General features: G+C 60.6%; 114 protein-coding genes and 3 pseudogenes (1 of these 117 only partly in view). 84 read left to right on the top strand and 33 right to left on the bottom strand.

Translation table 11 applies throughout. The annotated features are described in order from the left end of the window. The 4 genes from GC127_RS00800 to GC127_RS00790 all read right to left on the bottom strand — a co-directional run. Positions 1-266: the start of an HlyD family secretion protein gene (locus GC127_RS00800; RefSeq protein WP_254699913.1), read on the bottom strand. 802 nt of this gene lie to the left of the window's left edge; only the first 266 of its 1,068 coding nucleotides appear in the window; the start codon lies at positions 264-266; the stop codon falls past the left edge of the window. A gap of 110 nt (positions 267-376) precedes the next feature. After that, positions 377-865, bottom strand: a complete 489-nt coding sequence (locus GC127_RS00795; protein WP_151975918.1) for a luciferase family protein — start codon at positions 863-865, stop codon at positions 377-379. Further along, a complete protein-coding gene (locus tag GC127_RS22625; protein WP_009820029.1) occupies positions 859-996 on the bottom strand; it encodes a hypothetical protein in 138 nt (45 codons plus the stop codon). Before GC127_RS22625 ends, GC127_RS00795 begins: the two co-directional genes overlap by 7 nt. Before the next feature lie 32 nt (positions 997-1,028). After that, on the bottom strand, positions 1,029-1,841 hold the full coding sequence (locus GC127_RS00790) for a class III extradiol ring-cleavage dioxygenase (RefSeq protein WP_151975919.1): 813 nt from the start codon (positions 1,839-1,841) through the stop codon (positions 1,029-1,031). 126 nt (positions 1,842-1,967) lie between these two features. Here GC127_RS00790 and GC127_RS00785 point away from each other — a divergent pair, with 126 nt between their 5' ends. The 6 genes from GC127_RS00785 (at position 1,968) to GC127_RS00760 (ending at position 8,106) form a co-directional block, all read left to right on the top strand. Continuing rightward, positions 1,968-2,339, top strand: coding sequence for a helix-turn-helix domain-containing protein (locus tag GC127_RS00785; RefSeq protein ID WP_254699915.1), 372 nt, complete (start codon positions 1,968-1,970; stop codon positions 2,337-2,339). Positions 2,340-2,431: 92 nt separating this feature from the next. Then, positions 2,432-3,028, top strand: coding sequence for a TetR/AcrR family transcriptional regulator (locus GC127_RS00780; protein WP_051372651.1), 597 nt, complete (start codon positions 2,432-2,434; stop codon positions 3,026-3,028). A 154-nt stretch (positions 3,029-3,182) separates the two neighbouring features. Further along, on the top strand, positions 3,183-3,725 hold the full coding sequence (locus GC127_RS00775) for a TetR/AcrR family transcriptional regulator (protein ID WP_151976018.1): 543 nt from the start codon (positions 3,183-3,185) through the stop codon (positions 3,723-3,725). Further along, complete coding sequence (locus GC127_RS00770) at positions 3,712-4,860, top strand: efflux RND transporter periplasmic adaptor subunit (RefSeq protein WP_151975920.1); 1,149 nt, start codon at positions 3,712-3,714, stop codon at positions 4,858-4,860. The genes GC127_RS00775 and GC127_RS00770 overlap by 14 nt, the downstream gene beginning before the upstream one ends. A 32-nt stretch (positions 4,861-4,892) precedes the next feature. Continuing rightward, positions 4,893-5,801 (top strand): efflux RND transporter permease subunit, encoded by a 909-nt coding sequence (locus GC127_RS00765; protein ID WP_151975921.1) that lies wholly within the window; start codon positions 4,893-4,895, stop codon positions 5,799-5,801. Further along, on the top strand, positions 5,731-8,106 hold the full coding sequence (locus GC127_RS00760) for an efflux RND transporter permease subunit (protein ID WP_254699945.1): 2,376 nt from the start codon (positions 5,731-5,733) through the stop codon (positions 8,104-8,106). The genes GC127_RS00765 and GC127_RS00760 overlap by 71 nt, the downstream gene beginning before the upstream one ends. 236 nt (positions 8,107-8,342) lie before the next feature. Here GC127_RS00760 and dctP read toward each other — a convergent pair whose 3' ends face one another. The 3 genes from dctP to GC127_RS00745 are packed head-to-tail and all read right to left on the bottom strand — an operon-like array spanning position 8,343 to position 11,262. Beyond that, positions 8,343-9,434, bottom strand: a complete 1,092-nt coding sequence (dctP, locus tag GC127_RS00755) for a TRAP transporter substrate-binding protein DctP (RefSeq protein ID WP_008282854.1) — start codon at positions 9,432-9,434, stop codon at positions 8,343-8,345. Positions 9,435-9,449: 15 nt separating this feature from the next. Then, positions 9,450-10,772 carry a TRAP transporter large permease subunit gene (locus tag GC127_RS00750; protein WP_199861947.1) on the bottom strand — a complete coding sequence of 441 codons (1,323 nt, stop codon included), beginning with the start codon at positions 10,770-10,772 and terminating at the stop codon, positions 9,450-9,452. Continuing rightward, the gene (locus tag GC127_RS00745) at positions 10,762-11,262 is read right to left on the bottom strand and encodes a TRAP transporter small permease subunit (protein WP_151992544.1); all 501 of its coding nucleotides are present in this window, start codon (positions 11,260-11,262) and stop codon (positions 10,762-10,764) included. Before GC127_RS00745 ends, GC127_RS00750 begins: the two co-directional genes overlap by 11 nt. A 192-nt stretch (positions 11,263-11,454) precedes the next feature. Here GC127_RS00745 and GC127_RS00740 point away from each other — a divergent pair, with 192 nt between their 5' ends. The 15 genes from GC127_RS00740 to GC127_RS00670 all read left to right on the top strand — a co-directional run bounded on the left by GC127_RS00740 (position 11,455) and on the right by GC127_RS00670 (position 27,523). After that, positions 11,455-12,798, top strand: coding sequence for an IS1380-like element ISRssp8 family transposase (locus GC127_RS00740; protein ID WP_151975923.1), 1,344 nt, complete (start codon positions 11,455-11,457; stop codon positions 12,796-12,798). A gap of 652 nt (positions 12,799-13,450) precedes the next feature. After that, entirely contained in the window at positions 13,451-14,665 is a 1,215-nt protein-coding gene (locus GC127_RS00735; RefSeq protein WP_151975924.1) for a CaiB/BaiF CoA-transferase family protein, read from the top strand. An 8-nt stretch (positions 14,666-14,673) separates the two neighbouring features. Further along, on the top strand, positions 14,674-15,828 hold the full coding sequence (locus GC127_RS00730) for an acyl-CoA dehydrogenase family protein (protein ID WP_009820016.1): 1,155 nt from the start codon (positions 14,674-14,676) through the stop codon (positions 15,826-15,828). A 106-nt stretch (positions 15,829-15,934) separates the two neighbouring features. Beyond that, complete coding sequence (locus GC127_RS00725) at positions 15,935-16,789, top strand: SDR family oxidoreductase (RefSeq protein ID WP_040652112.1); 855 nt, start codon at positions 15,935-15,937, stop codon at positions 16,787-16,789. A gap of 36 nt (positions 16,790-16,825) precedes the next feature. Next, positions 16,826-17,632, top strand: a complete 807-nt coding sequence (locus GC127_RS00720; protein WP_009820014.1) for an ABC transporter ATP-binding protein — start codon at positions 16,826-16,828, stop codon at positions 17,630-17,632. Continuing rightward, the gene (locus GC127_RS00715; RefSeq protein ID WP_009820013.1) at positions 17,625-19,544 is read left to right on the top strand and encodes a long-chain fatty acid--CoA ligase; all 1,920 of its coding nucleotides are present in this window, start codon (positions 17,625-17,627) and stop codon (positions 19,542-19,544) included. The genes GC127_RS00720 and GC127_RS00715 overlap by 8 nt, the downstream gene beginning before the upstream one ends. Further along, the gene (locus tag GC127_RS00710; protein ID WP_009820012.1) at positions 19,545-20,432 is read left to right on the top strand and encodes a branched-chain amino acid ABC transporter permease; all 888 of its coding nucleotides are present in this window, start codon (positions 19,545-19,547) and stop codon (positions 20,430-20,432) included. Positions 20,433-20,434: 2 nt separating this feature from the next. Then, positions 20,435-21,508: a branched-chain amino acid ABC transporter permease gene (locus GC127_RS00705; protein ID WP_040652109.1), complete on the top strand. Its 1,074-nt coding sequence runs from the start codon at positions 20,435-20,437 to the stop codon at positions 21,506-21,508. Positions 21,509-21,520: 12 nt separating this feature from the next. Further along, positions 21,521-22,333 carry an ABC transporter ATP-binding protein gene (locus GC127_RS00700; RefSeq protein WP_009820010.1) on the top strand — a complete coding sequence of 271 codons (813 nt, stop codon included), beginning with the start codon at positions 21,521-21,523 and terminating at the stop codon, positions 22,331-22,333. Between the two features lie 33 nt (positions 22,334-22,366). After that, positions 22,367-22,762 carry a hypothetical protein gene (locus GC127_RS00695; RefSeq protein WP_151975925.1) on the top strand — a complete coding sequence of 132 codons (396 nt, stop codon included), beginning with the start codon at positions 22,367-22,369 and terminating at the stop codon, positions 22,760-22,762. A gap of 126 nt (positions 22,763-22,888) precedes the next feature. Further along, a complete protein-coding gene (locus GC127_RS00690) occupies positions 22,889-24,139 on the top strand; it encodes an ABC transporter substrate-binding protein (protein ID WP_151975926.1) in 1,251 nt (416 codons plus the stop codon). A gap of 87 nt (positions 24,140-24,226) precedes the next feature. Next, positions 24,227-25,003, top strand: coding sequence for an enoyl-CoA hydratase/isomerase family protein (locus GC127_RS00685; protein WP_151975927.1), 777 nt, complete (start codon positions 24,227-24,229; stop codon positions 25,001-25,003). Positions 25,004-25,014: 11 nt separating this feature from the next. Then, on the top strand, positions 25,015-25,797 hold the full coding sequence (locus GC127_RS00680) for an enoyl-CoA hydratase/isomerase family protein (protein ID WP_040652193.1): 783 nt from the start codon (positions 25,015-25,017) through the stop codon (positions 25,795-25,797). Between the two features lie 41 nt (positions 25,798-25,838). Further along, positions 25,839-26,597 (top strand): electron transfer flavoprotein subunit beta/FixA family protein, encoded by a 759-nt coding sequence (locus tag GC127_RS00675; protein ID WP_151975928.1) that lies wholly within the window; start codon positions 25,839-25,841, stop codon positions 26,595-26,597. Next, positions 26,597-27,523, top strand: a complete 927-nt coding sequence (locus GC127_RS00670) for an electron transfer flavoprotein subunit alpha/FixB family protein (protein WP_151975929.1) — start codon at positions 26,597-26,599, stop codon at positions 27,521-27,523. Before GC127_RS00675 ends, GC127_RS00670 begins: the two co-directional genes overlap by 1 nt. 50 nt (positions 27,524-27,573) lie before the next feature. Here GC127_RS00670 and GC127_RS00665 read toward each other — a convergent pair whose 3' ends face one another. Beyond that, entirely contained in the window at positions 27,574-28,737 is a 1,164-nt protein-coding gene (locus tag GC127_RS00665; protein WP_009820003.1) for a CaiB/BaiF CoA-transferase family protein, read from the bottom strand. Positions 28,738-28,755: 18 nt separating this feature from the next. Then, positions 28,756-29,901 carry a CaiB/BaiF CoA-transferase family protein gene (locus GC127_RS00660; protein ID WP_151975930.1) on the bottom strand — a complete coding sequence of 382 codons (1,146 nt, stop codon included), beginning with the start codon at positions 29,899-29,901 and terminating at the stop codon, positions 28,756-28,758. 96 nt (positions 29,902-29,997) lie between these two features. Here GC127_RS00660 and GC127_RS00655 point away from each other — a divergent pair, with 96 nt between their 5' ends. The 10 genes from GC127_RS00655 to GC127_RS00610 all read left to right on the top strand — a co-directional run bounded on the left by GC127_RS00655 (position 29,998) and on the right by GC127_RS00610 (position 39,122). Further along, complete coding sequence (locus tag GC127_RS00655; RefSeq protein ID WP_009820001.1) at positions 29,998-30,381, top strand: Zn-ribbon domain-containing OB-fold protein; 384 nt, start codon at positions 29,998-30,000, stop codon at positions 30,379-30,381. A gap of 3 nt (positions 30,382-30,384) precedes the next feature. Further along, positions 30,385-31,536 carry a thiolase gene (locus GC127_RS00650; protein WP_151975931.1) on the top strand — a complete coding sequence of 384 codons (1,152 nt, stop codon included), beginning with the start codon at positions 30,385-30,387 and terminating at the stop codon, positions 31,534-31,536. A gap of 23 nt (positions 31,537-31,559) precedes the next feature. Next, positions 31,560-32,417 carry a MaoC/PaaZ C-terminal domain-containing protein gene (locus GC127_RS00645; protein WP_199861136.1) on the top strand — a complete coding sequence of 286 codons (858 nt, stop codon included), beginning with the start codon at positions 31,560-31,562 and terminating at the stop codon, positions 32,415-32,417. Positions 32,418-32,427: 10 nt separating this feature from the next. Continuing rightward, on the top strand, positions 32,428-33,564 hold the full coding sequence (locus tag GC127_RS00640; RefSeq protein ID WP_009819998.1) for a CaiB/BaiF CoA-transferase family protein: 1,137 nt from the start codon (positions 32,428-32,430) through the stop codon (positions 33,562-33,564). A gap of 66 nt (positions 33,565-33,630) precedes the next feature. Then, positions 33,631-34,350, top strand: coding sequence for a transglutaminase family protein (locus GC127_RS00635; protein WP_151975932.1), 720 nt, complete (start codon positions 33,631-33,633; stop codon positions 34,348-34,350). Beyond that, the gene (locus GC127_RS00630; protein WP_009819996.1) at positions 34,347-34,796 is read left to right on the top strand and encodes a MaoC family dehydratase; all 450 of its coding nucleotides are present in this window, start codon (positions 34,347-34,349) and stop codon (positions 34,794-34,796) included. The genes GC127_RS00635 and GC127_RS00630 overlap by 4 nt, the downstream gene beginning before the upstream one ends. Next, complete coding sequence (locus GC127_RS00625; protein WP_009819995.1) at positions 34,783-35,904, top strand: acyl-CoA dehydrogenase family protein; 1,122 nt, start codon at positions 34,783-34,785, stop codon at positions 35,902-35,904. Before GC127_RS00630 ends, GC127_RS00625 begins: the two co-directional genes overlap by 14 nt. Next, positions 35,904-37,055: an acyl-CoA dehydrogenase family protein gene (locus GC127_RS00620; protein ID WP_009819994.1), complete on the top strand. Its 1,152-nt coding sequence runs from the start codon at positions 35,904-35,906 to the stop codon at positions 37,053-37,055. Before GC127_RS00625 ends, GC127_RS00620 begins: the two co-directional genes overlap by 1 nt. A 33-nt stretch (positions 37,056-37,088) precedes the next feature. Then, a complete protein-coding gene (locus GC127_RS00615; protein ID WP_151975933.1) occupies positions 37,089-37,898 on the top strand; it encodes an enoyl-CoA hydratase/isomerase family protein in 810 nt (269 codons plus the stop codon). A gap of 27 nt (positions 37,899-37,925) precedes the next feature. Beyond that, positions 37,926-39,122 (top strand): phenylacetate--CoA ligase family protein, encoded by a 1,197-nt coding sequence (locus GC127_RS00610; RefSeq protein WP_254656514.1) that lies wholly within the window; start codon positions 37,926-37,928, stop codon positions 39,120-39,122. 144 nt (positions 39,123-39,266) lie between these two features. Here GC127_RS00610 and GC127_RS00605 read toward each other — a convergent pair whose 3' ends face one another. Genes GC127_RS00605 through GC127_RS00560 form a run of 10 tightly spaced genes read right to left on the bottom strand, consistent with a single transcriptional unit; the run spans position 39,267 to position 51,285 of the window. Next, positions 39,267-40,430, bottom strand: coding sequence for an acyl-CoA dehydrogenase family protein (locus tag GC127_RS00605; RefSeq protein ID WP_009819991.1), 1,164 nt, complete (start codon positions 40,428-40,430; stop codon positions 39,267-39,269). Positions 40,431-40,433: 3 nt separating this feature from the next. Continuing rightward, positions 40,434-41,228, bottom strand: coding sequence for a citryl-CoA lyase (locus GC127_RS00600; protein WP_009819990.1), 795 nt, complete (start codon positions 41,226-41,228; stop codon positions 40,434-40,436). Beyond that, positions 41,228-42,142 carry an SDR family NAD(P)-dependent oxidoreductase gene (locus GC127_RS00595; protein WP_151975934.1) on the bottom strand — a complete coding sequence of 305 codons (915 nt, stop codon included), beginning with the start codon at positions 42,140-42,142 and terminating at the stop codon, positions 41,228-41,230. Before GC127_RS00595 ends, GC127_RS00600 begins: the two co-directional genes overlap by 1 nt. Positions 42,143-42,154: 12 nt before the next feature. Beyond that, positions 42,155-43,114, bottom strand: a complete 960-nt coding sequence (locus tag GC127_RS00590) for a hydroxymethylglutaryl-CoA lyase (protein ID WP_009819988.1) — start codon at positions 43,112-43,114, stop codon at positions 42,155-42,157. Positions 43,115-43,118: 4 nt separating this feature from the next. Then, a complete protein-coding gene (locus GC127_RS00585) occupies positions 43,119-45,125 on the bottom strand; it encodes a biotin carboxylase N-terminal domain-containing protein (RefSeq protein WP_151975935.1) in 2,007 nt (668 codons plus the stop codon). Positions 45,126-45,135: 10 nt separating this feature from the next. Next, entirely contained in the window at positions 45,136-46,743 is a 1,608-nt protein-coding gene (locus GC127_RS00580) for an acyl-CoA carboxylase subunit beta (protein WP_151975936.1), read from the bottom strand. Further along, on the bottom strand, positions 46,740-48,131 hold the full coding sequence (locus GC127_RS00575) for a phenylacetate--CoA ligase family protein (protein WP_151975937.1): 1,392 nt from the start codon (positions 48,129-48,131) through the stop codon (positions 46,740-46,742). Before GC127_RS00575 ends, GC127_RS00580 begins: the two co-directional genes overlap by 4 nt. A 26-nt stretch (positions 48,132-48,157) precedes the next feature. After that, positions 48,158-49,318 (bottom strand): acyl-CoA dehydrogenase family protein, encoded by a 1,161-nt coding sequence (locus tag GC127_RS00570; protein ID WP_009819984.1) that lies wholly within the window; start codon positions 49,316-49,318, stop codon positions 48,158-48,160. A gap of 9 nt (positions 49,319-49,327) precedes the next feature. Beyond that, positions 49,328-50,107: an enoyl-CoA hydratase/isomerase family protein gene (locus GC127_RS00565; RefSeq protein WP_151975938.1), complete on the bottom strand. Its 780-nt coding sequence runs from the start codon at positions 50,105-50,107 to the stop codon at positions 49,328-49,330. Next, complete coding sequence (locus GC127_RS00560) at positions 50,104-51,285, bottom strand: acyl-CoA dehydrogenase family protein (protein ID WP_037239533.1); 1,182 nt, start codon at positions 51,283-51,285, stop codon at positions 50,104-50,106. Before GC127_RS00560 ends, GC127_RS00565 begins: the two co-directional genes overlap by 4 nt. Before the next feature lie 127 nt (positions 51,286-51,412). Between GC127_RS00560 and GC127_RS00555 the strand changes: the two genes are divergently transcribed. Further along, positions 51,413-53,413 carry an NADPH-dependent 2,4-dienoyl-CoA reductase gene (locus GC127_RS00555; protein ID WP_151975939.1) on the top strand — a complete coding sequence of 667 codons (2,001 nt, stop codon included), beginning with the start codon at positions 51,413-51,415 and terminating at the stop codon, positions 53,411-53,413. A 103-nt stretch (positions 53,414-53,516) separates the two neighbouring features. Here the strand turns inward: GC127_RS00555 and GC127_RS00550 are convergent, their stop codons facing one another. From GC127_RS00550 to GC127_RS00530, 5 genes are all read right to left on the bottom strand, one after another. Continuing rightward, complete coding sequence (locus GC127_RS00550) at positions 53,517-53,972, bottom strand: PaaI family thioesterase (protein WP_151975940.1); 456 nt, start codon at positions 53,970-53,972, stop codon at positions 53,517-53,519. A 21-nt stretch (positions 53,973-53,993) separates the two neighbouring features. Next, positions 53,994-54,773, bottom strand: coding sequence for a helix-turn-helix domain-containing protein (locus GC127_RS00545; RefSeq protein ID WP_254699923.1), 780 nt, complete (start codon positions 54,771-54,773; stop codon positions 53,994-53,996). Next, positions 54,709-55,563: an SDR family oxidoreductase gene (locus GC127_RS00540; RefSeq protein ID WP_009819978.1), complete on the bottom strand. Its 855-nt coding sequence runs from the start codon at positions 55,561-55,563 to the stop codon at positions 54,709-54,711. Before GC127_RS00540 ends, GC127_RS00545 begins: the two co-directional genes overlap by 65 nt. Further along, positions 55,560-57,497, bottom strand: a complete 1,938-nt coding sequence (locus GC127_RS00535) for an AMP-binding protein (RefSeq protein WP_151975941.1) — start codon at positions 57,495-57,497, stop codon at positions 55,560-55,562. The genes GC127_RS00540 and GC127_RS00535 overlap by 4 nt, the downstream gene beginning before the upstream one ends. 84 nt (positions 57,498-57,581) lie before the next feature. Beyond that, positions 57,582-58,343 carry a glucose 1-dehydrogenase gene (locus tag GC127_RS00530; RefSeq protein WP_040652185.1) on the bottom strand — a complete coding sequence of 254 codons (762 nt, stop codon included), beginning with the start codon at positions 58,341-58,343 and terminating at the stop codon, positions 57,582-57,584. A 91-nt stretch (positions 58,344-58,434) separates the two neighbouring features. Between GC127_RS00530 and GC127_RS00525 the strand changes: the two genes are divergently transcribed. Continuing rightward, the gene (locus GC127_RS00525; protein ID WP_009819975.1) at positions 58,435-59,796 is read left to right on the top strand and encodes a TetR/AcrR family transcriptional regulator; all 1,362 of its coding nucleotides are present in this window, start codon (positions 58,435-58,437) and stop codon (positions 59,794-59,796) included. A gap of 18 nt (positions 59,797-59,814) precedes the next feature. Here GC127_RS00525 and GC127_RS00520 read toward each other — a convergent pair whose 3' ends face one another. The 5 genes and pseudogenes from GC127_RS00520 to GC127_RS00500 all read right to left on the bottom strand — a co-directional run bounded on the left by GC127_RS00520 (position 59,815) and on the right by GC127_RS00500 (position 64,075). Next, on the bottom strand, positions 59,815-60,219 hold the full coding sequence (locus tag GC127_RS00520; protein ID WP_254699925.1) for a PaaI family thioesterase: 405 nt from the start codon (positions 60,217-60,219) through the stop codon (positions 59,815-59,817). Between the two features lie 2 nt (positions 60,220-60,221). Beyond that, a complete protein-coding gene (locus tag GC127_RS00515) occupies positions 60,222-60,656 on the bottom strand; it encodes a PaaI family thioesterase (RefSeq protein ID WP_254700812.1) in 435 nt (144 codons plus the stop codon). A gap of 54 nt (positions 60,657-60,710) precedes the next feature. Further along, a complete protein-coding gene (locus tag GC127_RS00510) occupies positions 60,711-61,514 on the bottom strand; it encodes an enoyl-CoA hydratase-related protein (protein WP_009819972.1) in 804 nt (267 codons plus the stop codon). Further along, the gene (locus GC127_RS00505) at positions 61,507-62,361 is read right to left on the bottom strand and encodes an SDR family NAD(P)-dependent oxidoreductase (RefSeq protein WP_151975942.1); all 855 of its coding nucleotides are present in this window, start codon (positions 62,359-62,361) and stop codon (positions 61,507-61,509) included. The genes GC127_RS00510 and GC127_RS00505 overlap by 8 nt, the downstream gene beginning before the upstream one ends. A gap of 473 nt (positions 62,362-62,834) precedes the next feature. Next, positions 62,835-64,075: pseudogene (locus GC127_RS00500) on the bottom strand (IS256 family transposase). A gap of 363 nt (positions 64,076-64,438) precedes the next feature. Here GC127_RS00500 and GC127_RS00495 point away from each other — a divergent pair. From GC127_RS00495 to GC127_RS00465, 7 genes are all read left to right on the top strand, one after another. Then, a complete protein-coding gene (locus tag GC127_RS00495) occupies positions 64,439-65,053 on the top strand; it encodes a TetR/AcrR family transcriptional regulator (protein WP_009819967.1) in 615 nt (204 codons plus the stop codon). 3 nt (positions 65,054-65,056) lie between these two features. After that, positions 65,057-66,655 (top strand): acyl-CoA carboxylase subunit beta, encoded by a 1,599-nt coding sequence (locus GC127_RS00490; RefSeq protein ID WP_009819966.1) that lies wholly within the window; start codon positions 65,057-65,059, stop codon positions 66,653-66,655. A gap of 9 nt (positions 66,656-66,664) precedes the next feature. Then, the gene (locus GC127_RS00485; protein WP_009819965.1) at positions 66,665-67,459 is read left to right on the top strand and encodes a crotonase/enoyl-CoA hydratase family protein; all 795 of its coding nucleotides are present in this window, start codon (positions 66,665-66,667) and stop codon (positions 67,457-67,459) included. Then, positions 67,444-69,462, top strand: coding sequence for a biotin carboxylase N-terminal domain-containing protein (locus GC127_RS00480; RefSeq protein ID WP_151975944.1), 2,019 nt, complete (start codon positions 67,444-67,446; stop codon positions 69,460-69,462). The genes GC127_RS00485 and GC127_RS00480 overlap by 16 nt, the downstream gene beginning before the upstream one ends. Then, positions 69,459-70,625: an acyl-CoA dehydrogenase family protein gene (locus GC127_RS00475; RefSeq protein ID WP_009819963.1), complete on the top strand. Its 1,167-nt coding sequence runs from the start codon at positions 69,459-69,461 to the stop codon at positions 70,623-70,625. The genes GC127_RS00480 and GC127_RS00475 overlap by 4 nt, the downstream gene beginning before the upstream one ends. A 53-nt stretch (positions 70,626-70,678) precedes the next feature. Beyond that, the gene (locus GC127_RS00470; RefSeq protein ID WP_151975945.1) at positions 70,679-71,245 is read left to right on the top strand and encodes a biotin transporter BioY; all 567 of its coding nucleotides are present in this window, start codon (positions 70,679-70,681) and stop codon (positions 71,243-71,245) included. Between the two features lie 199 nt (positions 71,246-71,444). Then, entirely contained in the window at positions 71,445-72,218 is a 774-nt protein-coding gene (locus tag GC127_RS00465) for an MBL fold metallo-hydrolase (RefSeq protein WP_254656511.1), read from the top strand. Positions 72,219-72,280: 62 nt separating this feature from the next. Here the strand turns inward: GC127_RS00465 and repC are convergent, their stop codons facing one another. From repC to GC127_RS00450, 3 genes are all read right to left on the bottom strand, one after another. Next, a complete protein-coding gene (gene repC / locus GC127_RS00460) occupies positions 72,281-73,411 on the bottom strand; it encodes a replication initiation protein RepC (RefSeq protein WP_302848645.1) in 1,131 nt (376 codons plus the stop codon). Positions 73,412-73,663: 252 nt separating this feature from the next. Next, a complete protein-coding gene (locus GC127_RS00455; protein WP_151975947.1) occupies positions 73,664-74,323 on the bottom strand; it encodes a hypothetical protein in 660 nt (219 codons plus the stop codon). Positions 74,324-74,535: 212 nt separating this feature from the next. Next, complete coding sequence (locus GC127_RS00450; RefSeq protein WP_151975948.1) at positions 74,536-74,805, bottom strand: hypothetical protein; 270 nt, start codon at positions 74,803-74,805, stop codon at positions 74,536-74,538. 197 nt (positions 74,806-75,002) lie between these two features. Here GC127_RS00450 and GC127_RS00445 point away from each other — a divergent pair, with 197 nt between their 5' ends. The 17 genes and pseudogenes from GC127_RS00445 to GC127_RS00365 all read left to right on the top strand — a co-directional run bounded on the left by GC127_RS00445 (position 75,003) and on the right by GC127_RS00365 (position 88,463). Further along, entirely contained in the window at positions 75,003-75,344 is a 342-nt protein-coding gene (locus GC127_RS00445) for a hypothetical protein (RefSeq protein ID WP_151975949.1), read from the top strand. 244 nt (positions 75,345-75,588) lie between these two features. Then, positions 75,589-75,975: pseudogene (locus GC127_RS00440) on the top strand (lytic transglycosylase domain-containing protein); the annotation flags it as partial. Beyond that, on the top strand, positions 75,972-76,256 hold the full coding sequence (locus GC127_RS00435) for a TrbC/VirB2 family protein (protein ID WP_080457406.1): 285 nt from the start codon (positions 75,972-75,974) through the stop codon (positions 76,254-76,256). The pseudogene GC127_RS00440 and the gene GC127_RS00435, both read left to right, overlap by 4 nt. Positions 76,257-76,279: 23 nt before the next feature. Continuing rightward, on the top strand, positions 76,280-76,555 hold the full coding sequence (locus GC127_RS00430; protein WP_080457405.1) for a type IV secretion system protein VirB3: 276 nt from the start codon (positions 76,280-76,282) through the stop codon (positions 76,553-76,555). A 24-nt stretch (positions 76,556-76,579) separates the two neighbouring features. After that, complete coding sequence (locus GC127_RS23300) at positions 76,580-76,783, top strand: VirB3 family type IV secretion system protein (protein WP_151992543.1); 204 nt, start codon at positions 76,580-76,582, stop codon at positions 76,781-76,783. Continuing rightward, positions 76,773-79,142, top strand: a complete 2,370-nt coding sequence (locus GC127_RS00420; RefSeq protein WP_199861137.1) for a VirB4 family type IV secretion system protein — start codon at positions 76,773-76,775, stop codon at positions 79,140-79,142. Before GC127_RS23300 ends, GC127_RS00420 begins: the two co-directional genes overlap by 11 nt. Before the next feature lie 165 nt (positions 79,143-79,307). After that, on the top strand, positions 79,308-80,396 hold the full coding sequence (locus tag GC127_RS00415; RefSeq protein WP_199861138.1) for a lytic transglycosylase domain-containing protein: 1,089 nt from the start codon (positions 79,308-79,310) through the stop codon (positions 80,394-80,396). After that, a complete protein-coding gene (locus tag GC127_RS00410; RefSeq protein WP_151975953.1) occupies positions 80,386-81,195 on the top strand; it encodes a type IV secretion system protein in 810 nt (269 codons plus the stop codon). The genes GC127_RS00415 and GC127_RS00410 overlap by 11 nt, the downstream gene beginning before the upstream one ends. Before the next feature lie 3 nt (positions 81,196-81,198). Next, a complete protein-coding gene (locus GC127_RS00405) occupies positions 81,199-81,687 on the top strand; it encodes a hypothetical protein (RefSeq protein WP_151975954.1) in 489 nt (162 codons plus the stop codon). Beyond that, on the top strand, positions 81,687-82,688 hold the full coding sequence (locus GC127_RS00400; RefSeq protein ID WP_199861139.1) for a type IV secretion system protein: 1,002 nt from the start codon (positions 81,687-81,689) through the stop codon (positions 82,686-82,688). The genes GC127_RS00405 and GC127_RS00400 overlap by 1 nt, the downstream gene beginning before the upstream one ends. A 2-nt stretch (positions 82,689-82,690) precedes the next feature. Next, positions 82,691-83,335 (top strand): virB8 family protein, encoded by a 645-nt coding sequence (locus GC127_RS00395; protein ID WP_151975956.1) that lies wholly within the window; start codon positions 82,691-82,693, stop codon positions 83,333-83,335. A gap of 3 nt (positions 83,336-83,338) precedes the next feature. Then, entirely contained in the window at positions 83,339-84,070 is a 732-nt protein-coding gene (locus tag GC127_RS00390) for a TrbG/VirB9 family P-type conjugative transfer protein (protein ID WP_151975957.1), read from the top strand. A 2-nt stretch (positions 84,071-84,072) separates the two neighbouring features. Further along, the gene (locus GC127_RS00385; protein WP_151975958.1) at positions 84,073-85,530 is read left to right on the top strand and encodes a TrbI/VirB10 family protein; all 1,458 of its coding nucleotides are present in this window, start codon (positions 84,073-84,075) and stop codon (positions 85,528-85,530) included. Continuing rightward, positions 85,530-86,528, top strand: coding sequence for a P-type DNA transfer ATPase VirB11 (gene virB11, locus GC127_RS00380; RefSeq protein ID WP_151975959.1), 999 nt, complete (start codon positions 85,530-85,532; stop codon positions 86,526-86,528). Before GC127_RS00385 ends, virB11 (GC127_RS00380) begins: the two co-directional genes overlap by 1 nt. Positions 86,529-86,725: 197 nt before the next feature. Continuing rightward, entirely contained in the window at positions 86,726-87,706 is a 981-nt protein-coding gene (locus tag GC127_RS00375; RefSeq protein ID WP_368074198.1) for a GSU2403 family nucleotidyltransferase fold protein, read from the top strand. Between the two features lie 149 nt (positions 87,707-87,855). Next, positions 87,856-88,107: a type II toxin-antitoxin system RelE/ParE family toxin gene (locus tag GC127_RS00370; protein ID WP_151975960.1), complete on the top strand. Its 252-nt coding sequence runs from the start codon at positions 87,856-87,858 to the stop codon at positions 88,105-88,107. 11 nt (positions 88,108-88,118) lie between these two features. Then, positions 88,119-88,463, top strand: a complete 345-nt coding sequence (locus GC127_RS00365; RefSeq protein ID WP_151975961.1) for a helix-turn-helix transcriptional regulator — start codon at positions 88,119-88,121, stop codon at positions 88,461-88,463. 38 nt (positions 88,464-88,501) lie between these two features. On the opposite strand, the gene GC127_RS23200 is transcribed toward GC127_RS00365, so the two are convergent. After that, positions 88,502-88,636 carry a hypothetical protein gene (locus GC127_RS23200; RefSeq protein WP_302848592.1) on the bottom strand — a complete coding sequence of 45 codons (135 nt, stop codon included), beginning with the start codon at positions 88,634-88,636 and terminating at the stop codon, positions 88,502-88,504. Between the two features lie 25 nt (positions 88,637-88,661). On the opposite strand from GC127_RS23200, the gene GC127_RS00360 reads away from it, so the two are divergent. From GC127_RS00360 to GC127_RS00240, 27 genes and pseudogenes are all read left to right on the top strand, one after another. After that, positions 88,662-89,204, top strand: a complete 543-nt coding sequence (locus GC127_RS00360; protein WP_254699933.1) for a GSU2403 family nucleotidyltransferase fold protein — start codon at positions 88,662-88,664, stop codon at positions 89,202-89,204. Between the two features lie 253 nt (positions 89,205-89,457). Continuing rightward, positions 89,458-89,706 (top strand): plasmid stabilization protein, encoded by a 249-nt coding sequence (locus tag GC127_RS00355; protein ID WP_009819916.1) that lies wholly within the window; start codon positions 89,458-89,460, stop codon positions 89,704-89,706. A 3-nt stretch (positions 89,707-89,709) separates the two neighbouring features. Next, positions 89,710-90,132 (top strand): type II toxin-antitoxin system VapC family toxin, encoded by a 423-nt coding sequence (locus tag GC127_RS00350; RefSeq protein ID WP_151975962.1) that lies wholly within the window; start codon positions 89,710-89,712, stop codon positions 90,130-90,132. Next, positions 90,129-92,876, top strand: a complete 2,748-nt coding sequence (locus tag GC127_RS00345; protein WP_151975963.1) for a DNA methyltransferase — start codon at positions 90,129-90,131, stop codon at positions 92,874-92,876. Before GC127_RS00350 ends, GC127_RS00345 begins: the two co-directional genes overlap by 4 nt. Before the next feature lie 61 nt (positions 92,877-92,937). Then, positions 92,938-93,159, top strand: a complete 222-nt coding sequence (locus tag GC127_RS00340; RefSeq protein WP_254699935.1) for a type II toxin-antitoxin system CcdA family antitoxin — start codon at positions 92,938-92,940, stop codon at positions 93,157-93,159. Continuing rightward, positions 93,159-93,458 carry a CcdB family protein gene (locus GC127_RS00335; RefSeq protein WP_151975964.1) on the top strand — a complete coding sequence of 100 codons (300 nt, stop codon included), beginning with the start codon at positions 93,159-93,161 and terminating at the stop codon, positions 93,456-93,458. The genes GC127_RS00340 and GC127_RS00335 overlap by 1 nt, the downstream gene beginning before the upstream one ends. Before the next feature lie 2 nt (positions 93,459-93,460). Then, complete coding sequence (locus GC127_RS22620; protein WP_199861142.1) at positions 93,461-93,607, top strand: hypothetical protein; 147 nt, start codon at positions 93,461-93,463, stop codon at positions 93,605-93,607. After that, positions 93,604-93,951 (top strand): ATP-binding protein, encoded by a 348-nt coding sequence (locus GC127_RS00330; RefSeq protein ID WP_254700811.1) that lies wholly within the window; start codon positions 93,604-93,606, stop codon positions 93,949-93,951. Before GC127_RS22620 ends, GC127_RS00330 begins: the two co-directional genes overlap by 4 nt. A gap of 60 nt (positions 93,952-94,011) precedes the next feature. Further along, a complete protein-coding gene (locus tag GC127_RS00325) occupies positions 94,012-96,381 on the top strand; it encodes a type IV secretion system DNA-binding domain-containing protein (RefSeq protein ID WP_199861143.1) in 2,370 nt (789 codons plus the stop codon). A gap of 165 nt (positions 96,382-96,546) precedes the next feature. Next, positions 96,547-97,635, top strand: a complete 1,089-nt coding sequence (locus GC127_RS00320; protein WP_199861144.1) for a lytic transglycosylase domain-containing protein — start codon at positions 96,547-96,549, stop codon at positions 97,633-97,635. Beyond that, entirely contained in the window at positions 97,625-98,434 is an 810-nt protein-coding gene (locus GC127_RS00315) for a type IV secretion system protein (protein WP_151975967.1), read from the top strand. Before GC127_RS00320 ends, GC127_RS00315 begins: the two co-directional genes overlap by 11 nt. A gap of 3 nt (positions 98,435-98,437) precedes the next feature. Further along, the gene (locus GC127_RS00310; protein ID WP_151975968.1) at positions 98,438-98,926 is read left to right on the top strand and encodes a hypothetical protein; all 489 of its coding nucleotides are present in this window, start codon (positions 98,438-98,440) and stop codon (positions 98,924-98,926) included. After that, on the top strand, positions 98,926-99,927 hold the full coding sequence (locus GC127_RS00305; protein ID WP_151975969.1) for a type IV secretion system protein: 1,002 nt from the start codon (positions 98,926-98,928) through the stop codon (positions 99,925-99,927). Before GC127_RS00310 ends, GC127_RS00305 begins: the two co-directional genes overlap by 1 nt. A gap of 2 nt (positions 99,928-99,929) precedes the next feature. Next, positions 99,930-100,574: a virB8 family protein gene (locus GC127_RS00300; protein WP_009819920.1), complete on the top strand. Its 645-nt coding sequence runs from the start codon at positions 99,930-99,932 to the stop codon at positions 100,572-100,574. 3 nt (positions 100,575-100,577) lie between these two features. Further along, positions 100,578-101,309 carry a TrbG/VirB9 family P-type conjugative transfer protein gene (locus GC127_RS00295; protein ID WP_009819919.1) on the top strand — a complete coding sequence of 244 codons (732 nt, stop codon included), beginning with the start codon at positions 100,578-100,580 and terminating at the stop codon, positions 101,307-101,309. A gap of 2 nt (positions 101,310-101,311) precedes the next feature. Then, complete coding sequence (locus GC127_RS00290; protein ID WP_151975970.1) at positions 101,312-102,769, top strand: TrbI/VirB10 family protein; 1,458 nt, start codon at positions 101,312-101,314, stop codon at positions 102,767-102,769. Next, entirely contained in the window at positions 102,766-103,890 is a 1,125-nt protein-coding gene (gene virB11 / locus GC127_RS00285) for a P-type DNA transfer ATPase VirB11 (protein ID WP_254699938.1), read from the top strand. Before GC127_RS00290 ends, virB11 (GC127_RS00285) begins: the two co-directional genes overlap by 4 nt. A 126-nt stretch (positions 103,891-104,016) precedes the next feature. Further along, positions 104,017-104,265, top strand: a complete 249-nt coding sequence (locus GC127_RS00280; RefSeq protein WP_009819916.1) for a plasmid stabilization protein — start codon at positions 104,017-104,019, stop codon at positions 104,263-104,265. Positions 104,266-104,268: 3 nt separating this feature from the next. Then, positions 104,269-104,691, top strand: a complete 423-nt coding sequence (locus GC127_RS00275) for a type II toxin-antitoxin system VapC family toxin (protein WP_009819915.1) — start codon at positions 104,269-104,271, stop codon at positions 104,689-104,691. Continuing rightward, a complete protein-coding gene (locus GC127_RS00270; protein WP_009819914.1) occupies positions 104,688-107,450 on the top strand; it encodes a DNA methyltransferase in 2,763 nt (920 codons plus the stop codon). The genes GC127_RS00275 and GC127_RS00270 overlap by 4 nt, the downstream gene beginning before the upstream one ends. 60 nt (positions 107,451-107,510) lie before the next feature. Next, a complete protein-coding gene (locus GC127_RS00265; RefSeq protein ID WP_198134945.1) occupies positions 107,511-107,732 on the top strand; it encodes a type II toxin-antitoxin system CcdA family antitoxin in 222 nt (73 codons plus the stop codon). Continuing rightward, positions 107,732-108,031: a CcdB family protein gene (locus tag GC127_RS00260; RefSeq protein ID WP_009819911.1), complete on the top strand. Its 300-nt coding sequence runs from the start codon at positions 107,732-107,734 to the stop codon at positions 108,029-108,031. Before GC127_RS00265 ends, GC127_RS00260 begins: the two co-directional genes overlap by 1 nt. 2 nt (positions 108,032-108,033) lie before the next feature. Further along, positions 108,034-108,180, top strand: coding sequence for a hypothetical protein (locus GC127_RS22615; protein WP_009819910.1), 147 nt, complete (start codon positions 108,034-108,036; stop codon positions 108,178-108,180). After that, positions 108,177-109,649, top strand: coding sequence for an ATP-binding protein (locus tag GC127_RS00255; protein ID WP_009819909.1), 1,473 nt, complete (start codon positions 108,177-108,179; stop codon positions 109,647-109,649). Before GC127_RS22615 ends, GC127_RS00255 begins: the two co-directional genes overlap by 4 nt. 273 nt (positions 109,650-109,922) lie before the next feature. Continuing rightward, on the top strand, positions 109,923-111,014 hold a 1,092-nt coding region (locus tag GC127_RS00250), incomplete at its 5' end, for a pseudomurein-binding repeat-containing protein (RefSeq protein WP_302848644.1). Further along, positions 111,007-113,148, top strand: coding sequence for a pseudomurein-binding repeat-containing protein (locus GC127_RS00245; protein WP_254700810.1), 2,142 nt, complete (start codon positions 111,007-111,009; stop codon positions 113,146-113,148). The genes GC127_RS00250 and GC127_RS00245, both read left to right, overlap by 8 nt. Beyond that, a pseudogene (locus GC127_RS00240) lies at positions 113,141-113,570 on the top strand (GIY-YIG nuclease family protein); the annotation flags it as partial. The gene GC127_RS00245 and the pseudogene GC127_RS00240, both read left to right, overlap by 8 nt.

Raw genomic sequence — 113,570 nt, 5'->3', positions numbered from 1 at the left:
TGGTTGCGATTGGCCTGCAATTGCCGCGTGTCGAGCTCGGCCAGCAGCGCGCCCGCCGCGACGAGTTCCCCTTCGTTCACAAGCACGGTGTCAATCCGCCCGGGCAGCTTGGCCGCAACGTCGATTTCGACCGCTTCGATCCGCCCGTTGCCGCGCGCGAATCCTTCCGCGTCCGTATCGGAGCGGGTGCTTTGCCAGAGCAAAAAGCCGGATACGGCGACAGCGATGACGATCGCGGCTATGATAACGGGGCTGGGTTTTGCCACTGTATACTCGCTTGCTGTGATGATTCGGGCGTCCTTATTGTTCTTGCGACGCGCTTGAACCCTAGATCATCCGCATAGGGCTTCACAACCGGATTGAACGGCGCATCCCGTCACAGAACGACGTTGTCCACCCGTCCGAGCCGACCACTGGCAAAGTCACAGGACAGGCCCAGAAGGCCGAGAACGGTTTCGATTTCTGCTGCGTTTCTGGGCGCATAGACCATGACAGCGGTTGGCGGGATCATGCCCGCCGCGGCCATCGGATGCGGTTCTGCCCAGCCCAGATCAATGATTTTCGGCACTGCGTCCTCGGGCAGCATCATGTGCAGGCTGCCGTCCTGCGGTGGATGGACATGGGCGAATTCCCTGCCGACCATGAACGCCTCACGGCAACCGCATCCGCGCCCGTGTTCGAGGCAGAGCGCCTCTGCGCCCGGCACCGAGATCATCGAGGGCTGGCGGATGACAAAGGGAAAATCAAAGGCCCGTTCCCTGAACGCCCGAACCGTTGCGGCATCCGGGTTCTGGGAAATCTGGGTATGCGGGGCACAAGGCGTGGTCGCAGGCCTAGGCCCCTCGCGCGGCGGTATCTTCAGCACGGTATCGCCTCCGGCAGGTCGTGTTCCTTCATCGCCTTTACCAGGGCGGCGCGCATGGTCGGGACATGGGGAATTTCCCTGCCGGCGATCTTGGCAGGGCTGACCGGCTTGGGTCCGGTGATGTCGGGCATTTTTCGTGGTGCTCCTTTCGTGTCTTTTCAACTCAACCGAACCGAAAGGCGCTTTCGACAGCGCCCATAACGGGGTCTTCTAGCGTCTTGCGCCCAATGTCCGCGCCTGCTGCGCCCGCCACAACGTGCAGCGGGATCAGGTGCTCTTCGCGCGGATGGGCCTCGCGGCCGCCCGGGGCATCGGACCAGCGCGCAAGCCTGCGGTTGCGTTCCTCGGGATCGGGGCAGGTCACGGCCTCGGTCAGCCAGGCATCGAACGCGCCGCCAACGATGTCGTCTCGCGCCCCGCCACGCAGGCTCTGCATCAGCACGGACATGTTGTGATAGGTGTTGCCGCTGCCGAGGATCAGCACGCCCTCGTCGCGCAGGGGGGCCAGGGCACGGCCAAGCGCAATGTGGCGCGCGGGGTCGAGATCGCTGGCAACCGAAAGCTGGACACAGCGAATGTCGGCATCGGGAAAGGCGACCTTGAGCGGCACGAAAACGCCGTGGTCAAACCCGCGCGTGGCATCCTTCGCAGCGGCAAACCCGGCGGCGCGGGTCAGCTCATGCACCCTGTCTGCCAGCGCCAGATCGCCGGGGGCGGGCCACGTTAATTCATAAGTGTGCGGTGGAAAGCCGCGGTAATCGAACAGAAGCGGTGGCGCGGGATTGGTTTGCACGGTGAAGGCGGGTTCCTCCCAGTGGCCCGAAATCACCAGAAGCGCGCGGGGACGTTCGGGCAATGTGGCAGGCAGATCCTCCAGGAATTTCCGGTGCCGGTCCCATTCATCGGGCGGATTCCAGTCCATGAAGAAACACGGGCCGCCGCCATGGGGAATGAACATCGTGGGCATACGGGTCATGTTGCATCATCCTCACCGGTCAGGCCATTCGAGACCTTGCCTTTCGTTGTATGGATAAGGAGTAGTTGAGTTGTGTCGTTATTTAAAGTAGGGACGAAAAAGTAACTATAAAATCGAGCCGATCCCATGCCCAGAACGCCGCCACAATGCCCGATGGATTCGATCCTGCGTCTGCTCATGGGACCGTGGACAACCCACATCATCTGGGTGCTGAGCGATCAGGGGCCACAAAGATTCGGGGTTCTGAAACGCGCCGTGCCGGAAATATCGACCCGAATGCTGACCGAGCGGCTGCGGATGCTTCAGCGCGCCGGGGTCGTCTGGCGCGAACAGGCCGAGACGATCCCGCCTGCGGTCACCTATGGCCTGACGCCGCGCGGCAACGACCTGCGCGGCGTTCTCGACGCAATGGGCGAGATCGCGGAACGATGGAAGACCGAGGGGGTATTTGAAGGTGATGACTTGGGCGGGGCCGCTTCACCAAACTCGCGTTTGTGAGTTAGGCTGCGCCACCCGGCTTCTGCCTGTGAGCGCGGTCAGACAGGTTGCGCCGTGCATTCGATATCACGTTTTGGAATCAGGTGATCGCCATGCGGGAAAGTAAAGTGGCCGATGTGCTGAAAGGAGCCAGAGAGGTATTCCTGAAGTGCGGTTTTGAAGGTGCCAGCGTCGATGCGATTGCCGAAGAAGCCAAGGTGTCGAAGGCAACCCTCTATGCGCATTTTCCAAGCAAGGACAAACTCTTTTTGAGCGTCTTGCAATCCGAGTGCGACAGCCTTTCAGAGGAAATCTGCCGTCCGCTTACAAGCCAGAATGATGCGCGGAGCATGCTGGAAGAACTCTCTCGGCGGATGATCGGGTTGGTCATGGATGATGACTATATGCGCCTCCTGCGCGTTTGCATCGGCGCGGTTTCGGTTCTGCCGGAGGCAGGTGAAATATACATGAACGCAGGTCCGAGGCGTGCCATCAGGATCGTCGCGCAAATACTCAGAAATTTGCATGAGACGAAATCACTGGACGTGAAAAACGTCCAAAACGCCTCTGCTCAATTTATTCATCTCTCTGTATCTGGCGTTATCATGCCGCAATTGCTGGCCGTCGATCAGCCTATCGATGTGTCTGAGCACTCAAGACGGGCGGTTGATGCGTTTTTGGGGGCATATGGCGGACGCGATGCCTCTTGAAGTGGCGTGGTCAATGGATTGCCTTCTCGTACTTCTGCGGGCGCTATCGAGCGCCGTGCCGGATCAGATGAGATTGAATTCTTGACCCGGACCGACCCACAGACTAACTCCCACGTAACATAAACCGACCGGACGGTATAGTTTGAGCAAGCCCATGCCCCCTTCAGAATGCAGAAACGCCTCGCGCAGGATACTTTCAGCGGCGCGTGCGATTGCCACCCGTGAGGGCGCGGGCAGGATCACGATCGAGGCGGTCGCGAAGGAGGCCGGCCTGAGCAAGGGCGGCTTGCTTTACAATTACCCGACCAAGAAAGCGCTGCTGTCTGGCTTGTTGGCGCAGATGCTGGCCGAGCACCGCGAATTGCTCGAGAGCGTGCCCGAGCGGCACCCCGCACGCACGCTCCGGGGCCATCTCGAAACGGTTCTACAGTCGGAAGAGGTGGATGGTGACCTGTCGATGGCGATCCTCGCGACCGCTGCATCAGATCCGCAACTGCTCGATCCGCTGCGGGCGGAATTGACCGACGACCTCGGGCGTATCCTGTCCGATACACAAGACGCGCCGGGTGCCATGGTGGCCTTTTGGGCAATCCAGGGGCTGCGTTTCCAGAAGCTGTTGAAGCTACCGGATGGCGGTGCGGACACCAGAGAACGCGTCATCGAACGATTGAGGGCCCTGATCGATGATCTCAAGTAAAAAAGACAAAAGCTGGAAGGGGATCGCTGCGGTTATTGCTGTGGCGGGGGCGGCACTCCTGATGGTGTCCTTTCTTCCTGTGTCCTTGGGCGAAGTGCTGGCCCAGACAGGCCAGGAGTCGAGTGAACCTGGTGCCGAAACAAGCCAGGCGGGCGCGTCCGACAAGGAGGTCGTGGTCGAGGTGACCCGAGCAACGCGCCGGACCGTTACGCGCGGTCGCACCGTTGCCGGACGGGTCGTGCCGGCCCGCACCGTGGACATCGCGTTTCAGGTGTCCGGACAGGTCCTGCGCCTTGAGGTGGAACCGGGTGACAAGATCAGCAAGGGCGATCTGATCGCGGCGCTCGATCCGGTCGATTTCGAACTCGCCGTGGATCGGGCGCGGGCGGCCTTCGTCCTTGCTGAGTCCGAGATCAACCGCGCAGCGAGTCTTGCCGAACGGGGCGTTGCTGCGGAATCCCGGCTTGAAACCGCCCGCGCCGAATACGCGCAGGCGGAAGTTGCGCTGCGCGAGGCCGAGCGACGCCTCTCCCAGACGCAGATCGTCGCGCCTTTCGACGCGATCGTGGCACGCACATTCATAGAAGATTATGTCAACGTCACCTCGGCGGCATCGGTGGCACGTCTTCAGGACGTCAGCGAGTTAAGGATCCTGATTTCTCTGCCGGAAGAACTGGCGGCCGTCGCACGAAGCGCGCCCGACGCTTTCGATCTCGTGGCGAGTTTTCCGGCGGTGCCTGGCTACACGGCACCGCTCGTGCTTCGGTCCTTTGCAACCGATGCGAACAGCACGGCGCAGACCTATGATGTGGAATTCGCAATCACGGGCGATGTCGATTCGCGTCTTCTGCCCGGGATGACGGCCAGGGTGCGTCTTTCAAACGCAGCCGCCGAAGCCAGTGCACAGTCCGTCATGGTCCCGGTTTCGGCGATCGATACCTCAAGCCGAACCGAGCCTTCAGTCTGGATCTACGACGAACAGTCGGGACAGGTCACACGCCAGACGATCCGCTTGGGGCTGCCCGTCGATAACGAGATCGTGGTTCTCGAAGGTCTGGAGGGCGATGAATTGATCGTTTCCGGCGGGTGGTGGCGACTTCGGGACAATCAGACCGTGACGGTTTCGGGGCTCTGATCCCGCCCCCTTGACAGGACACGAACAGATCCATGGCATTCAGCATTTCAGGCGCAAGCATCCAGCGGCCCGTCGCGGTCTGGCTCCTCATTCTCTTTTGCCTTCTTGGCGGGTATTGGGGACTGAACACGGTGGGCCGCCTTGAAGACCCGAGTTTCACGCTCAAGACCGCACTCGTCTTTGTGCCGTATCCCGGCGCGACAGCAGTCGAGGTCGAGGAAGAGGTCTCTGACGTCATCGAAAACGCGCTGCAGCAGATGAAGCAGCTTGACCGGGTCGAATCCAAGTCGATGCCGGGCATGGCGCAAATCACCGTGGAGATCGAGGGCACATATGGCCCGGATGAGATTCCGCAAGTCTGGGACGAGATGCGCCTGCGCATCCGCGACGTGGAGGGGGAGCTTCCCGAAGGCGCGCGCGCGCCCATCGTCAACGACGATTTCGGCGCCGTTTACGGCATGTTCTATGCGGTGAAAACCGAAGGTCTGAGCCCGCGCGAAGAGCGGGATCTGGCCACGAAATTGCGGCTGGGCCTAGTGACCGTGGACGGTGTCGCCAAGGTCGAGGTTCAGGGCCTCACCGAAGAGGTGATCACGATCTCGATTCCATCCGCGCGCCTGACAGAGCTGGGCCTTCCGCCCAACCAGGTTCTGAGCGTGCTGAACGACGAGAACCTCGTCTTCGATAATGGCGAGATCACCGAGGGGCCGGCCCGCATCGGCCTGTCCGTTCCGCCGGGTTACGTGACCCCCGAGGGGATCGAACAATTACGGCTTGGCGCGGCCGGAGAGGTCGGACAGGTTGCGATCCGTGACATCGCCCGCGTCTCCCGCGACGGCCCGCATCGGCCTGTCCGTTCCGCCGGGTTACGTGACCCCCGAGGGGATCGAACAATTACGGCTTGGCGCGGCCGGAGAGGTCGGACAGGTTGCGATCCGTGACATCGCCCGCGTCTCCCGCGACGAGGCGGAACAGCCGAGCCAGGTGATCCGCCACAATGGCACGGCAGCCTTCACCCTCGGGGTTTCGGCGTTGACGAACCGCAACGTGGTCGAAGTTGGTTCGGCGGTCGCGGCCCGGCTTGAGACGTTGAAGGCCGACTTGCCGGACAGCGTCGAGATCACGCCGATCTACGAACAGCACGTCGTCGTTGACGAGGCCGTCTCCAGCTTTCTCCTGAGCCTTGCGATGTCGGTCGCCATCGTTGTCGGGGCGCTGATGATCACAATGGGCTGGCGCGCCGGCCTGGTGGTCGGCACGACGCTCGGGCTCACTGTGTTCGTCACGCTGTTCTTCATGTCGGTCTTCGGGATCGCGATGGAACGGATCAGCCTTGGTGCCCTGATCATCGCGATGGGGATGCTGGTCGACAACGCCATCGTGATCACCGAAGGAATGGTGATTGGCATGGCGCGCGGAAAGAGCGCGATAAAAGCTGCGGCCGAGACCGAAAGTTCCACGTCCATTCCGCTGCTTGGAGCCACCGTGATCGGGATCATGGCCTTTTCCGGGATCGGACTTTCGCCGGACTCCACCGGCGAGTTTCTGTTCTCGCTCTTCGCGGTGATCACCATCTCGCTGCTGATGAGCTGGATTCTGGCTGTTACGGTCACGCCATATCTCGGCATGCTGCTGCTCAAGGCGCCAAAAAAAAATACCTCGGATGATCCCTACAAGGGCGCGTTCTACGCGATCTATCGCGGGTTGCTCTGGCTCGTGCTGCGCGCGCGTGTGCTGGTTGTGCTTGTAATCGTGGGAATCACGATTGTGTCGGTGATGGCCTTCGGGCAGGTCAAGCAGGCCTTTTTCCCGGCGTCAAATACCCCGCTTTTCTATGTCGAATTCCAGATGCCGCAAGGGACCGACATCAACGTCACCGACCGTGAAATGAAACGGCTCGAACAGTTGATCCTGTCTGAAGACAAGGTGACCGACGTGACGACCTTGGTGGGGCGCGGCGCGAGCCGATTCATGTTGACATACAACCCGGAGCAGGCAGATGCCAGCTATGGCCAGCTTATCGTTCGTGTGGCCGACGCCGAGGCGATCCCGGCTATGGCCAATCGATTGAATCGTGATCTGCCGGCCGAATTTCCCAACGCGCTCGTCCGGGTCGAAGAGCTTGTCTTCGGCCCGCCCTCCGGTGCCGATGTGGCGGTCCGGTTCTCTGGTCCCGATCCGGTCGTTCTGCGCCAACTCGCCGACGATGCATTACGGATATACGAGGCCGCCGGCACAATTACCAACCCGCGCACCAATTGGCGCCAGCGCGAAATCCTTGTTGAGCCGATCGTCGATGAGTCGCGCATGCGGCTGGCCGGGGCCACGCGCAGCGCGATTGCCGATACCGTCCGCTACGGAACGTCGGGCTTGCGGGTCGGTGAATTGCGCGAAGGCGACGAGGTCATCCCGATCCACCTGCGGCTGCCCGCGACCGAACGGGACGGGGTTGACCGCGTTCGGGATCTGTCGGCCTGGTCCGATGGTGCTGGCACCTACGTTCCCATGGCCAACCTTGTGGAACGGTTCGAGCCGCGCCTCGTCGAGGCGCTGATTCACCGGCGCAACCGCGAACGCACCATTACTGCCCTTGGCGGTGCACGGGCGGATCTCACCGCCGATGAGGCCTTCAAAAGCGTGCGGGCCGAGATCGAGGCACTCCCGCGTCCCGACGGCTACAGCATGGAGTGGGGTGGCCAGTATGAAAGTTCAACCGACGCCCAGACCAGCCTTGGCAAACAGCTTCCCCTAGGCTTCCTTGTCATGCTGACAATCTCCATTCTCATGTTCAACAAGGTGCGCCAACCCCTCATCCTTTGGCTTGTCGTGCCAATGTCCGTGACGGGCATGGTGCTCGGGCTGCTTTTCACCGGCCTGCCTTTCACCTTCACTGCTCTGCTCGGCTTCCTTTCGCTGTCGGGAATGCTGATGAAGAACGCGATCGTTCTGGTCGAAGAGATCGACGTTCAGCGCGCAGAGGGTGTGGCGGATTACAAGGCAGTGATTGACGGTTCGGTCAGTCGTCTACGCCCTGTGGTGCTCGCCGCAGGCACGACGATCTTCGGCATGATACCCCTGCTGCCGGATGCGTTTTTCGCGTCTATGGCGGTGACGATAATGGGTGGCCTCGCGTTTGCCTCGGTGCTGACCCTTGTCGCCGTGCCGGTACTTTACGCACTTCTTTTCCGTATCCGTCCACCAAAAGAAGAAAGCACCGACTCGAAAACCGGAACAGCCTCTGGTTGAAGTGGTTCATGCTTCAAGTAGGTAGGGATCACCCTTGGAACAAAATGCCTTTGTAGAGTAGCGCCAGCTTCTAAATCGTGGCGAAGGCAGGCGATATTTTCTTTAGACCATCAACATTTCTTGCTTGCGCGAGGGTCAGCTACGCCCGGAAAAGAGAATGTTGCCGCAAAGCGGTCCGTTCGTTAAACGCAAAAGGCCCACCAGTGATGGTGGGCCTTCCGGTTGAATTCTCTGTATCAGTTCGCGCAGGCGCGGATGGCTTCGATGTCCGGCCCATTGGGTGACCGACCCAGATTGAAGGGGGCGGACGCATCGCGCCATTTGGCGTAATCGGCCAGATATTCGAGCTGGCTGAGATAGACCTTGGCCGAGGCGGGGTTTTCGCAGGCGGTCTCGATGATCACCTCATTGGCGAGTTCCTGCACGCGCGCCAAGGTCTCGTCGTCGTAGCGGGTGATCTCGATGCCAGCGTCCTTGAACTGCTGATAGGCCTCGGTGGCGCGCTTTTCGGTGAAGGAAAGCGACCAGATCAGATTGGCCTGAGCCGCGATTTTCAGATCCTCCTGCGTTTCAGGAGAGAGCGCATCCCACGAGGCCTTGTTGATCATCACGCCAAAGACCGAAGCCGATTGGTGCCAGCCCGGAGTGGCCCAGAACTTGGTCACCTGATGGAAGCCGCCTGAATAATCAACATTGGGGGTCGAGAATTCTGCGCCGTCGATCACGCCGCGTTCTAGCGACTGATAGATTTCGCCACCGGCCATGGAGACCTGATTGCCGCCGAGTTTTTCGAGCAGGCGACCCTGTTCCAGACCGGACAGGCGCAGGCGTTTGCCTTGCAGATCCTCAAGGGTCACGATGGGCTCATTGGTACGGAAACCGGATTCGTTGTTGGTCACGCCGTAGGGCAGGTAGACCATGCCGAATTTGCCGTAGATCTCGTTATAGAGATCGGCACCACCCCATTGTTCGATCCAGTTGACGTAGTCGATGGCGTTGAAGAGGCTGGCGGTGGTTGCCAAGGGGGAGAACGCCGAATCGCGGCCTGCCCAATAGCCCGGCCAATCCCCGCCAGCCTGAATGGTGCCAGATTCCACTGCGCCAAAGACTTCGCCTGCGGGCACAAGCGCGCCTCCCTCGAAGAACTCGATGGTCAACGCGTCGCCGGTCAGCTTGTTGGCGAGGTCGACGAAATGCTTGTCGATCTCGATCAGCTCCAGAGAGCTGGGCCATGTGGTTGTCATGGTCCAGCTTTCCTGCGCGGCAGATTGCGTCGCAATCCCTGCGGCCAGAGCGAGGCCGGTTACGAGAGTAATCTTCGTCAGCATGGGTAGTCTCCTTGTTTACTTGGTGTAGAGCGTCTCTGGTAGCCATGTGACCAGTTGCGGAAAGATGGCTACACCGAGGCACATGATCAGGATCAAGCCAATGAATGGCAACACCCCGATGATGATCTGTGAGGTTTTGACCGACTTGGGCGCGATAGCGCGCAAATAGAACAAGGCATAGCCAAAAGGCGGCGTCAGAAACGAGGTCTGCAACACCACCGACATGAGAACAACAAACCACAAGAGGCTGACATCCATCTCTTGCACGATGGGCAGAAAGATCGGGAACGAAAGCAAGACAATCCCCGTCCAGTCGAGGAAAGCGCCCAAAATGAACACGATGAACAGCATCATCGTAATGAGCATCCACGGCTCCATATCCATGCCCCGGATGATTTCCTGAGTGGCGCGCAACCCGCCGGTGATGTTGAACACGCCGGTAAAGGCGGTTGCTCCGATCACGATGAAGAGGATCATCGCCGAGGTGCGCCCGGTCTCCAGCATTGCGCCGTAGAAGCTGATCCATCTGAACTTGCCGCGAAAGATCACGATCAGCAGCGCCAGCATGGCCCCGATGGCAGAGGCCTCTGTTGCCGTGGCTATGCCCGCTAGGAGCGAGCCGAGGATGCCGAGGATCAGCACCAGGGGCGGTACGGCCTCAATCGCCAGCATCTTGAGCAGGGCGCTGCGGCTGACCTTTTCGTCCGGCTCAACGGCGGGGGCCATATCGGGGCGCACGAAGGCCACGATCACAACCCAGACGGCGTAGAGCAGTCCGAGCAACATGCCGGGGATCATTGCACCGGCAAACAGTTCGCCTACCGAGAGCGGTGAGTAGCTGGCCATCAGGATGAGCATGATAGAGGGCGGAATGAGAATGCCGAGGCAGCCCGAGGCCGCGATGACGCCGGTGGTGAGCGTCGGGCTATAACCATATTGCAGCATCGGGCGCAGGGCCATGACGCCCATCACGGTGATTGAGGCGCCGATGATGCCGGTGGTCGCCGCCAAGAGGATCGAGATGAACACGACCGCCAGTGCTAGACCGCCGCGCACATTGGACATCATCAGCCGGAGGGATTCGAACATTCGGTCGGTGACGCCGCTGTCCGAGAGAAACCGGGCCATCAGCACGAACAGTGGAATGGCAATCAGCGTGAAATTATCCAGCACATCGCCGAAGATGCGATTGATGACGATGCCCAGCACCATCGGCTTGCCCGCGATCAGCGCACCCAGAACGGCGGTGCCGCCCAGCACAAAGGCCAGCGGATGGCCCATGAAGAGGCCAAGCAGCAGCAGGCCGAACATGCACAGGGCGATGACTTCAGGCGTCACTGCGCACCTCCTGACGATTGAATACGAGTTTCAGAACCTCTGCGATCCCCTGCAACAAGAGCAGGGCCGCCGCCGCAGCCATCGCCATCTTGAGCGGATAGACGGGCAATTGCACCGAGCCATAGGTGGTTTCACCCTGCGCATAGGACCGCATCGCAAATTCATAGGAGCGGGTCGTGAACACCCAGGCGAAGGGAAAGAAGAAGATCAGATAGCCCAGAGCATCGACAATACGGGCCGGGGTCTCGGACAGATTGGCGGTCAGCAGATCCACCCGCACATGCGCCTGATGCCGCAGCGCATAGCCGCCGAGCAGCACAAAGTAGAAGCCGAACATCTGCTTTGTGACATCAAACGCCCAGCGAGTCGGATCGTTGAGCACGTAACGCATGAATACGTCATAGATGATGAATGCCGCGAACACGATCGCCACCACAGAGACGATTCTGCCGATGGTTTCGTTAAGCCCGTCAATGGCGCGAATGATCATGATTTCCTCCGCCAGTATGCGTCGGCATACTATCCCGACACGGGCAGGATACAAGGCGAGGAATTGAGAAGAAGAACTATTTTAGCCCGGATAATTCACGAGAAGGCGGCGGAGGTATCGTAACCATCTGAAATGCTGTATGTTTTGGGTGCTACCGCCAAACATGCAGCTTTTGAGAGGACGACCCCCGCCATGGTCCAATCTACGTGCTCCACGCCCCGCCTGTCACCCCTCAATGGCAAGCCGGTCCTGCTTGGATTTGACGGCGCAGACATGAGCTCCGACGCAGGGCTGACGCTGCTGCGCGAGATCGAGCGCGAGGCGGGTCTGGCGCAGCGGCTTGCAGATTGCCTGTGCGATCCGCGCGATCCGGCAAAAGTTCAGCATAGCCTGTGCGACATCATCCGTTTCCGGATCATGATGATCGCAGCTGGGTATGAAGACGGCAATGACGCGAACGCCTTGCGGCACGATCCCAGCTTCAGGATTGCACTGGAGCGCGGCCCGGAAACCGGGGCGGCATTATGTTCGCAGCCGACGATTCCACGCATGGAAAACCTGCCCGATACTCGCGCGCTGATCCACATGGGTCGCGAGATGGTCCGGTTCTACTGTCAGTCCTTTGCGCGCGCTCCAGGCCGGATCGTGCTCGATATAGATGATACCTTTGATGCGGTGAATGGCCACCAGCACCTGCGCCTGTTCAATGCGTTCTACGACGAGTTCGGCTTCCAGCCGATCGTCGTGTTCGACGGTGAAGGCCGGCTCGTGGGGATACTGTTGCGCCCGGCCCGCCGGCCCAAGGGAGCCGAGAGCGCGGCCCATATCCGCCGGTTGATTCGGCAGATTGCCAGGCATTGGCCCGAGACGGAAATCCTGCTGCGGGCGGACGGCCATTACTGCACCCCGGAGGTTCTGGACCTGTGTGACAGGCTCGGGCTGAGCTATGTCTTCGGTCTGTCAAAGAACGGCCGTCTGGCGCAAAACATCTCGGCTATGGAGGCATCGACGGCAGCGCGCTACACACGCACCCCTGGTCAGAAACTGCGCCGGTTCAAGACCTTTTCCTACGCGGCCCGGTCGTGGTCGAAACCGCGCCGCGTGATAGCCCGCGTCGAGGTTGGCCCAATGGGGCGCGATACCCGCTACATCGTCACCAATCTCGAGGGCGGTCGCGGCAAGCATCTCTACGAGAAGTTCTATTCCGCACGCGGTCAGGCGGAAAACCACATCAAGGCATGGAAGACCCATCTCCCATCAGACCGAACATCATGCTCGAAGGCGAACGCCAACCAGATGCGTCTGATGCTGCACAGTTGCGCCTACTGGCTCTGGTGGAAATTGCGCGCCGCCTGTCCAAGGAGATCCCCATGGCGCCGCGCCCAATTCGACACCCTGCGGCTGCATCTCGTCAAGCTGGCTGCAACCATCGTCGAGAAGAAGACCCGGATCAGCATCACACTGCCGACATCATGTCCGCGACAGGGTCTCCTCCATCTTCTCTTCGACGCGCTCGCCCCACCGAAAGCAGCCTGACGCGAGCGGCCCGACAACCCCGAAACATCAATCCATATTACCCAACAACCACGTCAACGACCGGCCAGCAAACCGGACGCAAACATCGGATGCGCGCGACAGACCCGAGATCCGTGAAACCGGCCCCGGGAACACATTAATGCAGCTTCATGAATTATCCGGGTTAGGATTGCAGAAAGACACGGTAACTACTCACGGTTTGTTCAGCCGGTGAGCGGCACTCGTCTGGCTTGACTTATAATCAGATGCAATCAATTTTACCTTTTGGCCACGAGCTTCCTTTTCCCGTGCCCCAGTAGTGCGCGCTGCCGCAAGCTTCAAAAATAGAGCAAGCCGGTCTTTTGCTGAGACATGAATGGAGATAACTGCGGTCGCGTCAGCTTCTTCCGAAATTGATCTCTTCCGTCCGGACGGCACCATGAATCTGGAAAACATTCTTTGTCAGATCGACACCAATCATCATATCCTCCATCTCGCTGTCCTCCTCTTTGCGTGGCTTTAAACACCACGAGCTTGGCACATTGCGATGCCGTCTCGGGAGGGCGGCAACCACTCCATCTGTAGTATTACTCCGGCACAGGGATGAAAGAACGGTCTTGCGTTCGAAGAGACCAAAAACTAACAATTGTTAGAACTGGAGGTCGCTGATCGAATGACAACCCCACTTCATCAATTGAAAATCATCGAGCTTGGTCACGTCATAGCCGGGCCTCTTTCATCAGCTCTGCTCTCCGATTTCGGGGCAGATGTAACAAAGATCGAGGCAGTCAACCGGACCGATATGATGCGCGACCTCGGACCCAAGGCAGAGGATGGGGTGGGCGTTTGGTGGAAGACGCTGGGCCGCAACAAGAAAACCCTGAGCCTGAACTGGAAATCGGACGAAGGCCGGGACATCTTGCGCAGGCTGGTTGAAGGTGCGGATGTACTTGTCGAAAATTTCCGGCCCGGTGTGCTTGAACGTGCGAGTGTCGGGCCGGAGACCCTGCACGAGTGGAACCCGAATCTGATAATCCTGCGTGTGTCTGGTTACGGACAGGACGGCCCGATGCGGGACGTGCCCGCTTTCGGGCGCGCGGCAGAGGCGATGAGTGGTCTCGCCCATCTGACTGGTTTTGCGGATGGGCCGCCGATGCACCCCGGATTTCCGGCAGCCGACAGCACGACAGGGCTGATGGGCGCTTTGGGTATCATGATCGCGCTGTTTGCCCGCGAAAAGGGGATTGCGCGCGGTCAGGTCGTCGATCTTGCGGTGTTCGAGGCATTGCTTCGGTTGATGGACTATCCTGTTCCCGCCTTGACGGGTGCGAAGCTCTCACCAGGACGCAATGGCTTGCGCCAACCGATGGACTTTGCGCCGGGGGGCATGTTCCGCACGTGCGATGGGGTGTGGCTGACCGTTTCCGCAGGCAGCGCAGAAACGGCGCAGCGGCTGCTGCAGGCGGTCGGCGGAGACGCTCTGGCCGATGATCCACGGTTCGCGACCCTAGACCTGATGTCACGGCATATGGTTGTGGTTTTTGATGCCATCAATGATTACGTCACACAGCGCACGCTTGCCGAGGTCGAGGCGGAATTCGCCCGCCATGATGCGGTCGCCTCGCGGGTTCTAAGCGTCGAAGAGATCACGACGCATGAGCAGATACGCCATCGCGGAGACATCGTATCGGTCGACGGAGAGCAGACGCAGGTCGTCGGGCCTATTCCGCATTTGAGCGCCACACCAGGTGAGGTTCGATGGTTGGGACGCCCGCCGGGGGCGGACACCCGCAACATACTGCGCGATATGGGTTTTGAAGATGCAAGGATCACGGCCCTTTGCGAGGCGGGTATTGTGGATTTGGACGGGAAGAGAACCACACCGTGACCTTTCGAATGACAGATGAACAGAAAGAAATCCGCGAACAGATCCTGCGGATTTGCGCGCGGTTCGATGATGACTACTGGTTGGAGCGGGATCGCAACGGTGGTTTTCCCTATGAGCTGCACAGGGCGATGGCCGATGGCGGGTGGCTTGGCATTGCCATGCCCGAAGCGGTCGGTGGTGCCGGTCTGGGGATTACCGAAGCGACCATCATGATGCAGGCGATCGCGGAGTCGGGGGCTGGCGCGAGCGGAGCCTCGGCTATCCACATGAACATATTCGGCCTCAATCCGGTGGTGAAGTTCGGGACAGAAGAACAGCGCGCGCGTATGCTGCCCCCCCTGATCGCCGGTGATGAAAAGGCCTGTTTCGCTGTGACAGAACCGACGACGGGCCTAGATACCACGAAGTTGAAAACCATGGCGATGCGACAGGGCGGCAGGTATGTCGTGCACGGGCAGAAGGTCTGGATTTCCACCGCGCAGGTGGCCCACAAGATGCTGCTTCTGGCCCGGACGACACGGATTGAGGATCTGACTGATCCGACTGAAGGGCTGAGTCTCTTCTATACCGATCTCAACCGCAATTTCGTGGATGTGCGCGAAATTGAGAAGATGGGGCGCAAAGCGGTCGACTCGAACGAGGTGTTCATCGATGGGTTGCCAATTCCGGCCGAAGACCTGATCGGCGAAGAGGGCAAGGGGTTCCGGCAGATCCTGCACGGGCTTAACCCCGAACGCATTCTTGTGGCCGGCGAATGCATTGGTATTGCGCGCAATGCTTTGGTGCGGGCAGCGAAATATGCCAGGGAGCGTGTGGTTTTTGGGAGGCCGGTCGGCCAGAATCAGGGTGTTCAGCATCCACTGGCGCAGGCCTGGGCACGGGTGGAAGCGGCCAATCTCATGGTGATGCATGCCGCCGCCCTCTACGATTCGGGAGAGGCGTGCGGAGTGGAGGCCAACGCCGCCAAGCTATTGGCCGCAGATGCCGCAGTTGAAGCGACCGAAGCAGCGCAGATTACATTTGGCGGGTTTGGATACGCCAAGGAATATCATGTGGAGCGTCTGGTAAGGGAGGCGCTTCTGTTTCGCCTCGTGCCCGTGACACCACAGATGCTTTTATCTTTCATCGCTGAAAAAGCACTCGGGCTTCCAAAGTCTTACTGACTAAAAGTAATGGGCTGGACGATGGCTCATTCTTGTCTTGATTATTTTTCTAACGCCCGTTAGATTATCTCCAACTAACCCGAATGGGACACAGGGAGGAGGCGTCATGTATAAGACGCAATACGGGTCTTCGCGAGGAGCCCTAGCGGCACGCGCAACCGTATATGCCAGCGACTTGTTCGCGGGCAAAACCGTTGTCGTGACCGGCGCTGGCGGTGGTCTGGGTCTGGCCATTGCGGTCCTGTTCGCCAGGTTGGGTGCCAGTCTTGCGATCAATGGACGTGACGCGGAAAAGCTGACCTCGGCCAAGGAATTTCTCGAAACTTTTGGCGGCAATGTGTTTGCCATGCCCATGACCATCCGCGACCCAGAACGGGTCGAGGGTTTTGTCGGTGAGGTCAATCGGGAATTCGGTTCGATTGACGTTCTGGTGAACAATGCCGGAGGACAGTTTCCCCAGGCGGCGCTGGATTTTTCCCCAAAAGGCTGGAACGCGGTCATCGACACCAACCTCAACGGAACCTGGTGGATGATGCAATCCACCGCGCGCCGCTGGGTCGAGCAAAAGCGTCCCGGCTCTATCGTGAATATCGTGGCCGATATTTGGCGCGGGATGCCGGGCATCGCGCATACCTGTGCGGCGCGGGCAGGGGTGATCTACCTGTCCAAGTCGGTCGCGGTCGAATGGGCACCGCACGGCATCCGTGTGAATTGTGTGGCACCGGGCTGTTGCGAGAGTACTGGTTTCAGTCGCTATCCCGAGGATGGTGCGGCAACCTTTCAGGACTCGAATCCGATGCGACATGCAGGCGACGAATGGGATGTTGCCGAAGGCGTTGTTTATATGGCGGCCAATTCAGGGAAATTTGTGACCGGTGAAGTTTTGAACATAGACGGCGGTCAGCAGTTGTGGGGAGATCCCTGGCCAACAGGCAGACCGGATTATTTCCGGATTTCCTGACGCAAGCTACGAACCTAGTGGGGACAACAGGATTAGATGACAGCAAAAAGCAAATCAGCAATCGGCATCGGTGATCGTGCGATACTGGAGTGCAGCGGGATCGAGCGCCGGTTTGGCGGTATTGTCGCTGTCACGGGTGTGGATATCTGCATTCGGGCGGGCGAAATTTTTGGCCTCGTCGGTCCGAATGGTAGTGGCAAGACAACGCTTGTCAACGCGATCACCGGGTTTTTCCCGCCGAATGTGGGGACAGTCCGACTGGCCGACAAGGACATCACCGGCACGACGCCTCACAAGGTTGCAAAGCTCGGGGTCGCCCGGACATTCCAGAACCTCGCCCTGTTCAACGGGATGAGCGTTCTCGACAACATCCTGCTCGGGCGGCATATCCACATGAATCCGGGCGTTTTGCGCACCGCACTTTATTGGTGGGCGGCTCAGCGTGAAGAAATCGAGAACCGTAAAATCGTCGAGGAGGTGATCGAGTTTCTGCAACTTGAGAGCATCCGGCACGAGCTGGTCGATGGCCTTCCGATCGGGCTAAAAAAGCGGGTCGAACTGGCCCGGGCGCTGGTGGCAGAGCCGCAGATGCTGATCCTCGACGAGCCGATGGCGGGCATGAACCAGGAAGAAAAGGGGTATATGTCCCGCTTCATTCTGGATGCGCGGGCGGAACGCGGCGTCAGCGTGTTGCTGATCGAGCACCATATGGATGTCATCATCGGCATTTGTGACCGGATGCTTGCGTTGAACTATGGCGAAATGATCGCCAGCGGCATTCCGAGGGAGGTTGTGAACGACCCCCGGGTCATCGAGGCTTATATCGGAGGGTCTCATGGTTGAGGGGGCAAAAATGCAGTCTTCGGGGGACAATACGCTCGGCGCATTGCTGGCGCGGAACGCGTCGCGCCACGGAACGGATATCGCGCTTCGCGAAAAGGAACGCGGCATCTGGAAGGAAACCACCTGGGCCGAATATACTGAAGAGGTTCTTGAATGCGCGACTGGTCTTGAAACGCTCGGTGTCGCGCCCGGCAAGGCCGTGCTCATCCTGGGCGACAATCGTGCCCGGCTCTATATGAGCATGATCGCGGTCGCGCTGCTCGGGGGCTATGCGATGCCAGCTTATCCAGGCGCGACGCTCGAAGAGCTTCAGCATTTCCTTGGCGAGGTCGAAATCGTCGCGGCCGTCGCCGAAGACCAAGAGCAGGTGGACAAGATCCTTGAGGTGCGAGACGCAGGGGCTCGCGGCATTGCTCACATTATCTATGACGAAGCGCGCGGGCTTAGCTTTTACGAGATTGATGGCCTGATGTCCTGGGACCATCTAACCGCGGTGGGTCGGCACGTCCTCAACGAAGATCCGCATAGGCGCGAAAACCTCCTGCATCGGACCAAGCCAGAAGATCCGGCAATTTTTCTGCACTCGTCGGGCACAACGGGCAAACCGAAGGGCATAGTTTTGAGCCAAAAGAACGTTCTGGCCGCAGCGCGCAACGGGCACGCTGGCGGTACATTCGACGAAAACGAGGAAATCCTTGCCTATCTGCCCATGGCCTGGGTCGGCGACTACGCCATAACGGTCGCAGCCGCGTTGCTTCTGCGTTTCACTGTGAATGTGCCGGAGCGACAAGAAACAGTCCTTCGTGACATGCGCGAAATTGCGCCGACCTTCTATCTGGCAGCCCCCAGAAGCTGGGACCAGATGTTGACAACAATCCAGGTCGGAATGGAGGACTCAACCCCATTGAAGAAATGGTTGTACCATTTCTTCATGGACCGGGCTATTGCCGCCGAGACACGAAAGCTGAACGGCCAGGGCGGCGGGATCTTGGAACCATTGGGCCGACTATTGGGCGAGGCGATCATCTTCGGCCCGATCAAGGACCAATTCGGCATGAGCCGCTTGAGGAATGCGTTCACGGGCGGCGAGGCGATCGGCGAAGACACGTTCGTATTTTATCGCGCCTTAGGGATCAAGCTGCGCCAGTTTTACGGTCAGACCGAGAACAGCGCGATCAATGCAATTCAGTCACCAGAGGAGGTGCGCCTTCATACGGTTGGCAAACCTGTGCCAGGCGTCGAAGTGAAGATCGCGGAGGATGGGGAAATCCTGTTGCGCTCTGACAGCGTGTTCGAGGGATATTTCAACAAGCCCGAAGCAAGCGCAGAGGCCCTGGAGGGCGGGTGGCTGCATTCCGGCGACGCCGGCTATCTGGAGGAGGACGGCCATCTTGTGGTTCTGGGACGCGTGTCCGAAGTCATGCACACGGCAGGCGGTGAACGGTATGTGCCCAACTATATCGAGAACAGGCTGAAATTCAGCCCGTATATAAAGGATGCTGCCGTGATCGGCGCCGGTCTGGACGAATTGACGGCAATGATCTGTGTGGACTTCGAATCGGTAGGACATTGGGCCGAGGTGAACGGTGTACCTTACGTGTCCTATTCGGATTTGTCGCAACGCGACGAGGTAGCCCTGCTTCTGCGCGAGGCTTTCGAGCGGGTGAACAAGGTCATCCCCGAGCCGCTACACCTGAAGCGCTTCGTAAGTCTGCCGAAGGAGTTCGATCCGGACGATGGAGAAATAACCCGAACAAGGAAACTGCGTCGGAAGGTCGTTCAGGAACGCTATGCAGACGTTATCGCGGCACTCTATGACGGATCTAACGAGGTCCATGTAAGTGCGCAGGTGACTTACGAAACCGGTGAAACGGGGAAGGTCGACCGAACTCTTCCCATAAGGGAGGTATGAATGGACTGGGTCTTTCTGACAGAGCTTGCGATCAACGGTGCCCTTACGGGTCTGCTCTATTCGCTTTTTGCCATTGGCCTCGTGCTGATTTACAAAGCATCCTCGGTGCCCAATCTGGCACAGGGGGGACTGACGATGCTCGGGGCATACGTGGTTCTCGCGCTCGCGCGCGACGCGGGTCTGCCGATGTGGCTAGCCATTCCGTTGGCGGCAGTTCTCATGTTCGGCCTTGGCTTCGGTATCGAGCGTGTTGCTCTCAGGCGCCTCGCTGGACGTCCTGTTGTCATGATCCTGATGCTGACACTTGGCCTCGACATTTTCCTGCGGGGCACGACGCTTGCCATCTGGGGTGGGACGTCGCGTCCGATTGAGCTGGGCGTCAGCTATGAGCCGCTGTTTCTGGGCGATATCTTCATCAGCCGCATCCATCTCGTTGGTGCCGGAGTTGCGCTCGCGCTGTTTGTTGCCTTCATGCTGTTCTTTCGGACCCGGACCGGGATTAAATTACGGGCGATTGCGGACGATTACATGGCGTCGTGGTCGGTCGGGATTTCGGTAGAGCGCGGGGTGGGGCTTTCTTGGGCACTGGCGTCGGTGGTGGCCTTGGCGACAGGTGTCATATGGGGCGAAATTCAGGGCGTCGATCAGGCGCTTTCGCTCTTGCTCCTAAAAGGTCTGACGGTCGCTGTTCTGGGTGGTCTCGACAGCATTCTGGGTGCGGTGATTGCGGGGATCATCCTTGGGATCATCGAAAACGTCGGCGCAGATTTTCTCGATCCGCTTGTCGGCGGCGGGAGTCGTGAACTCATCGTCGCCGCAGTCCTGATTCTCACGGTCATGATCCGTCCGCACGGACTGTTTGGCCGCCACGACATCGAAAGGGTGTAGTGATGTTTTATCGACTTTCCGGTGTCCATCACGCCAACTTCATATCGGACAGCCGCATGTTCAAGGTTCCAGCAGACCGGAATTTGGCGGTGTTCTTCCTTTTGTTCGGACTTGGGGCACCGTTCATCATACCGTCGCTTTACCTGAACAGTTACATGCTGCCTTGGTTGATTTGGACGGCGGCCGCCCTGGGACTGAACCTGGTGACGGGATGGGCCGGGCAGCTTCATCTGGGCTATGCCGCCGTCATGGCCGTCGGCGCATATTCGGCGATTCACGCTGCGCGGTTCGGGGTGCCTTGGGAATTCGCTCTGATCATCGGCGGGCTGGCGTCGTCGGTGATAGGTAGCCTGTTCGCCTTTGCCGCCTTGCGGGTGAAAGGTCTCTATCTCGCGCTTACGACGCTGGCGATGCAGTTCGTGATGGACTGGGTTCTGAACCACTCACCAGCGATTTCCGGGGGCTCGCACGCCTCGCTCCAATCGCCGACGCTGGCGCTGCTCGGACAGGAGATCACCTCCGATACCGGCTTTTATTATGTCGCGTTTGGTTGGTGTGTGCTGGTGACAATCTTCATGCTGAACCTCAAGCGCACCGGGCTGGGGCGGGCGCTGGTCGCCGTGCGGGAAAAGGACTTTGCCGCCGCGATCCTAGGCGTGAACAGTTTCTACTACAAGATCCTGGCCTTCGCGACATCGTCCTTCATCGCAGGGGTCAGCGGGGCCTTGCTGGTCGCGACCTTCTTCTTTCTGGCGGCACCGGAGCAGTTTTCGGTAAACGTATCAATTCAGGTGCTGGCGATGGTGATCGTCGGCGGATTGTCGAGCATAATCGGCTCCTACTTCGGGGTTGCCCTGATCCTGCTAGTGCCGGGCTTGGTGAACGGGTTTGTCGTCGTGACAAGCCAATCGCTTGGAATGCAGATCAACGTTGAAACGCTCGCCCATATCCCGAACGCGGTCTATGGCGCGCTGATCGTCATAATTCTTCTGATCGAACCGCTTGGGCTGGGAAAGCTCTACGGCAACATCAGGGACTATCTGATGGTCTGGCCCTTCGATCAACTCAGAAAGTAAAGAGAGAACCCGATGCAGGAAAAAGTCGAAGCCCCGTCCATTCTGGTGATGAACAGTGTCGAAGTGCTGTACGACAACGTGATGCTGGCGATCAAAGGTGTTTCGGTTCAGGTGCCAAAGGGCGAGATGATCGCGCTTCTGGGTTCGAACGGAGCGGGGAAAAGCACAACTTTGAAAGCGATCAGCGGTCTTTTAAAATCCGAACGCGGACATATCAGCCGGGGTGAGATCACGTTCGAAGGGACCAACATTACCGAAATGCTCGCGCAAGATCGTGTGGAAATGGGTATCTGTCACGTTATTGAAGGGCGGCGTGTCTTTGAACATCTGACACCAGACGAGAACCTTACCGCGGCCGCACCGATGGGAATGTCCCGATCAAAGCTGAATGTGGAAAAAGACAAGATATACAGCTATTTTCCCCGGCTTGCCGAGCGCCGAAATTCGCAGTCAGGCTATCTATCGGGCGGCGAACAGCAAATGCTTGCCATCGGTAGGGCGCTGGTGACCCAGCCGAGCTTGCTGATGCTGGACGAGCCGAGTCTTGGGCTTGCGCCGTTCTTGGTGGCCGAGATCTTTGGCATCCTTCAAAAGATCAATCGGGAGGAGGGCATGTCAGTTCTTCTTGTGGAGCAGAACGCTCTCGCCGCTCTGGAGATCGTTTCTGAAGGATATCTGATTGAAAATGGTCGAGTGGTTATGCACGGCACCGCTGAAGCCCTGAAGGCCAATTCCGACATTCAGGAATTTTATCTCGGCGGTGGGGAAGGCACCGATTTTCATAATGTCAAGCACTACAGTCGACGCAAGCGTTGGCTGAGCTGATATCCGAAAGAGTGAACGTTAAAGGGGAATAATATGCAAGCACTTGCGAAGGCGTTAGCGGTTCTTTCGGTGACTGCAGGCCTTATGTCCGGTGCCAAGGCTTTGGCCGCGCCTGTCAAAGTTGGCGTTTCGTACGATCTCCGCAAGCCCAATACCACTGGCTCAACGAAAATTTCGCAGGCGGCGGTGGATCCGATCATCTTGGGGGTCGCGCGCAAGGTTGTGTATCTCCGCAGACTGCCGATTACGACGCCTTCCTGCGGCGCAGACGTTGGTGCGCTGGAAGACTTCCATGCAAGAGGTCTGATGCCCTCGATAGCAGTGGCGGTCGACCCCCATGACGGCGGCCAGGCGCGCATCGAGATATGGGGCCGCCAGGTATGGGACTCGCGAATAGATGGGATTGCCGAACATGCCGTTATCGGTTGAAACGTGGTCCCGGAAGGTCCTCGAAATACGTTTAATGACGGTATGGCGGCAGAAGACGCAGTGTCACGCGGGGGATGCGTCGGAAGAAGTAAAGATACCCTGCACTCAGTCCAAAGGGAGAGAGAAATGGAACTCAAACAGCACGTCAAGGCAGTGGCACTTGCCACTGCCTTAGCATCAAGCGCTGCGGTCGCATCCGCCCAAGCCGAAGAGCCAATTCGGTTTGGCCTCTGCTTTGACCTCAGCAAGTCCTATTCCTTCGTCTCGCCACAGGTGGCGCAGGCCGCTCAGGATCTCGCGATGTACACCAACGACAACGGCGGCATCGAAGGCCATCCCGTTGAAATTATCGTCCGCGACCATGGCAACGAACCCCAGCGCGGCGTGGAATGTTATGAGCAACTCAAGCGTGAAGGTGTCTTCAACTTCTACTTCCTGTCTACGCCGGTGACCAACGCGGTGCTGCCGCGTGCCATGAAAGACGGAAATATCCTGATGCAAACTTTCGTCGGTCGCGGTGACGCAGTGGACGGTGAGGTGTTCGAATGGGTCTTTCCGGTTGGGCCGACTTACTGGCAGCAAGCGGCAAACGATGTTGCCTTCATCAAGGAGCAACTGGGTGGCAATCTCGAAAACGCAAAAATCGGCTTCATCTATCTGGATTATCCGTTCGGTCAGGAACCGATCGAGATTCTGAAGGCCATCTCCGAGAAAGAAGGTTTCGAGCTGGACCTCTATCCGGTTCCGTTGCCGGGGTCCGACCAATCCGGCGCTTGGAGCAATATCCGACGCGACAAGCCTGACTATGTGATCAGCTGGCTTCTGGCTGGTGGACACGTGGTTGCGTCCAAGGAAATGCGCCGCAACCGCTTCCCGATCGACCGCTACCTGTCGGTGAACTGGATGAACGAGGTCGATATTAGCAATATTGGAGCGAAAGAGGCCAAGGGCATCCTGCGCGGGACCAATGTTGCCGGTGGCCAGGACGTGCCAATCGTCAAGACAATGCTCGAGACTTACTATGCCAATGGCAAGGGCTCAGGCCCTGAAAGCTTGGTTCGCGACGTGTATTACAACACTGGAATGGCGATCTATTCGACCGGGTTCGAAGCTGCGCGGCTGGCGATCAAGGCAAACGGATGGCCGCTGACGCCCGAGACCATGAAGGCGGCCTTTGAGTCTATCGAAAACTTCGATGCGAATGGCTTGATGGCCCCCGTGACCGTCACGCCCTCGGATCACGGCGGCGGCGGCAAGACGCGCGTCGAACAGTGGGATGGCGACACCTGGGTTCCGATGACCGACTGGAGCGCCGACTATCTCGATGTGGTCTGGGAAGTGATCAAGGAAAGTTCGGCGAAGTACACGGTTGAATGAGTATCAACTTCCCCGCAGCGCAACAGCTGCGGGGGACCCCTCACGGAATCAAACCCGAAAAATTTACGACTAGAAGAGGCGTGGCTGATGAACCCCATCGATGTGACGATTGAAGACGGGATTGCAACGGTTTGCATAGACCGGCCCGAGCGCAAGAACGCGTTGTCGGTCGCAGCAACGAACGGGCTGACCGATGCCTGGGAGACAATCGAAGCCGATGACAGTGTCCGCGTGGCCATTCTTACCTCGACCGATTGCGGCGTGTTCTGCGCCGGGCTGGACCTCAAGGAAGCTGGGCAGATCGCGCGCGATGAAGGCGTCGATATCCTGATGAAAATGCGCGACCCTTTTCATGAAACGATGCGCGCCTGCAAGAAGCCCATCATTGCGGCCATGACCGGATCGCTGATGGCGGGGGGCATGATGCTGACGCTGAATTGCGATCTTCGCGTCGGTCTCAAGGGCACCAGTGTCGGCGTCACCGAGGTCAAGATTGGTCGTGGCTCACCTTGGGCGGCCCCGGCGCTGTGGATGCTGCCGCAACCTATCTTGATGGAATTGGTTTTAACCGGAGATCTGATGCCCATCGAACGGCTGCATGCGTATGGGTTTACCAACTATCTCGAGAATACGCCGGACGCCGTGCGCGCGCGGGCGTTCGATCTTGCCAAACGGATCGCCAGCGCCGCACCGCTCTCTGTGGCGGCGGCCAAAGGCAGCGTTCGCGCCACGATGGATCTGGGCTGCGCTGGCGGTCTGGAAGCGGGCAAACGGCAGCACGAGGCCGTTTACGTCAGCAATGACGCGATCGAAGGACCGAAGGCTTTTGCCGAAAAGCGATCCCCGGTCTGGACAGGAACCTGATGGAGACCTTAATGACCAATCTTATTCGCTTGGACAGGGATGGCCCAGTGGGCATCCTGCGCTTCCTTCAGCCCGAGAAACGGAACCCCTACAGCATCGCGTTCGTCGAGGAATTGGTCACGTATCTGCGCGAGGCCGAACTGGACGATACGATCCGGGCCATGGTCATGACCGGTGGCGAACACTTCAGCAGCGGGGGTGACCTGGTCGGCTTCCAGGCTGAGATCGCCAAGGGTGCGAGGGCCACATCCGAAATGGTCGACAAGGTTCATGATGGTGGGCGCGCCGCCTATCTCTTTCGCAAACCGTTGATTTCCGCAGTCTGCGGCGTCGCGTTCGGTGCCGGTCTGAGCTTGGCCCTGTCGGCGGATATCATAGTGGCCGCCGAAGATGCCCGGATATGCGAGGTTTTTGCCCGTGTGGGCGGGTGTCCCGATACCGGATCGAGCTGGCTTCTTCAGCAACGCGCCGGCGCGGGGGTGGCGCGGATGCTTGTGCTCACGGGCCGCGAGATTGATGGGCAGACCGCGAAGGACCTCCGCGTTGTGGAAGAGTGCGTTCCGGCCAAACAGGTTGAGCAGCGCGCGCTTGAGATCGCTCACGAGATTGCCCCACATCCGATGTTCGGCGTGCAGACCGCCAAGCGCGTGATGCGCGCTTCGGCGGAATGTAGCTATTTTGAAGCACTGGAAATCGAGCGTGATGCCCAAAGCGTTCTGCTGTGCGCGCATGACTTTCCCGAAGCCATGAAAGCGTTCTCCGAAAAACGAAAACCCTGCTTCCAAGATCGCTAGATCTATTGAAGCCAAATCGCAAACTCAAGGAGACCATGCCAATGAAGGTGCTTGTGCCTGTCAAGCGTGTGATCGACTATAACGTGAAGGTTCGTGTCAAGGCGGACGGGAGCGGTGTCGATCTTGCGAATGTGAAGATGTCGATGAATCCGTTTGACGAGATTGCCGTTGAAGAGGCGATCCGCCTCAAGGAAGCGGGTAAAGCCGATGAGATAATCGCGGTTTCCATCGGCGTAAAACAGGCGCAAGAAACCCTGCGCACGGCGCTGGCCATGGGCGCGGACAGGGCCATTCTCGTGATTGCCGCCGATGACGTGCATCAGGATATCGAGCCGCTGAGCGTGGCCAAGATCCTCGCCAAGATCGTCGAAGAAGAGCAGCCGGGCCTCGTGCTCTGCGGCAAGCAGGCGATCGACAATGACATGAACGCGACGGGTCAGATGCTCTCGGCGCTTCTGGGCTGGTCGCAGGCAACCTTTGCCTCGAAACTCGATCTCGACGGCGACACAGCACTTGTTACCCGCGAGGTTGACGGCGGCTTGCAGACCATCAAGGTCAAGACGCCCACCATCGTCACCGTCGATCTGCGCCTCAACGAGCCGCGCTATGCATCGCTGCCCAATATCATGAAGGCCAAGAAAAAGCCGCTGGATGAGAAAACCGCCGCCGATTACGGCGTCGATGTCACCCCCCGGCTGGAAGTTACCGGCACATCCGAGCCCGCAAGCCGCGCGGCCGGTGTGATCCTCGGCTCGGTCGACGAGCTGGTTGCGAAACTCAAGGAAGTAGGAGCCGTATGATGTCTGTTCTTCTTCTCGCAGAAGTCACCGATGGGGAACTGGCGCTCGACGCCACCGCCAAGGCGGTGACGGCAGCGACCAAACTGGGCGATGTGACCGTCCTTTGCTGTGGCGCTTCGGCTGCTGCCGCAGGGGCTTCGGCGGCCAAGATCGCCGGTGTCAAAAAGGTGCTGGTGGCCGAGGATGCCTCGCTCGGGCACCGCTTGGCCGAGCCAACAGCCGCGCTGATCGTCAGCCTCGCGGGCGACTATAGCCATATCGTCGCCCCTGCCACGACCGATGCCAAGAACGTGCTGCCGCGCGTCGCGGCCCTCCTCGATGTGATGGTCATTTCCGACGCTTCGGGCGTGGTCGATGCCGATACGTTCGAGCGCCCGATCTATGCCGGCAACGCCATCCAGACCGTGAAATCGCGTGACGGAAAAAAGGTCATCTCGTTCCGCACCTCGACCTTTGACGCCGCGGGCGAACAGGCGGCAGCGCCGGTCGAGACCATTTCGGCCGTGGCCAATCCCGGCCTGTCGGAATGGATCGAGGACAAGGTGGCAGCAAGCGACCGCCCCGAACTGACCTCGGCAGGCGTCGTTGTCTCGGGCGGGCGCGGTGTCGGCTCCAAGGACGATTTCGCACTGATCGAGAAACTGGCGGACAAGCTGGGCGCCGCTGTGGGTGCAAGCCGCGCCGCGGTCGACTCGGGCTATGCGCCGAACGACTGGCAGGTCGGGCAGACCGGCAAGGTCGTGGCCCCCAACCTCTATGTCGCCGTGGGCATCTCGGGCGCGATCCAGCATCTGGCCGGCATGAAAGACAGCAAGATCATCGTCGCCATCAACAAAGATGAAGAAGCGCCGATTTTCCAGGTGGCCGATTATGGCCTCGTGGCGGATCTCTTCACCGCCCTGCCAAAACTCACCGAAAAGCTGTAACCGATACTGGAAGGCCCACCACCCGGCGGGTCTTTCCCGTGGGCGCGGAATTACTCGCCTTTGCCCAGTATGCTCTTGTTATGTTCTCCAAGCAAAGGGGCCGGGAGGTAGTCGTGCCTTGCAGGGGTAGCCGAAAACCGAACTGGTGGGCGTGTCGTCCAGATGGCGCCTTCCGTTGGATGATTGATCTGCTGAAAGAAACCGGTCGCGGCAAGATGAGGATCGCTGGGCAGGTCCGACAGGTTTCGGACCGGCATAGCGGGAATGTCGGCCTGTTTCATCAGGACAAGCCATTCTTCAGTTGTCCGTGTCAGCGCGATCTGCGCCACCAGATCGTAAAGTGCGCCAATGTTTCGGCTGCGGGTATCCATATCGGTAACCCATGGGTGGGCGAGCATGTCATCGCGCCCGACCGCCTTGAAGAACCGCGCCCATTGCACGTTGGTGTAGGGCAGGATCGTGATGAACCCGTCCGATGTCTGAACCGGGCGGCGGTGGGGGACCAGCATGCGATTATAGCCGAAATCCTGTGGTGTGTCCTCGAAAGTGGCGCCATCCATGTGCTCAACCAGCAGGAACGCCGAAAGCGTCTCGAACATCGGCACCTCGACATGCTGGGCCTCGCCCGTGCGCTCGCGGTGGAACAGGGCCGCCATGACGGCATAGGCCGCCGTGACGCCGCCAAGCTTGTCGGCAAGGATCGTCGGAGCATAGGCGGGCGCGGCCTCAGGGTCGCGCATTGATGCCAGGCTGGCCAACCCCGAGACCGACTGGACGATGTCGTCGAAGGCTGGTTTGGCGGCATAGGGCCCGTCCTGCCCGAAGCCGGTGGCGGATACCGTAATCAGATTCGGGTTCTCGCGGCGCAATGTGTCGGGATCGAGCGACAGTCGGGCAAGCGCTGCCGGTCGGATGCTTGAAATCATCACGTCAGCATCTGCCAACAGCTTGCGGAGACGGTTGCGATCGGCTGGCGTCTTGAGGTCGAGTATAACACTACGCTTGTTGCGGTTGGCCCCCAGAAAGGCGGCCCCCATCAACTTGTTGCGTGACGGCTGGACCTGGCGCAAGAGATCTCCCTCGGGGCTTTCCACCTTGATCACATCCGCCCCCAGATCGCCCAGCATTTGCGTGGCTAGGGGGCCGAAAACCACCGAAGTCAGATCAATAATCTTCACGCTATCAAGGATGGCGGGCTTCTGCGCGGCAGTCATCTATGTGAGCATCCTGTTTTATGCACGAGGGTCAAACTCGGCGCGGATGGCTTTACCGTCCGCGTCGAAAGCCGGGCAGGCGCCAAGGGTCGTCTCTCCGAGGCTGCGCCGAATCGGGGGCGCAGGAACTTTGATTTCGCCAGACGGCGTGCCGATGGTGGATCGGTCAAGCTGCGGATGGCCGGAAAGGGACGCCACGTCGTTCACCGCCCCGGATGCTATGCCCGCAGCGTCGAGCAGCTTCAGCATCTCGGCGCGGTCATGCGAGGCGAACACGGTCTTGATGAGCGCTTCGAGCGCGGGCTTGTTGTCAATTCGCGCCGTGTTGTCATGAAACCGGGGGTCGGCTGCCAGAGTTGCATCGCCCAGTATGTGTTCACAGATCCGTTGCCATTCGCCGCTGTGCTGCACGGTAATGACGACAAGCTGACCGTCCTTGCACTCATAGGCGCCGTAGGGGCAGATCACCGTATGGTTCAGACCGACGCGGGGCGTCGGTTTGCCAAGATAGTCGTGATAGAGCAGCGGAACCGACATCCAGTCGGCCATCACGTCGAACATGGCCACCGAAACGCCGCTACCTTTGCCGGTGCGCTCACGCCCGATCAGCGCTTCGCAGATCCCGGCATGGGCTGTCATGCCCGTGGCGATGTCGCAGACCGACACGCCAACCCGCCCCGGCCCGTCCGGCGTGCCGGTCACCGATGCCAGGCCGCTTTCGCATTGCACCAGAAGGTCATAGGCCTTGGCGTTGCGCATCGGGCCGTCTTCGCCGTATCCGGTGATGTCGCAAGTCACGAGACGCGGGAACCTCTCTCGCAGACTCGCGGAATCCAGACCCAGCTTTGCCAGGGCGCCCGGCAAAAGATTTTGAATGAACACATCCGCGTTTTCCAGCATTTTCAGCAGGATATCGCGATCTTCTGCTGCTTTGATATCCAGTGCGACCGATTCTTTGCCCCGGTTTAGCCATGTAAAATAGGCGCTTTCGCCGTTGGCGGCAGTATCATAGGCGCGCGCGAAATCGCCCACGCCCTTGCGTTCGACCTTGATCACCCGCGCACCGGCATCGGCAAGCCGCGAAGAGCAAAAGGGCGCCGCCACCGCCTGTTCGAGCGCGATGACGAGCTTGCCGGAAAGGGGGGCTGAACTTGAATCTGACATGGCGTTCTTTCAAGTGAACCTATGGGATTGACAAAATCTAACAGCTGTTAGAAATATTATCAATACGATTAACCAGGAATGGACCATTTGAGGAGAATGCCGGTGCCGGACGCCACAGGACCAGACCAGATATTCCAACGCGCGCTGACAAACGGGGAGATCATGCTGCCCAGGTGCGATGATTGCGGAGCCTATCATTTCTTTCCAAGGGTCCTGTGTCCGCACTGCCATGGGACCGCGATCTCTTGGCATCCCGCCAGCGGCAAGGGCCGGGTCCACACCACCACTGTCGTGCGTCAGAAGCCCGAGCGCGGCGGCGACTATAACGTGTGCGTGGTGGAACTGGAGGAAGGCGTTCGGATGATGAGCCGGGTCGAAGGCATTGCCCCCGGTGACATTGTCATCGACATGGCCGTGACAGCCTTCGTGGGCGAGGCCGAGGGCCAACCGGCTGTGCTTTTCAAGCCAGTGGAGGTATAACTCATGACCGCTAAACTTCGGGGAAAATCCGCCATTGTGGGAACCGGGCACGCGGGTTTCGGCGAGGCATATGGGCTGACGGCCTATGATGTCATGGCGCAATCCGCACTTGCGGCACTTGGCGATGCGGGGCTGAAGCTGTCCGATGTGGACGGTCTGTTCTGCACCATGATGGAAGACAGCATGCCTGCCCTTATGGCGGCCGAATATCTGGGCATTCAGCCCAGGTTCATCGACGGCACCATGACGGGCGGGTCGTCCTTCGTGAATTACCTGACCTCCGCCACAATGGCGCTGGAGGCTGGCCTGTGTGATGTGGCGCTGATCGTTTATGGCTCCAACCAGCGCACCGCGTCGGGCAAGCTGGTGACGGCCTCGCGCCCGCCCGCCTATGAGGCGCCCTATAATCCGCGCTATCCGATTTCCGCCTATGCGATGGCAGCGGCCCGGCACATGCACCTATACGGCACCACCCGCGAGCAACTGGCCGATGTGGCCGTGGCCGCGCGGGCCTGGGCGCAGCACAACCCCGAGGCATTCGAGCGCGGCCCGCTCAGCCGCGAGGATGTTTTGGGCGCGCGTATGGTGGGCGATCCGTTGACTGTGCGCGATTGTTGTCTTGTCACCGATGGCGGCGGGGCGATCGTGATGGTTCGCGCCGACCGTGCCAGGGACTTCCCTAAGGCCCCGGTTTACGTTTTGGGCAGCGCGGCGGAAAGCTCGCACCGGCAAATATCGCAGATGAAGGATTTCACCGTGACCGCCGCCCGCGAGTCGGGCGCACGCGCCTTTGCCGCGGCGGGCGTGTCGCCTTCGGACATTCAAGCGGTCGAGCTTTACGATGCGTTCACTATCAATACGATCCTATTTCTGGAAGATCTCGGCTTTTGTGCCAAGGGCGAGGGCGGTGCCTTTGTCGAGGGCGGGCGCATCGCGCCGGGCGGGGTCTTGCCGGTGAATACCAATGGCGGGGGTTTGTCCTGTGTGCATCCCGGCATGTATGGCATTTTCACCGTGATCGAGGCGGCGCGGCAGATCCGTGGTGATGCACCCGGCATTCAGTTGAAGGATGTCGACCTGGCGCTGGCGCATGGGAACGGCGGTGTACTGTCCAGTCAGGTCACGGCAATCTTGGGTTCGCAAAACACGCTCTGACAGCGATCGAGGGAGGAAATATCATGCCATTGGATTTCGACGCGCTATCGAACTGGGACTTCGAAGAGATCGAGCAGACGCTGACCGAGCGGGATACGATCCTTTATGCGCTCGGCCTCGGGTTCGGCGAGGATCCGACCGACAGGAAAGAGTTGGCCTTCGTCTATGAAGATGGGCTGAGGGCCGTTCCCTCGATGGCGGTCACGATGGGGTATCCGGGCTTCTGGCTGCGCAATCCGAAAACCGGGGTGAACTGGCAGAAGGTTTTGCACGGCGAACAATGGCTGGATATCTACAAACCGTTGCCGGTCAAGGGCAACATCATCGGCCGTCCCCGGATCGACTTTATTTCCGACAAGGGCGAGGGCAGGGGCGCCGTCATCTATCAAAGCCGCGACATCATTGACGCCGACACCGGCGACAAGCTGGCTCGCGTGGCGATGTCGGCCTTCTGCCGCGGCGATGGCGGGTTCGGTGGCGAAAACAGGCCCGGCCCGGCCCCGGCGGCCTTGCCCGACCGCGCGCCCGATCATGTCTGCGATATCGAAACACTGCCGCGCCAGGCGCTGGTTTACCGCCTTAGCGGTGACATGAACCCGCTTCATGCCGACCCGGATGTGGCGCGTTCGGTCGGGTTCGACCGCCCGATCCTGCACGGCCTTGCGACCTATGGTCTGGCGGCGCGGGCGATCCTCAAATCGCTGCTCGATTATGACGCCGCCCGGCTTGTCGGGCTGGACGTGCGGTTTTCCGCCCCGGTCTATCCCGGCGAGACCGTGCGGTTTGATATCTGGGAAGAGGGTGGCGAGGCCCGGTTCCGCGCTTCGATCCCGGCCCGCGACGTGGTGGTTCTAAACAACGGGGCTGCGCGTTTCGCGTGAGGGAGGGACGATGACACAGCCGCTCAAGGATATCCTGGTGCTGGATTTCAGTACCCTTCTTCCCGGCCCGATGGCCACGCTCATGTTATCCGAAGCCGGGGCCGAGGTTATCAAGTTCGAGCGTCCGGGCACGGGCGAGGATGCGCGCCTGACCGCGCCGAAAATAGACGGGGAGAGCATTGGCTTCGCTGTTTTGAATCACGGTAAGCGGTCGGTGGCAATCGACCTCAAGTTAAAGGGCGCAATGAATGTTCTACGCCCTTTGCTTGAAAAGGCCGATGTTCTGGTAGAGCAATTTCGCCCCGGAGTGATGGACCGGCTCGGTCTGGGATACGAGGCCGTGCGCGAGATCAATCCCGGTCTCATCTATTGTTCGATCACCGGCTATGGACAGACCGGCCCGAAGGCTTCGACTGCCGGGCACGATCTCAATTATGTGGGCGATTCGGGGATTCTGTCGTTGAGCCGGGGCCCGGATGCCCAGCCAACCATACCCTTCGGGCTGGTCGCTGATATCGGGGGCGGAACCTATCCGGCGGTGGTGAATATCCTGCTGGCCCTGATTGCGCGGCAGGCAAGCGGTCAGGGGACGCATCTGGATATCGCCATGTCCGAGGGGGCGTTTGCCTTTGCCTACTGGGCCCATGCCGAAGCTGTGATCGCCGGGCAGAACATCGAGAGCGGCCACAACCGCCTGACAGGCGGTCTGGCCCGGTATCGGCTGTATACGGCTGCGGATGGACGTCAGATTGCCGTTGGCGCGTTGGAAGAAAAGTTCTGGCAGTCGTTCTGCGATGTCATCGGCCTGCCGCAGGAGCTTCGTGATGACTGGTCCGACCCCAATGCCAGTGTTGCGGAAGTGACGCGCCGTCTGGGCGACCAGCCCTCGACCCATTGGGAGTCTTTGCTGGCCGCGGCGGACTGTTGTTGTTCCGTCGTGAAAACGCCCGCCGAAGCTGCGGCGGATCCGCATTTTATCGCACGCGGCGTATTCGCGCGAAAGCTGAACATTTCTGGTCGGGAGGTACCGGCGCTGCCGCTGCCAATTGCTCCGGAATTCCGATCTGCGGCAGGTTCGGCCGGACGTGCTGCGGCCTTGGGGGAAGATAATACCCGCTTTGGCCAGAACTTGCGAAAGACAGAATAAATCTCATTGACCCGCAGGTTTCCGGATTGTAATCTAACAATTGTTAGAAAAAGATGGAGAGGTCCATTGGCCCAGCCCCACGACGACCTGCCGGCGGAGGCCGAGCGCTATGTCATGCCGTCGCACTTTGTTGAAAGCGACAGCCTCGAAGTGCAGGGTTTCGTCACATCGGCTTTGCGCAATCTTCCTGTGGGCGCGACCAAACGAGACAAGGCGATCCGCCTGTTCGAGGCGGTTCGCGACGACATCCGTTACGACCCGTATTGTTTTGCGCTGGATGAAGATTCCTACCGTGCCAGCCGGATCGCTGGGGTGAAGGCAGCGTACTGCGTCCCCAAGGCAATCCTGCTTGCAGCCTGTCTGCGCGCCGTCGGTATCCCCGCCGCTTTGGGGTTCGCAGATGTGCGCAACCACCTGAATACACCCAAGCTGCAGGAGCTGATGGGGACCGATCTCTTTATCTATCACGGCTACGTTCAACTGTGGCTGGGTGGTGAACCTTACAAGGTAACACCCGCTTTCAACATAGAGATGTGTGAAAGATTCGGGGTCAAGCCTCTGGTCTTTGACGGCTATCATGACGCTCTTTTCCACGAGTTCGACGAACAGGACCAGCGCCACATGGAGTATGTGAACGACCGGGGTCTTTATGTCGATGCGCCGATAGGTGAGTTCCTGAAGGCCTTCAAGGAAACCTATCCGAAACTGGAGGAGTTCACCCGCGTTCGGATTTCCAGAGATTCGAGCGGGTATGATTCCGCTTTTGGAGCGGAGCCGGCGACGTGAAGTATTTGGAAGATTTCGCACCTGGCCAGGTGTTTCACTTTCGCAGCGCCCCGATGAGCGCACAGTCCATAAAGGCCTTTGCCCAGGAGTGGGACCCGCAACGGCTGCACACCGACGAAGACTATGCGACCGCGATACATGGCAGCCTGATCGCCTCGGGATTTCAGACCGTGCTTGAGGTGTTCAAACCTGTCGTGACGGATTTGATGACCGGCATGGCGAACATAGGCGGCATGGGCTTTGACAATCTGCGCTGGCTGCTGCCTGTCCGCCCGGATGAACCCCTCGATATCGAAATGACGATCAACTCGGTCACGCCGTCCAAAAGCAAGCCCGACCGAGGTGTTATGCACTATACGCTCAGCGCCAGGAACCCCAAGGGCGAGGTCGTTCTTTCAGCTGACGCCCCATTGATGATGAAGCGAAAACGAAATGACACAGACTGATATGCTTTCCAGCGACCAGGAAGACCTTCGCCTGCTGCGCGAGAGCGCACGCACCCTGTTTGAACGGGCTGGCGGAAGTGGAAGGGCCAGAAAACTGCGTGACGCCAGTGGCGGCTGGGATTCGGACATGATCGGTGAACTGGCTGGGGCCGGCGTTTTCGGCGTGACGGTGCCCGAAGCAAATGGCGGGCTTGGCATGGGCCTCGCCGCCGGGGGCGTCATCGCCGAGGAAGTCGGCCGCGTGATCGCCCCGGAACCGGTGGTGTTGACGATCGGGCTGAGCCTCGGCCTTCTGCGTCGCCTTCGCCCGGATCATCCGAAGATGGAGCAGCTCATCAACGGCGAAACTACCTTGGCGGTGGCCTGGCAGGAACGCGGCCCGGGCGGAGCGCCCGCTGATGCGACATGCCGCTACGCAGACGGAAAACTGACCGGCAGCAAGGCCTGGGTTGTCGGCGCGGCCGGGCCGCATGGTTTCCTTGTCGTGGCTAGGGGGCACAATGGTCCGGTTCTGGTCCTGACCGAGGCCACCGCGGCCGGACTTTCCTTCGACAAGCGCGTGCAGGCCGACGGCAGTTCGCTGGGCGAGCTTTCGTTTTCCGGAACTCCGGCAGAGCAACTGGCTGAGGGTTCCGCGGTCCAGGATGCGCTCGCCGAGGCGATCAGCGATACAACGGCGCTGGCCGCCGCCGAGCTTGTGGGCCTGAGTGATCGCGCATTCGAAATTACTCTGGACTACATCAAGACCCGCGAGCAATTCGGCAAGCCCATCGGGACGTTTCAGGTTCTTCAGCACCGCGCCGTGGACCTGCACATCATGCGTGAGGTTGCACAGGCGACCGTGCGCGAAGTTCTCGCGCAGATGGACTGCGAAACCGACCAAAAGATCCGCACGCGGCTTGCCAGCCGTGCCAAGGCGCGTGCGGTCACCGCCGCCAGGAGGATCACGCGAGATGCGATCCAGATGCACGGGGCGGTCGGCTATACAGACGAGTATGATATCGGGCTTTACCTGAACCGCGCGCTCGTCCTGTCGGCTTGGCTGGGCGACGACGCCCATCACCGAAGGATCTGGTTCGAGACGCGCGAAGAAGAGGGGGCAGCATAATGACCGACTGGAACGCAATGAGCGACGCGGAATTTCGAAAGGAGATCCGGCAGTTCTTTGAGGCGGAATACCCCGATGATCTGCGACATCTGCCGTACCGTCCGAAATTTTCCGAAATCGAGCATTGGCACCGCAAGCTTCACGCCAAGGGGTGGGTTGCCCCGGCCTGGCCCACGGAATATGGCGGCATGGGGCTGAGCGCGTCCAAGCTTCTGATCTTCTACGAGGAACAGCAGCTCTGGGGCGTGAACCGTGGGCGTGACATGGGTGTCCAGATGGTCGGTCCGCTGATCATCAAGTTCGGCACCCAGAAGCAGAAAGACTATTGGCTGCCGCGCATTCTGAGCTGCGAAGACATCTGGTGTCAGGGCTATTCCGAACCCGGAGCCGGGTCGGATCTGGCCAACCTGCGCACCCGCGCAGAGATCGACGGCGACGATTTTGTCATCAACGGCCAGAAGATCTGGACCACAATGGCGCATGATGCCACGCATATCTTCATGCTGGTGCGGACCGATCCGGATGCGCCAAAGAAACAGCAAGGCATCAGCTTTCTTCTGGCGCCGATGTATCAGCCCGGCGTCGATGTGCGTACGATCACGACGCTTTCGGGGGAACCCGAGTTTTGCGAGGTCTTTTTGGACAATGCCCGCACCCCGCGCGAGAACCTTGTGGGCGAGCTGAACGAGGGCTGGACGATGGCCAAGGCGCTCTTGAGTTTCGAGCGTATCTTCATCGGTTCGCCAAGCCTGGCCCAGAACGCCCTGGGTCAGCTTGAAAGCTTCGCCCGGAGCCGTGGCGCTTTCGACGATCCGGTATTCCGCGACCGTTTTGCCCAAGCCGCGCTAGATGTTGAAGATCACGCCGCGCTTTACGCCCGTTTTGCCGACCAACTCAAGCGAGGCGAAACGTTGGGCGCGGATGTCTCTATGCTCAAGATCTGGGTGACCGAGTGCTTTCAGCGCATCAGCGAACTGATGATCGAGGCGGCCGGACCCGATGGCGGCACTGTTGGCCCGCTTCAGGTTGGCAACGTAAGCGTGGATGTCTTGTCGAACTTCTACAAGGCCCGCCCGACAACGATTTACGGCGGATCGAACGAGATTCAACGCAACATCGTGTCCAAGGCCGTCCTTGGACTGCCTGGTTGAACCCACACTGACATCAAACGAAGGAACAGAATCATGTCGGACCGTTACGCAAAATATCACAAGATGAAATTCGACTACCCGGCTGATCGCGTCCTGCGCATCACATTCGACCGTCCCGAGTCATTCAATTCCGTGGACGCGGAAACCCACACTCAAATGACGGATATGTGGATCGATATCGACCGCGACCCCGACATCAATGCAGTGATCGTCACCGGCGCGGGCAATGCATTCTCGGCCGGCGGCGATTTCAGCCTGATCGAGAACATGATCGGCAATTCCTACGAGATCATGAAGACGTGGAAAGAGGCCAAGGACCTCGTCTACAACATCATCAACTGCAACAAGCCGATCATTTCCGCCATCAATGGCCCTGCCGCTGGTGCCGGCCTTGTTGTTGCCATCCTGGCCGACATCTCGATCGCCGGGAAAAAGGCCAAGATCGTCGATGGTCACCCGCGCCTGGGCGTTGCCGCTGGCGACGTCGCGGCGATCATCTGGCCGCTGCTGACCTCGATGGCCAAGGCGAAATACTATCTGATGACCTGCAAGCCGGTTTCCGGCGAAGAGGCAGAGCGCATCGGTCTTGTGTCGATGTGCGTCGAGGATGACGAGTTGCAACAGATCGCGCTGGACACGGCTGTGGAACTATCGAACGGCTCGCAAAGCGCCATTCGCTGGACTAAGTATTCGCTCAACAACTGGCTGCGCCAGGCCGGGCCGATCTTCGATGCCTCGACGGCGCTGGAAATGCTCGGCTTTATGGGCGAGGATGTTAAGGAAGGGGTTCTGTCGCACCGCGAAAAACGCGCGCCGAATTTCCGCAAGGACTGCCCGCTTTGATCCACACACGGTCAGGGAGGCATGGTCATGTCTGACGATATCTACCGGGACATCGCACAAGCCTATGCCGCCGCGGCCGAAAAGGCCCCGGGCCTGAAAGCGCGATTCGCGGCGGTCGGGTTCGATCCGGCCGCCGTCACATCCCTGGCGGATCTGTCGCACCTGCCGATGATGAAGAAGGAAGAGCTTCTCAAGCTCCAGCGTGACACCCCGCCCTTCGGCGGGTTCCTCGCCGCTGATCTCAAGGATATCGGGCGGATCTACGTCTCGCCCGGCCCGATCTTCGAACCCACACTTCCCGGAGCGGGGGGGCATGGTCTGGATCTGCTGTTCAAGACGGCCGCCGTGGGTGCAGGAGACATCATCCTGAACACCTGGATGTATCACCTCGTGCCGGCGGGGCTTTTGTTCGACGAAGCGGCGCAGGCTGCGGGGGCGACGGTGATCCCCGGCGGCGTCGGCAATACCGAACTTCAGGCGCAGATCATTGTCGAGGTCGGCGTTACCTCAATCTGCGCATCGACCGCTTTCTTCCTGACGCTGGCGGACAAGGTGATCGAAACCTATGGGCGCGACGCCTGGAAGGTGAAAACCGCGTTTCTGGGCGGTGAGATGGGCGACTGGATGGCCAAGCGCCGCCGGATCGAGGCCGAGTATGGCGTCTCCACCTGGGCCGCCTATGCCACCGCCGATCTGGGCCTTGTCGGTTATGAGGATGGCGGCGAGGGCTATGTGGTCCATCCTGATCGGGTGGTGCAGATCTGCGATCCGGTCAGCGGCGCGCAGGTGGCCCATGGCGAGCCGGGCGAGGTTGTGGTGACCGCGCGCGACGCCACCTGGCCGATGATCCGCTTCGGCACCGGCGACAGTGCATTCGCCCTTGAAAGCAACAAGGATGGCGGCGTCCGCCGCCTTTCCGCCTTGCAGGGCCGGGTCGGCGCGGCCGTGAAGGTGCGCGAGATCTTCGTCTATCCGCGCGTCATCGAGGAGGTCGTCATCGCAACGCCGGGCGCCAGGGCCGCGCAAGCCGTGGTGACGCGCGAGAACGACCGCGACATCATCCGCCTATCGCTCGTCCTGGAAAGCGGTGCCGATTCCGCTACCGCCGTGGCTGCAGCTGCCGAGGCATTCAAGCAGCACGCAAGAATCCGCGCCGATGCAGTTAATGTGTTGGCTGAACTACCGGAAGGGGCAGATCTGATCGTGAACGCGAAAGACGTCTGATCCCTCACGATCCAGTCCGGGATGGTCGTCAAGTGCTGGAACGACCGGTCATGAAAGCGCGCCGCCCGTTCCGGTCGTCCCTGAATCTGGCGCGTACGGCAAGGCCCCTGCACGCCAGGATTGATCTGCTGAAACTTCCTTAGTTCAAAAGGACCGCGGCATACCCAAGATATGCTCGGCCACATAGGACAGGATCAGGTTGGTCGAGATCGGCGCCACCTGATACAGCCGGGCCTCGCGGAACTTGCGCTCGACATCGTATTCGCGCGCAAAGCCAAAACCGCCATGCGTCTGGATGCAGGCATTGGCCGCCTCCCAGCTGGCATCGGCCGCCAGCAGCTTGGCCATGTTCGCCTGCGCCCCGCAATCAAGCCCGGCGTCAAAACGCCGGCACGCCTCAAAGCGCATCAGGTTGGCAGCCTCGACATTCACATAGGCGCGGGCGATGGGAAACTGCACACCCTGATTCTGACCGATGGGGCGATCGAACACAATCCGTTCGCCAGCATAAGCGCGCGCCTTGTCCACGAACCAGTAGCCGTCACCGATGCATTCCGCGGCAATCAGGGTTCGTTCGGCGTTCAGCCCGTCGAGGATGTGGTAGAAGCCCCTGCCTTCGGTGCCGATCAGGTTCTCGGCGGGGATTTCGAGATTGTCGAAGAACACCTCGTTGGTCTCGTGGCCGGGCATGTTGGCGATGGGGCGGACCTCCATGCCGCTTCCGATAGCCTCTTTCAGATCGACCATGAAGATCGACAGCCCCTCGGATTTCCGCTTCACCTCGCTCAGCGGCGTGGTGCGGGCGAGCAGGATCATTAGGTCCGAATGCTGGATGCGGCTGATCCAGACCTTCTGGCCGTTGATCACGTAGCGGTCGCCCTTTCTGACCGCCGTGGTCTTGAGCTTGGTGGTGTCGGTTCCGGTGGTCGGCTCGGTCACGGCCATGGATTGCAGGCGCAGCGCGCCGCTGGCGATGCCGGGCAGGTATTTCTGCTTCTGCGCGTCCGAGCCGTGCCGCAGAAGCGTGCCCATATTGTACATCTGCCCGTGGCAATGGCCCGCATTGCCGCCGCAGCGGTTGACCTCTTCCATGATGATCGAGGCCTCGGTCAAGCCAAGGCCCGAGCCGCCATATTCCTCGGGGATCATCGCGGCAAGCCAGCCCTCGCGGGTCAGCGCATGGACAAACGCCTCGGTGTAGGTCTCGGCGGCGGCGGCTTCGCGATGGTATTCCGGCGGGAACTGCGCACAAAGCGCGCGCAGGGCGTCGCGCAGGTCATTATGCTTTTCAGGGGCCGATGTCCGCATCGCCTATTTCGCTCCGGGGCCGGAGGTTTCGAGGATCTCCTCTTCGGCGCGTTGCCACAGTTCGAAGGAAATCGGGTTCTCGCTTTCTTCAAGGATATGGCCGACCAGCCCGATGGCCCGCGCCATCACACCGAAGCCGCGCACGATCTTCCACGGAAAGCCGAATTCGCAGCAGATCGCACCAATGGCGCCGGTCGCGTTGATCGGCAGCATCTTGCCCGATTTCGCCTCGGCCACGCCCTGAATCTTCTGGATCAGTTCGACATATTCGCCGGATTTTCCGTTCTCGGCCGCAATCTGGAACAGGCGTGGGGTGCGCGGGTCAACCGGCTTGTGCACCGGATGGCCCAGCCCGGGCACGATGTCCTTGCGGGCGCGAAGTTTTTCTACCGTATCCGCAGCGATGGCATCCAGATCGGCGCCGGTGCCGAGCCTGTCCTGCGGCAGCGCCTCATAGAGCATCTTCGATGCGCCCTCCATCGAGCCGACAAAGACCGTGCCCAGCCCGCACAGCCCGGCCGCCACCGCCGCCTGAAGCGATTCCGGCGCGCCCATATAGGTCATGCGCGCGACCAGCGCCGAAGGCGTGATGCCATGTTCCACCAAGGTGATCACGATGGCGTTGAAGACCCGGCTTTCCTCGGGCGTCGCCTTGCGGCCCGTCAGTTGCAGAAAGGCGAGATCGCCCAGGTTCATGTGGCCCAGAATCTCGTTCGGCAGGTCAAGGCCGCGCACGCAGATCTTGTCGGGGGTGCTCCAGCCGATGTTCGAGCTGATCCTTTCCTTGCGTTTTCCCATCAGACCGGATCCCACAAAAAGACATCCGCCGAAACCTCAAGCGGTGTGAATTGCGATTTGAGTGCGGGAATGGCGCGCTCGGCGATTTCATCTGCTGTCCAGCCATCGCTCGAATGGACGGATCGCACCGGGCGGGGCTGATTGAACAGGAATATCTCGTTCATGCGAACCCCGAAGATCTGGCCCGATACGCCTTCCGCGCGGTCGCTCATCAGGAAACAGGCCATCGGCGCGACCTTCGCAGGGGTCATCTGCTTGATCTTCTCGACCCGCGCCTGCTGCTCGGGCGTATCGGTCTTGATCGACGAGATCATGCGGCTCCAGGCGAAGGGGGCGATGCAGTTCGAGCGCACGTTCCAGCGCTTGAGGTCAAGCGCCACCGATTTGGAAAACGCCGCGATCCCCAGTTTGGCGGCGGAATAGTTCGCCTGCGCGAAATTGCCGATCAGCCCCGAGGTCGAGGTCATATGCACCAGCGCCCCGCTTTCCTGTTCGCGGAAGTAATCGGCGGCGGCGCGGGATGTGTTGAAGGCACCGTAAAGGTGGACCTTCACCACCGCGTCGAAATCCTCATAGGTCATCTTGTGGAAGAACCCGTCGCGCAGGATGCCGGCATTGTTCACCACCGCATCGATGCGGCCGAACTCCTTGACGGCGGCCTCAACCATCGCGCGCGCGGCGTCGGGATCGGCGACCGACCCGCCATCGGCGATCGCATCGCCCCCCGCGGCCTTGATTTCCCCGACGACCTTCTGCGCCGCGGTTTCGGTCTGGCCGGTGCCTTTCAGCGACGCGCCCAGATCGTTGACCACCACCGCGGCCCCTTCGGACGCTGCCATCAAGGCAATATCGCGACCGATCCCGCCACCTGCCCCGGTGACCAGGATCACCTTTCCCTCAAGTGCCCTTGCCATGTTTTTCCCTCCTCAACTTGCCTTGCGATATTTGTCCAGACCGCCGCTATGCATGGCCCGACCCATGAGCGGCGCGCCGATGATTTCTTCTGCCTTGAGCGCCGCCGCGATCAGCTTGTCGAGATCAATTCCCGTCTCGATACCAAGCTCGTGGCACAGGAACACGGCATCCTCCGTGCAGACATTGCCTGCGGCGCGCGCGTGGCCGTGGCCAGCGAACGGACAACCGCCCAGCCCGGCGATCGAGCTTTCGAACATGTCCACCCCCATCGACAGGGCCGCATAGAGATTGGCAATGCCAAGGCCGCGCGTGTCATGGATATGCATCCCGATCCGCGCATCCGGCGCCAGATCCCGCAGCGCGCCAATCATGCGTTTGACCGCCTCGGGGTTGCCCCAGCCCATGGTGTCGGCGATGACAAGGATCGGGACCGGAATGTCCTCTTCCTCGCAAATCTGCAGGATAAAGCGGAAATCATCAAGGATGCGCTCTTGCGGGATCGGGCCTTCATAGTTGCAGCCAAAGGCCGTCATCACATAGGCAGCATCGACCGTGTAGCCCTCCTGCTTATAGATTCGGACCCACTCGCGCTGTTTCTCGCGCATTTCGGCGGCGGAGCAGTTGTTGTTGGCCTGCGCAAAAGCCTCGGACGGGTAGAACAGCAGGCGGGCGTCGATATCGACCTCATGCGCGGTCAGCGCCTTCCGAAAGCCCTTGTCGTTCAACCAGAGCCCGGTGTAGTTCACGCCGGGCCTGCGCTTGATACGCTGGAACAACTCGCCGGTATCGGCCATTTGCGGCACATATTTCGGGCTGACGAAACTGCCCACCTGAATGCGTTTCAGCCCGGTCTCGCTGAGCATGTCGATCAATTCGATTCGCTGCTCGATCGGATAGATCTTCTTCTCGATCTGAAAGCCCTCCCGCGGGCCCTCTTCGCGAAATTCGACGAATTTTGGAAAATCGCTCATGTGTTCACTCCTCGGGTGCTAGGATTTCGGCGATGACCTGACCGCGATCGACCATATCACCATTCGAGACGGATATGTTGCTGGCCGTGCCAGCGGCGTTGCTGCGAATCGAGATTTCGAGCTTCATGGATTCCAGGACGGCGATCACGTCGCCTTCGGCCACAGTCTGGCCCTCTGCCACCTTGATCTCGACGATCAGGCCGGTCAGCGGCGAGGTCACGGAGCGATCCGCCGTCGCATCTCCGCCAACGAAGTCAAGCGGGGCCGCCGGACGGAAGATCAGGCGGCCTTCGGGCGTGTCCAGTTCGATCACCCCGGCGTGCTGCCGCGCGTCGATCAGAAGGACGGCATCGCCCTCGTTCAGGCGCCAGCGGCCCGGCGTGATTTCACGCGCTGTCAGGGTCACCGCATCGCCGTTTTCCGAAAGGACCGTGTATCTGTCTTTGGGTTTGACGGGTCCGACGCGCAATTCCTCTGATATGCCGACGGAATCCGTGAGGGTCACACGCTGTCCCGCCTCGATCGCATCGCCGCCCAAGCCAAGCCGCCAACCGGTGAAAATGTCACGGTTGGTCCAGGGATCTGCCTCTGCATCGCGGCGCAACGCTGCCACAAAGAGAATGGCGGCGGCGGCTTTCCAAAGTTCCGGACGGGACAGGGCGCGTGGCTGCGTCAGTGCGTCGAGGTGCCCGTCGATCCACCGGGTATGAACCTGCATCTGCCCGAATTCAGCGTTGCCCGCCAGCGCCCTGAGGAAGGCGCGGTTGGTCTCAACCCCCTCCACCGCGACATGATCGAGTGCTGTCGCCAGCCGCGCCAGCGCGGTTTCCCGGTCGGGCGCATGCACGATCAGCTTGGCGATCATGGGATCGTAATAGGGCGTGACCGCGTCGCCCTGCTCAACGCCGCTGTCGATGCGCAACCCGTCAGGCAGGCTGAGCGTGGTCAATGTCCCCGTCGAAGGGGCGAAGTGCATCGCCGGGTCTTCGGCATAAAGCCGGGCCTCGACGGCGTGACCGTTGATCTTCAGATCACCCTGCACAAGGCCAAGGCCCGCACCTTCGGCGATACGCAGATGCAGCGCGACCAGATCGAGCCCGGTGATTGCCTCGGTGACAGGGTGTTCCACCTGAATGCGGGGGTTCACTTCGAGAAAGTAATACTTGTCCCCTGCAACCAGAAACTCCACCGTGCCCAGGCCGCGATAGTGGAGCGTCTCGCCCAGTCGCACCGCATCATGCGCAATCTCATCCAGAAGCGCGCGCGGCAGGCCCCAGGCCGGGGCCTCTTCGATGACCTTCTGGTGGCGGCGCTGAAGCGTGCAGTCGCGTTCGAACAGATGCACCACATGGCCCTTGCCGTCACCCGCGATCTGCACTTCGACATGGCGCGCCTCGGGCAGGAAGCGTTCGAGCAGCAGGCCCTCGGACCCGAAGGTGGATTTTGCCTCGCGCAGCGCGCCCTCGATGTCCTCCTCCAGCGTGGCCTCGTCGGTCACGAGCCGCTGCCCGCGCCCGCCGCCGCCGCCCACCGCCTTGAGCAGCACCGGAAGGCCCATCTTGCGCACTTCCTCGGCGATTTCCCGAGGGTCCGAGCGCGCGCCCTGCGCGCCCGAGATCACCGGAACGCTGGCGGCCACGGCGGCCGCCTTGGCGCTGGCCTTGTCGCCGAAACGTTCCAGCGTCTCGGGCGTCGGCCCCATGAAGATCATGCCCGCGGCCTCGACCGCGCGGGCAAAATCGGGGTTCTCGGCAAGAAAGCCATAGCCGGGATGGATCGCATCCGCGCCGACGGATTTCGCGGCGGCGATGACTGCGTCGATCTTCAGGTAGCTCTCGGAGGCGGGACCGGCACCGATGCAGACGGATTTGCCGATCTCGCGGACATGCAGCGCGTTGGCGTCGGCCTGCGAATGCACGCCGACCGGAGTGATGCCGCTGACCCGCGCGGTGCGCGCGATCCGGCAGGCGATTTCGCCGCGATTGGCGATGAGAAGCGTCTTGATTTTCATGGGATCCGCCTCACATCCTGAACACGCCGAAATGGGTTTCGACCCTGGGCCTGCGCGACGCCAGATCGAGGATCAGCGCCATGACATCGCGCGTTTCACACGGCTCGATCACGCTGTCGATCCAGAGGTTCGAGGCGAAGTTGTAGGCGCCCTGGAAATCCTCGTAGTCCTTGCGGATAGGGGCCTTGAAGGCCTCTTCCTCCTCGGGTGTCCATTTCTTGCCTTCGCGTTCGTTGATCTGGGCGCGCACCTGCGCTAGCACGCTGGCGGCCTGTTCCGGCCCCATGATCGCGGACCGGCCCGTGGGCCAGGCGAACATCGCGTCCGGCTGGAACGGTCGGCCAAGCATGGCCAGATACCCCGCCCCGTAGGAACCGCCGGTGATGATGGTGAATTTCGGCACCCGCGCCGAGGACATGGCGGTGATCATCTTGGCACCCGCCTTGGCGATGCCCATCTGCTCGACCTCGCGGCCGACCATGAAACCGTTCACATCCGCGAGAAACAGCAGCGGGATATCGCGCTGCACGCAGAGATTGATGAAATGCGTGGCCTTCAGCGCCGCCTCGACGAAAAGCACGCCGGTATTGGCCAGAATGCCCACCTCGTGGCCATGGATGCGCCCCCAGCCGGTCATGATCGTGTCGCCGTAAAGCGGCTTGAACTCGTGAAAATCGCTGTCGTCCACCAGGCGCGCGACGATCTCTCGGTTGTCGGTGGGCACCTTCGGGTCGCGGCTGACCAGCCCATAGATTTCTTCGACCGGGTAGGCGGGCGGGCGCGGGGTGATGGGCGTCTTGCGGGGCAGAGCCTTTTCGCCCAGATGGCTGACGATCTCGCGGGTGATCGCCAGCGCGTGCGCGTCATCCTCGGCCAGGTGGTCGGTCACGCCAGAGACGGACGAATGCATCTTGCCACCGCCCAGCGTCTCGGCATCGACCGTTTCGCCGGTCGCCGCAAAGGTCAGCTCCGGCCCGCCCAGATACATGAAACCCTGCCCGCGCACGATCACCACCTCGTCGCAAAGTGCCGGGATATAGGCCCCGCCCGCGGTGCAGGGCCCCATGACCACGGCGATCTGCGGCACACCGTCGCCCGACATGCCGATCTGCTGATGAAAGATCGAACCGAACTGCCCATCATCGGGAAAGATGTTCGCCTGTTCGGGCAGGAACGCCCCGCCGGAATCGACCAGGGTAATCACCGGGAGGCGGTTGTTCCAGGCGATGCGTTGTGCGCGGACGTGTTTGCGGCAGGTCATGCCGAAATAGGTGCCGCCCTTCACGGTGGCGTCGTTGGCAATGATCATGCAGTGACGGCCCTCGATCACGCCAATGCCAGTGATGATGCCCGCGCCCGGCGGCACGCCGTCATATTTGTCCAGCCCGGCAAGCTCGCCGATCTCAAGAAACGGCGTGCCCGGGTCGATCAGCCGCTCGATCCGTTCGCGCGGCAGGATCTTGCCTTTGCTCACATGCCGTTCCCGCGCCTTTTCCGGGCCACCGACGCGTTGCTGCAACCGCAGAGCGTGCAACTCGCCGACCTTTTCGCGGTAAACCGCGTCATTTGCCCGGAAGTCGTCGGACCTGGTGTCGAGCAGGGATTTCATTCTGGTCATGGCAGGTCAGGATACTTTCTGAGAACAAAGGCAACCTTGGCGGCGCCGGGTTTTTCGAACGTGTCAGGCGCCACCAGGTGAACGTCGGCCTTGAAGACGAGGGCATCGCGCAAGCGCTGCTCGATCTTCTTCTTGAGGGCGTTGTCATCCGCCGGATCGCGACCGGGACCGCGTTCAACGATCACCTTCAGCGCGTCCTGGGTGGTGTGGCCTTCGAAATCCGCCACGATCCGCATGACGCCATTGGTTTCCGGCGCCATTTCAGTGATCACACTGTTGATCGCGGAAGGGAACACATTGGCCCCGCGCACGATCAGCATATCATCGGTCCGCCCGGTGCAGCGGATCTTGGGGCCGGTGCGCCCGCAGGAGCATTCGGTGTCGATGACCTCGATATAATCGCCCGACCGGAACCGGACTAGCGGGCACGCCTGTCGGCCAAGCGCGGTATAGATCATCTCGCCCTGAGCGCCTTTTTGCCATGGAATGATCTCGCCGCTTTCGGGGTCGAGCAGTTCGGTGAGCACATAGTCCATGTTGACCATATGCATCCCCGACTGCGCGTCGCATTCGGCCCAATAGGTCACGCCCAGATCGGTGCCACCCAGCATTTCGGTGCACTTGGCGCCCCAGGCCTCTTCGATCCTGGCGCGGATCGCCGGTATACCGCCACCCGGTTCGCCGCCCACAACCACCCGTTCGACACCCAGTTCACTGGCCTTGCAACCAAGCACTTCAGGAGCCTTTTCGGCTAGGTGCAACACGAAATTCGGTGCCCCGACGATACAGCGTGGGTGGATGTCGTCACAGGCGCGCAGCAGCCGTTCGGCACCGCCATCCGCCCCCACCGGCACATCGATCGCGCCCATGTATTGCAGCCCCTGCATTATCGGGATACCGCCGACAAAACCCTTGGCCAGCGAAAACGCGTGCAGCACCAAATCGCCCGGACGCACCCCGTTGGCGAAGAAGCAGCGCGCAGTCATCTCGTGCCACATCTCGGCGTCGGATTCGGTAAGGGCAACATATGAGGGGCTGCCGGTGGTGCCCGACGAGGCCTGCATCTGGATGATATCGGCCATGGGCGCGGCGCGGTGCTTGCCAAAGGGCGGCTCGGTGGCCAGGCTTTCGCGGATCTCGGTCTTGTAGGTATAAGGCAATTTTTGAATATCTTCGATGGTTCGGATATCGTCGAAATCCACACCCGACTTGGCGAACTTCTCCTGATAGAATGTCGAGTTCGCCTTGAGATAGGCCATCTGCTCGCGCAGCCGCTCTTCCTGGATGCGGCGCACGTCGTTGAGGGAGGTGCCCTCGATTTCGTGCCAGAAGCGATCGTTCACCTTGTCGGCGGCGTCTTGCCGCCGGAAGCGCATTCCGAATTGCATGTCGTTCTCCCTGACAGACGGTGAGATCAATAAGATCTTGGCAGGCCCATGACCTTTTCGCCGATAAAGCTGAGGCACAGTTCGCGGTTCACCGGCGCGGTGCGCAGCAGCCGCACCAATGGATACATTTCGTAAAGCCCCGTATCCTCGGTAAAGCCGGATCCGCCATGCGCCTGAAGTGCTGCGTCCACAGCCTCGATCCCGGCTTCGGCGGCGGCATATTTCGCCATGTTGGAAGAGGCTCCCGCCGGCAGCTTGTTGTCGAACTCCCATGCCGCGCGGCGGGTCATCAGGCTGGCCATCTCGACCGCCGTATGCGCCCTGGCCATCGGGTGTTGCACCCCCTGATGTGCGCCGATAGGCTGGCCAAAAACATTGCGCTCGGAGGCATAGGCCACCCCCTTGTTCAGGGCGAAGCGGCCGATGCCGCAGCACAGCGCGGCCAGGATGATGCGTTCGGGGTTGAGGCTGTCGAACAGGATGGAAAACCCTTCGTCCACCTCGCCGACCACGTCCTCGGGACCCAGATCCACCTCGTCGAAAAACAGGGTCCACTGTTCTTCGGGTAGGGGGATCGAGATCTTCACCCGTTGTTGCGCGACGCCCTTCTTTTTCAGGTCCACGGCAAAAAGGGTGAACCCGTCGGTCTTGCGGCTGACCTCGGTGTGCGGCTTGGTTCGCGCCACCACCAAGCAATAGTCAGACACGTCGGCCCCGGTGATGAAGGTCTTTTCCCCCGACAGGCTGAACCGGTTGCCCCGGCGTTTGGCCAGCGTCGTGGTCTTCATCGTGTTGGACCCGGCCCCCGGTTCAGTGATCGCGAAACAGAACTGGATTTCGCCCCGGCAGGCGGCCGGAAGCAGCTCTTTCTTGTGGAAGTCGGTCCCGTGGCTGGCGATATGGGCCAGTGACATGGTTGGGCCGACCACCATCATCAGCAACGGAATGCCGTGATTGGCCGTGCCCTCCATGAACAGGGCCATCTCTGTCATGCCAAGCCCGGCACCGCCGTATTCTTCGGGAACCATGATGCCCAGAAAGCCGTCATCGGCGATCTGCCGGAACATCTCGTGCGGAAACTCGTGCTTGCGCGCGTGCCGCAGCCAGTAATCATTGTCGAATTTTTGCGCCAACTGGCCGCCGTATTCGTAGATCTGGCGTTGTTCGTCATTCAGGGTGAAATCCATGGTTCTTCCTCAACACTGAAAAGCCGGTTTGCGCCGGCCCTCAAAAGCATCTAGCCCTTCGGCGACGTCATCGCCGGGCAGCGCGCGCACGGCTGCATCGCGCTCAAGCCGCATCTGCTGGTCGATGCCAAGGTCCGCACCTTCCCGCGCCAGCCGTTTCATTTCGGCGATACCGCGGCGCGAGCGGGTAGCGATGGTCTGGCAATAGTTCAGCGCGGCCTTGTGCAACTCGGCATCCGGCACGATGTAATTGACCAGACCAGCCTCTCTGGCCTCGTCCGCCTTGAGCCAGCGGGCCGAGAACATCAGGTCGAGCGCCCGGCGCAGCCCCATCAGACGTGTCAGCCGCTGCGACCCGCCCCAGCCGGGGATCAGGCCGAATTGTGCGTGTTGATCGCCAAACTGGGCGGTTTCGGCGGCAAAGCATACGTCGCATGCCAGCATCAGTTCGATCCCGCCGGCCAAACACAAGCCCTGCACCGCTACCACGACAGGAAGCGGGCTCGACTCGAGCGCGCGCAGGTTTTTCATGCCGAAGGAGATGAAATGGTCCAGCGCGGCGGGGTCGGTCAGTTTGCCCTTCACCTCAGTCAGATCGGCGCCCGTGCAAAAATGTTTGCCCTGCGCCCGGATCAGGATCGACCGGATATTCCGGGCGGCCTCGAAGCTGGCGCGCGCGTTCGAAATGCATTCATGCACCTCGAGTGAGAGGCTATTGAATTTCTCGGGGCGCGCCAACTCGATGATGCCTACGCTACCTTCGATGCTTACGGCGACGGGATCACTCATTTCGATACTCCCTTCGCCTTCTTGTCGTATTGCAGCGCCACGCGGCCGACCTTTTCGCGCGCGATCACAAGTTTCTGGATCTGCGCAGTGCCGTCACCGATCTGTAGGCCCAGCACGTCGTTGTAGCGCTGATGATGGGGCAGGTCGGTGGTGTATCCGTAATGCCCGTGCAGGATCAGGCACTGATGCAGGATCTCGCAGGCGGTCTTGGGCAAGTACCACTTGCACATCGCCGCCTCGGAGGTGTGCGGCAAGCCGCGGTCGCGCAGGTCCAGCGTGTAATAGCAAAGCTGCCGCATCATGGTCAGTTGGGTTTCGGCCTCGGCCAGCGGGAAGCTCACGCCCTGATATTGTACGATGGGGGTGCCGAACGCCTCGCGTTCCCTGACATAGGCCCAGGTTTCATCCACCGATGCCTGCGCTGCGCCCAGGCATTCCAGCCCGATCAACGCGCGGGAATAGTCGAACCCCGCCATGATCGTGCCAAAGGCGCGGTCCTGTTCGGCCATCATGTTTTCGGCCGGAACAAAAATATCGTCAAAAAACACCGATCCGCGCCCAACCGGCTTGGTGCCGATGTCGTCAAAATGGGTGCGCGTGATGCCTTCCTGATTCAGATCGATGAAAAAGGCACTGACCCCGCGCGAGCCCCCGTCAGGATCGCCCGTGCGTGCAAACACCACGGCTGCGTCGGCTTGGGACGCAAAGCTCATCGAGGTCTTCTCGCCGTTCAGCCGCCAGCCGTTGCCGGATTTGGTGGCCTTGAGAACCAGGTTCGCCGCATCCGATCCGCCGCGCGGCTCCGTCAGGCCCAGACCGATGACGGCATCCCCCGAGACAACCTTGGGCACCCATTCCGACGCGATATCCTTGGAGGCGTGCTTGGCCACCATTCCCCCCATGAGAGAGCCGAGAAGCTGGACATAGCTTGCGTTGAAATCGGCATAGGCGATCTCTTCAACTATGAGTCCCGCAGTGACGGAGCTTTCGCCAAGCCCGCCGAATGCCTCGGGCAGATCGGCACCGATTAGACCCAGTGCGCCCATTTTCCTGATCAGCGCGCGATCAAAGGTGTGGCCGCTTGCGCGCTGCTGGTAGCCGGGCGCTAGCTTTTCGGTGGCGAATCGCTTCGCGGTTTCGCGAAACGCCTTTTGATCTTCTGTTGGCTGGAATTGCATCGGTGCTGCCCCCCGTGACCGAAAATTCTTCTTTCCAAAAATCTAACGAATGTTAGAATATAGATCAAGCGAAGTTTTGAGGAGAGCGTTCACAGTGGAAAATACGCAGAGGGAAAGCTTCGGGACCATGCTTTCGCCCATCCGCGCAGGCGGGCACATGTTGCGAAACCGTGTTATCATGGGGTCGATGCACACCAGGCTGGAAACCGAGCCGGACAGTCTCGCCAAACAGATCGCCTTTTACGCCGAAAGGGCTCGTGGCGAGGCGGCGATTCTGGTCACGGGCGGGTTTTCACCCAATGCCGAGGGGATATTCGATCCCGAAGGTCCGCGCATCGATGACCCGGATCAGGCGCGGCACCTGCGCCCGATCTGCGAGGCGGTACAGGCCGAAGGCAGCCTGATCTGCGCGCAACTGCTTCATGCCGGGCGCTATGCAAAGATCGAAGGCTGCGTTGCCCCAACTCCGATCCGGGCACCGATCAACCGTTTCGTTCCGCGTGAAATGACCGATGCCGATATCCGCCGCACTATCGAGGATTTCGCCAAAGCCGCCGCCAATGCGCAGGCAGCGGGGTTCGATGGCGTGGAAATCATGGGGTCCGAGGGCTATCTTATCAACGAATTCACCGTCACGCATACCAACAAGCGTGAAGACGACTGGGGCGGAAGCGCCGAGAACCGCCATCGCTTTCCGGTCGAGATTGTGCGCGCGGTGCGCGAGCGGTGCGGGCCGGATTTCCTGATCATCTATCGGATTTCGGCGGCCGACCTGATCGAGGGCGGCGCGCCCGCAGATGAAATTGCCGCGCTCGCGCGCAAGATCGAGGCGGCGGGGACCGACATTCTCAACACCGGCATCGGCTGGCACGAGGCACGCGTGCCGACGATTGCCTATCCGGTGCCGCGCGGCGCCTGGCGCAAGGCGGCGGCCAATATCAAGGCGGCGGTGTCGATCCCGGTGGTCGCCTCCAACCGAATCAACACGCCCGCAATGGCAGAGGACATCCTGTTCTCGGGGGATGCAGACATGATCTCGATGGCGCGCCCCTTTCTGGCCGATCCGCATTTCGTGAAAAAGGCGCGCGAGGGCCGCGCGGACGAGATCAATACCTGTATTGCCTGCAATCAGGCCTGCCTGGATTTCATCTTCTCCGACCGGCCAGTGAGTTGCCTGGTCAATCCCCGGGCGGGTCACGAAACCGAATTCCGCGATACCCCCGCCGCGCAGCCGCGCAAGCTGGCCGTTGTCGGCGGCGGTGCCGCAGGAATGGCCACGGCCACCGAGGCGGCGCGGCTGGGCCACGACGTTACCCTGTTCGAGGCTCAGGACAAGCTGGGCGGGCAATTGAACCTGGCGCGCGCCGCGCCGGGCAAGGATGAGTTCGACGAAACCCTGCGGTATTATACCGGTCAGATGATAAAACACGGGGTCAAGCTACGTTTGGGGCAGCGGGCTGACGCCGGTGATCTGACCGGCTTTGACCATGTGGTTATCGCCACCGGGGTGACGCCGCGCATTCCCGACCTGCCGGGCATCGACCATCCCAAGGTCGCGACCTATGCCGAAATCCTGTCCGGCGAAAGCATGGCGGGCGATACGGTAGTGGTGATGGGGGCAGGGGGCATCGGCCATGACGTGGCCGAGTTCCTCGTGACCGGATCGGCAGAGGTCCGCAGCGCTGACACATTCTGCGAGACATGGGGCGTAGACCCGGAATTCGCCGCGTCGGGCGCGCTGGTGGGCGATCCGCTGGCATCGACACCATCGCGGCGCAAGGTGGTCATGCTTCAGCGAAAAACCTCGAAACCGGGTGCCGGGCTTGGCGTTTCGACGGGTTGGATCCTGCGCAACGCGCTGCGCAAGCATGGGGTCGAGGCCATCGGCGGGGTGGTTTATGACCGCATCGACGACGCGGGGCTGCATATCCTCGTGGACGGAAAGCCAGAGGTCATCGCCGCCGACACGATCGTGCTCTGTACCGGGCAGGAACCCGAACGCGCCCTGGCCGAGGCCCTCGCCGCGCGTGGCGTCCCGGTCACGATGATCGGCGGGGCAAAGGAGGCCGCCGAACTTGATGCCTTGCGCGCCATCGATGAAGGGGTACGTCTGGCGCAAGGTCTCTGACCCGACAGCGGCCGGGGACAGGCAAGGTCAGCAGGCGGTTGGTGATACCGCCTGCATGGGAAGCCGATCGGCGCGGGAAATCACGAGGGCAAGCGCCGCGTCCTCACCCGGCCACGCCGGTCCGCCCCACCATCGCCATCAGCGTCGCGGTCATCGTGGCGACGAGCTTTTCCTCCCCGCCCTTCACGGCATAGGCGCGCGCCTCGCAGATGGTCAGGGTTTTCCCCGGTTTCAGCACGTCGGCGACAAAGCGAAACCGCGCGCCATCCGCCGGGTTGACCAAGTTGATCTTGAATTCCGCCGTCAGCACCGCAGCCTCGGCGGGCATCAGCGAAAACCCGGCATAGCCACACGCACTGTCAAGCGCGGTCGCAACGACCCCAGCGTGCAGGAACCCGTGCTGCTGGGTCAGCGCGTCATCATGCGGCATTTCCAGAACGATATGACCGGGCGTAAGCTCGGCAATGGTGATCCCCATCGTGCGCATCACGTTCTGGCGGTTGAAACTGTCGCGCACACGCGTATCAAAATCGGGGTCTCGCGGCTCGAATTTCGGCATGGTCTGGTTTTGCTCCTCTCGTTATCCGTTGATGATATGTTTTACACGGGTCTTCAGCCGCTCATCTTGTAAGAAATGGCCAAGCGGTTGCCGCGCCGCCTGACCGCGAAGCGCGCCGGGGGACATGTCGGCAAAGGCCCGACAAGCGGATGACATATGCGGTTGGTCGTAAAATCCGGCGTCCAGGGCGAGATCGCTCAACGGAAGGGTCTGGCAGGCAAGTTCGTCAACCAGACGGCGAAAACGCCGGATCGCGGCGAGCCGTCTTCGTGACATGCCGGTCTCTGCCCGGATTCTGCGGCGTCCGGTCCGGTCGCTGAACGCCTGCGGGATCGCCGCGAATGACAGGTCTTCGGCCAATCCATCGAGTGCGGTGACAAGTTCAGGCATCGCGTCATCGCCGACTCTGACCCGTCGCAGGATCGAAGCCAAAGAGTCGAAAGTCTCGGCCGGGGGCATATGCTGCGGTCGCGACGACAGCCGCAGCCCGGCCACGATGCCGCAAAAAGACGCCCGGCGGGGAACGAAGCCGGGGCGGGGTGGCGCGAGCGACACATGCGGGCCGGTATCGCAGGCGTTGAGAACGCTCACCGACAGGTCGAACAGATCGGTTGCGAACAGCCCCCTTCCGCGACGGCTCAGCACGCCAGCGTCGCGGAAAACGTACAGAGTCTCGACCTGTGCTTCCGCGCCCGCAGGCGGCGCGAACTCGAGATAAAACGGCGCCGCCGTCAGGTCACTGGACGAAGGCATCCCGATTCTCGGCGATAAAATCGCGCAGGCGGCGGGCCGGGCGCCCAAGCACGTCGCTGACCGTGGTCTCGATCCCCGCGAGATAGCCCTTTGGGGCGATGGAGGCGAGTTCGACCATGGCTGCGGCGACCTCTTCCTGCATCCCGGCGGCGATCATGGCCGCCTTGGAGTCCTCGACCGACAGGGGCGCGCAGGTGATGGTGCGTCCGGTCACCTCTGACAGCATGGCCGCGATATCTTCGCCGGTCAGGGCCTCGGGGCCGGTCAGGCCATAGGTCTTGCCCTCATGGCCCGGGCCGGTCAGCGCCTCGGCGGCGACATCGGCGATGTCGCGGGCGTCAATCCAGGCCACAGGACCGCCCAGATCGTCGTAATAGACACCGTCTTTGGCGATGGTGTCGGCCTGCCAGAGCAGGTTCTGCATGAAATAGGTCGGCTGCACGAAGGTCCAGTCAAGCCCGCTTTCCTTCAGCAGTTCCTGCGTCTCGGAGTGCCACTTGCCAAAGGTCACCTTGGCCTTGGGCGACGCACCCAGCCCGGTGGCCAGAACGACATGGCGCACGCCCGCGGCCTTGGCGGCCGCGATCGCATTCGCCTTCCAGCGGCGCATGTCCAGATGCGCAGGCGTCACCAGGTAGATCCTCTCGGCCCCGGCACAGGCCCGTTCCAGGGCGGCGGGGTCAGTGAAATTGGCGGTGACCGCCTCGCACCCTTTGGCCTTGAGATTTTCGATCTTGGCGGGATCGCTGGTGACGGCGCGCACTGCCGCCCCCTTGGCCAGAAGGGTATCGACAAGCGGCGCGCCGGTGTTTCCGGTGGCTCCGAAGACAGTGATCATGGCGTTTCCTTTCGCAGGTCTGCAATGGGCTGCATGGTTTCGGGATTGCTGACCGATGACAGATCGCCCGGATCCTCGCCCAGATAGGCCGCGCGGACGATCCGGCGCATCGTCTTCATGCTGCGGGTCTTGGGCAGCGCCTCGACGAAATGGATCTCGCGCGGGCGGAAGGGCTTGGAGACGACCTCGCCCACCCGGTCCTTGAGCCGGTCCACGAGGGCGGCATCGGGCGTCACACCTGGTGCCGCGACACAGATGCAGACCACGGCCACGCCCTTGATATCATCGGGCGCGGCGATGGCGGCGGCGTCCACCACCTCTCCGGTTTCGGTCAGGGCTGCCTCGATCTCGGGCGGGCCGATGCGCTTGCCGGCGATGTTGAGCGTATCGTCCGAGCGGCCGAGGATATACCATGTGCCGTCCGGATCGCGGCGCACCCAGTCGCCGTGCCGCCAGACACCGGGGAAGGTGGACCAGTAGGTTTCAAGATATCTTTCCCGGTCGCCCCAGATCGCCGGGGTCAGGCCCATGGGCGGCTGGCTTACGACCAGTTCGCCCACCTCGCCCGGCGCGGCTTCGCTGCCATCCTCGCGCAGCACTTTCGCGCCCACACCGAGGGCCTCGGCCGAAAACCCGCCGGGCTTGATCTCGTGCAGGACGGTCGAGGTCAGGATGGCCCCGAACAACTCGGTCCCGCCGGAGATGTTCAGCGGCACGGCGTGGCGGCGGCAGATATGGTCGAGATGCCAGAGCCAGGCATCGTCGGTCCAGGGTTCCCCCGTCGCGGCGACGATACGCAGGGGAGAAAGGTCATAGCCGGAAAGCGGCGCGGGATCGTGCGTCATGAACTGGCGCACCAGCGTCGGTGCAATGCCCAGGTGCGTCACCTTCATGTCCGCGGTGATCCGCAACAGCCGGAAGGGGTCGCCGGGCATCGAGGGCGCGCCCTCGGCCAGAACCAGCGTAGCCCCCGAAAGCAGCACCGACAGAAGGGTGAGCGGCCCCATCACCCAGCCCATATCGGTCATCCACAGATGCCGGTCGTCGCGCTTCATGTCGAGGCACAGCAGGAAATCCGCCGTGGCCTTGGCCGGCACACCAAGATGGGTATGCACCACGCCCTTGGGCTTGCCGGTCGTGCCCGAGGTATAGGCGATCAGCAGCGGCGCGTCGGCCTCGACCGGATGGGCGGGGCGTGTCGGATCGGCCTTGCCGACACTCTCCTGCCAGTCCAGATCGCGCGCCGGATCGGCCACTACGCCCCCGAATCGCCGCAGGCTGATGACGGTGTGGACCGCGGGCACCTCGGTCAGCGCCTCGGCCAGCGCGGCCTCCATCCAGACGGGCTTGCCGCGCCGGGGCGTGGCATCCGCCGTCAGAACCGCCACCGCCCCGGCATCCTGGAGGCGGCTGACGATGGCAGGCGGCGCGAAGCCCGAGAACAGCGGCACCGCCACGGCCCCCAGCCGGGCGATACCCAGAAGCGCCGCCGCGATTTCAGGGATCATCGGCATGTAGATGCCCACCCTTTCGCCCGGTTTCACCCCGCGCGCGGCAAGCGCCGATGCCACGCGCGCGGTCTCGGCGGCAAGCTCGGCATAGGTCCAACAGCGGCGGCTTGCATCCTCGCCGACCCAGTCGATCACCATCTTGTCCGCCAACCCCTCCTCGATGCGCGCATCAAGGCATGTCTCTGTCAGGTTCAGAGCGGCGCCAACGGCCCATCGGATCGATTCGGGTCCCTTGAAAATATCGCGAAGCTGTAAGTAGGGGCGGCTGAACCGGATGCCGGCATGGTCGATGATCCGGCGCCAGAACCAGTCCGGCGCGGCGTTGGCGCGGCGGACGAGATCTTCATAGCTGTCCGCGGCACAGTCAGCCAGAAAAGCGGCAAGCGTACTTGAACGCTGAATGTCGGGAGATGGCTGGAACATCCTTGACCTTTCTCTAAGCCAGACAAGGCCGCGCCTGTGGCACGGCCTTACGGCTGTGCCGTATCACATCGCATCGCGACGCGATCACCCGTGCATCGACAAGCCACCTGAAACCGAAATGACCTGGCCTGTGATGAACCCGGCGTCGTCGGATGCCAGAAAACAGATGATTCCCGGATAGTCTGTCGGCTTTGCCAGCCGCTTCATCGGAATGGCCCGCTTGAGACCTTCTGCGATCTTTTCACCGCCCTCACCCTGAGCAATCTGGGCAAAGAGCGGCGTGTCGGTCGGGCCTGGCGCGACAGCGTTCAACTGGACGCCTTTGCGCGCCAGTTCCCGCGCGACCGTTTTGGTGAACGAGATGATCCCGCCCTTGCAGGCCGAGTAAACGGCCTCTCCCGACGAGCCGACGCGGCCGGCGTCCGAGGCGATGTTGATCACGCGGCCGCCACCGTTCTTGACCATGCCCGGCAACACCGCGTGGTGCATATTGAGCGGGCCGTAAAGGTTGATGTCGATAACCTTCTTCCAAAGGGCCTCGTCCGTGTCGAGGAACGGTTTGATCTCGTCCCATCCCGCATTGTTCACCAGCACATCGATCGGGCCTCCGGCCTCGACTGCGGCTACGGCCTTGTCGACCTGGGTGCGGTCGGTGATGTCCACGTTGAATGCTTGCGCCGTTCCCCCCGCTTGCTGGATCAAACGGGTCGTTTCATGCGCTCCCTCGTCGTTCAGGTCAAAAATCGCAACCTCGGCACCTTCTTCACCGAAACGTTCGCAAACCGCGCGTCCGATGCCGCTGCCGCCGCCGGTTATGATCACGCGTTTTCCCCTTAACCCTCTCATATGGAGGTCCTCCTTTTCCGGTATCATCTTGGTAAAGATCTTGATTCGAAGCGTCTCATCGTTCATTCTAACAATTGTTAGATTTATTGCAATGGACACTCTTGTGGCAGACAAGTATCGACAGCCAATGGTACGATCGTTTGATGCAATCAAGAATACGGAAGACGATCTGAGCAAATCAGAGAGGACTCGCGGGGAGATTCTTTCTGCGGCGGCTCACCTTTTCCGGCACGAAGGTTTCTATGCGACAACGATGCGCGACATCGCGCAGAAATCTAGAATAGAGGCCGGAAGCATCTATTATCATTTTGAATCAAAAGATAAAATTCTGAGTGAAGTGCTGGATATCGGGGTTCGGGAACTCTACGAAAAGGTCAGCGCCATCGTCCGATTGGCAAAGATACCGGACTTTCGCAAGACCTTCGCCATTCTCATCGAAACGCACCTCACCTTTCTCTTGGCTGACAGCGACTTCACCTCGGCCAATATCCGGAACTATCCGATGCTGTCGGATGAGGCCCGCGCCCCACACCGTGAGTTGCGTGCCGCGTATGCAGAGGTATGGAGCAGTTTTCTGAAAGACGCGGAGCGTGCCGGCCACCTGAGAAGCGACATTTCCATAACCGCGATCCGCCAGTTCGTTTTGAGCGCAATGAACTGGACTGTTGAATGGTATGATGTGGATCGATATCCCGTGAGTGTCCTCTCGGACCGTATGAGCAAACTGATACTCGACGGAATGTGTACGCGCCACAAAGCTAACACAGAGGGGCAGAAGACAAGCGCCGCCATTCCCGTCCAAGCAGCTAAATCGATCACCAAGGCCGCAAATACCCGCGCGGAAATCCTGAGGGCGGCAGCATGCGTGCTAAGGGACAATGGCTACAAAGCGACAACGCTAAGACAGATCGCGACAGAAGCCGATATGAAGGCAGGCAGCGTATACTACCATTTCAAATCCAAAGAAGAGATCGTAAACGAGGTTCTGAACGCCGGATTGAGCGATTTGCTATCTGGTGTCAGCGCCGCAGTCGAAGAATTTCATAAGCCATATGACCATCATGCAAGGATCGCGACCGCAATCTGGACACATCTTCATTTTCTCTTCAAGGCAAGCGAATTCACGTCTGCCAACATCAGAAGCTACGGTATGCTACCCAAACATTTCAGGGAGCGACACAGGAAGATTCGACATGAATACGGACGACTCTGGGACAGGGTTCTTCGCGAAGCGCAGCAAGACGATGCTATCAGGTCCGATATCAAAATTGTACCCCTGCGTCAGGTTATGTTGGGTGCCCTGAATTGGACGGTGGAGTGGTTCGATCCCAACAAGGCAGAAAAGCAGGGGTATCTTTCACTGCCCGAGTTTTCTGACATGCTCATTAGGCTTCTTCTTGAAGGGATCTGCGACAGGGATAACGCCAGTTGCGCCACGCAAACAGGAATTTAATGATCGCAACTATTGCGATCAGACCAAAAGGAAGTGGTAAAGCCCTTCCGCGACTGGTTTTTCTTGGTCCGTCTGCCATGCCATCACCCTCACGCTCGCGATGCGCTTGCCTTTGCGCGTCACCGTAGCGCGGGCATAGAGCGGGCCTCTCACGCCCGGCCTGAGATAATCGACGGTAAGATTGATCGGCTTGGCAGGGACGTCCGCAAAATCCGGCTGAACAGCGATTGCAGAAGTGGCTTCCATGAAGCTTGCGATTATGCCGCCGTGGTAATGCTCCATGACCGGGTTGCCGATATGGCGTTCTAAAAAGGTCATCTCAGCTTCGGCATGGAGACTGTCCATGCTCTGGACCTCGAAGTTGAGAAATCGGAAGAACGGCACCCGGGAGACATTTGCATTGACGATTTGCAAGGTCATCATGTTCATTTTTCCCTTGTCATGGCGTCAAACAGGCTGGTTTCACCGCGCGTCAAGGCAAACGAGGCGGATCCGCGGGCAATCTCCGCATCCTCATGGCCATCGAACCAGATATTGCCAGAATTGAAGGCGATATGACGAGTCTGACGATAGCAATGGGCACGCACGAAGATATCTGCTCGGGAATGTGCAGGCCGCAGGTAATCGACCCTTAGGTCAAGCGTTGCCATCGTGCTGACACCCTGGATGGCAATAAAGTTTGCGAGTCCGAATACACTGTCGAGAAGGGCCGTCAGGATGCCGCCGTGAAGAAGGGTCTGATCTCTGTCAACGCAGAAATCCGGATTGAACGGCATCCTCACCCGAACGCCTTCGGTCGATACTTCTTCGATCTCAAGCGCCATATGGTCAATCAGACCCTTACCGCGCGCATTCCACATCTGTGCGATCTGGTCAATTTTCTCCCGTGTAATGTCACGCATGCGTTGTTTCCCCTAGCGCCCTGTGAAGTTCGGTTTTCGTTTTTCAAGAAACGCCGCGACCGCCTCATGGTGGTCTTCGGTCTGATGCATCAACGCTTGATAGGCCGCCGCGGAATTCAGGAAATCGGGCAGATCCATCCGTTCGGCATTGCGCATCAGGCGCTTGGCGACACGCACTGCGCGCGGCGGCTTCGATGCGATGACGGCCGCGCGGGCGCGGGCGCGGTCCATGAGCCGGTCATGGGCCACGACCTCCAGAACCATACCCAGCTCCAGCGCCTCGGCGGCATCGACCATGCGTCCCGAAAAGGTCAGATCGGCGGCTTTCTGGTGGCCCAGACGGCGCAGCATGAACCAGCTGCCCGCGTCGCCTGGAATGATGCCGAGGTTCAGGAACACCTCGCCGAACCGCGCCTTTTCCGAGGCGACGCGCATGTCACACATCATGGTCAGGTCGCATCCCGCGCCAACCGCCGGGCCGTTGACCGCGGCGATGGTCGGAATATCCAGATTGTAAAGCGCCAGAGGCAGGCGCTGCACCCCGTCGACATAGCTCTGCGCCGCCGCAAACGGTTCCTTGCGAAAGACACTTTCGGGGTCGTTCATCTCCTTGATGTCGCCGCCTGCACAGAAGGCCGGGTCGGCCCCGGTCAGGATCATGACGCTTACTTGCGGGTCTGCCTGTACCTTCTCGAATGTCTCGAGAAGGACAGCAATCATGTCGTTGCCGGTAACCGGGTTGCGACGTTCGGGATCGTTCAACGTGATTGTGGCGATCCTGTCGGAGATATCCAGAAGAACGGGGGGTTTACTCATTCTTGCCATCTCCTCGTTCGCGTTTCTCGAACATTTCGGGATTTATCATGTCACGGGCATCGTGAGCCATGTGCAGGGTTTCCCCGCCGTCTATATAGATGTCTTCACCGGTAATGAAATTCCCCAGTCGGGACGCGAGGAAGATGATCGTGCCGGCGATGTCCTCGGCCGCGCCCATCCGGTTCAGGACCGAGCGGTTGAGTTCCTGCCAGCGTTCCGGCGGAATGGGGTAGCGGCCAAGCGCCTCGGTCTTGATCGTGCCCGGCGCCACACAGTTAAGGCGGATACCGTATTCGCCCCATTCAGCGGCCAGCGTCTTCATCATACCCGTCACACCGGCGCGGGCGGCGACGGTATGGGTGAAACCGGTGAGCGCGGTGCGCGCTGAAATGGCGGTGACAAAGACGATGGAGCCGCCGCTGTCATACATGAAATGATCGGCCACGGCGCGGGTCATCTGCCAGGATCCGATCAGGTTGTTGCGGATCACGGCCTCGAATCCCTTGTTGGTGATGTCGCGCGCGGCAGCGATATACTGGCCGCCCGCATTGTTCACCAGCACGTCAAGCTGCCCGTAGTGGTCCTTGATGCGCCCCATCGCAGCTTCGATGCTGTCTTCGTCGCGGGTGTCGCCGGGCACGACAAAGGCCTCGCCACCCGCCGCGCGGATCATCCGGGCGGTCCCTTCCAGCGGCTCCTGACGGCGCGCAAACAGCGCCAGCCTAGCCCCGCAAGAAGCCATTTCCAGCGCCGTGGCACGACCCATGCCCGAGCCGGAGCCGGTAACCAGCGCGACCTGGCCGGCCATAAGGTCTGGCGCAAAGCGCCGCGCTTTTTCTTCGCTCATGTATTTACCCGCCGAACAGAGTGTCAATCGCGTCGACTGAAATCAAACACATGTTAGAAATTAGATCAAGCCAAGCTTTTTTGCGACGGGACGTTGCACCCAAAGCGAAAGAAAGATGCGGGGAGGCTTTGGCAACACGTCAACTGCCCGGCCGCTGGCCCTCGAACTGAGACAAGAACTGGGTACGTATCTGCTTTGATCAAAAGACGATCGAAATCAGCAGAAAGCGCGGCGGATCAGGCAGCGAGGCAAACCGGCGCATCGTTGATAGTACGCCGAATCAGAAATGAAAGAAAGAAAAGCGCGACAAGGCTTAAGTTGGCCATGTCAGGATTGTTCCATGTCAAAGGCCGGAAAAATCCGAGGCTATAGGGCTAGGATGTTATGACACCTGCGGTCAGGGCAAGGTAGTGCCCCGAGGAGTGGTGTAGGAACTGGCGTCCACCTGCTTCTTCATAGCTGGTGCTGCTCGTTCACTGAGCGGCGATCATCGCCGTCTCACTTTCATCGTGGCACATGGCGGTCAGCTTTTCCACCGGCATGTAGCGGCGGGAGACGGCCCATTCGTCGTTCTGCTCCAGCATCAGCGCGCCGACGAGCCGGATCACGGCTTCACGGTTGGGGAAGATCCCGACAACGTTGGTCCGTCGCTTGATCTCCTTGTTGACGCGCTCCAGCGGGTTGGTGCTGTGCAGCTTCGAGCGCAGGCTCTCATCGAAAGCCATGTAGGCCAGCACGTCATGCTCTGCCTCGTCCATGAGCTCAGCGACATCCCGGAACCGCTCGCGCACGCTGTCGACGACCTCGCGCCAGCGGGCATGGGCCTGGTCGCGGTCCTTCTCGGCGAAGACGGTCTTCACCACGGCGCTGATCACCGGCTTGTTGGTCTTTCCCACACGGGTGAGGAGGTTGCGCTGGAAATGCACGCGACAGCGCTGCCAGCCGGTGCCCAGGACCTTGCGTGGTAAGGAGGATCAGCAAACGGTCCGGGGGACCGTTTGCCCGACGAACGCTTTGAGGCCCTCGTGCGCATCGCTGATGACCAACTGCACGCCACGCAACCCACGACGCGTGAGAGACCGTGAGGCAAGTCGACCCAGAAGGTCTCGGCTTCGGAGGGCATGACAGTGATCCCCAGGATCTCGCGCCGCCCGTCAGTGTTGACCGCGACGGCCACTATCACCGCCATCGAGATGATGCGTCCGCCCTCGCGCAGCTTCACATAAGTGGCGTCGAGCCAGAGGAAGGGCCAGTCGCCCTCGAGGGGCCGGTTCAAGAATGCCTGTACCCTCTCGTCGATCACCTCGCACAGCCGTGAGACCTGGCTCTTGGAGGTGCCCGTCAGTCCCATGGCGCGCACCAGATCGTCGACAGCCCGCGTGGAGATCCCGTGGATATAGGCTTCCTGTATCACGGCCATCAGCGCCTTCTCGGCTGTCCGGCGCGGCTCCAGGAACGTGGGGAAATAGCTGCCCTTGCGCAGCTTGGGGATGTTCAGGCCGATGGTGCCTGCCCGGGTGTCCCATTGCCGCGGTCGGTAGCCGTTGCGATGGTTCTCCCGGTCCGGGCTGCGCTCGCCGTGTCCGGCACCGCAGACAGCAGCCACTTCGATGTCCATCAGACGCTGTGCAGCATCCTGGATCAGCTCGCGCAGAAAATCGGCATCATCGCTCTTGGCGATCACGCTCGGAAGGTCAATCATGGTCTCGGTCATCGTGCTCTCCTTCGTTGTCATCGGTCTTTGAACAACCTCAGACTACGAAGAAGCGCGGTGGCCGCCAGCCCGGCCGCACGCTACGCTACGCCAAAAGGCTCCGCGTGCGGCCTCTTACACCACCCGGTGGGGCACTACCCAGGGCAAACCAAATCACCGCGAAAAACTTGGTTGCACTGTTTCGGCAGCAGGGAGGCTACGATGGCCGCATATGTCTTGACGACTCATCAGGACATCGACACGGCCACGGCTATTTCAGAGACCGCCGGTAAACGTGTCGAGAAGGTTGACAGGGTAGTGCTGGAATGCCTAACGTATGTTAGTTATGTAATTTGCGAAAGAAAAGCCTTGCCGGATACCACGATGAGCGAGACCAGCAAGACCCCGCGCAACGTGGTGGGCCGCGAGGGCGTGCTGAATGTTGCCGCGCGACTCTTCCGCGAACAGGGCTATGGAGCGGTGTCGCTCAGAAAGATCGCCGAGGCCGCAGGGATCAAGGCGGGCAGCATCTACTACCATTTCGGCTCCAAGGATGAGATCGTCGCGGCCGTTCTGGATGCAGGTATTCAAGTCGTTCACGAGAGCATGCGCCAAGCCGTTTCCGCGTTGCCCGAGGGCACCGGTGCCGAAGCGATCCTGAGAACCGCAATCGGAGCGCATCTGCGCGCGCTTCTCGATGCAAGCGATTATTCTTCGGCCAATGTGCGCATTTTCGGGCAGGTGCCGCAATCCGTCCGGGATGCCAATCTGCCCACCCGCCGCGCCTATGAGGCCGAATGGGACAACCTGTTGTCCTGGCTTCAGAATACCGGCGCGCTGAAAGCTGGCCTCGACATTCGCCGCCTGCGCCTGATGCTGATTGGCGCGTTGAACGCCACGCTTGAATGGTTCGACCCAGATCGCGGCAGTGCAGATGCGTTGTCGCAAACCTATGCCGATGTGTTCCTCCACGGAATACTCGAAGAACAGGAGACCTGACCCATGGCGCGCCTTGAAACAGCCGTGCTGACCGCATCAGAGATCTACGCACGCAATCACCAGGCGCAAAGCGCGCGGGTCGAGACGCTGCGCGCGCGGATTGCCGAGGCCACCTCGGGCGGACGCCCCGATATGGTGGAACGTCACCGCAAACGCGGCAAGCTCCTTGTGCGCGAGAGGATCGACCTGCTGGTGGATCCGGGCACGGCGTTTCTGGAACTGTCGTCGCTCGCGGCCTACGGGCAATACGGCGGCGAGGTGCCTGGTGCGGGGATCGTGACCGGCATCGGCATCGTTCATGGGCTGCCCTGCATGGTGATCGCCAATGACGCGACGGTGAAGGGTGGCTCTTTTTACCACGAGACCGTGCAGAAACACATCCGCGCCCAGGAAATCGCGGCGGACAACCGGATGCCCTGCCTGTATCTGGTGGATTGCGGCGGGGCCTATCTGCCGGAACAGGATCGGGTGTTTCCCGACGCCCGCCATTTCGGCAATTCCTTCTATCGCCAGACCAACATGTCGGCCAGCGGGCTGCCGCAGATCTCGGCGGTGTTCGGGGGCTGCACGGCGGGCGGTGCCTATATCCCCGCCCTGTCGGACGAGGTCATCATGGTGCGCGGCAACGCCCGCATCCATCTGGGCGGACCCTCGATCGTCAAGGTGGCGATCAACGAAGAGGTCGATGGCGAAACGCTTGGCGGTGCCGAAATGCACACGCGCGTCTCGGGCGTGTCCGACCATCTTGCCGAGGATGAATACCATGCGCTGGCGCTGATGCGCGACATCGTGGCCGAGCTCGGCCAATCGCGCCCGATGCAGCCCGACGCAGCCCCCGCGCCGCCCGCACATGATCCCTCCGAATTGCCCGGCATCATCAGCGCCGACCGCAAGGAGCCCTACGACATGCGCGAAGTTCTGCTGCGCATGATCGACGCGGGCGAGTTCCGGGAATTCAAGCCCGGCTGGGGCGAGACGCTGGTCTGCGGCACGGCGCGCATCCATGGCTATCGCGTCGGCATCCTGGCCAATAACGGCGCGCTTCTGTCGGACAGTTCACTCAAGGGGGCGCAGTTTGTTTCGATGTGCGACCAGCGCAATATCCCGCTTTTGTTCCTGCACAACATCTCGGGCTTCATGGTCGGGACAGAGGCCGAGCGCGGCGGCATCGCCAAGGACAGCGCCAAGCTGGTCTATGCCATGTCTGTGGCCAAGGTGCCGCGACTGTCGGTCCTGCTGGGTGGCTCTTACGGCGCGGGCAATTACGGCATGTGCGGGCGCGGCTTCGGGCCGGATTTCCTGTTCGCATGGCCCACGGCAGAACTGGCCACTATGTCGGCCGATATCGCCACCAACGTGATGCTGGAACTGCGCCGCCAGAAAGGCGGCGACCCTGACCGGATGCAGGCCGACATGGCCCGGATCGAGGCGCAGGTGCGCGCCCAATATGGCGAACAGTCCGATCCATATTATGCCACGTCGCGGCTTTGGGATGACGGGCTGATCGAACCTGGCCAGACCCGCGACATCCTTGGCCTGTGCCTGGCCATCGTAACATCGGTGCCAGGGGCAGGGCGCCATACACCCGTATTCAGAATGTGAGGCAATGACATGACGACGACGTATGAAACCCTCCTGATCGGGACCGATGCGCGCGGTGTCGCCACCGTAACCCTGAACCGACCCGAGAAACACAACGCCCTGAACGGCACGCTGATTGCGGAACTGCATGATGCGGCGGGGCGGCTGGCATTCGCCGACAATGTGCGCATCGTGGTTTTGACTGGCGTCGGCAAAAGCTTCTGCGCCGGAGGGGATTTCAACTGGTTCGCCTCGAATATAGAAAAGACCCGCGCCGAGCGGGTCGCGCAAAGTGCGACGCTTGCGCAGCTTTTGCACCGGCTCGACACATTGCCCAAACCGCTGATCGGGCGGATCAACGGCCCGGCCTATGGCGGCGGGGTCGGCATGATATCGGTTTGCGACTATACGATCAGCACCGAAGAGGCGCGGTTCGGCCTGACCGAGGTGAAACTGGGCCTGCTGCCCGCGAATATCTCGCCCTATGTGGTCGCCCGCATCGGCAAGGTTCATTCGCGCGAGACCATGCTTTCGGGCGCCCTGTTTGACAGCGCGCGCGCCGAACGGATCGGGCTTCTGACTGAGGTCGTGGCCCCCGACGCGCTGGACGCTGCCGTTGAACGGGTGGTGCATGATCACCTTCAGGCTGCACCCGGTGCCGTGGCCGATACCAAGGCGCTGATCGCCCATGTCGCGGCGCATGACCTGAAAACCAACATGATCTACACCGCCGACCGGCTGGCCGATGCCTGGGAAACCAGCGAAGGGATCGAGGGCATCAACAGCTTTCTTGCCAAAGGCAGCCCGTCATGGCGCGTGAAATGAGCTTTACTCGCGTCCTCATCGCCAACCGGGGCGAGATCGCCCGGCGCATCCAACGCGGGTGCCGCAAGCTGGGGCTGGAAAGCGTGGCGGTGTTCTCCGTAGCCGACCGCGACGCGCCGTTTGTGGCAGAGGCGGATCACGCCATCTGTATTGGCGGGGCCGCGCCATCTGACAGTTATCTGAACATCGAGGCCATCCTCGGGGCCGCGCACGCCACGGGCGCGGGTGCGGTGCATCCCGGCTATGGATTTCTGTCCGAAAACGCCGATTTTGCGGCGGCGGTCGAAGCTGCGGGGCTGGTCTTTATCGGGCCGGAACCCGACGCCATCGCTCAGATGGGGTCCAAGATCGCGGCGAAGGCCGCCGCCGAGGCCGCTGGCGTGCCCGTCCTGCCCGGCTACCGCGGTGCCGATCAGTCCGACGCGCGACTGCTGCAAGAGGCCAAGGCGCTCGGCACGCCGTTCCTGGTCAAGGCCAGCGCCGGCGGCGGCGGGCGCGGCATGCGCCTTGTCACCGATATGGCCGACGCGCCCGAGGCGATCGCCTCTGCCAGGGCCGAGGCGCAGGGCGCATTCGGCGATCCGGCGGTATTCCTGGAACGCTATGCCCCCCGCGCCCGCCATGTCGAGGTGCAGGTGCTGGGCGACACAAACGGCACCGTGCTGCACCTGGGCGACCGCGACTGTTCGCTTCAGCGCAACCACCAGAAGCTGATCGAAGAGGCCCCGGCCCCCGATCTGCCGGACGATCTGCGCGAGGACATGCGCGCCGCCGCCGTGCGGCTTGCGCAGGCGATCGGGTACCGCTCTGCCGGGACGGTGGAATATCTTTATGACCCCGAGCACGCCGAGTATTACTTTCTTGAGATGAACACCCGCCTTCAGGTCGAACATCCCGTGACCGAGGCGATCACCGGGATTGATCTGGTGGAGTGGCAATTGCGCATCGCGCGGGACGAGGCGCTTGGCTTTGCGCAATCCGATCTGCGCTTCGACGGCCACGCCATCGAGGTGCGCATCGCCGCCGAAAACCCGGCTGAAAACTACCGCCCCGAAACCGGCACGATCACGCTTTGGGCGCCGCCTTCGGGCGTTCGGCTCGATACCGGCGTCAGTGAGGGCTCGGTTGTCGGCCACCATTACGATTCCATGCTGGCCAAGCTGATCGTCCATGCCCCCGACCGGGCAACGGCGATCCGCGAGAGCGTGGCCGCGATCAATCGCTTCGCCGTGGGCGGGGTGGGGGTGAACCTCGCGTTTCAGCGCGCCTTGCTGATGCATCCCGATTTTGCCGCGCTCCGGCATCATACCGCCGGGCTAGCCGAGCTGTTTCCAGACGGATGGACACCCCCCAAACCAGATGCGCAAAGCCGCGCGCTGGCAGCACTGGCCCTGCATCTGAATCTGGCGCCAAAGACCGGCAACTCCCCGTGGCAAACGCTGGGCGCATGGCGCCTGACCGCGCCTGCGGGTCGACCGGGTGCGGCATATTATTGGGCCTTGGGCGATGACGATCCGACCCGCGTGGCGGGCGATGCAACGAAGCTGGCAGTGATATTGCCCGACGGCGCCCATTTGGCGATTGCAGCGCCCGACCTGGCCGCCAATCGCCTAACCGGGCGCATCGACAGTACCCCCTTTGCCCGCACCGCGCATCTGCGCCGCGCCAAAGATCACTGGCAGGTGCATCTGTCCGCGCCCGACGGCATGGCCACCTTCGGGTTTGAAACGCTGGCAGACCGCCACCTGCAACGCGCCTCGGAACAGGCCGGGGGGGCAGACACCCTGCGTGCGCCGATGCCCGGTGCCGTGGTCGAACTGCGCGTCGCGCCCGGCGACCGGGTGGCGGCCGGCGACACGCTGGTGGTGCTTGAGGCGATGAAACTGCTGCAGAGCCTGACCGCCCCCGTTTCGGGCATCGTAGCTGAAATCTACTGCGCCGCCGGCGATACCGTCGCCGGGCAAGCGCCCCTTGTAAAACTCGATCCGGAGGAAATCCAATGACCAAGCATGGCATGACTGATGCGGCCACAGGCCCGTTCAGTGAAGACCTGAACATGATCCGCGCGCAGCTGCGCCGGTTCATCGAAACCGAAGTGACGGCCAAGGCCGAGCCTTGGGAAAAAGACGGCATGGTGCCGCGCGACGTGCTGCGCCGGATGGGCGATCTGGGCGTGCTGGGCATGCGCTATGACGAGCAATATGGCGGCTCAGGGCTGAATGTGATGTCCAGCGTCGTGCTGGCCGAGGAAGTGGGGCGTTCCACCTTCGGCGGGTTTTCGGCCACGGTTCTGGTGCATACCGACATGGCCTCGCCGCATCTTGAAAACGCCGGCTCACCCGAACAGAAGGCGCGCTGGATGCCGTCGATCACCTCGGGCGAAAAGATCGCTGCGGTGGCCGTGACCGAACCCGGCGCCGGGTCTGACGTGGCGGGGATGCGCACGCGCGCGGTGCAGGACGGATCGGACTGGGTGATCAACGGCACCAAGATGTTCATCACCAACGGCGTGCATGGCGACATCTATTTCGTTGGCGCCAAGACCGACCCGGACGCCAAGGGATCGCGCGGGATCACCATGTTCGCGGTTGAAAAGGGCACGCCCGGATTCTCGGTCGGCCGGGCCTTGAACAAGACCGGCTGGCTGTGCTCGGACACCGCCGAGTTGATTTTCGAGGATGTGCGCATCCCGGCAGAGAACGTGCTGGGTGAGGTCAACCGGGGCTTTTATTCGGTGATGAAGAACTTCCAGAACGAACGGATCGTGCTGGGCGCCATGGCCTGCGCCGAGGCGCAGTCCGCACTGGAAATGACTGTGGATTATGTCAAGCAGCGCAAGGCTTTCGGTGGTGTGCTGTGGGACAAGCAAACGGTGCGCCAGCGGCTGGCCGATTGCCAGACCCGGATCGAGGCGGGACGCCAGCTTATCTATCACGCCGCGTCACTGGATGCCGCGGGCCGCGATTGCGTCAAGGAAGTATCGATGGTCAAGGCCTATTGCGGCGAGCTGGTGAACAGCGTGCTTTACGACTGTGTCCAGTTCCATGGCGGTATGGGCTATATGCGGGAAACACCCGTGGAACGCATGTCGCGCGATGCCCGTGTCCAGGCCATCGGCGGCGGTGCCACCGAGGTCATGCTCGAAGAGGTCGCCAAGCGGATGTGACCTCACCATTACAAAAACCATATCAACGACCAGCTGACACAAGGACTAACGACATGAATTTGGAATCCACTCAACGCCAAGCGATCGCAAGTCTGTCCCGAGAGTTCGCAACTATACTCATCGGCACCATTCTTCTGACACTCTCCGCGAAAATCTTGGTGCCTTTCTACCCGGTTCCGATGTCGACCCAATCCCTAGTAGTCCTGGGCCTTGGACTTTTTCTGGGTCCGGTTCGCGGTGGTCTTGTTGTAGTAATCTACCTTCTGGAAGGCGCGCTTGGCCTTCCGGTTTTCGCTGGCACGCCTCCCGCGCCGGCCGGATTGGTCTATATTGCCGGCCCCACAGGCGGATACTTGATTGGGTTCGCATTCGCAGCGGCTGCCGCCGGATGGATGGTTCAAAAGTTGAGAGGGTTTCAGCCTGCATTCAGAGCAACTGTCGCTGTACTTTTCGGTTCTGCACTTATGTATTGCGCAGGGCTGTTATGGTTGGGCGGCTTTGTCGGCTATGGAGAAAAATTGCTGAACGTCGGGCTTTACCCGTTCCTGCTTGGAGATCTGGCCAAGGCGGCAATTGCTGTGGTGCTGTATACAGGGTTCCACAATCGGGGCCGTGTTTGAACGCTGGGCTTCGTTGCTTTGTTCCAGTGCCGGGTTTGACCGACGCTGGAAACCAGCCTGAGGATTCCGAATCTATGCAAGAGCAAGAGGCGGAGCTGCATGATCCGGATTGTTCGCAGTCAATACATGGTCGTAAAGAATGACAAGAAACAACATGTTTTACTCTGAGCCTGACCCTCCTCGTGCGCATGGCGTAGAGGTGGCCGAGGGAATCCTAAGGATCGTTGCGAACAATCCCGGGAAGATGACCTATCACGGGACGAATAGCTATATCATTGATACTCCTGACGGTCGGTTCATTATCGACCCCGGTCCAGCAGAAGACAGTGCACATTTCGAAGCAATCGTCGAGAATTTGGGAGCCAACCCAGCCGGAATTCTCCTGACACATCACCATTCCGATCATTTCGGGGCCGTGCCGGCATTGCGCGAACGCACAGGTTTGCCGGTTTATGTTTCGCGGGCATTTCCTGACGATGCGTTTGAACCTGACGGGTTCTTGGAAGACGGACAGGTGGTCGCTGGTCTCACTGTCCTGCACACACCTGGTCATGCGAGCGATCACCTCTGCTTCGCGAGGCCGGATGGAGTGCTTTTCACGGGCGACCACGTGATGAGTTGGAACAGTTCGATCGTCAGCCCCCCTGACGGCAACATGCGCGATTACTGCGCCCAGCTTCAGCGGCTCATTGAGCGCGACGATAAGATCTGCCTGCCGGGGCACGGACCCGAACTCCGCGACCTGAGACCTTACGCCCAACGGTTGCTCGCCAATCGAATGCGTCGGGAGGCAGAAATTCTCGCGCACCTCTCGAATACCTCCGATTCGCTCCAGAATATTGCCACTTCGGTCTACAGGAAGTCCGACCCGCATATTGCATTGGCCGCCGAACGGAACGTTGCGGCGCATCTGGAGAAGCTTCTTTCAGAATCGCGGGTGATTCAGGACGAAGGGATTTGGAAAGCCACTTAACATAACTATCATTACCAGTTTTCAGCGCGTTTTTGGGCAAGTTAAGTTGCGGGTTGGAAACTTTACCTCACCCCATTTCGCCGTTTTTGCAGAGCCGCAATACTTGCATCGACGTCCAGCCTTCCAGCCTTGGCCCGCCGGATTATTTCTCGCATCAAACCACCCGGATTGCGCACAGGATATATCGGGTGATCTCGTCCAGCATCGACCAGAAGAAGGCAGAGTGCCAATCCGTGGTCGCCCAAGGTGCTCTGACCCTCAAACCAGACTGACGGATGGATATCGAGCATCGGCAATAATTGCCAGGCGGCCTCAATGATGTCGCGGTCTCTGAGGGGTCGGCTTTGTTCCCGGCGGGCATCAAGCAGCATGCGTAGCCCGTCACCTGCAATGTCGTAAAGGGTCTCAGGCGTCAGAGTGCGTGGCGCGGGGCAGGGAGGAGATGGCGCCGCCTCATTATCTGCAAATGCCTCGCGTTTTGTCGAGTTATCCACAGCAGAGGGCTCTTCTACATTTTGAATTTCTTCCTTGGTGTTCTGTGTAAAGGGCCGGAAGTTTTCCGCTGGTTCGCCGGAAGAAAGTCCATGCTTTTTGAGCCAGTCGTCGATGCGGTCGCACAACTCGGAACTTGCCTTCAGGTGGGCGGTAAGCCGGTCCAAACCAAGACGGCTCAACTTATCGCTGCGTGGCCAGCTTGCGAAACTAGCAAGAATATCTGCGACCTCCGGATCCTCGATAGCCGACGAGGGCAGGGCGGAGATGGCCCGCTTCATGTGCCGCAGACGCAGTGATCGAAGATCCCTTAAAGCGCGCAAATGCTTCCGTTCCGCGCGGAGCCGATCGCGAAGGGCTATGAACTCCTCCAGGCGCGCGATCAGCGGCGTGAGGATCAAGCCGAGACCGGCGCGACCAAAGCGGGCCCCGTTGGCGGCGACGCGTTTCACGATCAGGCCGAGCCTCGCCAGCGCAGCCTCATCCGTTCGCAACTGGCGCGACGTCTTGCCAAGTTCGACCGCTGCGAGGTCTTGCGCCCCAAAGAACACCGGCTCTCGGTGCGGGGAGATCCAGTCGGAGGCGCGGGTGCGCCCGATGATGTAGTTCAGCACCGCGAGGCGCGCCGGGCGCAGACCGATATGTGGGGCTATCTCCGAGAGAAGCGCCATGACAGCGCCTTTGGTCCAGCCTTCCGGCAAGGCCGGGTGGTTTCGAATGGAGTTCAAATCTTGTCCTTTTCAGTATGGGACAAGGCCGCAACAGGGCATCCGCATCCCGGCAAGAGATGCGTTTTTTCGTTGCCTTGACTGTCGGGGCTGCTAGAACAGAGCCACAAGGTGAGTTGATCTGTCGGAACGCCAATTCCGTTGTTCTTGGAGCCCCTCGCATGGTTGCCGCCTTGCGGGGGTTTCTCTTTTTCGGGTGAGGGTTCCTTCTGTCAGGGGTGTGGGTCAGTAATTGACCTGCTCAGAGCCGTAAGTGCCCTCGTGATCTTCCCAGTCGACAAAGACAGCTCGGGCCCGGATGCTCGGGCAGGTGGCTCCAAAACCCTCGTCGCCCTGAAATGCCGGTGGTAGTTCACCCGGGGACGCGATCCGCCATCGAAACTGTCCGGTGCTGTCGTAAGAACCATGCCGGATCAGGTCCGTGCGTCGACAATGCTCGCCTTCGCCAACCACCCCCTGGGACAAAGAAGCGTCAAACACATCAATGGAGCGGATGAAGGCAAAGGCGGACCCGCTGACATCGATATCAGCCCCGCGCCCGACGGCCTGCGCGAGATGGAGCATCTCCATTTCGGGTACCTGGGACACTGCTGGCCCGGGATCGAACCCCGCCAGCCTGTAAAGGCGCGCGACCGGGGCCGGCGTTTCAAGCGCCGCGTGCATCGGACAGCGCCAGATCTGCAGTGGTGGCTCGACTGGCCAAGGCGTGATCCGGCGAATGAACTCCGCGCGCGCCCGCGCACAGGGAACCGATGCAGGCCAGCCGCCTGCGAGGCACAACAGGATCGCGCAGTCGATCTGGTAGCCTTGTGCGGCAGCGGGTTTGGCAGCGAGCGGTGTGAGCCCGATCGCGAGCATTGCGGTCGTTGACAGAAACCACCTCATGACAGAGCACCGCCGCTAACCTTTTGGCGCATAATAAGACTTATGTTAATTGTGTCATAATTACTGACATATTTTGCGCGTCGTTTCATTGGAACATCTCCTGGTAAGCGTCAAGCACAAGACGGACTTCGGCCTGCGCGGAAGCTGATGCTGCGGCGAGGCAATTCAGATAGGTTTGTGCTTCAAATTACTGACATATTTTGCGCGTCGTTTCATTGGAACATCTCCTGGTAAGCGTCAAGCACAAGACGGACTTCGGCCTGCGCGGAAGCTGATGCTGCGGCGAGGCAATTCAGATAGGTTTGTGCTTCATCGAAGTAGGTGTTGAACTCGGCTCTGATGTCGTCGCCATACTCCTTCAGGAGCGCAGGCGAGGCCGCGAGCTCCGGCCGCAACGGCGTCACGCAATCCATCGCCTGCGTCTCGGCATGTGCCGGGAGCGCAAGGACGATGAATGTGCTATATGCCAGCAACCGCGACATCTGGTGGTCTCCCGACAATCTGGGGGCGAATCGTGTGCTCGACCTATCACCGAAAAAATATCACAATCAATCAAAAGATATCTATTGACCATGTTATATGTCTTACGCTACGTCGCCGCATATCTTGCAACATGCACTGTTTGAAGCGGTGCAAAAGCAGGTTACTTCCGTAGGAACTTCTTTCCTTCGGAGGCAAAATGGCAGGAACAAAATATCCCGTGATCCTAACATCGCACATGCAAGAGGCGATCGAGGGTGGGGCATGGATCGAGGTGGAATGCGTCGAGGCCCCGGAAAAGGGCGGCAATACGCATAGGGGTGGCTGGACGGTTTTCGTCTGCTCCAATGACGGTCAAGGCGGTGTGCACCGGTCGGTCTATGTGACCAACCGGGATCTGAAACCACGCGTCTTCAAGACCGCTGCAGGGCTCATGAGCTTCTGCCTGGAGCTGGGCGCAAAAGTATTCAGCTGCCCTCTCCGGGAAGGTGAGAGAGGCACGTGGGAGTTTGAGACGACAAGGTATCCTGGCAGCGGCTAGCCTCGTTTTCTGGGGGCTTTCAAGCCCTTCCTCCCATGCACAATCCGTTATCGATCTCGATGCTCCAGACCGTGTTGGCCGTCTGACCAGCAGCGTTCTCGACTTCGCAAGACCTCAACCCGAGCACAGCGACGTTGTCGCACGTTCTCAGGCCGCTCCTCTTGAGTCACAACGCCTTTCCCCGTCTCGGACCCCATCGGGTCGTCCCGTTATCGAGGCTATGATCCTCGATGTGGGGTCGGTCTATGCGGACCACCCGGCCCTGCGCCGGGCGGGCATGACCTCTCGCGACTGGGTGGCCTTTTTTCGCGCCAACATCGCTGTTGAAAGCGCGTTTGACCCAGGCGCGCGGTCGCATGTCGGTGCAATCGGGCTTGGGCAGTTGATGCCGGACACCGCGCGTGTGCTTGGCGTCGACCCGCATGATCCTGAGCAAAACCTGCATGGGTCCGCCCGCTACCTGCTGACACAACTTGATCGTTTCGGCACGCCGCAGCTTGCGCTCGCGGCCTATAACGCCGGGCCCGAAGCCGTGGCGCGTCACGGCGGTGTGCCCCCCTACCGTGAAACCCAAGGCCATGTCCGCAAGGTCATGGCCGTCTATGCCCAATCCATCGGAGACCAGACATGAAACGCATCGATTATACCCCGGCAACCTTCTTGGCCGTGCTTGTACTGGCCGCCAGCCCGGCCGTCGCGCAGGATCTCAGCCCGGTCTCCGACATGATCGACACGGTCGTTGACGCCGTGACAGGTCCCATCGGGCGCGGCCTAGGCGTGCTCGCGCTCGTGGGCTCCGGTGTCATGATGTTTTTCGGGCGGCTCAACTGGCCGATCTTCGTTGCCGTCTTTGTCGGCGTGGTTCTGATCTTTTCGGCCGAGACCATCATCGACGGCTTTGCGGCTCCTTGATCTGATCTGCGGCAGAGACCCACATGCGCGACACACCACTCTTTCTGGGGCTGACCAAGCCGCCACGGATATTCGGTCTGCCGATCGGATATTTCGTGGCACTGGTCTTTGCATCCGTGATCCCTTTCATTCTGGTTGACGACATGCGGTTTCTCCTGGTGTTCATCGTTGGCTACCCGCCGCTTTGGCTGGTCGCTGACCGCAATCCACATCTGTTTCAGATTTTGAACGTCGTGATGTCGCGCACCCCGCGAACGAGCGCGCGATCAGATGAGGGGGGCGATCTCTATGTCGCGTGAGTTTCGGGGGTTNTCGGATATTTCGTGGCACTGGTCTTTGCATCCGTGATCCCTTTCATTCTGGTTGACGACATGCGGTTTCTCCTGGTGTTCATCGTTGGCTACCCGCCGCTTTGGCTGGTCGCTGACCGCAATCCACATCTGTTTCAGATTTTGAACGTCGTGATGTCGCGCACCCCGCGAACGAGCGCGCGATCAGATGAGGGGGGCGATCTCTATGTCGCGTGAGTTTCGGGGGTTTCGTGCCAGCAGTGCTGTTCGGGACGCGCTCGGGGACAAGGCCTGGAAAGCCGAGCGTCTTGGGCGCCATCTTCCCTATATCGCTGCAGTGCGTGACAATGTCATCCTGACACGGCAGGGCGATCTGATGGCGTCGGTGACGCTGGACGGGATCGACAGCTTCACCAGCGACGACGCGCGGATCGATGAGATCAGCGAAGGCTTTGCCCGGATCGTCGGGCAGTTGGGGGAGCGTTTTGGTTTCCACATCAACAAGGTCTCGCGCCCGGACGTCCTGGACCTTGCCCCTCCAGACGGCATGCCTTTCGCGACTGCTGTAGACGCCGCCTGGCAAAGAAGCCTGCGCGCCCGCGATCTGAAAGCCCGTACCCTGATGTTGACGGTTCTTATGCGTCCGTCGATGCCGCAGGCCTTCTCGAAGGTTCTGGGCGTCCTTGGCGGCGGCCGCGATTTCCAGAAGGACATCGACACGAGGATTGTTGCCCTGGAAGAGGCCATGACGCTGCTCATGGCGATGTATTCCGGCGCGGGTGTGGCGCGACTTACGGTCTCAAGCGGGGATTGGCTTGCGCTGTTGGCCGCGGTTCACGGACAGGGCTACGCCAAGATCATCGCCGCCCCCGGGCAACTGTTGGCTGATACGATGAGCAATTTCGACGTCAGCTTTCAGGGCAAATCCATGCGGCTGGAAAGCGGTGGACGCTCAAGATACGGCGCGATCTTCGGGATGAAATCCTATCCAAGCCGCACCTGGCCAACCATGCTTGACGCGCTGGAACTGCCCTATGACATCACGATCACCAATTCCTTCACGCCGCGGCGCGCCAATGAGATGGTTGAGCGCATTCAACGTACCTTTCGCCAGCGGGGTGCCTCCGAGGATGCCGGCGTCAGCCTGACTGAGCAGTTGATCGAAGCCGCCGACGCCGTGGCATCCGGCCGCTCGACGTTTGGGACACATCATGCCTCCGTGCAGGTGTTCTGTGACAGCGCTGAGGAACTGGAACAGGCAGCCTCCGAGATCTGGCGGGCGGGGCAAGAGACCGGTGCCGTTCTGGTCCGGGAATCCTGGGCCGCAAAGGCGCTCTATTTCGCGCAGGCGCCCGGGAACTGGGCCTACCGGATCCGTGACGGGATCGTTTCGTCGCAGAATTTCGCGGAACTCGCTGCCTTTCACAAAACAAGACCGGGGCGGGAGCCGGAGGCCAGCCCATGGGGCAAGACGATCACGGCCTTCCCGACCGTGACCTCCAGTCTCTACCGGTTCAACTTTCACGAAGCCGGGCGCCGGACCGATGAGCCAAGCGTCGGGCACACGCTGGTTCTGGGCCGCACCGGGTCTGGCAAGACCCTCGGCACGGCGTTTCTCATGGCGCAGGCCCGCAGAGTGGGTGCGCGGGTCATCGTTTTCGACAAGGATCAGGGGTTGGAGATGGCGATCCGCGCTTTGGGTGGCAGCTATAGTGAAATCAAGGTGGGCGAGCCCACTGGCTTCAATCCGATGACCACGGAGACCGATGCGCGAGGGGCCGCCTGGCTGACAGATTGGCTCGGCGACATTCTGGCCCGCCACCGTCCGCTTGAGACGGTTCAGACCGTCGCACTGAATGAGGCAGTCCGTCAGATCATTGCAGCGGAGCCGGAGCTCAGAACATTCGACGGCTTGGCAAGCCTCGTGGCCTCTACCGATGACGACGGTGATCTGGTGTCCCGCGTACGAGAATGGACGCAAGCCGGCCGGTATGGATGGCTTTTCTCAAGGCCCAGTGCCCAGTCGATTATCATTGGCGAGGATGTCCTTGGTCTCGACATGACCGAACTTCTGGACCAGGACGCGGAACGCTCCGCCCTGCTCGCCTATCTCTTCCGCCGTATCGAGCGCGTGATCGAGGATCGCAGACCAACGATCATCGTGATCGACGAGGCCTGGAAAATGTTGGCTGACGATATCTTCGTCAAGCGCCTCCATGACTGGCTGGTTACCATGCGCAAGCGCAACTGCGTGGTGATGATGCTGACCCAGACACCGGGCCATCTGGACCAAAGTTCGGTCGGCCAGATCATCGCGGAAAGTGTGGCCACCCAGATACTGTTTCCCAATCCACGGGCAAATCCGGAGGATTACGGCATCCTGCGCCTGAACGCGCGCGAGGCGGAGTTCCTCGCAAGCCCGACAGCCGGGTTGCGGCTGGCATTGATCCGCTCCGGCGCCGACAGCGTGTTCGTCAATACCGATCTCGCAGGCCTTGGCGGTCTGGTCACTGTTCTTGGTGGCGGCAAGACCGGCGAGGAAAAAGCGCCTGCCGATTGGCGCAACAAAGAAGACTTCTGGAAGGACATGATGTGAAGGCACGATTTTTTCTGTTGGTCGCCATGACGGCCCTGAGCGCTTGCGACGGTGCATCAACAGGCGTGCGATCGCCATGTTTCAAGCGGCCTGCGATGGCGTTCTCGGCCCCTGCCCCCGACCTTGTTCCGCGGAATGCGCATTGTGATTTCCAGAGCTTCTAGAATGGCGATTCCGTTGGCCTTGGGTCTTGGCTCGCTTGCCGCCGCGCAGGGCGTGCCCGTGATCGATGGCTCCAACCTTGCCCGGGCCGTATCTCGCGTTGAGGAACTTGCGCGCGACGCCTTGCGCCAAGGCCAGAAGCGCGATGCCCGTCAGGAACAAGCGGACATCTATCAAGAGCAACGTGAAGCCTACGCGCGTTTTCTTGAGGAAACCACCGGTGTCACCGATCTGAGTGGATTCGAGGCTGGTGGACCCGGCTGGGCGAGCGCTGCAGAGACCTACCCGGCTGAGGAAGATCATCCTGATGCCGAGCGGCTCTTCGGCGAACCCAGCGACGTCGAACGCATGATCATCACGGTGGCGCGGCGCTATGAGGGTCATCCAGGTGTTGCAGCCGCCGGGCTGACGCCACTGACATGGCGGATCCTGTTTCAATCCCTGATCAAGCAGGAAAGTCGTTTCAACAATGCGGCCGTCTCGCCCGTAGGTGCGCGCGGCTTTTGTCAGCTGATGCCGGGCACAGCAGCGGATCTCGGTGTGAACCCACATGATCCTTGGGAAAACCTCGACGGTGGCGCACGCTATATTCTCACGCAACTGAGCCGCTTCGGTCGGATCGACCATGCTCTGGCGGCCTATAATGCAGGCCCCGGGCGTGTCTTTGAGTATGGCGGCGTGCCGCCATTCGAGGAAACCCAGACCTACGTTCGGCGCATCAACGGCTATTACAACAACTATCTAAGCACCATCACCGGCGTCGACATGACGGGGTCACTAGCGGGCGTCGATGGCGCCTCGGCCGCCTGGGGCAACTGGGCGGATGCCTCAATCGGCTATGGCACCTACATGGGCACCCAGATCGATCAGGCCATGACCCGGATCGCGGCGCTCTTGCGTGAAGACCCGCCCGAGAACGCAAAAGAAGCGCTGGACCGCTCCACCTACATGCTGGCCGAACGGGCGCGGCTCATGGCACTGACCCTGCGTTTGCGCGCGGCCCACGTGAAAGTCGATGCGGCACAAGGTTTGACCGAGGCCGCCGATCACCTGGAGCAATCCACTTTCTGGAGGTATTCCGATGAGGGCTGACACCCGCCTTGCCGCTATTCTTGTCGCGGGCACGCTCCTGGCGGTGCCCCTCCCCCCAGCCGTCGCTCAGGGTGTGCCTGTAATCGATGGATCAAACCTCGCGCAGAATGTCGAGCAGCTGCAGGCCGCGCTGCGCGATGCGGAAAACCAACTCCAGCAAATCGAGGAATTGCGCACCCAGATCCAGCGCCTCACCGATATTCAAGGCCTGCTTGATGACGTCCTGGGGTCAATTACCGGCCTGAACGAGATCGCCGCGCTTTACAACGGCGTGGAGGACCTGCGTGCCCGGGCCCAGAAGATCACCGATCTATCGGGTTTCATGAACAGCCTGTCACTCGGGGATTTTGACAGCCTGCTGGACGATCTGCTCGATGGCGACGTCACAATGGGTGAGCGCCGGGCCGCCGATGCCATGCGCGAGACCATGGCCAGTGCGGGGTTCACCTCGGAAAAACTCACCGAGCTGAACGACGCCGGGACCCCGCAAGGTGCCGCCATAGCCGATCTGGCGGCGGCCAATGCCATGGTCATCGGGCAAGCCCAGATTTCCTACGAGGAAGCCGCACAGAGCATTGAACGGATCGATGGGTTGGTGGAAGCGATCGGCGATCAGGAAACGTTGAAGGAATCGATCGATCTCAACACGCGGATGGCCGCCGAGACGAACTTCATGCTGGGCCAGATGTGGCGCCTGAATGCCGCCCAAGGCTTGGCGCAGGGTCAGAACGGCATCGATTTCGCGGCCGAGCAGGCCCGCACACGCTCCTTTTTTGATTTTTCCGGCGCGGAGGATTGACCCTTGAACACTTCACTCGCAGCACTTGCCGTTTTCATCGCCCTCGCAGGCAATGCCTGGGCCGAAGGCCCGCAAGACATGCCCGACGATACGTTGCTCGGAGAGGTCGTCATTGCAACCGAAACCGGAGAGGAAGACCGGCTTCTCAAGCTGATGCGTGAGGTAAAGGCGAGGGGGCTTTTGATGTTCCCGAAGCCGCAAGCCTGCTCGCTCACCTATCCGGACACGGAATTCTTCAGCAACGAGATTTTCCGCGGGGCGGTTCGATGGGGCTTTGGCACCGACCTGCGCGAGCTTGCCATATCGCAAGGTTTCTGCGGCTGCATCTATGATCTCGGATCGCTGGACGACTACACGCAGGCGCGTGTCGGAAAGACCCCGGAAGAGCTTACTGCAGCAGATTTCAACGCATTGCGTCGGTATCGCAGCGGCGAATGGGTCGATATCGACCAACGCCATGCGGCATTTCGCAAAGAAAGCTGCGGCGACTGATGGCCATCATTGCCGAGGTTCTTGCCATGGTGGATGCGACCGTGGCTGGTGTCGCAGCCGACACCTATGGCGATACGGTCGCCGCCGTGCGTCCTGTCGTGCGGTCCGCGTCGGTGTTGGTAGCAGCGCTCGTCGGTGCAAACCTCGTTGTGCAGACGGTTGAGCTTTCGCGTGCGACTATCGTCGCTCTTGGGTTGCGGCTCGTGCTGGTGAATGTGTTCCTGACCTTCGCCAATCTCTCGGTCCCCTATGACGCTTTGACAAACGCCCCGGCCGAACTTGGGGCCGGGATCCTCGATTCCCTCTCTGGGGGCAGTGTCGGAAATCTCTACGACGGCATCGACGATCTCTATTCCCAAGCCCTGAATGTCGGACAGGCGATCAGCCAGAATGGGGGCTGGCTTGCCGGAGCCATGACCAGCGTGATCATGTTCCTCGTAGCGGCCGCCATGGCGACGATCACCATCATTGTTCTATCTGCCGCCAAGATCATGTTGGCGGTCTTGATCGCCATCGCCCCGTTGGCTGTGGCCTGCACATTGTTCAAGCAATCGGCGCCGATCTTCGAGGCCTGGGTCAAACTCGCCATCGGATTTGCCTTCGTGCCGCTATTCGTTGCTGCCATGGCCGGGTTCACCATTGCCACCGGAAATGCAGTTGCGCCAGAGGAGCTCAACAGCGTTGAAACGCTCGGGGACGCGATCTCTTTTGTCGTGGTGATGATGATCGGCACCGGTCTGATGTTGCTCGTGCCGACGTTCGCCCAAGGGCTTGCCGCCACGAACATCGGCCTCGCGTCGATCGGTGCAAATGCCGCGCGGATGCCCGGAAATGCGTTGCGCAATACCGGTGCCGCGATCCGGGGCGGCGATGACATGCGACGGGGCTTCAACGCAGGGCTTCAGGGACAAGGCGTCTCTGACCGATCCTCCAGCGTGGCCCGTGCCGGCAGCTATGCGGGCAGTGCGGTCGCGCTCGCCGGAAAGATGAAGAAGGGATAGCCATGAGTGATTTCGATATCGATTTGGTGATGGGTCCGCGCCGGGCCGCGCGCGCCGCATGGATCGTTGCGGGCTGTTCCTGCGCCATCACCGTGCTGTTGGCCCTGACCATCACGGTCATGTTGCCCCTGCGCGAAACCGAAGTGTTTACCGTCCTCGTCGACAGCACCACAGGTGCAGCCGAACGCATCTACCAGGTGAAGCCAACCGGTATCACCGATGAGGAAGCGATCAAGGAATCCCTGCTTGTGAGCTATATCAGTGACCGCGAGAGCTATTTTCGGGCCGGTATTCAGGAACGGCTCGAAAGTGTCCAGCGGCGTTCCAGTGGGCCCGCCCGCGCCTCGCTGATCGAACTCTGGACCACGGGGTCCGAGAATTACCCGCCGCGCAGCTATGGCGCGAATGCGCAGGTCGATGTCCGCGTGCGGGCGATCACCTTCCTGCAGGACGACGTGGCCCAGATCCGGTTCGACAAGCGCCTCACCCGGCCCAACCAGACACCGGTTACGCAGACGTTCATCGCCACCGTCGGGTTTGAGTTTGCCCCCCGTCGCGAACGCTCCCTGACACGCGTCTGGGAAAATCCCCTTGGCTTCTCGGTGACAGCATACCGGGTCGACGCCGAAACACTGACACGAGAATAATTCATGAAAACCTTTCTGCTTGCCACTGCAATCGTCACCGGGTTGCTCGCAACGCCTGCCCTGGCTGAGCGCGCGCCGGTCACCATGGGACAGGACGCCCGCGTTCGTCACGTCAACTTCAACCCCACGGATGTGATCCGGATCGACACCCACCTTCGGGTAAACACGTCAATCGAACTCGGTCCCGGCGAACGGATCAATCAGGTCCTCATCGGGGATTCCGCGTCCTATGAAGTTGAGGTTCTGTCGAACCGCAATACGATCTCGATCAAGCCTGTCGAAGCACGGGCCGCGACAAACCTGACGATCTATACCAACCGCCGCGCTGTCGCCTTCTATCTGACAGAGGGACGCACACGGACACAGTCTTTCCGGATTGTCGTAAACTTTCCCGACGAGCGACCCGCAGGGCACCTGCTTGCGGCTGGGGGCCGTGATACCGGCTATCAATTTGCGGGAGGCGGTGCGATCCGCCCGGTGCGGGTCTGGAATGACGGGCGCTCGACCTTCTTTGAATTCCGGCCCGGCGTGCGGCCCTCGATTTTCGGCTTGAATGCCCAAGGCTACGAGATCACCCAGAACAGCCAGACCAGAGGCGCGGTCGTGCGGGTTACAGGCGTGCGGAACGCCTACACCATCCGTATGGGCGAGGATCATATCTGCATTATCCGCGAGGCTGGTGGATTCACCACCGAGGCTGCCGCCGTGGCCGCCTTGCGTGGGCGGGAGTTCTGATCATGTCCGAAAAACAGATCCCGGAAAAGGAATACAGTTTTGCGCCAAAGCGGCGCGCATCGCTCGGGCTGAGGCTTGGTCTGGGTGCGCTCCTCTTGGCGGGGACCGCCATCATTGCCTACCCGCTTGTGCAAGGCAGCGGGGTGACTTCGGCCGTTGAGACATCGAAAGCCGATGACTTTCAGGATCAGGTCGACGGGGACGGGTTTGGCCGCATGACAGCCGAAGCGGAACCGACCGAACCACGATCGGAGCCCCGATTCGATCCCGGCCCGATCGAGGATGAACTCGCGGCGCAGCGCCTGGCGCTGGAGGAGCAGAATGCCAAGCTTGCGCGCGACGTGGTCGCCCTGCAAGCCCAGTTGGAAAGACTGGCGGAGGCTCCTGCCCCCGACAATTCCGGTGAGCTGGCTGACGCGCTGCGCTCGGTTCAGGAACAGAACGCTGCGCTCATTGCCCAACTGCAAAGCGAGATGGACACGCGATTGGCAGAAGCCGATCTGGTGGCACAAAAACGGATTACGGATGAGGTTGCCGCGCGCGCACGTGTCGCCGACGGCCGGATGGAGCAGTTGATGGAGCAAATTCTCGGCCTGCAGCGCCAGAACGACGCCCTGCAACAGCAAATAGACAGCGGCATGAGTGACGCCCTGCGCGCGCAATCCGAGCGGGACCAACTCGCCGCCGAGGAAGCCGCGCGACGGGCCGAGCTGGAGCGTCGGCGGGCCGAGGCGGCGGCGCTGCGCGACACACAAATCCGGTCCGAGGGGGTGATTTTTGACACGGGCGTCCAGACGGGCAGTCCGGCATCCGACCCCGAGACGGGTCCGGCGATCGGGGATGCCGCCGCGCGCGCCTTCGTGTTGGAGGGGGCCCAGCCCGTTCAAGTCGCGACTGCGGAAGTCATCGCCAATCCTTCCAACACGGTTCTGCAGGGCACGCTCATTCATGCGTCCCTGGAAACCGCCATTGACTCCACATTGCCCGGACAGATCACGGCCATCGTGAACTATCCGGTCTGGAGCTTCGATCAGTCCCGCGTTCTCATTCCGGAGGGCTCCCGCCTCTTCGGGACGTACAATTCGAATGTCTCTTTGGGTCAGGCCCGCATTCTGGTTGGCTGGTCACGCATCGTCACACCCGAAGGGCAATCGGTGCAACTCGCCGCATTCGGTGCGGACGATCAGGGCCGTTCTGGCGTAACGGGCTCCGTAAACTCACGTTTCGGTTTGCGTTTTGGCACAGCCGCATTGCTGTCGATCATCGGCGCAGGGCCGGCAATCGCCGCGTCGGAAGCGAACTCCGACACCGGCACAGACGTCGCCGAGGGTGTCGCGGGCAGTTTCACCCAGACCACCGATGCCGTGATCGGCGAATACGCCAGCCTGCCGCCGATTGTTTCGGTCCAACCGGGGGCTGCGATCAGTGTGATCGTTGACCGTGATCTCGAGTTCTATTGATGAACCAGGCGGCAGAAAAAACCAGTTTTCTTGCGACCTATCTGAAACCGCTGACTGCACCGCTTTGCGATCCCGCCATCGTCGAAATCGCCATTAATCCTGATGGAAAGGTCTGGGTGGAAACCCGGGGAGCTGAGCATATGGTTGAGTTCATGGGCGTGTTCTACTCCCCTGCCAAAGCTCGGGATCTTGCCACGTCGATTGCCAGCGCCACGCACGGACAGATCAGCGAGAAAAAGCCGCTGGTCTCCGGCAAGATCGAGATGAACGGCAAGCCGATCCGGGCACAGGTCGTCTATCCACCGGTCGTGGATGGCGGGCCGTCGATCACCCTGCGCCGCTATAGTGAAGACCAACTTACCTTGGGCGACATCGGTCTGTTGCACGGTGCACTGATAGACCTGGACGCCGAACGACAGGCAAAAGCTGAACGGGTGATCGCGCTGACCCAGGCGGGCGATATTCGAGCCGCCATGAAACTCTGTATCGACGAGCGGCTGAACATCATGATCAGCGGCGGGACATCCACGGGCAAAACGACCTTTGCCCGGGCGCTTCTCGCGCTGGTGACCGAGACGGAGCGTATCGTGACCATCGAGGACGCGTTCGAGCTCTTCCCGCCACAACCCAATCGCGCGATGCTCAAGGCTGATCGCATCCCCTCAAGTGAACGCACCGCAGCCAAGTTGCTCGAGACATCCTTGCGCATGCGTCCAGACCGGATCATTCTGGGTGAGTTGCGCGGCGATGAGTGCAAGACATTCCTCGACGCGATCAACACCGGCCATTCCGGCTCATTCACCACGATTCACGCAGATACCGCGCAGAAGGCGCTCGACCGCCTTGCCCTTATGGTCATGTCCGTGGGCATCAACATGAGTTTTGAGGAGGTACGGCGCTATGCCGCGTCCAGCATCGATGTCGTGGTGCAGCTTGGGCGGACGGACGGGCGGCGCGGGGTCGAACAGGTGTGGCTGCCGGGCAGCTCAAATCCCTGAAGAGATCTGCGGGTCTGCGTCGGATGGGGCCTGCATCCGCAAATGCGTTATAGCGCAACGGCTTATTCGGTCAACGGAAAGCAATCGGTTTACCGGTTGTCACGGTCAACCAAAAAATATAGGTTTACCGAGACCGTAACTCGGAGGCCAACATGGCGAATCTAAGCTCAGTGGCACGCTCTGCCTATGGCGACCTCTTGCGTCTTCTGAAGGACGACATGGTCGCCAATGTCCGCGGCTCGCTCGTCACAAAGGAGCGTGGCGGCAAGACCTACTGGTACGCGGCTGAGAAAATCGGCCGCGATGTGAAGTTCTGGTATATTGGTCCGGACAGCACTGAGACGCGCACTCGCGTGGACCGCATGAACGACCTGCGCGAGCAAGCATCCGAGCGCAAGCGCGAACGCGCCCGCCTCGCGCGTCTGCTGCGCGCCGAAGGTATGACGCCGGTCGACCGGGGCACAGGCGGTCTGCTGCTTGCCATGGCCAAGGTCGGAACGTTCCGGCTGGGCGGCACCCTGGTCGGCACGAATGCCTTTCGCTTCATGGAGGGAGAACTGGGCGTCACCCTCCCCCTTGGCAGCGTGGCCAACACCGGTGATGTCGACATCGCGCAATTCGAGCGTCTGTCCGTTGCCCTGCAAGATGCCGTCGAGCCATCCCTAGCTCAGACATTCCCGGCGCTCAAGTTCGATCCCGTTCAGGGCCTTGACCGCGACAGTGTCTGGCGCTGGCGACAAAGCGGACAGACCGGCATGATGATCGAATTCCTGACACCATCTTTTGATGCCGAAGAAGGCATTCGCGATCTCCCTGCCCTGGGCGTCAAGGCGCGGGCCCTGCATCATTTGAACTACCTGATCTCGGACCCGATCCACGCCGTTGCACTCTATCGGGATGGAATCCTTGTGCAGATCCCCAGGCCTGAGAAATTCGCAATCCACAAGCTGATCGTCGCGGATCGCCGCCGCGACGGGCCCAGGTCCTTCAAGGCCGATAAGGATCGCCAGCAGGCCGCATTCATTATTGAGACCATGGCTGAGGATCGCCCGTCCGACCTCTGGGACGCTTACACCGACGCAATGGCGCGCGGCCCCAGGTGGCGTGAGAGGATTGAACGGACGCTGAAACGCATGCCCGGCGCACGTGAGATGCTGATGGGGTGCGAAGCGGGGTAGCGCGGATATCCACGATATGCAGGAATAGTGGTTTTTCGGTCCAGCTTCACAGATCAGGTTGCGCGTGCGTGCGCCTTGAACCAAACGCACATGTAGCCTTCAGAGACATTTGCCTTGACTTTGCCAGACATGTCGCTTACAGCTACATAATGAAGCAGATCAGCTATACGAAAGCCGCGATCAAAGCGTTGCGCCGAATGCCTGTGAACACTGCCACGTTGATCCGCTCCAAGATCGAGGTCTATGCGCAAGACCCAGGCTCGCAGGCCAATAATGTGAAGTCCCTCAAGGGGCGAGAGGGCGTTCGGCTACGGGTAGGCGATTGGCGCGTTATCATGGATGATCAGGGCAATGTCCTGGCTGTTCTGGATATCGGACCCCGCGGCGGCATCTATGACTGAAAGGACATGACATGAACGAGATGGTAACGATCCCCCGCGAGGAATATGACCGCCTGCAGGCTGCGGCTGAGGATCTGGCGGATTTGCAGAGCTTTGACCGTGCCAAGGCAGCGCTGGCGGCGGGAGAGGAACAGCTTGTGCCTGCGCAATTCGTAAATCGCCTGCTGAATGGCGAGCGCGCCCTGCGCGTCTACCGGGATTGGCGTGGCCTGACACAGGCAGCGCTGGCCGCAAAGGCAGGCGTCAACCGGGTCACAGTGGCCGAGATCGAAACCGGACGCAAACAAGGGTCGGTCACAACCCTGCGAGCCTTGGCGGATGCCCTCAACGTTGCGCTCGACGATTTGGCGGAATAAGGCGCAGCCCTTTCCTGGCGCTATGGCGAGACCGAACTTCAGTTGGGAGCGGGCATCGCGTCCGCATCTTCCAGGGACGAGAGAAAACTTGCCAGAAGAAGAACCTGCTCGTTGGTCAGCTGTGCTGTTGCAGATAGGATAGGTGAAATCGCCTCCACTTCGGCGAGTTCCATCAGATGCTCACCGCTCTCTGTGAAAATGTTGGCTGATGCCGTCGAGCCATCCCTGGCTCAGACATTCGCGGCGCTCAAGTTTGACCCCGTTCAGGGTCTTGACCGCGACAGTGTCTGGCGCTGGCGGCAAAGCGGACAGACGGGCATGATGATCGAATTCCTGACACCATCTTTTGATGCCGAAGAAGGCATTCGCGATCTTCCCGCCCTGGGCGTCAAGGCGCGGGCCCTGCATCATTTAAACTACCTGATCTCGGACCCGATCCACGCCGTTGCACTCTATCGGGATGGAATCCTTGTGCAGATCCCCAGGCCTGAGAAATTCGCAATCCATAAGCTGATCGTCGCGGATCGCCGCCGCGACGGGCCCGGGTCCTTCAAGGCCGACAAGAATCGCCAGCAGGCCGCATTCATTATTGAGACCATGACTGAGGATCGCCCGTCCGACCTCTGGGACGCTTACACCGACGCAATGGCGCGCGGCCCCAGGTGGCGCGAGAGGATTGAGCGCACGCTGGAGCGTATGCCGGGCGCACGTGAGATGCTGATGGGGTGCGAAGATGGGTAAGTTGCTCGTCGACGATAAGCATTAAATGGGGTTTGCACACCCGGCATCCCAGACGCAGACATGTGGTTAAAGGGCAGGTCCAGTCCTGTAGCGAGTACGTTGGAGGAAAGCTGAAACAGATGAAAAAATCGACAGTTTACGATTGTCGTGGTGTTTTGCCCCTGCCTGAGAACATCCTCTTCTTACCCTCCATGAATGCATTTACGCTTGATCGCATTGATTGCGGTGATTACACTTCGATCAGGAGGAGATCATGGCAAGCATTACCATCCGGAACCTTGACGATGACGTGAAGCGCCGCCTTCGCATCCGTGCGGCCGAGCATGGCCGCTCGATGGAAGAGGAGGCGCGCGAGATCTTGCGCCATGTCGTCGGCGAAGCGAAGCCATCCCACGATCTTGCCGCGGCGATCCGTGCGCGGGTCGCGCCTCTGGGCGGCGTTGATCTCGACCTTCCGCAGCGTGAAGCCATGCGTGAGCCGCCCGCGTTTGATCGGGCCTGACGCATGATCATCCTCGACACGAATGTCATCTCCGAGCTGTTGCGCCCGGCCCCGGAGCCCAAGGTCGAACACTGGCTGTCCGCTCAGGACGGGCTCAACGTCTACCTGACCTCGATATCGGAGGCGGAGTTGCGCTACGGCCTCGCGACCATGGGACAGGCCGCGCGCCACGCCGCGCTGGTTGACGCGGTGGACCGCATCCTGCGAGAGGACTTCGCCGGACGCATTCTGCCCTTTGACAGCGACGCGGCTCAGTCCTACGCCACCATCGCCGCTGCACGCCGCGCCGCCGGGCGACCGATCACCCAGGCCGATTGCCAGATTGCTGCGATTGCCCGCGCCCGCGGCGCCACGGTCGCCACGCGCAACACGCCTGACCTCAAAGGCTGCGGGATCGACCTGGTCAACCCCTGGACAGCCGCATGAACGCCGTTGAAATCGAACAAGCCGTTTCCGAACTCGCCGAGCAGCCCTTTGATGCGGCCGAGTTCCCCTATGCCTTCCTCATAGCCTTCGGGAACAAAGACACCACCATCAAGCGGCTGCGCACCGGCGCGTCGAATAAATCCGACTTCGGCGGCATTCTCCAAACCAACAACATCCACCTGAAAACCTGCGCGCCGGGCGACATCGCGGCGACTCTGAGCGCCCTTCGCGACAGCCCCGCCACCACCCGCGCCAAGGCCAAGTTCATCCTTGCCACCGATGGCATCGACCTTGAGGCCGAAGACCTCACCTCGGGCGAAACCATCGCCTGCCGCTACACCGATTTCCCCGACCATTTCGGCTTCTTCCTGCCGCTCGCGGGCATTTCCACCGTCAAGCAGATCCGCGAAAGCGCCTTTGACATTCGCGCGACCAGCCGCCTCAACCGGCTTTATGTCGAGCTGATCAAGGACAACCCCGACTGGGGCAGCGCGGAAAAACGCCACGACATGAACCACTTCATGGCGCGGCTGATCTTCTGCTTCTTCGCCGAAGACACCGACATTTTCGTCAGCGATAACCTCTTCACCGCCACCATCGACCAGATGGCCAACCGCGACGGGTCGAACACCCATCAGGTCATCGGCGAGATTTTCCGCGCGATGAACACCCCCATCGCCAAGCGCGCCGAGGCCAAGCTGCCCCGTTGGGTCGACACCTTTCCCTACGTCAACGGCGGGCTTTTCTCGGGCAGCACCGAGGCCCCCCGCTTTTCCAAGATCGCGCAGCGCTACCTGTCGCATATCGGCAGCCTCGACTGGACGCAGATCAACCCCGACATCTTCGGCTCGATGATCCAGGCCGTCGCGGATGAAGAGGAACGCTCGGTCCTCGGCATGCACTACACCTCGGTGCCGAACATCCTGAAGGTGCTGAACCCGCTCTTCCTCGATGATCTGCGGGCAGAGCTGGAGGCGGCGGGCGACAACGCGCGCAAGCTGGCCAATCTGCGCGCGCGCATGGCCAAGATCCGCGTCTTCGATCCCGCCTGCGGGTCGGGCAACTTCCTTGTCATCGCCTACAAGGAAATGCGCAGCATCGAGTATGAGATCAACAAACGGCGGGGCGAGCCGCAGCGCCGCACCGACATTCCTCTGACAAACTATCGCGGGATCGAGCTGCGGGATTTCTCGGCCGAGATTGCGCGGCTGGCGCTGATCATCGCGGAATACCAGTGCGACGTGACCTATCGCGGTCAGAAAGAGGCGCTGGCCGAGTTTCTGCCGCTGGATGCGCAGAACTGGATCACCTGCGGCAACGCCCTGCGGCTGGATTGGCTGTCGATCCTGAAACCCACGGGCAAGGTGGTGAAGTTCCAGGCCGATGACCTGTTCATGTCACCGCTGGATCAGGCGCAGATCGACTTCGCGAATGAGGGGGGCGAGACCTATATCTGCGGCAACCCGCCTTATCTGGGGTCAACGTGGCAAAGCATCGAACAGAAAGAGGATTTGCAGCGCATTTTCGAGGGTCGCACGAAAAGCTGGAAGTCGCTCGACTATGTCGCGGGCTGGTTCATGAAGGCTGCCGATTACGGGCTGCATACGCCGACCGTGTCGGCCTTTGTGTCCACAAACTCGATCTGTCAGGGGCAGCAGGTGCCTATCCTTTGGCCGCTGATCTTCAAGACGGGGCACGAGATCGCCTTTGCCCATACCAGTTTCAAATGGGCGAACCTTGCCAGCCATAATGCGGGCGTCACTGTGGCGATTGTGGCGATTTCCAATCATGCGGGGCCGGTGCGCAAGCTGTTCACGTTGGCAGATGATGGCGGGTCCGTCGTGAAAGAAGTGGACAATATCAACGCCTATCTGGTTGCAACGCCGAATGTTGTCATCAACAAAGCCAGCAAGCCGCTGAACGGCGGGGCAGAGATGAGCTTTGGCAATAAGCCGGTGGATGGTGGGCATCTACTTTTAAGTGCAGATGAGGTGCGCGCGCTTGGTTTGACGCCTGACCAGCACGACAGATTTATTCGTCGGATTTATGGTTCCGCAGAGTTCATTCGCGGGTTAGAGCGGTATTGCCTGTGGATCACGGATGACGATTTGCCAGACGCCTTGGCGATTGACACGATCCGCCAGCGTGTTGAGGGCGTGCGCGAAATGCGCCTGAATAGCCGCGACAAAAGCGCGAACGAGATGGCAAGCCGCGCGCACCAAATGCGCGAGATGAATATAGGAAAGCAACAGGCCATCGCCATGCCCTGCGTTTCCTCTGAAAATCGTAGATATCTTCCGGTGGGGCTGCTGGATAACAGGGCAACAGTCACGAACCTGTGTTTCGCCCTCTACGACGCCCCGCTCTGGAACATGGCGCTGATCGCCTCGCGTCTGCATCTGGTCTGGATCGCAACGGTCTGCGGCAAGATGAAAACCGATTTCCGCTATTCCAACACCATGGGCTGGAACACCTTCCCCGTCCCCAAACTGACCGAGAAGAACCGCGCCGATCTGATCGCGGCGGCGGAAAACATCCTTCTGGCCCGCGAGGCGCATTTCCCCGCCACCATCGCCGATCTCTACGACCCCGAAAAAATGCCCGAAAACCTGCGCGCCGCGCATGACCTGGGCGACGAGGTGCTGGAACGCATCTACATCGGCCGCCGCTTTCGCAACGACACCGAGCGGCTGGAAAAGCTGTTCGAGATGTATACGCGGATGACGACCAAAGGGGCCGCATGACCTTTGCCCGCACGCCCCATGTGTGTTACACATGCGCATGATCCGCCCACAGGAGGCCACGATGACCAAACGCGCCACCAACCTGACCATCGACCCCGCCCTTCTGGACGAGGCGCGCGCGCTGAACATCAACCTTTCCGCCACGTTCGAGGCCAGCCTGCGCGACGCCGTGCGCGCCCGCAAGGCGGCCCAATGGCTGGAAGAAAACCGCGCCGCGATCCAAAGCTCGAACGACTGGGTGGAAAAAAACGGGCTGCCGCTTGAGAAATACCGGCAGTTCTGATGGCGCAATATGATCTGTTTGCGACCCCTGCGGGCGATGGCTATCTTCTGGATGTGCAAAACGATCTGCTGGACGGGCTGAATGTGCGCGCGGTGGTGCCGCTCTTGCCACAGGGGCGGGCCCCGATCGCCGCCAGCCGCCTGAACCCGGTGTTCGATATCGACGGCGCGCCACATCTGATGATGACGCAATACATCGCCGCCGTTCCGGTTGGCATTTTGAAAGCCCGGGTGGGGGATTTGTCTGAACGGTTCGACGCGGTCACATCCGCGCTCGACATGCTGTTTCACGGGTTTTGAACATGGCTCAGGTTCCCTCCGTCTCCGTCAAATACGCCGCCAATGGTAGCTCGACCAAGTCGAACGAGCTGGGCATGCCGGCGATGCAGGAACGCGCCTATAAGAAACGCAGGTCGGGCGTGATGGGTCAGAAAGTGAACACACCATGACGCTTGACCCTGTGATGAGCGCGGAACGCACCCGCAGGCTGGTGGACGATCTGCGCGCCAAACCAGCGGAAACCACCTGGATCGAGTTCAAGGAAAACAATGCCGACGGACCGTTGATCGGCAAGCTGATCTCGGCCTTGTCCAATGCCGCACGGCTGGCCGATCAACACTTTGCCTATGTGGTCTGGGGGGTGCGAGACGGTGATCATGCGGCTGTCGGCACGGTTTTTGAGCCGACAGTGAAGAAGGAGAAGGGGCAGCCGCTCGAACTGTGGATTGCGAACCACCTGTCGCCAAGCATTGGCTGGTCGCTGACCGCAATCCACATCTGTTTCAGATTTTGAACGTCGTGATGTCGCGCACCCCGCGAACGAGCGCGCGATCAGATGAGGGGGGCGATCTCTATGTCGCGTGAGTTTCGGGGGTTAATTGCCAGCAGCGCTGTTCGGGATGCACTTGGGGACAAGGTTTTGAAAGCCGAGCGTCTTGGGCGGCACCTACCTTACATTGCTGCGGTGCGAGACAATGTCATCCTGACGCGGCAGGGTGATCTGATGGCGTCGGTCACGCTTGGCGGGATCGACAGCTTCACCAGCGATGACGCCCGGATCGATGAGATCAGTGAAGGCTTTGCCCGGATCGTCAGTCAGTTGGGCGAGCGTTTCGGTTTCCACATCAACAAGGTATCACGCCCGGATGTCGCGGACCTTGCTGCGCCTGACGGTATGCCTTTTGCAAATGCGGTAGACGCGGCGTGGCAGAGAAGCCTGCGCGCACGTGACCTGAAAGCCCGCACCTTGATGCTGACAGTATTGATGCGTCCGTCGATGCCGCAGGCATTCTCGAAGGTTCTGGGCGCCCTTGGAGGCGGCCGCGATTTCCAGAAAGACATCGATACGCGAATTGTTGCCCTGGAAGAGGCCATGACGCTGCTCATGGCGATGTATTCCGACGCAGGTGCAGCGCGCCTGACAGTCTCGAGCGGGGACTGGCTTGCAGTGTTGGCCGCGGTTCACGGACAGAGCTACGGCAAAATCATCGCGGCCCCCGGGCAACTGTTGGCTGACACGATGAGCAATTTCGACGTCAGCTTTCAAGGCAAAACCATGCGGCTGGAAAGCGGCGACAGCGCACGATACGGCGCGATTTTCGGGATAAAATCCTATCCCAGTCGCACCTGGCCAACCATGCTTGACGCGTTGGAACTGCCCTATGACATCACGATCACCAACTCTTTCACGCCGCGGCGCGCCAATGAGATGGTTGAGCGCATTCAACGCACCTTTCGCCAGCGGGGTGCCTCCGAGGATGCTGGTGTCAGCCTGACAGAGCAATTGATCGAAGCCGCCGACGCCGTGGCATCCGGCCGGTCGACCTTTGGGACACATCACGCCTCCGTGCAGGTTTTCTGTGACAGCGCCGAGGAACTGGAACAGGCAGCTTCCGAGATCTGGCGGGCGGGGCAAGAGACCGGTGCCGTTCTGGTCCGGGAATCCTGGGCCGCAAAGGCACTCTATTTCGCGCAAGCGCCCGGAAACTGGGCCTACCGGATCCGTGACGGGATCGTTTCGTCGCACAATTTCGCGGAACTGGCGGCCTTTCACAAGACACGGCCAGGGCGCGGACCTGAGGCCAGCCCATGGGGCAAGACGATCACGGCCTTCCCGACCGTGACCTCCAGCCTCTACCGGTTCAACTTTCACGAAGCGGGGCGCCGGACCGATGAGCCAAGCGTCGGGCACACGCTTGTTCTGGGACGCACCGGGTCCGGCAAGACACTCGGCACGGCTTTTCTCATGGCACAGGCCCGAAGAGTGGGTGCGCGGGTCATCGTTTTCGACAAGGATCAGGGGTTGGAGATGGCGATCCGCGCTTTGGGTGGCAGCTACAGCGAAATCAAGGTGGGCAAACCCACCGGCTTTAACCCGATGACCACGGAGACCGATGCGCGGGGGGCCGCCTGGCTGACAGATTGGCTCGGCGACATTCTGGCCCGTCACCGTCCATTTGAGACGGTCCAGACCGCAGCACTGAACGAGGCGGTTCGTCAGATTGCCGCTGCGGAGCCGGGCCTTAGAACCTTTGACGGTTTGGCAAGCCTCGTGGCATCTACCGATGATGACGGCGACCTGGTGTCCCGCGTGCGGGAATGGACAGAAGCCGGCCGGTACGGTTGGCTTTTCTCAAGGCCCAGTGCCCAGTCGATTGCCATTGGCGAGGATGTCCTTGGTCTCGACATGACCGAACTTCTGGACCAGGACGCAGAACGCTCCGCCCTGCTCGCCTATCTCTTCCGCCGTATCGAGCGCGTGATCGAGGATCGTAGACCAACGATCATTGTGATCGACGAGGCGTGGAAGATGTTGGCTGACGATATCTTCGTCAAGCGCCTCCATGACTGGCTGGTTACCATGCGCAAGCGCAACTGCGTGGTGATGATGTTGACCCAGACACCGGGCCATCTGGACCAAAGTTCGGTCGGCCAGATCATCGCAGAAAGTGTGGCAACCCAGATCCTGTTTCCCAATCCACGGGCAAATCCGGAGGATTACAGCATCCTGCGCCTGAATGCGCGCGAGGCGGATTTTCTTTCCAGCCCGACAGCCGGGTTGCGGCTGGCATTGATCCGTTCTGGCGCCGACAGCGTGTTCGTCAATACCGATCTCGCAGGCTTGGGCGGTCTGGTTACTGTTCTTGGTGGCGGCAAGACCGGCGAGGAAAAGGCGCCTGCCAATTGGCGCAAGAAAGAAGAATTCTGGAAGGACATGATGTGAAAGCACGATTTTTTCTGTTGGTCGCCATGACGGTCCTGAGCGCTTGCGAAGGTGCATCAACAGGCGTGCGATCGCCCTGTTTTGAACGGCCCGCGATGGCGTTCTCGGCCCCTGCTCCCGACCTTGTTTCACGGAATGCGCATTGTGATTTCCAGAGCTTCTAGAATGGCGATTCCGTTGGCCTTGGGTCTTGGCTCGCTTGCCTCCGCGCAGGGCGTGCCAGTGGTCGATGGCTCCAACCTTGCCCGCGCTGTGTCTCGCGTGGAAGAGCTCGCACGCGACGCCTTGCGGCAGGGCCAGAAGCGCGACGCCCGCCAGGAACAAGCGGATATCTATCAAGAGCAGCTTGAAGCCTATGAGCGTTTCCTGGCGGAGACCACCGGTGTCACCGACCTGAGTGGGTTCGAGGCTGGTGGGCCTGGCTGGGCGAGCGCTGCAGAGACTTACCCAGCCCAAGAAGATCATCCTGACGCCGATCGCCTCTTCGGTGAGCCAAGCGACGTGGAGCGCATGATCATCACGGTGGCGCGGCGCTATGAGGGTCATCCCGGTGTTGCGGCCGCCGGTCTGACGCCACTGACATGGCGTATCTTGTTTCAGTCACTGATCAAGCAGGAAAGTCGTTTCAACAATGCAACCGTCTCCCACGTGGGTGCGCGCGGTTTTTGCCAGCTGATGCCGGGCACAGCATCGGATCTCGGTGTGAACCCGTATGATCCTTGGGAAAACCTGGACGGTGGCGCACGCTACATTCTCACGCAACTGAACCGCTTCGGTCGGATCGATCACGCTCTGGCGGCCTATAATGCAGGTCCTGGCCGTGTTCTCGAGTATGGTGGTGTGCCTCCTTTCGAGGAAACCCAGACCTACGTCCGGCGCATCAACGGCTATTACAACGACTATCTTGGCACCATCACCGGCGTCGACATGACGGGGTCACTGGCGGGCTTCGATGGTGCCTCGGCCGCCTGGGGCAACTGGGCGGATGCCTCGGTCGGCTATGGCACCTACATGGGCACCCAGATCGATCAGGCGATGACGAGGATCGCGGCGCTTTTGCGTGAAGATCCGCCCGGTAACGCAAAAGAGGCGCTGGACCGCTCCACCTATATGCTTGCTGAACGGGCGCGGCTCATGGCGCTGACGCTGCGTCTGCGCGCGGCCCACGTGAAAGTCGAAGCGGCACAAGGTTTGACCGAGGCCGCCGATCACCTGGAGCAATCCACTTTCTGGAGGTATTCCGATGAGGGCTGACACCCGCATTGCCGCAATTATTGTCGCGGGCACTCTCATGGCGGCACACCCGCCCCCTGCCTTCGCTCAGGGTGTGCCTGTGATCGATGGATCGAACCTCGCGCAGAATATCGAGCAGCTGCAGGCCGCGCTGCGCGATGCGGAAAACCAGCTCCAGCAAATCGAGGAATTGCGTACCCAGATCGAACGCCTCACTGATATTCAGGGCCTTCTTGATGACGTCCTGGGTTCAATTACCGGCCTGAATGAAATCGCAGCCCTCTACAACGATGTGGAGGACCTGCGTGCCCGCGCCCAGAAGATCACCGATCTATCGGGTTTCATGGACAGTCTGTCGCTCGGGGATTTTGACAGCCTGCTGGACGATCTGCTCGATGGCGACGTCACCATGGGTGAGCGCCGCGCCGCAGATGCCATGCGCGAGACCATGGCCAGTGCGGGGTTCAACTCGGAAAAGCTCACCGAGCTGAACGACGCCGGGAACCCGCAAGGCGCTGCCATAGCCGATCTGGCGGCTGCCAATGCCATGGTTATCGGGCAAGCCCAAATTTCCTACGAGGAAGCCGCCCAGAGCATCGAGCGTATCGATGGGCTGGTGGAAGCGATTGGCGATCAGGAAACGCTCAAGGAATCGATCGATCTCAACACGCGTATGGCCGCGGAGACGAATTACATGCTGGGCCAGATGTGGCGCCTGAATGCCGCCCAAGGCTTGGCGCAAGGTCAAAATGGCATCGATTTCGCGGCCGAGCAGGCCCGCACACGCTCCTTTTTTGATTTTTCCGGCGCTGAGGACTGACCCTTGAATACATCACTCAAAGCAGTTGCAGTTTTCATCGCCCTAGCAGGCAGTGCCTGGGCGGAAGACTTGCAAGACCTGCCCGACGATACGTTGCTCGGGGAGGTCGTCACTGCCACCGAAAATGGGGAGGAAGAACGCCTCCTCGATCTGATGCGCGAGGTACAGGCAAGAGGGCTCTTGATGTTCCCGAAGCCGCAAACCTGCACATTCAGCTATCCGGACACTGATTTTTTCGGCAACGAGATTTTCCGTGGAGCGGTTCGATGGGGCTTTGGCACTGACCTGAGAGAGCTAGCAATGTCGCAGGGCTTCTGCGGCTGCATCTATGATCTCGGGTCGCTCGATGCGTTCACAACTGAACGGGTCGACAAGCCTGCGCATGCGCTCACAGCGGCGGATTTCAATACCATGCGCCGGTATCGAAATGCTGAGTGGAATACCATTGATCAACGGTATGCAACCTTTCGCAAAGAAAGCTGTGGCTCGTAATGGCGATCATCGCGGACGTATTGACTATGGTCGACGCGACTGTGGCAGGTGTCGCAGCTGATACCTATGACAACACCGTTGCAGCTGTGCGCCCCGTGGTGCGAGCAGCGTCCGTATTAGTAACGATCCTCGTTGGTGCCAATTTGCTGATCCAAAGCGTTGAACTTACGCGTGCAACGATCGTCGCCCTTGGTCTGCGTTTGGCGTTGGTGAACGTGTTCCTGACCTTCGCGAACCTCTCTGTCCCCTATGACGCTTTGACAAACGCCCCGGCGGAGCTCGGCGCTGGGATACTGAACTCACTGTCAGGCGGCACAGTTGGGAACCTTTATGATGGAATCGACGATCTCTACTCCCAAGCCCTGAATGTCGGACAGGCGATCAGCCAGAATGGAGGCTGGCTGGCCGGTGCCATGACCAGCGTGGTCATGTTTCTTGTGGCCGCCGCCATGGCGACGATCACCATCATCGTTCTGTCGGCTGCCAAGATCATGTTGGCGGTATTGATCGCCATCGCACCAGTGGCCGTGGCCTGCACATTGTTCAAACAATCCGCGCCGCTGTTCGAGGCCTGGGTCAAACTCGCCATCGGTTTTTCCTTTGTGCCGCTTTTCGTGGCTGCCATGGCAGGATTTACCATTGCCACTGGCAACGCCGTCGCGCCGGGGAGCCTCGACAGCGTCGAAACACTCGGGGACGCGATTTCGTTCGTCGTGGTGATGATGATCGGCGCCGGCCTGATGTTGCTCGTGCCAACTTTCGCGCAAGGGCTTGCCGCCACGAACATCGGCCTCGCCTCGATCGGTGCAAATGCCGCGCGGATGCCGGGGAACGCGTGGCGCAATACCGGTGCCACGATCCGGGGCGGCGATGACATGCGACGGGGCTTCAACGCAGGAGTTCAGGGACAGGGCGTCTCCGACCGATCATCCAGCGCGGCCCGTGCCGGGAGCTATGCGGGCGGTGCGGTCAAGCTCGCCGGAAAGATGAAGAAGGGATAGTCATGAGTGGTTTCGATATCGATTTGGTGATGGGTCCGCGCCGGGCAGCGCGCGCCGCATGGATCGTTGCGGGCTGTTCCTGCGCCGTATCCGTGCTGTTGGCTCTGACCATTACGGTTATGTTGCCCCTGCGCGAAACCGAAGTGTTTACGGTCCTCGTCGACAGCACGTCGGGTGCAGCAGAACGCATCTACCAGGTTCAGCCGACCGGTATCACCGATGAGGAAGCGATCAAGGAATCCCTGCTTGTCAGCTATATCAGCGACCGCGAAAGCTATTTTAGAAACGGCATTCAAGAACGGCTCGAAAGTGTCCAGCGGCGCTCCAGCGGGCCAGCGCGCGCCTCGCTGATAGAACTCTGGACCACGGGGTCCGAGAATTATCCACCACGCAGCTATGGCGCGAATGCGCAGGTCGATGTCCGCGTGCGGGCGATCACCTTCCTGCAAGACGAAGTGGCCCAGATCCGGTTCGACAAACGCCTCACCCGACCCAACCAGACCCCCGTCACGCAAACATTCATCGCCACCGTAGGGTTTGAATTTGCCCCCCGCCGCGAACGCTCCCTGACACGCGTTTGGGAAAATCCCCTTGGCTTCTCGGTGACCGCTTACCGGGTCGATGCCGAAACACTGACACGAGAATAATTCATGAAATCCTTTCTTCTTGCCATCGCAACGGTCTGGGGATTGCTCGCAACGCCCGCATGGGCCGAGCGTGCACCGGTCACCATGGGTCAGGACGCCCGCGTTCGCCACGTGACCTTCAACCCTACGGATGTGATCCGGATCGACACCCACCTTCGGGTAAACACGTCAATCGAACTCGGTCCCGGCGAACGGATCAATCAAGTCCTGATCGGTGACTCCGCGTCCTATGAAGTGGAGGTTCTGTCAAACCGCAATACGATCTCGATCAAGCCTGTCGAGGCACGGGCTGCGACAAACCTGACGATCTTTACCAACCGCCGCGCTGTCGCCTTCTATCTGACAGAGGGACGCTCGCGGACACAGTCTTTCCGGGTCGTCGTAAACTTTCCCGACGAGCGACCCGCCGGGCGCCAGCTTGCGGCTGGAGGCCGAGATACCGGCTATCAGTTCGCGGGCAGCGGTGCGATCCGCCCGGTGCGGGTCTGGAATGATGGGCGCTCGACCTTCTTTGAATTCCGGCCCGGCGTGCGGCCCTCGATCTTCGGCTTGAACGCCCAAGGCTACGAGATCACCCAGAACAGCCAGACCCAAGGTGCGGTCGTGAGGGTCACCGGCGTGCGGGACGCCTACACGATCCGTATGGGCGACGATCATATCTGCATTATCCGCGAGACAGGTGGATTCACGACCGAGGCTGCTGCCGTGGCCGCCCTGCGTGGACGGGAGTTCTGATCATGAGCGACGGGAAAGCCGGGGAAAAGGAATACAGTTTCGCGCCCAGGCGGCGTGCATCTCTCGGGCTGAGACTTGGTCTGGGTGCGCTCCTATTGGCGGGAACGGCCATAATTGCCTACCCGCTTGTGCAAGGCAGCGGCATCACTTCTGCCGTTGAAACATCGAAAGCCGACGACTTTCAGGATCAGGTCGACGGCGACGGGTTTGGCCGCATGACAGCCGACGCTGAACCGACCGGACAAAGATCGGAGCCGAGGTTCGATCCCGGACCAATCGAGGATGAACTCGCGGCGCAGCGCCAAGCCCTCGAGGAACAGAACGCCAAGCTTGCGAGCGACGTGGTCGCCCTACAAGCCCAGTTGTCAAGACTGGCCGAGGCCCCTGCCCCCGACAATTCCGCCGAGCTGGCCGAAGCGCTGCGCTCGGTCCAGGAACAGAACACGGCGCTCATCGCCCAGATGCAAAGCGAGATGGACACCCGGTTGGCAGAAGCCGATCTTGAAGCGCAAAAACGTCTCGCTGATGAGGTTGCCGCACGCGCGCGTGTTGCCGATGGCCGGATGGAGCAGTTGATGGAGCAAATGCTCGGACTGCAGCGCCAGAACGACGCCCTGCAACAGCAGATCGATGACGGTATGAGTGACGCTCTACGCGCGCAAACCGAGCGGGATCAGCTCGCTGCCGAGGAAGCCGCGCGACGGGCTGAACTGGACCGTCGGCGTGCCGAGGCGGCGGCGCTGCGCAACACACAAATCCGGTCCGAAGGGGTGATCTTTGATGCGGGCGGCCAGACGGGCAGTCCGGCATCTGACCCTGAGAGGGGACCTGCGGTCGGAGATGCAGCGGCGCGCGCCTTCGTGTTGGACGGTGCCCTGCCCGTTCAAGTCGCGACAGCGGAGGTTATCGCCAATCCTTCCAATACGGTGCTGCAGGGCACGCTCATTCAAGCGTCACTGGAAACCGCCATCGAATCCACATTGCCCGGACAGATTACCGCCATCGTTAACTACCCGGTCTGGAGTTTCGATCAGTCCCGCGTTCTCATTCCCGAAGGCTCCCGCCTCTTCGGGACCTATAATTCGAATGTCTCTTTGGGCCAGGCCCGCATTCTGGTTGGCTGGTCACGCATCGTCACACCCGAGGGGCAATCGGTTCAGCTCGCCGCATTTGGCGCGGACGATCAGGGCCGCTCGGGCGTGACGGGCTCCGTGAACTCCCGCTTTGGGCTGCGCTTTGGCACAGCCGCATTGCTCTCGATCATCGGCGCAGGACCGGCAATCGCCGCATCCGAGGCCAGCTCCGAGACCGGATCAGAAATTGCCGAGGATGTCGCGGGCAGTTTTACGCAAACCACCGATGCGGTGATCGGCGAATATGCCACCCTGCCTCCGGTTATCTCGGTCCAGCCAGGTGCTGCGATCAGTGTGATCGTCGACCGTGATCTCGAGTTCTATTGAGTGCGTTTCAGGTTCGACAAAATAATCATGTGCCGAAACACGCGTTCGACCGAAGGGAGAGGCCGCGTGTCTCAAAACAACACAAACCTGAAACGCACAGGCGGCCAGCCATGAACCCGTCGGCAGAAAAAACCAGTTTTCTTTCGACCTATCTAAAACCTCTGGCTGCACCGCTCTCCGATCCCTGCGTGGTCGAAATAGCGGTCAATCCCGATGGAAAGGTCTGGGTGGAAACCCGGGGGGCTGAGCATATGGTCGGCCTCGAAGGTGTGTTTTTCTCCCCTTCCCAAGCTCGGGACCTTGCAACATCCATTGCCAGCGCCACCCACGGACAGATCAGCGAGAAAAAGCCGCTCGTCTCCGGCAAGATCGAGATGAACGGCAAGCCGATCCGGGCACAGGTCGTCTATCCACCGGTCGTGGATGGCGGGCCGTCGATCACCTTGCGCCGCTACAGTGAAGACCAACTCACCTTGGGCGACATCGGTCTGTTGCACGGTGCACTGGTGGACCTGGACGCCGAACGACAGGAAAAAGCCGAACGGGTGATCGCGCTGACCCAAGCGGGGGATATTCGAGCCGCCATGAAACTCTGCATCGATGAGCGGTTGAACATCATGATCAGCGGCGGGACGTCCACGGGCAAAACGACTTTTGCCCGGGCACTTCTCGCGCTGGTGACCGAGGCGGAACGTATCGTGACCATCGAGGACGCATTCGAGCTCTTTCCTCCACAGCCCAATCGCGCGATGCTCAAGGCTGACCGTATCCCCTCAAGTGAACGCACCGCGGCCAAATTGCTGGAGACCTCTTTGCGCATGCGTCCTGACCGGATCATTCTTGGCGAATTGCGCGGCGATGAGTGCAAGACCTTCCTCGACGCGATCAACACCGGCCATTCCGGCTCTTTCACCACAATTCACGCAGATACGGCGCAAAAGGCGCTCGACCGCCTTGCCCTCATGGTCATGTCTGTGGGCATCAATATGAGTTTTGAGGAGGTAAGGCGCTATGCCGCCTCCAGCATCGATGTCGTGGTGCAGCTTGGGCGCAAGGACGGACGGCGCGGGGTCGAACAGGTGTGGGTGCCTGGTATCGAAAAATCAGAAGTGACCAGCTGAAGGATGTTTGGAAGCGTGCGCATTGAGTACTTTCGGACGGTAATCTCTCCCGTCTTGCTACAACATAAGCGCGTTTGCACTTGATCGCATTGATTGCGATGATTACACTCCTCTCAGGAGGATATCATGGCAAGCATTACCATCCGGAACCTTGACGATGACGTGAAGCGCCGCCTTCGCATCCGCGCGGCCGAACATGGCCGTTCAATGGAAGAGGAGGCACGAGAAATCTTGCGCCATGTCGTCGGCGAAGCGAAGCCCTCCCACGATCTTGCCGCGGCCATCCGCGCACGGGTCGCACCTCTGGGTGGCGTCGATCTCGACCTTCCGCAGCGTGAGGCCATGCGTGAACCGCCCGCATTTGATCGGGCCTGAAGCATGATCATCCTCGACACGAATGTCATCTCCGAGCTTTTGCGCCCGGCCCCGGAGCCCAAGGTCGAACACTGGTTGTCGGCCCAGGACGGGCTCAACGTCTACCTGACCTCGATATCGGAGGCGGAGCTGCGCTATGGCCTCGCGATCATGGGGAACGGCAAGCGCCGCGCCGCGCTGGTTGACGCCGTGGACCGTATCCTGCGGGAAGACCTTGCCGGTCGCATTCTGCCCTTCGACAGCGACGCCGCGCAGGCCTACGCCACCATCGCCGCCGCACGTCGCGCCGCCGGGCGGCCAATTGCCCAGGCCGATTGCCAGATCGCCTCCATTGCCCACGCCTGCGGCGCCACCGTCGCCACGCGCAATACGCCTGACTTCGAGGGCTGCGAGATCGACCTGATCAACCCCTGGACAGCCGCATGAACGCCGTTGAAATCGAACAAGCCGTTTCCGAACTCGCCGAGCAGCCCTTTGACGCGGCCGAATTCCCTTATGCCTTCCTCTTGGCCTTCGGCAACAAGGACACGACGATCAAGCGGCTGCGCACCGGCGCGTCGAACAAGTCCGACTTTGATGGCCCTTGGGGCGGCGTCCTGCAAACCAACAACATCCACCTTGCCACCTGCGCGCCGGGCAACATCGCGGCGACCCTGACCGCCCTTCGCGACAGCCCCGCGACCACCCGCGCCAAGGCGAAGTTCATCCTCGCCACCGATGGTATCGACCTCGAGGCCGAGGATATCACCACCGGCGAAACCATCGCCTGCCGCTACACCGATTTCCCCGACCATTTCGGCTTCTTCCTGCCGCTCGCCGGTATCTCCACCGTCAAGCAAATCCGCGAAAGCGCCTTTGACATCCGCGCGACCAGCCGCCTCAACCGGCTCTATGTCGAGCTGATCAAGGACAATCCCGACTGGGGCAGCGCTGACAAACGCCACGACATGAACCACTTCATGGCGCGGCTGATCTTCTGTTTCTTCGCCGAAGACACCGACATCTTCGTCAGCGACAACCTGTTCACCGCCACCATCGACCAGATGGCCAACCGCGACGGGTCCAACACGCACGAAGTCATCGGCGAGATTTTCCGCGCGATGAACACCGCCATACCCAAACGCGCCGAGGCCAAGCTGCCCCGTTGGGCTGACGCCTTTCCTTACGTGAACGGCGGTCTCTTCTCGGGCAGCACCGATGTGCCGCGCTTTTCCAAGATCGCGCAGCGTTACCTGTCCCATATCGGCAGCCTCGACTGGACGCAGATCAACCCCGACATATTCGGGTCCATGATCCAGGCCGTCGCGGATGAGGAGGAGCGCTCGGTCCTCGGCATGCACTACACCTCCGTGCCGAACATCCTGAAGGTGCTGAACCCGCTCTTGCTCGATGACCTGCGCGCAGAGCTGGAGTCGGCGGGCGACAACGCGCGCAAGCTGGCCAATCTGCGCGCGCGCATGGCCAAGATCCGCGTCTTCGATCCCGCCTGCGGGTCGGGCAACTTCCTTGTCATCGCCTACAAGGAAATGCGCAGCCTTGAGTATGAGATCAACAAGCGCCGGGGCGAGCCGCTGCGCCGCACCGACATTCCCCTGACCAACTATCGCGGGATCGAGCTGCGCGACTTCTCGGCCGAGATCGCGCGGCTGGCGCTGATCATCGCGGAATACCAATGCGACGTGCGCTATCGCGGCCAGAAAGAGGCGCTGGCCGAGTTCCTGCCGCTGGACGCGCAGAACTGGATCACCTGCGGCAACGCGCTGCGGCTGGACTGGCTGTCGGTCTGCCCGCCCACGGGGACGGGGGTGAAGTTTCAGGCCGATGACCTGTTCATGTCGCCGCTGGATCAGGCGCAGATCGACTTCGCGAACGAGGGGGGCGAGACCTATATCTGCGGGAACCCGCCTTATCTGGGGAGCCAGTGGCAAAGCACAGAGCAGAAAGAGGATTTGCAGCGCATTTTCGACGGGCGCACGAAAAGCTGGAAATCGCTCGACTATGTCGCAGGCTGGTTCATGAAGGCCGCCGATTACGGGCTGCACACGCCCACCGTCTCGGCCTTCGTGTCCACCAACTCGGTCTGTCAGGGGCGACAGGTCGCAACCCTATGGCCACTAATTTTCGAGACAGAACACGAGATCGCCTTTGCCCATACCAGTTTCAAATGGGCGAACCTTGCCAGCCATAATGCAGGTGTGACCGTTGTGATCGTTGGCATTGCAAATCGCCCGGGTCCGGTGCGGAAGCTGTTTAACTTGGCCGATGATGGTGGCGCAGTGGTCAAGGATGCTGATAACATCAACGCTTATTTGGTGGCGGCGGCAAACATCACCGTGAGCGCAGCCCCAAAACCGCTAGGCGGTCAAAATGCTATGAGTTTTGGCAACATGCCGAACGAAGGCGGCCACCTTCTGTTGAACGCATCACAGGCAGAAGAAGTGATTGAGCGCTACGGTGTGCCGCGCAAATTCATTCGTCCGTTTGTCGGATCGCAGGAGTTTATTCGAGGTAACGAACGACGTTGCGTATGGGTAACAGATGAAGATCTCGACGAGGCTAATTGTGTAGAGTGGCTGAAAGAACGTTTTGCCGCAGTGAAGCAACAGCGCAAGAAATCGGATCGAGCAACAACCAAGGCGCTGGCAGCGACGCCCCATCGCTTTGGGGAAGTGCGGCAAACAGGTTCGGAAACAGTGATTATTGTCCCGAGCGTGTCATCTGAGAGCCGCCCATATCTTCCTTGCGGTTATTCAGCTCCCGGTAGCATTGTATCAAATCTCGCTTTCGCCCTCTACGACGCGCCGCTTTGGAATATGGCCCTGATCGCCTCGCGCTTGCATCTGGTCTGGATCGCGACGGTCTGCGGGAAAATGAAAACCGATTTCCGCTATTCCAACACCCTTGGCTGGAACACCTTCCCCGTCCCCAAACTGACCGAAAAGAACCGCGCCGACCTGACAGCGGCGGCGGAAGGCATCCTTCTGGCCCGCGAGGCGCATTTCCCCGCCACCATCGCCGATCTCTACAACCCCGAGAAAATGCCCGCCAACCTCCGCGCCGCGCATGACCACAACGACGAGGTGCTGGAACGCATCTACATCGGCCGCCGCTTCCGAAACGACACCGAGCGGCTGGAAAAACTGTTCGAGATGTATACGCGGATGACGACCAAGGTGAGCGCCTGACCTTTGCCATAGCCCGGATGTGTGCTATGAATGCGCATGATCGGCCCACAGGAGGCACCCATGACCAAACGCGCCACAAACCTGACCATCGACCCCGCCCTGCTGGACGAGGCGCGCAGCCTGAACATCAACCTGTCCGCCACGTTCGAGGCCAGCCTGCGCGAGGCCGTGCGTGCGCGCAAGGCCGCCGCTTGGCTGGAAGAAAACCGTGCCGCGATCCAAAGCTCGAATGACTGGGTGGAAAAGCACGGGCTGCCGCTTGAACGCTACCGGCAGTTCTGATGGCGCAATATGACGTGTTCCCGAACCCTACGGGCGATGGCTATATGCTGGATGTGCAGAACGACCTGCTGGAAGGGCTGAACGTGCGCACGGTGGTGCCGCTCTTGCCGCAAGGCAATGCCCCCATCGCCGCCAGCCGTCTGAACCCGGTGTTCGAGATCGAGGGGGCAACGCATCTGATGATGACGCAATACATCGCCGCTGTCCCGGCCAGCATTTTGAAAGCCCCGGTCGGGGATTTGTCCGAAAACTTCGACGCGGTCACATCCGCGCTCGACATGTTGTTTCACGGGTTTTGATCATGGCTCAGGTTCCTTCCATCTCTGTCAAATACGCCGCCAATGGCAGCTCGACCAGGTCGAACGAGCTAGGCATGCGCGCGATGCAGGAACGCGCCTATGACAAACTCTGCCCGGGCGTGGTGGCTCAGAAAGTGAACACGCGATGACCCTTGACCCTGTCATGAGCGCCGAACGCACCCGCAGGCTGGTGGATGATCTGCGCGCCAAACCAGCGGAAACCACCTGGATCGAGTTCAAGGAAAACAATGCTGACGGGCCGTTGATCGGCAAGCTGATCTCGGCCTTGTCCAATGCCGCACGGCTGGCCGATCAGCACTTTGCCTATGTGGTCTGGGGGGTGAGAGACGGTGATCATGCGGTTGTCGGCACGAGTTTCGAGCCGACCGTGAAGAAGGAGAAGGGGCAGCCGCTCGAATTGTGGATTGCGAACCACCTGTCGCCAAGCATCGAGTTTCGGTTCGAAGAAGTCGATCACGATGGGGGGCGCCTGATCCTGCTAACTATCCCCGCCGCCGCAACCGCCCCGGTAGAATTTGACCGCACAGCCTATTTGCGCATCGGCAGCGCCACGCCGCGCCTGTCCGACCATCCAGAACGCCTGCGCGCCCTCTGGGCCAAGTTGCAACCCTACGCTTGGGAGACAGGGGTCGCAGCGCAGTTCCTAACCGGCGACGACGTTCTTGAGCGGCTGAATTACGCCAACTACTTCGATCTTACGGGCCAGCCCTTGCCGGATAACAGGCAGGGGATCTTCGACAGGCTATTGGCAGATCGCCTGATCCAGAAAGATGTAAGCGACCGTTGGAACATCACCAATCTGGGTGCAATCCTGTATGCCAAGAAACTTGCCGATTTCGGCCCCTCTGTAGAGCGCAAAGGCGTCCGTTTCGTGGCCTATGCTGGCACCGGACGTGCAGATGACGTGAGTCACCGCCAGGATGGCCAGCGCGGCTATGCAGCGGGTTTTCAGGGTTTGGTGGACTATATCGACGGTCTTCTGCCCCGCAACGAACTGATTGGTAAAGCGTTCCGCGAGGAGCGACCGCTTTACCCGTCGATCGCGATCCGCGAATTGATCGCCAACGCATTGATCCACCAAGACATGACAATCACCGGTGCAGGACCACTCATCGAGTTGTTCAATGATCGAATGGAAATCACTAATCCGGGCGCCCCCTTGGTTAGCCCCGACCGGTTTTTGGACTCGCCGCCGCGTTCCCGAAATGAAGCCCTTGCGTCGTTGATGCGGCGGATGAAACTTTGCGAAGAACAAGGCACCGGCATCGACAAGGTGATCTCGGCGGTTGAGCTACACCAGTTGCCGCCACCGGATTTCCGCATGGAGGGTGACGCAGTGCGCGTAGTTCTGTTTGCACCACGCCGCTTTGCGGACATGACACCGGAAGAAGCCGTGCGAGCGTGTTACCAACATGCTGCGCTCAAATACGTGGGCGGACAGAAGATGACGAACGCGACACTTCGGGAGCGGCTTGGCATCGACGACCAGAACGCTGCGCAGGCGTCGCGGGTTATTCGCGCAACGCTGGATACTGGTCTGATCCGTCCTGCGGATGCTGAACGCCCTCGGGCCGGATATGTCCCCTCATGGGCGTGACAGGGACAACATTTGATCGGGTTTTGATTGTGCGTATGTAGGCTAGAGGGCGTAAATTGGAAAATACATATAAATCATACTGTTACGATAGGCAGGGTGCGGTATCGCTACTTGATCGGGTTTTGATTGCCTGCCCCAAAGCGAATGATTCCGCGCCCCTCAGAAGGAAAACATCATGACACAGCAGGTTCCTTCCGTCTCTGTCAATTACGCGGCCAATGGAAGCTCGACCAAATCGAACGAGCTTGGCATGCGCGAAATGCAAGAGGGTGNGACAAGGTTTCCGCCGCGCTGAAAGACTCCACGCAGAAGAACAACCGCGATCATGTCGACATCATCATCGCCCTGGGTATGGCGAAAGAAGGGTTCGATTGGATCTGGTGCGAACACGCCCTGACGGTGGGTTATCGCGCCAGCCTGACGGAGATCGTGCAGATCATCGGCCGCGCCACCCGCGATGCCGAGGGCAAGACCCGAGCGCGGTTCACCAACCTTATCGCGGAGCCCGACGCCGCGGCCGAAGCCGTGACCGAGGCAGTCAACGATACACTGAAGGCGATCGCTGCAAGCCTGCTGATGGAGCAGGTGCTGGCCCCACGTTTCAACTTCACACCCAAGACCGTGAAAAGTGGCCCTGTCGAAGGGTTCGATTACGGCGAGGGCGGCTATGACCCCAACAAAGAGAACGTTGGCTTCAGCGAGGCCAGCGGGCAGTTCCAGATCGAAATCAAAGGCCTGGTCGAACCCAAGAGCAAGGAAGCCAAGCGCATCTGCCAAGAGGACCTCAATGAGGTGATCACAGCTTTCGTTCAGGACAAGACTACGATCGAACGGGGTCTCTTCGACGAAGAGCTGGTGCCGGAGGAACTGACGCAGGTCCGCATGGGCAAGATTGTCGGTGCCAGGTTCCCAGAGCTAGATGCAGAGGATCAGGAAGCGGTGCGCCAACACGCAGTTGCTGCGCTGAACCTGACCCAAAAGGCGAAAGAGATCGCGCTGTCGAACCGCGATGACACAGAAACAACCGGCAATACCGCCTTGATCGACGGGGTGCGCAAATTCGCAATGGACGTGCGCGAACTCGACATCGATCTGATTGATCGCATCAACCCGTTCGGCGAAGCCTACTCGATTCTGGCAAAGACGATGAGCGAGGAAAGCCTTCGGCAGGTCCAGGCCGTCATCTCGGCGAAAAAGGTGCAACTGTCACCGGACGAGGCGCGAGATCTGGCGAAACGCGCCGTCAAGTTCAAGCAGGAGCGGGGCCGTCTGCCTTCCATCACATCGCCTGATCCGTGGGAGAAGAAAATGGCCGAAGGCGTCGCCTATCTCGCGCGCATGAAGCAGGAGGCTGCCAATGGCTAAGGGTTTCACGGACGAAGACGACGCCCTCCTTGCTGAGCTTGGCGTCGAGGTCGAGGTCAAGAAGCAGCTCAGCCGCACACCACGCGAAGAACGCATCATCGCAGGTTTTGAGGAAATCTTGCGATTTGCAGATGAGCATGGCCGGCCTCCCCAGCACGGGGAGGATCGTGATATCTTTGAACGCCTCTACGCCGTGCGTCTTGATCGGATCCGCGACTTGCAGGAATGCCGCGGCCTCCTTGCCCCACTCGACGAGCAGGGTCTCCTAGCAAACACCCCTGCGCCCTCAGCATCGGACTCCGATGACCTCGATGACGATGCCCTCCTCGCCGAACTGGGCGTGGAAGTTGCTAAATCACCCCTCACGGAATTGAAGCATGTCCGGTCAACAGCCGAGAAAAAGGCCGCCGATGAAGTCGCAAGGGATGACGGCAAGGTCGGCGCTGTCGGCAAGTTTCTGGCGAGCGACGACAAGATTCTGGTCTGCACCCACGCGACCTTTCGGTTCGCCGTGGACAAGTTCGGGATTGAAGCGTTTGATGATCGGCTGATCGCGGTCGACGAGTTTCACCACGTCTCAGCCAACCCGGATAACAAGCTGGGCGCGCATTTGGGCGCGCTGGTCGCCCGCGACAAGGTGCATCTGGTGGCGATGACCGGATCGTATTTTCGGGGCGATGCCGAGGCGGTTCTGTCACCCGAAGACGAGGCGAGGTTCGACACCGTCACCTACACCTATTACGAGCAGCTGAACGGCTACAAATACCTAAAGACGCTCGACATCGGGTATTTCTTCTATTCCGGGTCCTATGCGGATGACATCCTCAAGGTGCTGGACCCGACCGAGAAGACCATCCTGCACATCCCGAACGTGAACTCGCGCGAGAGCACCAAGGACAAGCATCGCGAGGTCGAGCACATCATCGATGCCTTGGGCGATTGGCAGGGCACGGACGCCGCCACCGGCTTTCAGCTGGTCAAGACGCCCGAGGGGCGTGTGCTGCGCATCGCCGATCTGGTGGATGACGAACCGGCCAAGCGGGACAAGGTTTCCGCTGCGCTGAAAGACCCTGCGCAGAAGAACAACCGCGACCATGTCGATATCATCATCGCCCTCGGGATGGCGAAAGAGGGGTTCGACTGGATCTGGTGTGAGCATGCCCTGACAGTCGGCTATCGCGCCAGCCTGACGGAGATCGTTCAGATTATCGGCCGCGCCACCCGCGATGCCGAGGGAAAGACAAGGGCGCGGTTTACTAACCTGATCGCGGAGCCGGACGCGGCAGCTGAGGCAGTGACCGAGGCCGTGAACGATACGCTGAAGGCGATCGCCGCAAGCCTGCTGATGGAGCAGGTGCTGGCCCCACGTTTCAACTTCACACCCAAGACCGTGAAAAGTGGCCCTGTCGAAGGGTTCGATTACGGTGAGGGCGGCTACGATCCCGCCAAGGAGAACGTGGGTTTCAACGAAGCCAGCGGTCAGTTCCAGATCGAAATCAAGGGGCTTGTTGAGCCGAAGAGCAAGGAAGCCAAGCGCATCTGCCAAGAAGACCTGAATGAGGTGATCACCGCCTTCGTCCAGGACAAGACCACGATCGAACGGGGCCTCTTCGACGAAGAGCTGGTGCCGGAGGAACTGACGCAGGTCCGCATGGGCAAGATCGTCGGTGCGAGGTTCCCAGAGCTAGATGCAGAGGATCAGGAAGCGGTGCGCCAACATGCAGTTGCTGCACTGAACCTCACCCAGAAGGCGAAAGAGATCGCGCTGTCGAACCGCGATGATACAGAAACAACCGGCAATACCGCCTTGATCGACGGCGTGCGCAAATTCGCAATGGACGTGCGCGAACTCGACATCGACCTGATTGATCGCATCAACCCGTTCGGCGAAGCCTACTCGATTCTGGCAAAGACTATGAGCGAGGAAAGCCTTCGGCAGGTCCAGGCCGTCATCTCGGCGAAAAAAGTGCAGCTGTCACCGGATGAGGCGCGCGATCTTGCGAAGCGAGCCGTTAAGTTCAAGCAAGAGCGAGGCCGCCTGCCGTCGATTACTTCACCGGACCCGTGGGAAAAGAAAATGGCCGAAGGTGTGGCTTATCTCGCGCGCATGAAGCAGGAGGCTGCCAATGGCTAAGAGTTTCACCGACGAAGATGATGCCCTCCTTGCTGAGCTTGGCGTCGAGGTCGAGGTCAAGAAGCAGCTCAGCCGCACACCACGCGAAGAGCGCATCATCGCAGGTTTTGAGGAAATCTTGCGATTTGCAGATGAGCATGGACTGCCTCCCCAGCACGGGGAGGATCGTGATATCTTTGAACGCCTCTACGCCGTGCGTCTTGATCGGATCCGCGACTTGCAGGAATGCCGCGACCTCCTTGCCCCACTCGACGAGCAGGATCTCCTAGCAAACACCCCTGCGCCCTCAGCATCAGACTCCGATGACCTCGATGACGATGCCCTCCTCGCCGAACTGGGCGTGGAAGTTGCTAAATCACCCCTCACGGAATTGAAGCATGTCCGGTCAACAGCCGAGAAAAAGGCCGCCGATGAAGTCGCAA

The organism is Roseovarius sp. EC-HK134 (assembly GCF_902498815.1).
Classification (GTDB): Bacteria; Pseudomonadota; Alphaproteobacteria; order Rhodobacterales; family Rhodobacteraceae; genus Roseovarius; species Roseovarius mucosus_A.
This window is presented reverse-complemented; position numbering and strand designations above follow the sequence as displayed.

Excerpts from the sequence above, each read along its gene's own strand:
- GC127_RS00490 (WP_009819966.1), top strand. The coding sequence starts at position 65,057 with ATGGCGCGCCTTGAAACAGCCGTGCTGACCGCATCAGAGATCTACGCA.
- GC127_RS00595 (WP_151975934.1), bottom strand. The coding sequence starts at position 42,142 with ATGGCAAGGGCACTTGAGGGAAAGGTGATCCTGGTCACCGGGGCAGGT.
- virB11 (WP_151975959.1), top strand. The coding sequence starts at position 85,530 with ATGAACCAGGCGGCAGAAAAAACCAGTTTTCTTGCGACCTATCTGAAA.
- GC127_RS00720 (WP_009820014.1), top strand. The coding sequence starts at position 16,826 with ATGACAGCAAAAAGCAAATCAGCAATCGGCATCGGTGATCGTGCGATA.
- GC127_RS00395 (WP_151975956.1), top strand. The coding sequence starts at position 82,691 with ATGAGTGATTTCGATATCGATTTGGTGATGGGTCCGCGCCGGGCCGCG.
- GC127_RS00245 (WP_254700810.1), top strand. The coding sequence starts at position 111,007 with ATGGCTAAGGGTTTCACGGACGAAGACGACGCCCTCCTTGCTGAGCTT.
- GC127_RS00555 (WP_151975939.1), top strand. The coding sequence starts at position 51,413 with ATGCTTTCGCCCATCCGCGCAGGCGGGCACATGTTGCGAAACCGTGTT.
- GC127_RS00705 (WP_040652109.1), top strand. The coding sequence starts at position 20,435 with ATGTTTTATCGACTTTCCGGTGTCCATCACGCCAACTTCATATCGGAC.
- GC127_RS00510 (WP_009819972.1), bottom strand. The coding sequence starts at position 61,514 with ATGAGTAAACCCCCCGTTCTTCTGGATATCTCCGACAGGATCGCCACA.
- GC127_RS00575 (WP_151975937.1), bottom strand. The coding sequence starts at position 48,131 with ATGCAATTCGGAATGCGCTTCCGGCGGCAAGACGCCGCCGACAAGGTG.
- GC127_RS00305 (WP_151975969.1), top strand. The coding sequence starts at position 98,926 with ATGGCGATCATCGCGGACGTATTGACTATGGTCGACGCGACTGTGGCA.
- GC127_RS00645 (WP_199861136.1), top strand. The coding sequence starts at position 31,560 with ATGCCATTGGATTTCGACGCGCTATCGAACTGGGACTTCGAAGAGATC.
- GC127_RS00780 (WP_051372651.1), top strand. The coding sequence starts at position 2,432 with ATGCGGGAAAGTAAAGTGGCCGATGTGCTGAAAGGAGCCAGAGAGGTA.
- GC127_RS00580 (WP_151975936.1), bottom strand. The coding sequence starts at position 46,743 with ATGACCAGAATGAAATCCCTGCTCGACACCAGGTCCGACGACTTCCGG.
- GC127_RS00770 (WP_151975920.1), top strand. The coding sequence starts at position 3,712 with ATGATCTCAAGTAAAAAAGACAAAAGCTGGAAGGGGATCGCTGCGGTT.
- GC127_RS00790 (WP_151975919.1), bottom strand. The coding sequence starts at position 1,841 with ATGACCCGTATGCCCACGATGTTCATTCCCCATGGCGGCGGCCCGTGT.
- GC127_RS00625 (WP_009819995.1), top strand. The coding sequence starts at position 34,783 with ATGACACAGACTGATATGCTTTCCAGCGACCAGGAAGACCTTCGCCTG.
- GC127_RS00260 (WP_009819911.1), top strand. The coding sequence starts at position 107,732 with ATGGCGCAATATGACGTGTTCCCGAACCCTACGGGCGATGGCTATATG.
- GC127_RS00445 (WP_151975949.1), top strand. The coding sequence starts at position 75,003 with ATGGCAGGAACAAAATATCCCGTGATCCTAACATCGCACATGCAAGAG.
- GC127_RS22620 (WP_199861142.1), top strand. The coding sequence starts at position 93,461 with ATGGCTCAGGTTCCCTCCGTCTCCGTCAAATACGCCGCCAATGGTAGC.
- GC127_RS00470 (WP_151975945.1), top strand. The coding sequence starts at position 70,679 with ATGAATTTGGAATCCACTCAACGCCAAGCGATCGCAAGTCTGTCCCGA.
- GC127_RS00505 (WP_151975942.1), bottom strand. The coding sequence starts at position 62,361 with ATGAGCGAAGAAAAAGCGCGGCGCTTTGCGCCAGACCTTATGGCCGGC.
- GC127_RS00390 (WP_151975957.1), top strand. The coding sequence starts at position 83,339 with ATGAAAACCTTTCTGCTTGCCACTGCAATCGTCACCGGGTTGCTCGCA.
- GC127_RS00620 (WP_009819994.1), top strand. The coding sequence starts at position 35,904 with ATGACCGACTGGAACGCAATGAGCGACGCGGAATTTCGAAAGGAGATC.
- GC127_RS00525 (WP_009819975.1), top strand. The coding sequence starts at position 58,435 with ATGGACACTCTTGTGGCAGACAAGTATCGACAGCCAATGGTACGATCG.
- GC127_RS00565 (WP_151975938.1), bottom strand. The coding sequence starts at position 50,107 with ATGAGTGATCCCGTCGCCGTAAGCATCGAAGGTAGCGTAGGCATCATC.
- GC127_RS00530 (WP_040652185.1), bottom strand. The coding sequence starts at position 58,343 with ATGAGAGGGTTAAGGGGAAAACGCGTGATCATAACCGGCGGCGGCAGC.
- GC127_RS00350 (WP_151975962.1), top strand. The coding sequence starts at position 89,710 with ATGATCATCCTCGACACGAATGTCATCTCCGAGCTGTTGCGCCCGGCC.
- GC127_RS00420 (WP_199861137.1), top strand. The coding sequence starts at position 76,773 with ATGTCGCGTGAGTTTCGGGGGTTTCGTGCCAGCAGTGCTGTTCGGGAC.
- GC127_RS00320 (WP_199861144.1), top strand. The coding sequence starts at position 96,547 with ATGGCGATTCCGTTGGCCTTGGGTCTTGGCTCGCTTGCCTCCGCGCAG.
- GC127_RS00605 (WP_009819991.1), bottom strand. The coding sequence starts at position 40,430 with ATGCGGACATCGGCCCCTGAAAAGCATAATGACCTGCGCGACGCCCTG.
- GC127_RS00675 (WP_151975928.1), top strand. The coding sequence starts at position 25,839 with ATGAAGGTGCTTGTGCCTGTCAAGCGTGTGATCGACTATAACGTGAAG.
- GC127_RS00385 (WP_151975958.1), top strand. The coding sequence starts at position 84,073 with ATGTCCGAAAAACAGATCCCGGAAAAGGAATACAGTTTTGCGCCAAAG.
- GC127_RS00340 (WP_254699935.1), top strand. The coding sequence starts at position 92,938 with ATGACCAAACGCGCCACCAACCTGACCATCGACCCCGCCCTTCTGGAC.
- GC127_RS00410 (WP_151975953.1), top strand. The coding sequence starts at position 80,386 with ATGAGGGCTGACACCCGCCTTGCCGCTATTCTTGTCGCGGGCACGCTC.
- GC127_RS00680 (WP_040652193.1), top strand. The coding sequence starts at position 25,015 with ATGACCAATCTTATTCGCTTGGACAGGGATGGCCCAGTGGGCATCCTG.
- GC127_RS00475 (WP_009819963.1), top strand. The coding sequence starts at position 69,459 with ATGACCAAGCATGGCATGACTGATGCGGCCACAGGCCCGTTCAGTGAA.
- GC127_RS00515 (WP_254700812.1), bottom strand. The coding sequence starts at position 60,656 with ATGTGGAATGCGCGCGGTAAGGGTCTGATTGACCATATGGCGCTTGAG.
- GC127_RS00610 (WP_254656514.1), top strand. The coding sequence starts at position 37,926 with ATGTCTGACGATATCTACCGGGACATCGCACAAGCCTATGCCGCCGCG.
- GC127_RS00280 (WP_009819916.1), top strand. The coding sequence starts at position 104,017 with ATGGCAAGCATTACCATCCGGAACCTTGACGATGACGTGAAGCGCCGC.
- GC127_RS00455 (WP_151975947.1), bottom strand. The coding sequence starts at position 74,323 with ATGAGGTGGTTTCTGTCAACGACCGCAATGCTCGCGATCGGGCTCACA.
- GC127_RS00745 (WP_151992544.1), bottom strand. The coding sequence starts at position 11,262 with ATGATCATTCGCGCCATTGACGGGCTTAACGAAACCATCGGCAGAATC.
- GC127_RS00640 (WP_009819998.1), top strand. The coding sequence starts at position 32,428 with ATGACACAGCCGCTCAAGGATATCCTGGTGCTGGATTTCAGTACCCTT.
- GC127_RS00255 (WP_009819909.1), top strand. The coding sequence starts at position 108,177 with ATGACCCTTGACCCTGTCATGAGCGCCGAACGCACCCGCAGGCTGGTG.
- GC127_RS00560 (WP_037239533.1), bottom strand. The coding sequence starts at position 51,285 with ATGCAATTCCAGCCAACAGAAGATCAAAAGGCGTTTCGCGAAACCGCG.
- GC127_RS00520 (WP_254699925.1), bottom strand. The coding sequence starts at position 60,219 with ATGATGACCTTGCAAATCGTCAATGCAAATGTCTCCCGGGTGCCGTTC.
- GC127_RS00370 (WP_151975960.1), top strand. The coding sequence starts at position 87,856 with ATGAAGCAGATCAGCTATACGAAAGCCGCGATCAAAGCGTTGCGCCGA.
- GC127_RS00740 (WP_151975923.1), top strand. The coding sequence starts at position 11,455 with ATGGTCCAATCTACGTGCTCCACGCCCCGCCTGTCACCCCTCAATGGC.
- GC127_RS00365 (WP_151975961.1), top strand. The coding sequence starts at position 88,119 with ATGAACGAGATGGTAACGATCCCCCGCGAGGAATATGACCGCCTGCAG.
- GC127_RS00570 (WP_009819984.1), bottom strand. The coding sequence starts at position 49,318 with ATGGATTTCACCCTGAATGACGAACAACGCCAGATCTACGAATACGGC.
- GC127_RS00535 (WP_151975941.1), bottom strand. The coding sequence starts at position 57,497 with ATGTTCCAGCCATCTCCCGACATTCAGCGTTCAAGTACGCTTGCCGCT.
- GC127_RS00670 (WP_151975929.1), top strand. The coding sequence starts at position 26,597 with ATGTCTGTTCTTCTTCTCGCAGAAGTCACCGATGGGGAACTGGCGCTC.
- GC127_RS00685 (WP_151975927.1), top strand. The coding sequence starts at position 24,227 with ATGAACCCCATCGATGTGACGATTGAAGACGGGATTGCAACGGTTTGC.
- GC127_RS00335 (WP_151975964.1), top strand. The coding sequence starts at position 93,159 with ATGGCGCAATATGATCTGTTTGCGACCCCTGCGGGCGATGGCTATCTT.
- GC127_RS00735 (WP_151975924.1), top strand. The coding sequence starts at position 13,451 with ATGACAACCCCACTTCATCAATTGAAAATCATCGAGCTTGGTCACGTC.
- GC127_RS00590 (WP_009819988.1), bottom strand. The coding sequence starts at position 43,114 with ATGAGCGATTTTCCAAAATTCGTCGAATTTCGCGAAGAGGGCCCGCGG.
- GC127_RS00495 (WP_009819967.1), top strand. The coding sequence starts at position 64,439 with ATGAGCGAGACCAGCAAGACCCCGCGCAACGTGGTGGGCCGCGAGGGC.
- GC127_RS00600 (WP_009819990.1), bottom strand. The coding sequence starts at position 41,228 with ATGGGAAAACGCAAGGAAAGGATCAGCTCGAACATCGGCTGGAGCACC.
- GC127_RS00655 (WP_009820001.1), top strand. The coding sequence starts at position 29,998 with ATGCCGGTGCCGGACGCCACAGGACCAGACCAGATATTCCAACGCGCG.
- GC127_RS22625 (WP_009820029.1), bottom strand. The coding sequence starts at position 996 with ATGCCCGACATCACCGGACCCAAGCCGGTCAGCCCTGCCAAGATCGCC.
- GC127_RS00325 (WP_199861143.1), top strand. The coding sequence starts at position 94,012 with ATGTCGCGTGAGTTTCGGGGGTTAATTGCCAGCAGCGCTGTTCGGGAT.
- GC127_RS22615 (WP_009819910.1), top strand. The coding sequence starts at position 108,034 with ATGGCTCAGGTTCCTTCCATCTCTGTCAAATACGCCGCCAATGGCAGC.
- dctP (WP_008282854.1), bottom strand. The coding sequence starts at position 9,434 with ATGCTGACGAAGATTACTCTCGTAACCGGCCTCGCTCTGGCCGCAGGG.
- GC127_RS00585 (WP_151975935.1), bottom strand. The coding sequence starts at position 45,125 with ATGAAAATCAAGACGCTTCTCATCGCCAATCGCGGCGAAATCGCCTGC.
- GC127_RS00355 (WP_009819916.1), top strand. The coding sequence starts at position 89,458 with ATGGCAAGCATTACCATCCGGAACCTTGACGATGACGTGAAGCGCCGC.
- GC127_RS00300 (WP_009819920.1), top strand. The coding sequence starts at position 99,930 with ATGAGTGGTTTCGATATCGATTTGGTGATGGGTCCGCGCCGGGCAGCG.
- GC127_RS00730 (WP_009820016.1), top strand. The coding sequence starts at position 14,674 with ATGACAGATGAACAGAAAGAAATCCGCGAACAGATCCTGCGGATTTGC.
- GC127_RS00715 (WP_009820013.1), top strand. The coding sequence starts at position 17,625 with ATGGTTGAGGGGGCAAAAATGCAGTCTTCGGGGGACAATACGCTCGGC.
- GC127_RS00290 (WP_151975970.1), top strand. The coding sequence starts at position 101,312 with ATGAGCGACGGGAAAGCCGGGGAAAAGGAATACAGTTTCGCGCCCAGG.
- GC127_RS00480 (WP_151975944.1), top strand. The coding sequence starts at position 67,444 with ATGGCGCGTGAAATGAGCTTTACTCGCGTCCTCATCGCCAACCGGGGC.
- GC127_RS00660 (WP_151975930.1), bottom strand. The coding sequence starts at position 29,901 with ATGTCAGATTCAAGTTCAGCCCCCCTTTCCGGCAAGCTCGTCATCGCG.
- GC127_RS00265 (WP_198134945.1), top strand. The coding sequence starts at position 107,511 with ATGACCAAACGCGCCACAAACCTGACCATCGACCCCGCCCTGCTGGAC.
- GC127_RS00775 (WP_151976018.1), top strand. The coding sequence starts at position 3,183 with ATGCCCCCTTCAGAATGCAGAAACGCCTCGCGCAGGATACTTTCAGCG.
- GC127_RS00450 (WP_151975948.1), bottom strand. The coding sequence starts at position 74,805 with ATGTCGCGGTTGCTGGCATATAGCACATTCATCGTCCTTGCGCTCCCG.
- GC127_RS00785 (WP_254699915.1), top strand. The coding sequence starts at position 1,968 with ATGCCCAGAACGCCGCCACAATGCCCGATGGATTCGATCCTGCGTCTG.
- GC127_RS00295 (WP_009819919.1), top strand. The coding sequence starts at position 100,578 with ATGAAATCCTTTCTTCTTGCCATCGCAACGGTCTGGGGATTGCTCGCA.
- GC127_RS00690 (WP_151975926.1), top strand. The coding sequence starts at position 22,889 with ATGGAACTCAAACAGCACGTCAAGGCAGTGGCACTTGCCACTGCCTTA.
- GC127_RS00270 (WP_009819914.1), top strand. The coding sequence starts at position 104,688 with ATGAACGCCGTTGAAATCGAACAAGCCGTTTCCGAACTCGCCGAGCAG.
- GC127_RS00435 (WP_080457406.1), top strand. The coding sequence starts at position 75,972 with ATGAAACGCATCGATTATACCCCGGCAACCTTCTTGGCCGTGCTTGTA.
- GC127_RS00710 (WP_009820012.1), top strand. The coding sequence starts at position 19,545 with ATGGACTGGGTCTTTCTGACAGAGCTTGCGATCAACGGTGCCCTTACG.
- GC127_RS00540 (WP_009819978.1), bottom strand. The coding sequence starts at position 55,563 with ATGATCACTGTCTTCGGAGCCACCGGAAACACCGGCGCGCCGCTTGTC.
- GC127_RS00315 (WP_151975967.1), top strand. The coding sequence starts at position 97,625 with ATGAGGGCTGACACCCGCATTGCCGCAATTATTGTCGCGGGCACTCTC.
- GC127_RS00650 (WP_151975931.1), top strand. The coding sequence starts at position 30,385 with ATGACCGCTAAACTTCGGGGAAAATCCGCCATTGTGGGAACCGGGCAC.
- GC127_RS00765 (WP_151975921.1), top strand. The coding sequence starts at position 4,893 with ATGGCATTCAGCATTTCAGGCGCAAGCATCCAGCGGCCCGTCGCGGTC.
- GC127_RS00725 (WP_040652112.1), top strand. The coding sequence starts at position 15,935 with ATGTATAAGACGCAATACGGGTCTTCGCGAGGAGCCCTAGCGGCACGC.
- GC127_RS00485 (WP_009819965.1), top strand. The coding sequence starts at position 66,665 with ATGACGACGACGTATGAAACCCTCCTGATCGGGACCGATGCGCGCGGT.
- GC127_RS00345 (WP_151975963.1), top strand. The coding sequence starts at position 90,129 with ATGAACGCCGTTGAAATCGAACAAGCCGTTTCCGAACTCGCCGAGCAG.
- GC127_RS00400 (WP_199861139.1), top strand. The coding sequence starts at position 81,687 with ATGGCCATCATTGCCGAGGTTCTTGCCATGGTGGATGCGACCGTGGCT.
- GC127_RS00615 (WP_151975933.1), top strand. The coding sequence starts at position 37,089 with ATGTCGGACCGTTACGCAAAATATCACAAGATGAAATTCGACTACCCG.
- GC127_RS00665 (WP_009820003.1), bottom strand. The coding sequence starts at position 28,737 with ATGACTGCCGCGCAGAAGCCCGCCATCCTTGATAGCGTGAAGATTATT.
- GC127_RS00430 (WP_080457405.1), top strand. The coding sequence starts at position 76,280 with ATGCGCGACACACCACTCTTTCTGGGGCTGACCAAGCCGCCACGGATA.
- GC127_RS23200 (WP_302848592.1), bottom strand. The coding sequence starts at position 88,636 with ATGGAACTCGCCGAAGTGGAGGCGATTTCACCTATCCTATCTGCAACA.
- GC127_RS00415 (WP_199861138.1), top strand. The coding sequence starts at position 79,308 with ATGGCGATTCCGTTGGCCTTGGGTCTTGGCTCGCTTGCCGCCGCGCAG.
- GC127_RS00695 (WP_151975925.1), top strand. The coding sequence starts at position 22,367 with ATGCAAGCACTTGCGAAGGCGTTAGCGGTTCTTTCGGTGACTGCAGGC.
- GC127_RS00700 (WP_009820010.1), top strand. The coding sequence starts at position 21,521 with ATGCAGGAAAAAGTCGAAGCCCCGTCCATTCTGGTGATGAACAGTGTC.
- GC127_RS00550 (WP_151975940.1), bottom strand. The coding sequence starts at position 53,972 with ATGCCGAAATTCGAGCCGCGAGACCCCGATTTTGATACGCGTGTGCGC.
- GC127_RS00360 (WP_254699933.1), top strand. The coding sequence starts at position 88,662 with ATGTTGGCTGATGCCGTCGAGCCATCCCTGGCTCAGACATTCGCGGCG.
- GC127_RS00275 (WP_009819915.1), top strand. The coding sequence starts at position 104,269 with ATGATCATCCTCGACACGAATGTCATCTCCGAGCTTTTGCGCCCGGCC.
- GC127_RS00330 (WP_254700811.1), top strand. The coding sequence starts at position 93,604 with ATGACGCTTGACCCTGTGATGAGCGCGGAACGCACCCGCAGGCTGGTG.